The 115,343-nt window shown below is 36.3% G+C and carries 63 protein-coding genes, 1 tRNA gene and 3 pseudogenes (2 of these 67 only partly in view); 42 read left to right on the forward strand and 25 right to left on the reverse strand.

Annotated features, from left to right (window positions below):
- Positions 1 to 717: the 5' end (the start) of a DNA mismatch repair endonuclease MutL gene (gene mutL, locus TERY_RS02385; RefSeq protein ID WP_011610354.1), read on the reverse strand. Its footprint begins 1,047 nt before the window's first position; the window shows 717 of its 1,764 coding nt (coding positions 1–717); its start codon is at positions 715 to 717; its stop codon lies off the left edge, out of view.
- A 193-nt stretch (positions 718 to 910) separates the two neighbouring features.
- On the opposite strand from mutL, the gene TERY_RS02390 reads away from it, so the two are divergent.
- The 5 genes from TERY_RS02390 (at position 911) to TERY_RS02410 (ending at position 5,406) form a co-directional block, all read left to right on the forward strand.
- Positions 911 to 1,573 (forward strand): TIGR00266 family protein, encoded by a 663-nt coding sequence (locus TERY_RS02390; RefSeq protein ID WP_044137133.1) that lies wholly within the window; start codon positions 911 to 913, stop codon positions 1,571 to 1,573.
- A 15-nt stretch (positions 1,574 to 1,588) separates the two neighbouring features.
- A complete protein-coding gene (locus TERY_RS02395; RefSeq protein ID WP_011610356.1) occupies positions 1,589 to 2,269 on the forward strand; it encodes a TIGR00266 family protein in 681 nt (226 codons plus the stop codon).
- A gap of 362 nt (positions 2,270 to 2,631) precedes the next feature.
- Complete coding sequence (locus TERY_RS02400) at positions 2,632 to 3,330, forward strand: TIGR00266 family protein (RefSeq protein ID WP_011610357.1); 699 nt, start codon at positions 2,632 to 2,634, stop codon at positions 3,328 to 3,330.
- 30 nt (positions 3,331 to 3,360) lie between these two features.
- On the forward strand, positions 3,361 to 4,200 hold the full coding sequence (locus TERY_RS02405; RefSeq protein ID WP_011610358.1) for a M48 family metalloprotease: 840 nt from the start codon (positions 3,361 to 3,363) through the stop codon (positions 4,198 to 4,200).
- Between the two features lie 423 nt (positions 4,201 to 4,623).
- Positions 4,624 to 5,406, forward strand: coding sequence for a TSUP family transporter (locus TERY_RS02410; RefSeq protein ID WP_011610359.1), 783 nt, complete (start codon positions 4,624 to 4,626; stop codon positions 5,404 to 5,406).
- A gap of 126 nt (positions 5,407 to 5,532) precedes the next feature.
- On the opposite strand, the gene TERY_RS02415 is transcribed toward TERY_RS02410, so the two are convergent.
- The 3 genes from TERY_RS02415 to TERY_RS02425 all read right to left on the reverse strand — a co-directional run bounded on the left by TERY_RS02415 (position 5,533) and on the right by TERY_RS02425 (position 8,471).
- Positions 5,533 to 6,678, reverse strand: coding sequence for a beta-ketoacyl-ACP synthase (locus TERY_RS02415; protein ID WP_011610360.1), 1,146 nt, complete (start codon positions 6,676 to 6,678; stop codon positions 5,533 to 5,535).
- Positions 6,679 to 6,685: 7 nt separating this feature from the next.
- On the reverse strand, positions 6,686 to 7,447 hold the full coding sequence (locus tag TERY_RS02420; protein WP_011610361.1) for a peptidylprolyl isomerase: 762 nt from the start codon (positions 7,445 to 7,447) through the stop codon (positions 6,686 to 6,688).
- A gap of 460 nt (positions 7,448 to 7,907) precedes the next feature.
- Positions 7,908 to 8,471 carry a photosystem I assembly protein Ycf4 gene (locus tag TERY_RS02425; RefSeq protein ID WP_011610362.1) on the reverse strand — a complete coding sequence of 188 codons (564 nt, stop codon included), beginning with the start codon at positions 8,469 to 8,471 and terminating at the stop codon, positions 7,908 to 7,910.
- Between the two features lie 574 nt (positions 8,472 to 9,045).
- Between TERY_RS02425 and psbC the strand changes: the two genes are divergently transcribed.
- The 7 genes from psbC (at position 9,046) to TERY_RS29740 (ending at position 18,997) form a co-directional block, all read left to right on the forward strand.
- Positions 9,046 to 10,425 carry a photosystem II reaction center protein CP43 gene (gene psbC, locus TERY_RS02430; RefSeq protein WP_011610363.1) on the forward strand — a complete coding sequence of 460 codons (1,380 nt, stop codon included), beginning with the start codon at positions 9,046 to 9,048 and terminating at the stop codon, positions 10,423 to 10,425.
- Positions 10,426 to 11,520: 1,095 nt separating this feature from the next.
- On the forward strand, positions 11,521 to 12,864 hold the full coding sequence (locus TERY_RS02435) for an NAD(P)-binding domain-containing protein (RefSeq protein ID WP_196797204.1): 1,344 nt from the start codon (positions 11,521 to 11,523) through the stop codon (positions 12,862 to 12,864).
- Positions 12,865 to 13,256: 392 nt separating this feature from the next.
- Positions 13,257 to 14,720, forward strand: a complete 1,464-nt coding sequence (locus tag TERY_RS02440) for a cobyrinate a,c-diamide synthase (protein ID WP_044137134.1) — start codon at positions 13,257 to 13,259, stop codon at positions 14,718 to 14,720.
- 1,142 nt (positions 14,721 to 15,862) lie between these two features.
- Positions 15,863 to 16,354, forward strand: coding sequence for an ureidoglycolate lyase (locus TERY_RS02445; protein ID WP_011610366.1), 492 nt, complete (start codon positions 15,863 to 15,865; stop codon positions 16,352 to 16,354).
- A gap of 680 nt (positions 16,355 to 17,034) precedes the next feature.
- Positions 17,035 to 17,673, forward strand: coding sequence for a transaldolase family protein (locus TERY_RS02450; RefSeq protein WP_011610367.1), 639 nt, complete (start codon positions 17,035 to 17,037; stop codon positions 17,671 to 17,673).
- A 632-nt stretch (positions 17,674 to 18,305) separates the two neighbouring features.
- The gene (locus TERY_RS02455) at positions 18,306 to 18,488 is read left to right on the forward strand and encodes an AtzG-like protein (protein WP_011610368.1); all 183 of its coding nucleotides are present in this window, start codon (positions 18,306 to 18,308) and stop codon (positions 18,486 to 18,488) included.
- 272 nt (positions 18,489 to 18,760) lie between these two features.
- A complete protein-coding gene (locus TERY_RS29740) occupies positions 18,761 to 18,997 on the forward strand; it encodes a hypothetical protein (protein ID WP_081432387.1) in 237 nt (78 codons plus the stop codon).
- Between the two features lie 216 nt (positions 18,998 to 19,213).
- On the opposite strand, the gene TERY_RS02465 is transcribed toward TERY_RS29740, so the two are convergent.
- Together TERY_RS02465 and TERY_RS02470 are read right to left on the reverse strand one after the other, a co-directional pair.
- Entirely contained in the window at positions 19,214 to 19,807 is a 594-nt protein-coding gene (locus TERY_RS02465; RefSeq protein WP_052845741.1) for a pentapeptide repeat-containing protein, read from the reverse strand.
- The gene (locus tag TERY_RS02470) at positions 19,807 to 21,498 is read right to left on the reverse strand and encodes a hypothetical protein (RefSeq protein WP_011610370.1); all 1,692 of its coding nucleotides are present in this window, start codon (positions 21,496 to 21,498) and stop codon (positions 19,807 to 19,809) included. The genes TERY_RS02465 and TERY_RS02470 overlap by 1 nt, the downstream gene beginning before the upstream one ends.
- Before the next feature lie 793 nt (positions 21,499 to 22,291).
- Here TERY_RS02470 and TERY_RS02475 point away from each other — a divergent pair.
- The 8 genes from TERY_RS02475 to TERY_RS02510 all read left to right on the forward strand — a co-directional run bounded on the left by TERY_RS02475 (position 22,292) and on the right by TERY_RS02510 (position 34,465).
- The gene (locus TERY_RS02475) at positions 22,292 to 23,080 is read left to right on the forward strand and encodes a hypothetical protein (protein WP_155994265.1); all 789 of its coding nucleotides are present in this window, start codon (positions 22,292 to 22,294) and stop codon (positions 23,078 to 23,080) included.
- 35 nt (positions 23,081 to 23,115) lie between these two features.
- Positions 23,116 to 23,904: a DUF1822 family protein gene (locus TERY_RS02480; protein WP_011610372.1), complete on the forward strand. Its 789-nt coding sequence runs from the start codon at positions 23,116 to 23,118 to the stop codon at positions 23,902 to 23,904.
- 284 nt (positions 23,905 to 24,188) lie between these two features.
- Entirely contained in the window at positions 24,189 to 25,076 is an 888-nt protein-coding gene (locus tag TERY_RS02485) for an NYN domain-containing protein (protein WP_011610373.1), read from the forward strand.
- A gap of 209 nt (positions 25,077 to 25,285) precedes the next feature.
- Positions 25,286 to 25,621, forward strand: coding sequence for an element excision factor XisI family protein (locus tag TERY_RS02490; protein WP_011610374.1), 336 nt, complete (start codon positions 25,286 to 25,288; stop codon positions 25,619 to 25,621).
- 29 nt (positions 25,622 to 25,650) lie between these two features.
- Positions 25,651 to 26,586, forward strand: coding sequence for an Rpn family recombination-promoting nuclease/putative transposase (locus tag TERY_RS02495; protein WP_011610375.1), 936 nt, complete (start codon positions 25,651 to 25,653; stop codon positions 26,584 to 26,586).
- A 238-nt stretch (positions 26,587 to 26,824) separates the two neighbouring features.
- Positions 26,825 to 30,625, forward strand: a complete 3,801-nt coding sequence (locus TERY_RS24665) for a tetratricopeptide repeat protein (protein WP_011610376.1) — start codon at positions 26,825 to 26,827, stop codon at positions 30,623 to 30,625.
- Between the two features lie 307 nt (positions 30,626 to 30,932).
- On the forward strand, positions 30,933 to 32,018 hold the full coding sequence (locus TERY_RS02505; protein WP_011610377.1) for a DUF2817 domain-containing protein: 1,086 nt from the start codon (positions 30,933 to 30,935) through the stop codon (positions 32,016 to 32,018).
- A 1,181-nt stretch (positions 32,019 to 33,199) separates the two neighbouring features.
- Complete coding sequence (locus TERY_RS02510) at positions 33,200 to 34,465, forward strand: DNA cytosine methyltransferase (protein ID WP_011610378.1); 1,266 nt, start codon at positions 33,200 to 33,202, stop codon at positions 34,463 to 34,465.
- Positions 34,466 to 35,442: 977 nt separating this feature from the next.
- On the opposite strand, the gene TERY_RS02515 is transcribed toward TERY_RS02510, so the two are convergent.
- From TERY_RS02515 to pgl, 4 genes are all read right to left on the reverse strand, one after another.
- A complete protein-coding gene (locus tag TERY_RS02515) occupies positions 35,443 to 36,303 on the reverse strand; it encodes a hypothetical protein (RefSeq protein ID WP_011610379.1) in 861 nt (286 codons plus the stop codon).
- Positions 36,304 to 37,196: 893 nt separating this feature from the next.
- Entirely contained in the window at positions 37,197 to 37,667 is a 471-nt protein-coding gene (locus TERY_RS02520; RefSeq protein WP_011610380.1) for an FHA domain-containing protein, read from the reverse strand.
- Positions 37,668 to 38,469: 802 nt separating this feature from the next.
- A complete protein-coding gene (locus TERY_RS02525) occupies positions 38,470 to 39,288 on the reverse strand; it encodes an FHA domain-containing protein (RefSeq protein ID WP_011610381.1) in 819 nt (272 codons plus the stop codon).
- Positions 39,289 to 39,691: 403 nt separating this feature from the next.
- The gene (gene pgl, locus TERY_RS02530) at positions 39,692 to 40,399 is read right to left on the reverse strand and encodes a 6-phosphogluconolactonase (RefSeq protein ID WP_011610382.1); all 708 of its coding nucleotides are present in this window, start codon (positions 40,397 to 40,399) and stop codon (positions 39,692 to 39,694) included.
- 1,281 nt (positions 40,400 to 41,680) lie between these two features.
- On the opposite strand from pgl, the gene TERY_RS02535 reads away from it, so the two are divergent.
- Entirely contained in the window at positions 41,681 to 42,817 is a 1,137-nt protein-coding gene (locus TERY_RS02535; protein ID WP_011610383.1) for a hypothetical protein, read from the forward strand.
- Positions 42,818 to 42,899: 82 nt separating this feature from the next.
- On the opposite strand, the gene TERY_RS02540 is transcribed toward TERY_RS02535, so the two are convergent.
- The 3 genes and pseudogenes from TERY_RS02540 to TERY_RS26975 form a co-directional block, all read right to left on the reverse strand.
- Complete coding sequence (locus tag TERY_RS02540; RefSeq protein WP_011610384.1) at positions 42,900 to 44,705, reverse strand: hypothetical protein; 1,806 nt, start codon at positions 44,703 to 44,705, stop codon at positions 42,900 to 42,902.
- Between the two features lie 480 nt (positions 44,706 to 45,185).
- Complete coding sequence (locus TERY_RS02545; RefSeq protein ID WP_011610385.1) at positions 45,186 to 46,364, reverse strand: LptF/LptG family permease; 1,179 nt, start codon at positions 46,362 to 46,364, stop codon at positions 45,186 to 45,188.
- A gap of 182 nt (positions 46,365 to 46,546) precedes the next feature.
- Positions 46,547 to 46,975, reverse strand: a pseudogene (locus TERY_RS26975) (IS1 family transposase); the annotation flags it as partial.
- Between the two features lie 61 nt (positions 46,976 to 47,036).
- Between TERY_RS26975 and TERY_RS02550 the strand changes: the two are divergent.
- Both TERY_RS02550 and TERY_RS26980 read left to right on the forward strand, forming a co-directional pair.
- Positions 47,037 to 47,540 (forward strand): helix-turn-helix domain-containing protein, encoded by a 504-nt coding sequence (locus tag TERY_RS02550; protein ID WP_011609939.1) that lies wholly within the window; start codon positions 47,037 to 47,039, stop codon positions 47,538 to 47,540.
- Positions 47,541 to 47,548: 8 nt separating this feature from the next.
- Positions 47,549 to 48,004, forward strand: coding sequence for an IS630 family transposase (locus TERY_RS26980; protein ID WP_081432519.1), 456 nt, complete (start codon positions 47,549 to 47,551; stop codon positions 48,002 to 48,004).
- 134 nt (positions 48,005 to 48,138) lie between these two features.
- Here the strand turns inward: TERY_RS26980 and TERY_RS02555 are convergent.
- From TERY_RS02555 to TERY_RS36020, 5 genes and pseudogenes are all read right to left on the reverse strand, one after another.
- A pseudogene (locus tag TERY_RS02555) lies at positions 48,139 to 48,384 on the reverse strand (IS1 family transposase); the annotation flags it as partial.
- Positions 48,385 to 48,572: 188 nt separating this feature from the next.
- Complete coding sequence (clpB, locus tag TERY_RS02560; protein WP_011610387.1) at positions 48,573 to 51,185, reverse strand: ATP-dependent chaperone ClpB; 2,613 nt, start codon at positions 51,183 to 51,185, stop codon at positions 48,573 to 48,575.
- 266 nt (positions 51,186 to 51,451) lie between these two features.
- Positions 51,452 to 53,161, reverse strand: coding sequence for an ATP-binding protein (locus tag TERY_RS02565; protein ID WP_011610388.1), 1,710 nt, complete (start codon positions 53,159 to 53,161; stop codon positions 51,452 to 51,454).
- Positions 53,162 to 54,324: 1,163 nt separating this feature from the next.
- Positions 54,325 to 54,858 carry a hypothetical protein gene (locus TERY_RS02570; RefSeq protein WP_011610389.1) on the reverse strand — a complete coding sequence of 178 codons (534 nt, stop codon included), beginning with the start codon at positions 54,856 to 54,858 and terminating at the stop codon, positions 54,325 to 54,327.
- Positions 54,859 to 55,072: 214 nt separating this feature from the next.
- Positions 55,073 to 58,210 (reverse strand): DNA polymerase, encoded by a 3,138-nt coding sequence (locus TERY_RS36020; protein WP_011610390.1) that lies wholly within the window; start codon positions 58,208 to 58,210, stop codon positions 55,073 to 55,075.
- 813 nt (positions 58,211 to 59,023) lie between these two features.
- Between TERY_RS36020 and TERY_RS36025 the strand changes: the two genes are divergently transcribed.
- The 5 genes and pseudogenes from TERY_RS36025 to TERY_RS36040 all read left to right on the forward strand — a co-directional run bounded on the left by TERY_RS36025 (position 59,024) and on the right by TERY_RS36040 (position 60,571).
- Positions 59,024 to 59,233 (forward strand): PD-(D/E)XK nuclease family transposase, encoded by a 210-nt coding sequence (locus tag TERY_RS36025; RefSeq protein WP_011610391.1) that lies wholly within the window; start codon positions 59,024 to 59,026, stop codon positions 59,231 to 59,233.
- Positions 59,226 to 59,375 (forward strand): hypothetical protein, encoded by a 150-nt coding sequence (locus TERY_RS36030; RefSeq protein WP_011610392.1) that lies wholly within the window; start codon positions 59,226 to 59,228, stop codon positions 59,373 to 59,375. The genes TERY_RS36025 and TERY_RS36030 overlap by 8 nt, the downstream gene beginning before the upstream one ends.
- A gap of 111 nt (positions 59,376 to 59,486) precedes the next feature.
- Positions 59,487 to 59,621, forward strand: coding sequence for a DUF4351 domain-containing protein (locus tag TERY_RS36035; protein WP_370497373.1), 135 nt, complete (start codon positions 59,487 to 59,489; stop codon positions 59,619 to 59,621).
- A 26-nt stretch (positions 59,622 to 59,647) separates the two neighbouring features.
- A pseudogene (locus TERY_RS02585) lies at positions 59,648 to 60,358 on the forward strand (Rpn family recombination-promoting nuclease/putative transposase); the annotation flags it as partial.
- The gene (locus TERY_RS36040; RefSeq protein WP_370497375.1) at positions 60,338 to 60,571 is read left to right on the forward strand and encodes a DUF4351 domain-containing protein; all 234 of its coding nucleotides are present in this window, start codon (positions 60,338 to 60,340) and stop codon (positions 60,569 to 60,571) included. The pseudogene TERY_RS02585 and the gene TERY_RS36040, both read left to right, overlap by 21 nt.
- 792 nt (positions 60,572 to 61,363) lie before the next feature.
- Here TERY_RS36040 and TERY_RS02595 read toward each other — a convergent pair.
- Together TERY_RS02595 and TERY_RS02605 are read right to left on the reverse strand one after the other, a co-directional pair.
- Positions 61,364 to 61,555, reverse strand: coding sequence for a sigma factor (locus TERY_RS02595; protein WP_044136317.1), 192 nt, complete (start codon positions 61,553 to 61,555; stop codon positions 61,364 to 61,366).
- A gap of 716 nt (positions 61,556 to 62,271) precedes the next feature.
- Positions 62,272 to 62,344, reverse strand: a tRNA-Phe gene (locus tag TERY_RS02605).
- A 242-nt stretch (positions 62,345 to 62,586) separates the two neighbouring features.
- Between TERY_RS02605 and TERY_RS02610 the strand changes: the two genes are divergently transcribed.
- A complete protein-coding gene (locus tag TERY_RS02610; protein WP_044136320.1) occupies positions 62,587 to 64,098 on the forward strand; it encodes an MBOAT family O-acyltransferase in 1,512 nt (503 codons plus the stop codon).
- A gap of 454 nt (positions 64,099 to 64,552) precedes the next feature.
- On the opposite strand, the gene TERY_RS02615 is transcribed toward TERY_RS02610, so the two are convergent.
- The 4 genes from TERY_RS02615 to TERY_RS02630 form a co-directional block, all read right to left on the reverse strand.
- Positions 64,553 to 66,211, reverse strand: a complete 1,659-nt coding sequence (locus tag TERY_RS02615) for a tetratricopeptide repeat protein (protein WP_196797205.1) — start codon at positions 66,209 to 66,211, stop codon at positions 64,553 to 64,555.
- 628 nt (positions 66,212 to 66,839) lie between these two features.
- Positions 66,840 to 67,664, reverse strand: a complete 825-nt coding sequence (locus tag TERY_RS02620) for a sulfurtransferase (protein WP_155994637.1) — start codon at positions 67,662 to 67,664, stop codon at positions 66,840 to 66,842.
- Between the two features lie 19 nt (positions 67,665 to 67,683).
- On the reverse strand, positions 67,684 to 68,232 hold the full coding sequence (locus tag TERY_RS02625; protein ID WP_011610399.1) for a hypothetical protein: 549 nt from the start codon (positions 68,230 to 68,232) through the stop codon (positions 67,684 to 67,686).
- Positions 68,233 to 68,536: 304 nt separating this feature from the next.
- Entirely contained in the window at positions 68,537 to 69,796 is a 1,260-nt protein-coding gene (locus TERY_RS02630) for a hypothetical protein (protein WP_044136322.1), read from the reverse strand.
- Here TERY_RS02630 and TERY_RS02635 point away from each other — a divergent pair.
- The 5 genes from TERY_RS02635 (at position 69,795) to TERY_RS02655 (ending at position 75,264) form a co-directional block, all read left to right on the forward strand.
- Positions 69,795 to 70,697, forward strand: coding sequence for an MnmC family methyltransferase (locus tag TERY_RS02635; RefSeq protein WP_011610401.1), 903 nt, complete (start codon positions 69,795 to 69,797; stop codon positions 70,695 to 70,697). The genes TERY_RS02630 and TERY_RS02635 overlap by 2 nt on opposite strands.
- A 314-nt stretch (positions 70,698 to 71,011) precedes the next feature.
- The gene (glmU, locus tag TERY_RS02640) at positions 71,012 to 72,427 is read left to right on the forward strand and encodes a bifunctional UDP-N-acetylglucosamine diphosphorylase/glucosamine-1-phosphate N-acetyltransferase GlmU (protein ID WP_011610402.1); all 1,416 of its coding nucleotides are present in this window, start codon (positions 71,012 to 71,014) and stop codon (positions 72,425 to 72,427) included.
- A gap of 225 nt (positions 72,428 to 72,652) precedes the next feature.
- Positions 72,653 to 73,681: a zinc-dependent alcohol dehydrogenase family protein gene (locus TERY_RS02645; RefSeq protein ID WP_196797206.1), complete on the forward strand. Its 1,029-nt coding sequence runs from the start codon at positions 72,653 to 72,655 to the stop codon at positions 73,679 to 73,681.
- A gap of 20 nt (positions 73,682 to 73,701) precedes the next feature.
- The gene (locus TERY_RS02650) at positions 73,702 to 74,682 is read left to right on the forward strand and encodes a zinc-binding dehydrogenase (RefSeq protein WP_011610404.1); all 981 of its coding nucleotides are present in this window, start codon (positions 73,702 to 73,704) and stop codon (positions 74,680 to 74,682) included.
- Between the two features lie 252 nt (positions 74,683 to 74,934).
- Entirely contained in the window at positions 74,935 to 75,264 is a 330-nt protein-coding gene (locus TERY_RS02655; protein WP_011610405.1) for a Uma2 family endonuclease, read from the forward strand.
- Positions 75,265 to 75,452: 188 nt separating this feature from the next.
- Here TERY_RS02655 and TERY_RS02660 read toward each other — a convergent pair whose 3' ends face one another.
- Entirely contained in the window at positions 75,453 to 76,229 is a 777-nt protein-coding gene (locus TERY_RS02660) for a hypothetical protein (protein ID WP_011610406.1), read from the reverse strand.
- 1,292 nt (positions 76,230 to 77,521) lie between these two features.
- On the opposite strand from TERY_RS02660, the gene TERY_RS02665 reads away from it, so the two are divergent.
- From TERY_RS02665 to TERY_RS02695, 8 genes are all read left to right on the forward strand, one after another.
- Complete coding sequence (locus TERY_RS02665; RefSeq protein ID WP_011610407.1) at positions 77,522 to 79,306, forward strand: sodium:solute symporter family transporter; 1,785 nt, start codon at positions 77,522 to 77,524, stop codon at positions 79,304 to 79,306.
- A 441-nt stretch (positions 79,307 to 79,747) separates the two neighbouring features.
- Complete coding sequence (locus TERY_RS36045; protein ID WP_370496492.1) at positions 79,748 to 79,879, forward strand: hypothetical protein; 132 nt, start codon at positions 79,748 to 79,750, stop codon at positions 79,877 to 79,879.
- Positions 79,880 to 80,412: 533 nt separating this feature from the next.
- A complete protein-coding gene (locus TERY_RS02670) occupies positions 80,413 to 81,750 on the forward strand; it encodes a tetratricopeptide repeat protein (protein WP_044137141.1) in 1,338 nt (445 codons plus the stop codon).
- A gap of 406 nt (positions 81,751 to 82,156) precedes the next feature.
- Positions 82,157 to 83,188: a hypothetical protein gene (locus tag TERY_RS02675; RefSeq protein ID WP_011610409.1), complete on the forward strand. Its 1,032-nt coding sequence runs from the start codon at positions 82,157 to 82,159 to the stop codon at positions 83,186 to 83,188.
- A gap of 363 nt (positions 83,189 to 83,551) precedes the next feature.
- Positions 83,552 to 83,779, forward strand: coding sequence for a hypothetical protein (locus tag TERY_RS02680; RefSeq protein ID WP_044136323.1), 228 nt, complete (start codon positions 83,552 to 83,554; stop codon positions 83,777 to 83,779).
- Between the two features lie 164 nt (positions 83,780 to 83,943).
- The gene (locus TERY_RS02685; protein ID WP_011610410.1) at positions 83,944 to 94,551 is read left to right on the forward strand and encodes a CHAT domain-containing protein; all 10,608 of its coding nucleotides are present in this window, start codon (positions 83,944 to 83,946) and stop codon (positions 94,549 to 94,551) included.
- Positions 94,552 to 95,232: 681 nt separating this feature from the next.
- The gene (locus TERY_RS02690) at positions 95,233 to 105,492 is read left to right on the forward strand and encodes a CHAT domain-containing protein (protein WP_011610411.1); all 10,260 of its coding nucleotides are present in this window, start codon (positions 95,233 to 95,235) and stop codon (positions 105,490 to 105,492) included.
- Between the two features lie 681 nt (positions 105,493 to 106,173).
- Positions 106,174 to 115,343, forward strand: the 5' portion of a protein-coding gene (locus TERY_RS02695; RefSeq protein WP_044136324.1) for a CHAT domain-containing protein. The gene runs 934 nt beyond the window's last position; the window shows 9,170 of its 10,104 coding nt (coding positions 1–9,170); the start codon lies at positions 106,174 to 106,176; its stop codon lies beyond the right edge, outside the window.

The following is a 115,343-nucleotide window of genomic DNA, read 5'->3' on the forward strand; positions in this document are numbered from 1 at the left end:
TGCTTCTTGCTCATCAATTTCTTGTTGAATATACTGTAAATCATTCAATCTTACTGTAGATAAAATTTGAGGTAAAATTTGTTTTGCCGTAGCCCCAGGACTAATTTGTATCCATAATTTACTACCCTGCCAAATTTGCCAAGTAACATCAGGATAGCAAAGGGCTATTTGCTGAATAATTAATTGTATACCTCGCATTTGTTGTGGGGGAGAAGGCATTCCTTTTCGACGTACAGGCCATTTACCAAAAATATGAGAAACCTTAACAATAGTACCAGGAGCAATGGCAACTCTTTCAGCTTTAACAGATTTTCCTTGCTGATCATAAACAACTCGCCAACCTTCATTTTCATTTTCTGAAAGGGGTGACTTAGGACGACTTAATATTTCTAAATTTGAGAGATTAGCTAAACTATGAAGTGCTTCTCCACGAAATCCTAAACTACTAATTTTTGTGAGGTCTTGAAGATTAGTAATCTTACTGGTGCTATGAGGATTTGCTGCTCGTTTTAAATTGGCTAAATTCATACCCATTCCATTGTCAGAAATTTGTACTCGCCACTGTTCAGAAATGATAGAAACTATGATGCGAGTGGCTCCAGCATCAAGAGAGTTTTCTACTAATTCCCGCACAACTGCTGCTAAAGAATCAATAACTTCTCCAGCAGCAATTAAGCTGACAACTTCTTTAGGTAAGGTTTGAATTTGAGATTGCATTTATATAAAAGCAGTAACAAAAAGTTTCTAACTATAGTTAATAACAGGAGGTAATTTTGTTTTTTAACCTATGTATTTTCAGGATCTTAATTAGACTAATATTCTCAGAATTTTAAATCTTAAAATAATCGTAAATTAAGGTTAAAATTATATTTTGTGGTTATATATAAGAAACTATTACTGTGTGTTAACAGTGAAATATAAGATTAGATATAAACCAGCCTTTGCTGCTATTTTCGTCACCTTATATCCTGGTGATAGTATTATAGCCGAACCAGGAGCAATGACCAGTATGGATGGTCGTTTGTCCATGAAAACAAAATTGTCTGGAGGCTTTTTCTCGGCTTTATTAAGAAAATTTTTAGGGGGTGAATCCCTATTTGTTAATGTTTTTGAGAACAAAACCTCCCAACCTTTAAATGTTACGTTAACTCAATCCATTATTGGGGATATTGACTGTTTAGAATTAACGGGAAATGAGATATGTTTTCAACCAGGGGCTTACATTGCAAGTAGTCCTAAAATTAAGCTAGGAGTAAGGTGGGCAGGGTTTGCTAGTTGGTTTATGGGAGAAGGGTTATTTAAGTTAAAAGTAAGTGGCCAGGGACAAGTTTTTTTTGGGGCATATGGAGGATTGAGTAAGCAAGATATTGCTGGGGAATTTATTGTTGATAATAGCCATTTAGTAGCTTATAGTCCCAACATTAAAATGAGTATAGGGTTATCAGGTGGTTTAATTAGTTCCCTCACTTCTGGAGAAGGATTTGTTAATCGACTCAAAGGCAATGGTGTTATTTATTTGCAATCTCGTAGTATTGAGGGTTTAGTTCAATTCTTAAAACCCAAAGTCCGTTAAAAAGTTCAAAAAATTATGGATATTCAATTAATACATCAACCCGATAATACGATCGCTAAAGTTAGCTTAAATAGAGGAGAAGAAATCGTTGCCCAAGCAGGTTGTATGGTTGCTATGAGTGGGTTTATCAATACTAGTACTACCCTCAGACAAGGAAAAGGAGGGGGAATTATGGGGGGTATAAAACGAATGTTAGGGGGTGAATCTCTATTTTTAAGTGTTTTTCGTTCCCCTAGTCCCGACGGCCAAGTTTTTCTCGCCCCTAAATTAATGGGAGACATCCTAGTTTATGAAATGAAGGGTCAAGAATTAGTTGTCCAAGCATCCTCCTATCTTGCTTCTGATAACAATGTAGATCTTGATTTAGGGTTTCAAGGGATAAAATCTTTATTCTCAGGAGAATCTATTTTTTGGTTAAGTATTACCGGTTATGGCCCAGTAATTTTAACTTCTTTTGGAGGAATTTATGAAATAGATGTTAAGGGTGATTATATTGTGGATACTGGCCATATTGTCGCTTTTGAAAGCAGTTTAGATTTTCGTATTGATAAAGCTAATTCAAGTTGGTTGGGGGCATTTTTTGGCGGTGAAGGTTTTGTCTGTCGTTTCCAAGGCCGAGGCAAAGTTTATTGTCAAACCCATAATTCAGGGAGTTTTGGATCTCTCATCGGTTCTCAATTGCCTCCTAAAAAATAAATCATTTTTTGAAAATGACTAGGCTCAAAGGAAGGAGAGAGGGAGGTCGTTTCAGTTATAACCTAATCAGTTATCAGTACCTCAATAGAATATTTTGGCTTAAAACACTAAATTTTTTTTATTTTCTTTTTTACCTGTTTAAGGGGAGACTTTAACCCTGATCTTATAGTAGTTTTAATAGTTAAAAATCAATCAGGAATGAGAATTAAATAAAGCCCTGAAGGGGAAAGAACTCAGATAATATCAAGTTGAGACAATTTAATTTGTGTCAATCAGAAAATACTCATTCCTAAATATATTTCTCTCTTCTCTATTATCTGTTTTAAACTTTAGTATTTATCCATAAACTAGGATGAGTATATATGTCAAAAATTGCTTATAAAATTGAACATTCTCCAGCTTATGCTTCATTAATTATTGATTTGCACTCGCAGCAAAAAGTATTAGTAGAAGCCTCAGCTATGGCTGCCATGGATACCTCAATAAAAATGAAATCTAAAATCAAAGGTGGCTTAATGAAAGGAGTCGGTAGGATGTTGGGGGGTGAATCCTTATTTATTAATGAATTTAGCACTCAAAACCAGTCAGGAAGATTGTATATTTCCCCTGGTGTTCCTGGAGATATTCAACATTATTATATCGAGAATGGTTGTGGTTTATTCGTTCAATCATCAGGATTTGTTGCCTGTAGTGAGACCGTAGAAGTAGATACTCAATTTCAAGGATTTAAAGGCTTTTTTAGTGGAGAATCTTTGTTTTTATTAAGAGCTACTGGAAGGGGGGATTTTTGGTTTAGTTCCTATGGAGGTATTTTAGAAATTCCTGTGGAAGAAAGTTATGTGGTAGATACTGGTTATATTGTGGCTTTTGAAGATACCCTAAATTATAATGTTGAAATGATTGGAGGTTTATCATTTAAAGGTTTAAAAACAGGAATTTTAGGGGGTGAAGGATTAGTTTGTAGGTTTAGTGGCCAAGGCAGTTTATGGATTCAAAGCCGCGGGATTTATCCTCTATTAAATTTTTTAAATCCTTTCCGTCCTACCAAGGGTAGTGATTGAGGTTTTTCGGATTAATTATTAATTAAACTTATGAGCAATCGCAATCCTTCACCAACTAATCGTCAACTTTTAATTATATTAGGAATTTGGACGGGGATTATTGTCATAATGATTAGCTTAATGATTAGCTTTGTATCCCTGTTAGCTGATTGGGCAATTACTCATATTCCTATTAGTTGGGAACAAAAATTAGGAGAATTAATAGTCCCGGTTTATGAACAAAAAGCTAAAGATTCTCCTCAACAAGAAATCTTAAATAATCTCTTAGATCGTTTAGAGTCTCAACTCAATAATAAATTACTAAAAAATAGAGATTATCGAGTTATCTATATTCCCGAAAAAAATGTTAACGCTTTTGCTATTCCTGGGGATGTTATTGGTATTTTTGAAGGGCTAGTAAAAGAGGTTAAATCAGAAAATGAATTGATGATGATTTTAGGTCATGAATTAGGACATTTTGCTAATAGAGATCATCTTCGGAATTTAGGGAAAACTTTAGCTATTCGAGTTGCGATCGCTAGTCTTTTTGGAGATAATGCGACTTTAGCTAATAGTGTTGGAGTTGTTATTGAAACTATTAGTAATGCTCGCTATTCTCAGGAACAAGAATATCAAGCAGATGAATTCGGATTAATATTATTAAATAAAACCTATGGTCATGTAACAGGGGCAACGGATTTTTTTAAGAACTTTAAAGAGAAAGAAAACCTAGGCTGGGACTTTTTTTCTAGTCATCCTGCCGGAAACAAGCGTGTCAAAAGACTAGAAAAATTAATTAAACAAAAACAATATAAATTAGGTGAATATTCTGATTTAGAGTTAAATTTACAGTTTAGTGATCAGGAGTTTCGGAAATATAAGCAGAGATAATTTTTGATTTTTCGTGATTGTTGATTAATTTAGATGACAGTTTCTAAATATTTATGGCAAATGATTTACAGGGTAAATGGTAAAAATTATATATTCCAGGAATTTTACTCCCAACTTATTAATGTACCTCGCCAGTAACGGGAAATGCTGTATCTTTTTTTGTTAAAAAGAGGTATTTTTTCGAGTCTGTTTTATCGTTTTTATTAAAAGTACCGGGAGCAATAACAATTATTTGAGTTTCAGGGGAATTATCTCAAGACGATCAAAATCTCTAGAACTTTTGATTGTTAAGAATTTATGTTTTTTTGAGGTTAAAGTCTGTTTATGTGATCTCGAAAGTTTATTTTATACTTCTTTTTTGTATCAGTTTCAATCGAATTTAAATTTATTTTTATGACTTTAGTTAAAAAGCAATCTTAAATAATGACTCCAATAAATCTGTTGATTTTAAGTATAGGTGGTCTAGGTTCGGGTATTCTAGCTGGAATTTTAGGAATTGGCGGTGGTACAGTTATGGTACCCCTATTAGTAGCATTGGGATATCAACCTATACAAGCGGTTGCAACTAGCGTTTTAGCTATTACAGTTACAGCAACTTCTGGTACCCTACAAAATTGGCGTATGGGTTACATTAAGCCTCAAAGAGTTCTTTTGTTATCCTTACCAGCATTATTGGCTACTCAAGGTGGGGTTTATTTAGCGGAAAAATTTTCCCCCACTCTATTGTTGTTAGGTTTCAGTTTACTAATGTTGGTTAGTATTTATCTATTAGAGTTACGCAAACGTGTTATTGCTCAATACAAGAATGCTGGAAAAAACGGTGAAAAACAGCAATGGATAAATCCTGCTATTGCTAGAATTATTACAGGAGGAACAGTAGGGTTATTAGCTGGTTTGTTCGGCGTTGGTGGTGGGGTAATTATGGTACCTTTGCAAATTATTTTACTCGACGAACCTATTAAAGTTGCTGTTCAAACAAGTTTAGGTGTAATTGTTATTACTTCTATCTCTGCTTCTTTAGGTCATTACTTTAATGGTAATGTTGTTTTTATTGGAGGTCTGTTTTTGGGTTTTGGGGGTTTGATCGGTGCTCAAATTGGTACTCGTTTTCTACCAAAATTATCTGATTCAGTTGTGAGTTTTGCTTTTAAGAGTTTGTTGATAATTTTAGCTGTTTACACTTTTTGGAAAGCTTGGCAAATATAGGAACTGCTAAGGTGGGTACATTAATAACTTTCCATGCAACGTTTGTAAAAAATTTAGAAAAATTCACACGCTTCATGGTTAATAATTATCAAAAAGGTTATTACACCTGTGTTAGTTTAGCGATCGCTACACCTTACTTAAAACTAAAGCGGCATTTTGACCCCCAAACCCAAAACTCAAACATAAAACATTTTTCACCTGAGACTGACGAGCATACCTAACCAAGTCTAGGTCAAATTCTGGTGAATTCAAACCAACACAGGGAGGTAAAACCTGATGTTTGACCGCCATCAAACAAAATGCAGCACCTAATGCTCCAGATGCTCCCAAAGTATGACCAGTCGCCCCCTTTGTCGAACTAACTGCTACTTTGTGAGGAAAAATTTGCTGAATTAAATTAGCTTCATGGCGATCATTTAATTTAGTTGCCGTTCCATGAGCATGAACATAGTCAATTTCTTCAGGAGCTAAACCACTTCTTGCTAAAGATCGAGCGATCGCTAACATTGCACTTTTACCACTCAAATCAGGAATTACACTATGAATTCCATCATTTGTCAAGCCAAAACTGCGAATTTGACCATAAACTTTAGCACTTCTTTTCTTAGCAAAATTAGCAGACTCTAGTAGCAAAATAGCTGCTCCTTCCCCCAAAACAAATCCTTCTCGAGCTCGGTCAAAAGGATAGGCACCTATTTGAGCTAAGGCTCCCATTTTTCTAAATCCTGCTATAGTAAGAGGTGTAATAGGAGATTCAACAGCACCCGCTATAACCTGTTGACATTGGCCAGTCTGAATTAATTCAAAACCACGAGCGATCGCTAATATTCCTGTAGCACAGGCTGCCATTGGAGACAAAACAGTGCCCTTTGTACCTATCTGACTCGCAGTTAAAATAGCAGGCTGATGAGGCCAAAAATTAATAAATGATCCATAATCTTTTTGACTATGATCCTGACCATCATCAACAAACTGCTTTTTGGCTAAATTTTCTAGCATTCTTTGATAGGCACGGCTCGAACCAATAACGACACCACATTCAGGTAATGGAAGCTTCAGACCGGAAGACTTGACAGCAGTTTCCACAGTTTGCTTAATTAAGTTAGTTAAATCTACAGGCTGAGAATTAATTAAACCCAAAGGTAGGGGAGGTAATTCTGCAAAAGGTTTAACTAACCGAATAGCAGACTTACCATCAAGTAGTTTTTCCCAACTTTGAAAGAGGTTTCCCAAACTAGAAGTTAGCCCAATACCCGTAACTAAAACTTTCATAGTTAAGCTATGATTGGTTACGATTAGTTTTTATGGTTAAATTTTCAATACCCTCAACTACTTTTGCTGACTCAATACGATCACCAGCTTGAATTTGATCAACAACTTCTTTCATCCCTTGTGTCACATTACCAAATACTGCATAGCTACCATCAAGGAAAGGAAGGTCAGTTAAAGCAAAATAAAATTGGGAAGAAGCAGAGTCAGGAGGCTGAGAGCGAGCCATGGCCACAGCACCCCTTTTATGATATAAAATAGGCTGCTGTTGAATACCAGCTACTTCAAAGGTTTTGCTGTAAACTGGTTCTTTAGCTTCTGTGGGTTTAATTTCTAGAGGGATATAACGCTCCCTTGAAGTTTTTGGATCGATAAAACCTCCTGTACCTAAATTATTTAGGGGAACATTGAGGTCTTTACTTTGAGGATCCCCACCCTGAACCACAAAAGGTTGAGGTTCACGCACTACCCGATGAAATGCTAACCCATCATAAACCCCTTGTTGAACTAGGTCCACAAAATTACCTGCTGTAATAGGTGCGTTATCACCATCTACTTCTATTGTTATAACAGAGGAATTAACAATCATTTCCACTTTTGCCTTACCGTTGAGTTTAGGTAAATAATTATATTTAGTGGCGAGTTGTGTTTGACTTGATGAATTTGAGGTGGAAACTTCGGCATTAGAAACTGAAGTACCACTACATCCTGTTACTAATAAAGTTACAATTAGGAACAGTGGCAATAACCACTGACTAATTTTTCTTTGCATTTTCACTAAAAATTTAATCTTAATTGTTTTGAGACCTACCTACTAGCTGGTCGAATATTGTGAGTTAAAAACTATTACCGTTTTACTAAACTTAGGTTTGAGTTCAAGCCGGAAGCCGGAGAAATTAATTAAGGTTAAGATATTTCCCAGGCACAAACTACAAATTTCCGGTCTTATCTAATTTATGTTCCTTAGCTAAACTTGCATAAGTAGGAATTACATAAGCTTTGGAGCTAGTTTCGGTGTTTCACGCAGATACCACTGACTGCAGTCTGTAAGTTATCTTCGCTCTTGAGGCAACAAAATTGTAAGGAAGCTTAAGCTACTTATTCATATAGTTCTCTTTCATTACTCATACTTCTAGATTATCCATATATCTGTATAAGTTTAGGTAACTATAGTGAATTTTTATTGAACTGTCAAGTCCTCTCTCATAACATCTTTCTATCTCCCTATCTCCCTATAACCCCTCCAAAGGAACTTGCAGAAACTTTGCAAGTTGAGCAGCTTCATTCTCTAATTTTGATAAGGCCAATGGCTGACCTACACGGGTAAGGGGTATTTGCCGACGATCTTTGAGGCAGAGATATATAGCTCTACGAGGATTAAGGCCTTCCTTAATATCTACTTTAATAGATTGGACATTTTCAGTAGTACAATTAAATTCTACTTTACGGTTCTTACCAGGAAATCCCCGGCGAAAAATCATAATCTGGCCACTCTCTTGGTTAAAGTCATTGTAACCACCGCCAAGATCCCAAATCACTGTTAACCACAAAAATATTCCATATATAGTACCAAGCAGGCCATAAAAACTCATAGCTATTCCCTGGGGTAAGAAGTTGAGTTGGGTAGGGTCGGCAACAATTAATAAGTTAACTTTTAAATAGCTTGAGATTCCTGATAAAAGAAAGCCGATACCTCCCATGGTCACAATTATGGCCCATAAGTAATTGCTAAGACGACGAGAACCAATAATTTCTTGATGTACTAAGCGATCGCCAGTCGAAGTTTGAGTAGTCATAAACCTTCCATAATATTTTTCTCAAGTTTAATTTTTTTTAGCTAGAGTGTCGATTAATCTTATGCCATAATCACTCAGCAGTACTAGAGATGAATTAACACTTTAATAGTGTTTGATACCTTGGGTGAGAAGAATGTTAAAAATAATAAATTTGATTAAAAGACTTTACAGGAGATGTCCCTTTAATCAAAAAAATAATTTCCAACCGAAAAAATAGTAACGATTATTGCCAAATTTATTAAATATATATATACTTATGTTAAATTGCTTTACAAAGCAAACTATGGCCTCTGGTCATTCAAAGTTTAAAAAGTTGATTCACTTTGATTAGCTTCTGTCTAAGTTCAGATTGAAATTACCCATTTATTTAAAATAGGTATTTACAAAAAATTTGTAATTGATTCATTAAATCTCTGTGCTTTAAGGCCAGAGAGAACATCAAGGGCAGACAAAGCTCCAGAGTTAGAAACATTTTATACCAAAAATAATTTGCTGAGAGAGGACATCCAAACTGTGATAAATCCTTAACATCAGCTAGATAAAAATTTAGTATTCCTATGGGAGGTTATACTGCGTGGTAACGCTGTCTAATTCTATAATAGGGGGTCGTGACCAACAATCCACCGGTTTTGCTTGGTGGTCTGGAAACGCCCGTCTAATCAATCTATCTGGTAAACTGCTTGGTGCTCACGTAGCCCACGCAGGTTTAATTGTATTTTGGGCCGGAGCAATGACTTTGTTTGAAGTTGCTCACTTTGTCCCAGAAAAGCCAATGTATGAACAAGGCTTAATTCTAATGCCCCACGTTGCCACTATAGGCTGGGGTGTTGGTCCTGGTGGTGAAATAGTTGACATTTTTCCATTCTTTGTAGTAGGCGTTTTACACCTAATTTCATCTGCTGTTCTGGGTTTGGGCGGAATTTATCATGCCGTTCGTGGCCCAGAAACTTTGGAAGACTATTCTTCTTTCTTTGGATATGACTGGAAAGATAAGAACCAGATGACTAATATTATTGGCTACCACTTAATTATATTAGGTTTGGGCGCATTCTTATTAGTAATCAAAGCTGTGTTCTTGGGTGGTGTCTATGATACTTGGGCACCAGGTGGCGGTGATGTACGAGTAATTACTAACCCTACTTTGAATCCTGCTGTTATATTTGGTTATCTACTTAAAGCGCCTTTTGGTGGTGAAGGCTGGATCATTGGCGTTAATAACATGGAAGATATTATCGGTGGTCATATCTGGATTGGCCTAATTTGTATCTCCGGTGGTATTTGGCATATTCTAACTAAGCCTTTTGGTTGGGCACGTCGCGCTTTCATCTGGTCTGGAGAAGCTTATCTATCCTACAGTTTGGGCGCCCTGTCTTTGATGGGTTTAATTGCTGCCGCTTTCGTATGGTTTAACAACACTGCTTATCCTAGCGAATTCTATGGTCCTACTAATGCTGAAGCTTCTCAAGCTCAGTCTTTTGTGTTCTTAGTCCGTGACCAAAAATTAGGTGCTAATATTGGTTCTGCTCAAGGTCCTACTGGTCTTGGTAAGTACCTAATGCGCTCTCCCACTGGTGAGATCATATTCGGTGGTGAAACAATGCGTTTTTGGGACTTTCGTGGTCCTTGGTTAGAGCCTCTTCGTGGTCCTAACGGTTTAGACTTGAGTAAACTGAAGAACGATATTCAGCCTTGGCAAGTTCGTCGTGCTGCTGAGTACATGACTCATGCTCCTAATGGTTCTATCAACTCTGTAGGTGGTATTATTACAGATATTAACGGTTTCAATTATGTAAACCCTCGTGCTTGGTTAGCTGCCGCTCACTTTATTCTTGGTTTCTTCTTCTTAATTGGTCACTTGTGGCATGCTGGTCGCGCTCGTGCTGCTGAGGGTGGTTTTGAGAAGGGTCTGGACCGTCAAACTGAGCCAGTACTATCTATGCCTAACCTTGACTAATATCTAGTCATTGTATGTAGCTCGTTTATTGCTAGAATTCTTAAAAAGCCTCACCAAAATTTAGGAGAGGTTTTTATCTAAATGTTGGCAGGAGACCCGCGCTCTCTCGTAGGGGAGCGTCGGGATGAATGCCAATAATTTTATGGTTTTACAAATAATTTGTTGAGAATGTAAATGTCGAAAAGTAGGCAGTAGATGGTTGAAAAAGTGTACAAATTTAATTTTACCCAACTCCTCAGAACTGTTAGTATGCTGAGGATAATCTTGGGATGTGTACACGCAAGTCTACAATAAGGCCTTAGCTACCAGGACAGAACTTAAGCTTGGTATGAACACCAAAAACAAGTGAGCTACAAAAAAACCTCAGCTATGCTGAATAACTGAAAAAAACAGGAATATTTAGATTTTCAACAGTGAAGTAAGTAGTCTACCACTCCAGCAAGGCTTAAGAAACTTACAAGCTGCTTTCACAAACTTTTTTAGGGGACGGCTGAATATCCTAACTTCTGACTCTTAATGAGTAAAGTTAGCAACTCCTGTTTGTAATTATGCTACTCATATTGATGATGTGCCTAGTTTAAAATTAATGGTAGAAAAAATTCCTCACCGCCATGTACAAACTCATGTACAACCAGAATAATATCCGATGCTGTGAGAATTTATGCCGGAAGCTATGCAGGATGTTTGGGGAGAGCTTGCAGACTCAGAAGTTATAGCTGCTTGGGCTGCAAGCTGATCATATATTGGCGGAAATTTATTATTTATTGACCGGGAAAATCAAATATATGAGAAGGAAGGTGTCTTCTAACTTAATTTTTATGAGTCAAAAAAAAAGGCTATTAACTATTAGCTATAATTAAATAATAACCAACTTTTTGTTTTATGGAACTAAATATGAAAGTGCTATATAGTAATATCATAATAGTATGAGTAATGAGTGAAAACTATGTAATAGCTTCATCTTCTTGAGGGTAAAATGCCTGGGTTGCAGATCAGTTAGAGACTGCGGTCAGTGGTATAAGCTTCGAACACCGCAGCTAGCTCTAAGGTTATGAAATCATGCTTATGTAATTCTGAGTAAGTTTAGTAGGAAGGATGATGACAAAAGTAGCAATTATAGGTTCTGGACCTTGCGGTTTATCAATTTTACGATCTTTTCAGCAAGCTGAAGAAAAAGGACAAATAATCCCTGAATTAGTTTGTTTTGAAAAACAATCTAATTGGGGTGGTTTGTGGAATTATAGTTGGAGAACAGGATCTGACCAATATGGTGATCCAGTTCATAATAGTATGTATCGATATCTCTGGTCAAATGGACCAAAAGAATGTCTAGAATTTGCTGATTACTCTTTTGATGAACATTTTCAACAACCTATCCCTTCTTTCCCTCCTCGTGAAGTTTTGTATGACTATATTTTAGGTCGTGCAAAAAAAAGTAATCTTAAAAAATATATTAAATTTAATACAGTAGTAAATAATGTTGTTTTTAATGATGATCAATTTGTAATTACTTCTTTAAATAAAAAAGAAAATTCAATTTCTCAGGAAAATTTTGATTATTTAGTTGTTGCTACTGGACATTTTTCAGTTCCTTATGTTCCTGAATATGAAGGAATGAATTCTTTTCCAGGAAGAATTTTGCATAGCCATGATTTTAGAGATGCAGAAGAATTTAGAAATAAGGATGTAGTTGTTTTAGGCAGCAGTTATTCTGCAGAAGATATAGCTCTTCAATGCTATAAGTACGGCGCCAAATCAGTAACTATTGGCTATAGAAATAACCCCATAGGTTTTGAGTGGCCAGAAGGAATGAAAGAAGTTCACTATTTAGATAAACTTGAAGGCAATAAAGCAACTTTTAAGGATGGTCACACTCAAAATGTAGATGCTCTTATTTTATGTAGTGGTTATCTTCATCATTTTCCTTTTTTAGAAGAAAGTTTAAAATTAAAAACACATAATAGACTATATCCTCCTAAACTCTATAAAGGAGTTGTTTGGCAAGATAATCACAAACTATTTTATCTTGGTATGCAGGATCAATTTTATACTTTTAACATGTTTGATTGTCAAGCCTGGTATGCAAGAGATGTAATAATGGGAAAGACTCAAGTTCCAGATGATGCAGAAATTGAAAAAGATATCAATAATTGGGTAGTAAAAGAGGAAGCTTTAGAGGACTCCATTCAAATGATTGACTTTCAAACTGAGTATACAAAAGATCTTCAGGTTGCTTCTGATTATCCCAAAATAGATTTTGAATTAATTAGAACACATCTTAAGGAATGGAAACATCATAAGGAAGAAAATATTATGACTTATAGAGATAAATCATTTTCTTCTCCAGTAACAGGAACGGTTGCGCCACTTCATCATACACCTTGGGTTGAAGCGATGGATGATTCAATGACAACCTTTATGAAAGCTAAATCTTCTTAATTTTATACTATTAAAAGAAAAAAAGATGCAATAGAATATTGACTTAATTGATAATAAATATTTCAAATACTAATAATGGGGTACAACTAGACAAAAAAGCGCGAAACTATTGGCAAGAAGCTAAAGTTAAGGAAAAGAAGGACTTTGCCATTTTTTGGAGATGTCTAATGTTGAATGTAATTTGGTATTATTTATAATAATAACAAATTATCGATTTTATGCTGCTAGGGTTTAAAACAGAATTGCACTAAATAAGCAGGAAAAAAGTTTTAGGATGCCCTGCAGTCGACGGTTATGGTTAAAGCAAGAATAAAGAACAAAGAAGTGATCATTAATTTAGATAATCTTATGTTTTCTTGATTTTTTGTGATAGATTTTTGGGAACAGATATATTGAGTTTAATAATTGCGGGTGAGCGTAGTGGAGTTGGCAAAACAACTATTACCTTGGCGTTACTAGCTTATTTAAAACGGCAAAATCTTAAGGTGCAATCATTTAAGGTGGGACCTGATTACATTGACCCGATGTTTCATCAATATGTGACGGGTAAACCGTGTCGGAATTTAGACCCGGTGCTGACTTCTGAAGCTTATGTACAACAATGTTTTGAGCGTAATATTCAGGATGTTGATTATGCTTTGGTGGAGGGAGTGATGGGTTTGTTTGATGGGGTGAGATCTTTGGCTCCCCCTTTACTACCATTAGAAAGTGAAACGGAAGATGATAGTGATGGGTCTTTCCCTGATTTTGCTTCTACTGCTCATATTTCCCGGTTGCTGAATTTGCCTGTTTTGTTAGTGCTAGACTGCAGTCGGTTGTCTACTTCTGTGGCAGCGATCGCTCATGGTTTTGTTTCTTTTGATCCTACTATTAATTTTGCTGGTCTGATACTTAACCGGGTAGGAAGCGATCGCCACTTACAACTACTACAAAATTCTTTAAGGCATATAAGTTTACCTGTACTTGGGGTTTTTAGACGGCATCAAAATATTAGTATTCCTGAGAGACATTTAGGTTTAATTCCCACTGATGAAATGCCGGAGTTAGATATTTTAATTAATGGCTTGGCTAATTTGGCAAAAACTTGTTTTAATTGGCTAAAATTACTGGATTTTTTAAAGGTTAAAAATGAAATGTCTCAGCAGTTTTTATCTACTCAGGTTGGCTCTGAGCAGAAAATACATTTACCGAGGTTAGTTGTGAATAGTGCTGAGAAAAAAAAGTCAGAAATTTTAATAGGGGTAGCTCGTGATCAAGCATTTAATTTTTATTATCAAGACAACTTAGATATTTTAGAAGAGTTAGGAGCAAAAATAGTATTTTGGAGTCCTTTAAAAGATAACAATTTACCAGTAGGAATACAAGGTTTATATTTTGGTGGTGGGTTTCCAGAAGTTTTTGCTCAACAGTTAAGTGAAAATTTTCTGATGAGAAAAGCGGTTCAGGAAGCAATTATTTCCGGAATCCCTACTTATGCAGAATGTGGTGGGTTAATGTATTTATCTGAAGCAATTATTGATTTTAATAGTAACTCTTGGGAGATGGTAGGAATTTTGCCGACTAAGGCAGTAATGGGTAAAAGTTTAAAGTTAGGATATCGGCAAGCAATTACTAATATTGATACTCCTCTTTTAAAAGCAAATACACTAGTTTATGGTCATGAGTTTCATCGCTCAGAATTATATGAAGCACCCCTAATGCCACTATATAAAATGTGGCGAGTTTCTGAGAAAAAAAATCAGAGTCAAGCAACTTTTGAAGGCTGGAATTTTTATCAAGTTCATGCTTCTTATCTTCATCTTCATTGGGGAAATAAATTAGATATTCCGAGGCAGTTTCTCAGGCATTTTGAATAAGGCAGAAAAAAAGATTAAAGTATATTTTTCTGTAAATTAAGGGACAGTTTTCTATGGCTAATATCTGATATTTTATTCATGATCTAGCTATTAGCTATTTAGTCGTATTTTTTGATACTTGGTGTCATACAAATTTTAAGAGATAATGTATTTTACTAGGTACATCTAGATAAAAAAAGTATTAAATAATCTGCCCCAATTTATGTAATATGGCTATTTATATTATTTATTCTTTTTTTTTAATGTTTACTTTAATTTCGATGTTCCTTCTAGTCTAGAGAAATTGTATACAAAGTCCATAAAATTTTTAACAAACATTTATTAGTATTTTGACATTTTTTAAGGACGAAAATACTGATCATTGCTCTTTCAGGATAAGGCAAATATGAAGCTATTGCTAAAAATTTATCCAAACTAGATAGGTTATTTCAGTTATCAGTTGTCGGTTATCAGGAAATAGTGTTTTTAAATGTAAAATAATTATTATATAAAAGTTTAATATTATTTTAACATATTTTTTCTAAAGTACTGTTATTAAATTGGTTTAAGTAAAAAGAGACTAGAGGTAAAATATCAGATATATTTATATAAAAGTTCCTACACTGTTGAGGTACAAAATTTATTTGTTTTAGTAGGAAAGCTGTATGGAATGTCCTTTAAAGATTAGTAAGAAAGGAAAACAGGGTATAGAAAAGAATAAAAAAAACTGTTCCTCAGTAATTTGAGAAACACTATATTAATTTCTAAAAGTAATGTTAAGCAGACAAACAAAATAAATTACACATTCTTAGAAGCTGAACTTCCTATCTTGTGTAAACATCGCCTTTTGCAAATAATTTTGTGTAGGTACTTAGTATTAAAGGTATGAACAAGTATGCTTTTTTTATACAAATTTTTGGTAAAATAAAAGTAGTTCAGCGCTAAATTAAAAAATAAAATGATTATATTTGTAGAATTTATTGAAGAATTGAATGAGTAAACTACAGAAGCTAGTATTAAATTTTTCTTAATTTTTTTATTAATTAAAGTTTTCTACTTGCCTAAATGAATATATTATATTTTGCGGCTGTAGCGGCAATTTAATGTAAAAAAAAACTGTAGAGTAAATTAGATAAAAATTGAAACAATAAAAGGGATAAAAAATGAGTAAATTGATAGTAGTTAAACAACTGGTTGCCCAGAAAATTACATCACATAATTTTAAACCTTTTGGGCAAGTAATTTGGGCTTCAAAAGATGGTAAACAATATGACGAAGATGATGCTCAATTAAATTTAGAGAATGGTACTACACGATTCTATATTATGAGGTTGGAGAAAAAAGGTCGAAACTTTACGGAAATTACTCGTCATGTGAAATGTAGTCAATGTTTAGGTTCTTTAGAAGGAAAGGAATGGTTTATAGCAGTTTCTCCACCTTGTGCAGAGAAAGAACCATTATTAGAAAATATAGCTGCTTTTAAAATTCCAGGGAATTGTTTTATTAAATTAGAGGTAGGAACTTGGCATGCAGGACCTTATTTTGATCAAGATTTTGTGGATTTTTACAATCTGGAATTAAGTAATACAAATGTTGTGGATCATTTTACTCACGACTTTGCTAAAAGTCATAATTTAGAATTCAAAATTGTTTAATTTACTTGACTAAAAAAAAGATATAAATAATATTAGTTGTAGTAATTTGTTTCAGTTTTAGGAGGTTGATTAACAAAACTGCTTTTGGATAAAAAAGCACTATACAAGCTTTTCAATTAGTGTAATTATCAGATTTTTGCTCCTATGAGCTCAAATCTTTTTCTCAAATTATTCTATTGCTGTGATTGGTATAAAATATCTGATTTTTGTAACATTAGTATGGAGTTTTTAACTGTATCTTACTAGAATTAGATGCCTTACGTTTATGTCTACTATATTTGGCAAAGTGTATAAATTCTTCTATGAGACGTTATTTTCTATATGAATTTTTGGCATTCTTAAAAGTATTGTTGGAAGTTCTTATAGCTAATTCTAAGTTAACTTTTTTAGGACATTTTGAGGAAATTAGTTAATGAAACAGGAAATAAAAATAATTCAAATAAAATATATTTAGGTCTGGTTGTCTAAGGCTTTTTCAGGAATAGATGAGTAAGCCCCTAAACTTGACTGTAGATGGTTTGAAATGTTCTATGAAAGTCTATAGAGAGTATTTGGGAGGAACAGGGAATTTATAGAGAAAATAGTCGAATATATTTGTCTCTTACTGCCCTCTGTTATAGTCAGCCCAAAGCTATATTTAACTCAAGTTTTTTAGATTAATTTTGAATAGGAGAAAAAAAATGGTTCTTTATCTTGACTCAGCAATAGTAACAGAAGCAAGAGTGGCAAGTAAATTTGGTTGGATATCTGGGGTGACAACTAACCCGACTTTGCTGGCAAAAAGTGATTTGTCTCCAGAAGCAACTTTAAAGGAACTTTCAGAAATTATTTCTGGAGAATTATATTATCAACTTACTGCTACTAGCTTTGATGAGATGATAGCGGAAGGGAAGGCTGCATCAAAATTAATTGGCCATAAAATAGTTCTGAAAATTCCGGCAACTGCTACTGGTTTTCAAGCGACATCTCATTTGTCTAAAAATATTGACTGTTCGGTGACCGGAATATATCATCCTGCTCAAGCATTAGTGGCTGCTGAAACAGGCGCTAAATATGCGATCGCTTATGTTAACCGGGCAACTAGGCTTTTGGGAGATGGTTTAAAACTGGTGAGAGAGATGGCAAAAGTACTTGAAGGTAGCTCTACAGAAATTTTAGCAGCAAGTGTGAAGTCTCCTGATGAAGCTACTGAAACTTTATTGGCCGGTGCTCACCATCTAACGTTACCATTTTCTGTGTTGCAGACAATAACTACCCATGAGTTATCAGAGCAAACTTTTAAGGAGTTTAATGAAAAAGGAAGAGGAATTATGTATTAATTGAAAATGATAAAATATCTATAGGAGAAAGCTGATATTGAGGAGAAATATATTTTTTTTAAGTTCATAAAAGGCTTGCTCCTAGATTTAAAATTTATCATTCATACCTATAGTTTTTTTTAAAAGGTCATTTGAAAAATATTTAATATGAATATTAGCATTTATTTTATAATGATTTTCATTCTAAATTAAGAAAAATAAAATAATAGAAAACAGGTGATTATAGTTTCATAAATTAAAATATAAATGTTATAAATTATAGGTGCTTTTTATTGCTAAATATGGGCAAGTTACAAGGGGTGACTGTTAATTTAATAGCTATATAATTGTTAGTATTCAATGCTCCTCTTTTGTCAATTTTTCTGTTGCTTTACCTACTGCTCTATGAGACTAATTCCTAAGTTTTTTATTACTCATTCATTATCCAGAAATAATATTATTTTAAGAGCTGAAATAAGAATCCTGAATTTGGGTTAAACTTTAATTATAAACTATGTAATCAGGAAAATATTTATGGTTAAATATGTATTTGAAGCTAGGAGAAATTACTAGGATAAACTATCCTTACAAAAATTAAATTTCTCCCCTTAAGATAAAAAATGTTAGCTAAAAACTAAATGAGGAAAATTAATATGAAAAATGTTGAAAAATATGTAGAATTAACTGCGGAATTAATCAATTTACCATTACAGTCAGAACATTTTCCAGGGGTAGTAGCAAATATGGAAAGAATTGCAGCGATCGCTCAATTAGTAATAGACTTTCCCCTACCACCAGAAATAGAACCTGCACCCAAGTTTGACTTAGAAGAATAGGAAATAGGGGAAGGGATAATTTATTTTATTTCATAAAAATGAAGGAATAGGAAATATGGAGCAGGGAAAGAAATTATATACTTATGAGTTGTTTTTCACCATAACTATATTTGATGTCATACCAATTTCATAAAATATTGAGCGGTGCGTCAGCAAAATTTTGTAGTACATCAAGAAAGTGTGGGAATGGTGATATAATCGTTGTCTTTAAATACTTTCTATTATCATGGAATGTCCTCTATATCAGGAATTGACAGAAGGGGATTTTTGGGTTGGCAAGCCCCTACGCTTCATCCAGTAGATTAATTCTGAGTGCTAGAGTAACTAAACATACTGACCAGTTCATTGAGGAATTGCTCGTTAACACAGAAGGGAAAACTAGCTGTAAAAAATGGCTAACTGATTATTGGGGAGGGTCTGAACGAGTCTTGATCCCAGAAATAGAACACATTATTGGTAAAAAGTATACACAGCAATTGGAAGGCACAAATAGAATTATCAGACAGTAGCTCGGTCGATGGCATCGCCGATAGAATAAATTTGGCAAGCTCTGGCAACAAACTGAGGTAAAAGTAAGGTTGGCGAGGGCCTAATTTAATTGGATTTTGGTTCATAGTTGCAAAGAAAATACTGCTGCGTAAAGAGCTGAGGAACGCGATCGCTATTTGGAGTTAGAACGGCTTAATTACTTATCCCATACTTTACTGACGCACTACCAGATATTCTTAGGCGGATAATTTGATAAAGAACCAAAAATACCTTACTAAAGATACACCAGAAGGTAAGCGAGCATGGTCAAATTTGGTAAACAGCCTTTTAGCGGACATAATTGATGATCTATCCAGGTCTGCACCTGTTAAATTAGCGTTATAGAGTAAAGTATTACTTAGATTTGTATTTCTTAAATCTGCCCAGGATAGTTGGGCATCTTTTAAGTTGGCTCGGCTGAGGTTAGCCCCTTTCAGATTAGCTGAGTCCAAGTTAGCTCCTAACATTTTTGTTTTATGTAATTGTGTGTTCATTAATGAAGCTTCACTCAGATTCACTTTGTTGAGATTTACTCCGGTGAAGTTGATCCCATCTAATTTGGCTTTGAATAAATTGGGCTTAATTAATCGAGTTCTGCGAAAGTCTTTTCTGCCCTCTTCGAGAGCTAAGTGAAGCTGTTCATTGTTCAGGGTTTCTATGCCAAGTAGGTTATAGAAACCTGTGGCTAAATTCTCAATGAAATTTTGTTTTTCTTGCTTACTTGGAACCATTTTTGTGCTATCATGATCAAGTTTATATTTGAAATTTACTGGTAATTTTTGGGTAGACATTAGTGATTTCCTATGATGGTGTTATATTTTTTTTGAATAGCTTTCTTTAGGCGATCGCCTAAATTAATACTGGAAGTTAATAGCTCTTGCAGGTAGCCAATTTGGCGAGTTGCTAATGATTGATTTACATGGGAATGTTGTAGATATCCTTGTACATATTGTATTGTTTTAATTAATTCCTTAACCTGAGATTCCGTCTGGAAGTATTCTAAGGCTAAGAGTATGATAGAATCACATCCTTGATGAATAAGGTTTTTAGCATCGTTAGCGGCAGTATTTTCTGGGTCGTTGATACTATCTGTTAACTGCTGAAAACCATTTTTAATTTGTTCTACAGCAGTTTCAACTGTTTCTATATTGTCTCTTAAATGCTGGGATTTTTCGATATCTCTGGCAAATTTGACGTACTTAACAAAGGGTGGATAATTGCACTTTCCAGTGCGTCTTAGCTCGCTAAAAAATCCTCTTAACAGCTTCTTGTCCAGTTCTTGCATGTCTGCTTGGTTGTTGTCTAAGCTAGAAATAGTCTTATTAATGAACACATCTCTGGCGTTAATTACTGCTGTACTTTTAGAAAGTTGAACATCTTCTCGTTTTGAATAAGAAATGGTGATCCAGATAGCTACAGTTGAGGTGATCACGGATATGCTCATAACAAATAGACTCTGTCCGAGGTCTGCCCACTGAAGGCTAAATAATTTCTTGGTGAATAATACTATTGCTACTCTTGTTGCTTCTGTTCCAGATTTAATTTCTCCTTTTTCATTAAACCGTGAGTCATAAATTTTGGGTCTAACCGCTTTGAGGTAGACTAGATCACTACCATAGTTTTTGACTTCTTTTATTTTTTGCTGGTACTTTTCCTTGGGAACTTTGAGATCGTTATCCCTTATAGCTTCTAGCTCGTTAGCTTTAGGACATGCAGGCCATTGTTCTATGTCCTTGTTTTTATAGTAGCTATAACCGCCCAGGTTAAATCTATCTGCATATGGACCATGAGCAGCTAGGTAGAGTTCATCCCTTTTGGGGTCGTTGGGGGGCAGTTGTTCGAGCTTACGCTCTAAGGTATCACATCTGTTGCGAGTTTTCTCCAGAGTTTTATTATTTTGAATATCTGAAATTTCCTTTTCCAAAGGTTCAAAAATAGATTCTTGAACTAACTGTTCTCCCAATTTTCGACTCAAACCGGATTGATTTAATAGTAGTTCTGAACCGACTCCTGATGTGATGGTTAGGATGAGGTTGATGGCAATGAAACCGCTGCTACCAATTCGAGCAAAGCGTATGCTTATGGGTTGATTGGAGGCGGCACCGGTAGCGAGAGCGTTGCCTAGTTTAATTAGCCCTATGTTAGCCAATACAGCAATAGGCCAGGTGAGTATTCCCATGCTGTCGAACATAAAAATTAAGAATGGCAAGGTTGTGAATGCATTCCACCAATTGGCAAAGGTTGTAACGGAGGCTGTTACTAGAGAGGATTTTTCTAATTCTTTAGATACATAACCGGTGCCATGTAGTTCATTGGGATCGACGCAAACCAGATTTTTTAACCAATAACACCAGAAAAGAGGGTTCTTTTTAGAGGTTTTGTTCACAGACTCTAGGTTTTCAAGCTGTGAGGGGCTTTGGAATTTTAGCCAAGAGATAATATTTTGAGTATTCGGTATTGTCGGTTGTTGTGGTAGTTTCATGAGTTGTGTTTTTTTGGTTTTATGGGTTTGATCAATTGGGTTGAGTGAGGAATATTTTTCTATCGGTGAGAAAATTGATTTTGTTGCAAAAATAATTTCATGGTTTTGTTTGGTTCGATTTTATAGCACTACCTATTTAAGGCGGTGGGCGGTAAATGCTGTTTACGAAGCATTGCTGTAGAAAGAATTTGTCTCAGGGATTACTTTTGAATGCATTCTTGTGTTTAGCACTATATGGGTTTGATATAGTGAGTTGAGTTAGGGATATTTTTCTATCAACAGAAAATGAATTTTGTTGCAAAAATAATTTTCTGGTTTTATTTTGTTGGGTTTTATAGCACTACCCATTTAGGGCAAGGGTCTTGGTAAGTCATGCTTGCGGAGCGTTTGCTTGGAAATACCGAAATTTAATAAAGAATTATTTGCCTTAGAAACACTCAGCAATAAATGGATATATTTTTGAAGGGCTGAAAACCTGGTAGTTTTTTCGATAAAAAAAATGGTAATACCAATATGAATTCATGCTTTTATTCGGCAAGCCCTAGTGAGCACCAAAAAACTTTTTTATAACTTTTACTTATTAATCAAAAAAATTAGATGATTAAAAATAATCAAAATACTTGCAACAACAAGGAAAAAACTCTGAGAGAAGAATATGGGCTTTAGGTTTTCTCTGAAAACTAAACAAAGTAGGAAGGGGCGATAAGTAAATATGGTCAAAACCAAAAACACCCTTTTGTCTCATACTGATTTAGTAAAATCCTATTTGGACATTGAAGTACTAGGGCAAGTTATGACAAAAAATTCTGACTCACAAGATGAGTATCTAGCTAAAATTAGGAATGTTTGTAATGGGAGTGCTGAAGATTTAGAACTATATGAGGCGATCGCTAACTTTTGTCGGCAAACCAATGATAGAAAGCGCCGTCTAGCATTTGTTCCTTTATTTAAGAAAATTGAAAAATTAAGAGGACTAAAAAAAGTTAGCAATTCTAGCGAGTATTATCATGACTACCAAGATATATTGCAGGAGACTTGGGAAGAGTTTTACAAAAAGTTTCCCGCTGAGTTTGAACCTGCAGGCCAATCTTTAAAAGGAAGTTTGGTAACTTGGATTAACGAAAAACTGCGTTTGAGATACAAGGTAATAGACTTATATCCCAAGTCTAGAGATGACAATAAAGGAAATAAACCCTTAACCCCAAAACAGAGATTTAACCAAATAATCAGAAGTAAACCAAAATCTCTGGATGCTCCTAATAGTACCAATGATTTTGATAATGATTTGACCATTGGCGATTTCTTAGAGAGTGAGGACCCTGGACCTCTGGAGGAGGCTATTGGGGAAGAGCAAAAACAAAACATTAATATGTTCTTGGAAATAGTCAAGGATAGTAAATATCATATGCGCAGCTGTCCCGAATGTACTTTTCAGGCTGTTGCTCAACGTCTTTTTTTTGAGGAACCTTCGAAAAATTTGAAGCAAGTTGCATTGGAGTTCGGAGTTAATTATAGTAGTTTACGGACTTTTTGGCTACGGACTTGTAAGAAAATTTCTCAGGAACTATCCCCAGAACTATAACAAAATTTACAAGAATTAATTCAGGAGAAATAACTATGCAAACAGAAACTTTTGGGCTAAAAATACCTATTACTGAAGATGCTCGCCGATACGCTGAAAAATTTGCCGCTGAACAAAAAGGTAAAGCTAAAAGAACTAAGGTTTATTTAAACACTTTAGCTGTATGTGCGGTGCATAATTTCCTAAAAATTGTGCAGATAGAAACTGATCTAGAAAATAGTAGCGCCTGGAACCCCATAGAGCGTCTTTGTTATGATATAGCAGATTTATTTATTCCCCACATAGATATTTCTGTGGAATGTCGCCCTGTATTACCAGACCAAGAAGAAATAACTTTGCCACCGGAAGTTAGACGGGATCGGCTCGGTTATGTTTTTGTTAGGTTTGATAATGATTTACAGGAAGCAGAATTATTGGGATTTTTGTCTATTATGGATCCAGATGATGATTTTGAAGATTTAGAATTAGAGGAGTTGGAGCCTTTGGAGAATTTCTTGACTGTCTTGGAGCGAGTTGAGTATATGTCTCAGGTTTATGAGGACCCTGTGTTTGCAAAGGTTGAGGAGTGTTTAAATATAAAATCTCGACTGGAGTTGGTCCTTCAGTTGGAAAAAATACACCGCATGGAACCGCACTATTCCCACACGGCGAAGGCGACTGCGGTATTTTATAATTATCGCCCAGAGAGCAATTTGGCGACCGCGAGCAGAAGCAAGGAGAAAGTTAATGAGTTCACTGATGAGGAGTTAGAACAATTGCGAGAATTAGGAGATTTAGCGGAGGCATTAATGGAGAAATTGGCGCAGGTTTTGCCACAGAACTAATGGAGATTAGGCGATCGCTCACATCGCTATCATCACAACTTTGTAGGGATGTTCGGTGCAACGTCCCTACTGTGGTTTACGGATATGAAAACTGTTGTCAAAGAGATGTTATTTTAGAGTAAAGTGCTTAGTTTAATGCAACACTTCTGGGAGTTCTATTGATAGAGGTTGGATTACTTTTAAATCAGAACGGTTGTATAGCTTTTATATTTAGCAAGTGCAACATTTTTTTATTTCCACGGATAGTTTAATTATCATGTGAAGTTATTAATATTTTTAAAAGTATGAAAGTTAATTTTTCGGAAGTGAGCCAACGCCATATCTGCATTGCTCTATTTATATTTTGTTCTCTTTTACAACGTTCGATTTCTCCTTTATTTTTACTTCCTTTGTTGTTACAAGAAAAACGTAATTTATTGGGACAAATTGCTGAGGTTAAATTTAATAACGATAATAATAATTTACAATTTTTACAGCAACACAGTCAACAACTGAATAATTTAGAGCGTCAATTTCAAAAGGGACAAAAAACTGTTGATAAACTACAACATAAAGTTCAGACTCAGGACACTCGCCAGAATTTAATTTTATCTAAAAGTAGTAAGCAAAGTAATCAAATTTGTTTGTTGGAAGATCGGATTAATTCTATTCAGGAAAGGTTTAAGTCGGTGCCTTCAAAGGTTGTGCCGATTCAACGTCGTACCCTATTGGCAATTGATTCTGCAAATTTGGATGGTGCTGCTAAAAGTTTGAATATGAAGGTTGATTATGAAAGATTAAAACGCTATGTTAATGTTCATTTTGGTTCTCTGGAAGCTCGAATTTATGTGGGGAAGTATGATAATAGTTCTCGGCAGAAATTGTGGTTTAATTACTTAGAAAAAAATGGATATGTGGTGAAGACAAAGCCTGTTACGGTCTATGGAAATACAGTTAAGGCTAATGTTGATGTGGATTTGGCTTTGGATATTAGGGAGCATGGGGTGAATTTCAAAAATGTGGTTTTATGTAGTGGGGATGGTGATTATTTGCCACTTGTTGAACAATTACAAGGGTTGGGTATTAAGGTGATAGTTCTTGCTTCCCCAGGACATACTAACCACTTTTTGCAAAGGCAAGCGGATGAGTATATTAGTTTGATTGATATTATGGGGGAAATTAGCGATCGCTAATCAATTATAGGTATAAATAAGTTAGGAAAAAGTAGGGGCAAATCGCAGTTTTACTGGTGGATATTAAACGCCCCTAAATGAGTCAGAATAGAAGAGGGGTAAGTTTTTTTATTACTAATTATTTCCATATAATATTATATCCTAATAATCCTTTAAAATGGTAATCAAAATTTAGTGGTTTTCTAAAAATTAGAGGAGGTAATTATCGAATGGATATCATCAGTAAATATCAACAAATAATCGAGAAAATAATCGGCGACTATGCTAAGTTGCGCTATTCCTATAGCGAAGTAGAGAGAAGAACGGTTTTCGACCGAGAACAAAAGCATTATTTATTAATGATTTTGGGAGTGGAAGGTCATAAAATGGTTCATGGTTGCATACTTCATTTGGAAATTAGAGATGATAAAATTTGGATTCATCGCGACGGAACTGAAGATGGTATTGCAAGAGAATTGTTAGCAGAAGGAGTTCCCAAGGACAAAATTGTTTTGGGATTTTATACTCCTGAAAAACGCAAGATAACTGATTTTGCAGTTTGTTAATTTGATAAATATTTAAAGGAGAAAATTTTATGAGATTTATTAGTCCGAAAACTGACTTTGCTTTTAAAAGAATCTTCGGTTCTAACCGCAGTCAAAAAATCCTGATTAGTTTTCTCAATGCTATAGTTTATGACAATCAAAATATTATCCAATCTCTAGAAATTATTGACCCCTATAATGCTGGCTATACTAGCACTATTAAGGATACTTATCTGGATGTGAGAGCTTTATTAGATAATGGTTCAACAGTTATTATTGAGATGCAAGTCTTAAACGTAGAAGGTTTTGAAAAACGAGTAATTTATAATTTGGCAAAAACCTATGGAAGTCAATTAAGTCTAAGAACGGAACAACCAAGATTACAACCATTTATAACCTTGATAATTACGGATTTTTTGCTATTTCAAGAGAGTGGCAAAATGATTAATAAATTTAGATTTAAAGAAGACACAGAGTTCTTTAATTACCGAGATGAATTAACTTTAATATTTTTGGAACTACCGAAATTTAATAAAGAATTATCTGCTTTAGAAACACTCAGCGATAAATGGATATATTTTCTTAAATCTGCTCCTAGTTTGGAGATAATACCCTCTTCATTGGGAGAAGTATCAGAAATAGAAGCAGCATTAAATATCGCTAACCGAGCTGATTTAAATAATCAAGAACTAGAGGAGTTACATAAACAAGAAATATTTATTGGTGATAGACAAGGAGAGGTGATTTTAGCTAAACAAGAGGGCGTAAAAGAAGGAGAAGAACAAGGGAAAATTCAGCAAGCAATTAAACAAGTATTGCGTCTAGCTCGGCGAATATTGGGGGAAGTTTCACCGGAAATTCAGGCTCGAATACAACAGCTATCTTTAGAAAAATTAGATTTATTAGCAGAAGAGATATTTGAACTGACTACTATGGAAAATCTGGTGAATTGGTTAGAGACTGGAACAGAAAGTTTGGAGAAATAGCTCCAGAAGTTCGGACTCAAATAGAGGGGTTATTTCTAGAAAATTTTAGATTTTTTAGGTGATGATTTTTTTGATTTGATTTAGCAACTATGTTAGTTTGGAAGAACTACTTAAATCAATAAATCAAATCGCTGAATATAGGGAGGGATTTATGATTTTACCTGACCTATGCGGAGTTTACTATAAGTAATATTAATTTCGCAAAATATATTACAATTTTTTTATGTGAGTGAAGTTAATGAATAATAATCAACAAAGTTATCATCGTTTAATTGCACAGTTACGTCACTGCGCGGGTGAGGCAGAAGTTAAGCAGGTTTTAAATAGCTACCTTGAACTAAATACTTCGGAGTTATTAGAGGTAATGGCTCAGGAGGTTGAAGGTTTGAGAGATAATATGGACTGGGATGGGGCTAATTCTCTGTTAAGTCTGGCCCTAGAGGTGGGAGATGTGTTGGGAAGTTCTGAGAGGGAGGTTTCTCTAAGGAAGGAAATTGGGGATTTTTTGAGCAAAATGGGGCGGCGTGAATATGAAGTTAGTCAGTTTTCTTGGGCAGTGCAGTTTTATGAACTGACTTTAAGGATATATCGAGAGATTAAGGACCGTCCAGGGGAAGTTGATGCTATTAATGGTTTGGGTAATAGTTATAGGTTTTTGAGAGAAAGGGAAAGGGCAACTGCTCTTTTTCAAGAGTCTTTGGCTATTGCTAGGGAAATTGAATATGGCCAGGGGGAGGTTGATGGCCTCTATGGTTTAGGTGCCATGGAGCATTTTTTGGGAGAATATGAGTCGGCAAAAGCTTATGTTCAAGAGGCTTTAACTATTGCAGAGGCGATCGGGTATACAAAAGGGAAAGCTAATGCTTTTGATGGTTTGGGTCATGTTTGTGGAGGTTTGGGAGAATACGAAGAGGCGATTAATTTCTATCAACAGTCTTTACCTATCTTCCGAGAAATCAAAGATCGTAAAGAGGAAGCCAGTGTCCTGAATAATTTGGGTGCTGCTTACTATTCTTTGGGGAAATACGAAACGGCGATTAATTTCTATCAACAGTCTTTACGTATCTGCCAAGAACTCAAATATCGTAAAGGGGAAGCTTATGTTCTGAATAATTTGGGTCTTGATTACAATTCTTTGGGGCAATATGAAACGGCGATTAATTTCTTTCAACAGTCTTTACCTATCTACCGAGAAATCAAAGATCGTAAAGAGGAAGCCAATGTCCTGAAGAATTTGGATGATGCTTACTATTCTTTGGGGCAACACAAAAGGAGGATTGATGTCCTTAAACAGTCTTTACCTATCAAGCAAGAACTCAAAGATCGTAAAGGGGAAGCCAGTGTCCTGAATAATTTGGGTGTTGCTTACCATCATGTAGGGCAATACGAAAAGGCGATTAATTTCTATCAACAGTCTTTATCTATCAATCAAGAACTCAAAGATCGTGAAGGGGAAGCCAATGTCCTGAATAATTTGGGTTATGCTTACGATAATTGGGGGCAATACGAAACGGCGATTAATTTCTATCAACAGTCTTTACCTATCTCCCGGAAAATCAAAAATCGTGAATATGAAGTTTGTGTCCTGAATAATTTGGGTGTTGCTTACTATAAGTTGGCGCAATACGAAAGGGCGATTAATTCCTATCAACGGTCTTTACCTATCTCCCGGGAAATCAAAAATCGTGAATATGAAGTTTGTGTCCTGAATAATTTAGGGGATGCCAACTACTATCTAGGACAACACCAAGAAGCCATCGACCTTTACCACAAATCTCTCGCCATCTCCCAAAAATACCAATACCGTTGGGCAGAAGCAGACTCCCGCAACGGTCTAGGCCGCATCTACTACTCCCAGGAAAAATACCAACCTGCCCTAGAATTTTATCAAGAATGCTTTGCCATCAAAGCAGAAATAGGAGACATTCCCGGAGAAGCCAAAGGCCGAACCAACGTCGCCCTCGCCTACAAATCCCTCCAAGAACCCCAACGAGCCATCGAATTCCTCCAACAGTCCTTAGAAATTTTCCAACAAATCTCCGACCCAGAAGGACAAGCAGACTGCCAAAATCACTTAGGAGTAGCCTACCAAGACCTAAAACAACACCAACAAGCCAGAAATCACTACCAAGCATCCCTGGAAATAGCCACCCCCGAAGGAATGCCCACAATTTGCCTCAATGCCGGCCAAAACTATGGCCACCTAGAATTTCAAGAAAACAACTGGTCAGCAGCGATCGCTCCCTACCAAAAAGCCATCGAAGCAGCAGAAATACTGCGAGTCCGTTCCCTCACCGATAACCGCCGGCAAAAAGTAATGATTGATGCCATAGAAATATACGCCAACACCATCCAATGCCACATCAACCTCCAACAATACGACCTCGCCCTCGAATACACCGAACGTTACCGCTGTAAACAACTAGTAGACCTAATAGCCAGTAAAGACCTCTACCAAGACGAGAAAATGCCCGAAAAGGTGAGAAACCTAATGCAAGAATTCGAAAAACTCCAAGGGCAAATAGAAAACATTCGCGATCGCGACACCAGGGAAGACAGTAACAATAACCGCAGTAGCATCCTCCCCGCAACCAGATATTGGCGTGCCCAAAACGAAATTCGCAACAAAAGCATCATCGAAAAGGAAATCGCAAAAAGAAAAATCTTGGAACAAATCAGAAAACAAGACCCAGTCATCGCCCAAGGCATCCAAGTAGCCCACCTAAAATTTAGCCAACTGCAACAACTCATCAACAACGAACATAGTGCCATCCTCAGTTTTTACAGCACCAAAACCGACACCCACATATTCATCCTGCGGCAAAACAGCATCCAGCTCCACTCCTGTCCCCAGCAAGGCAGAGACAACCTGCAACAATGGCTCAAAGAAAACTGGTTCAACCTCTACGTACCCGACAAAAACAAAAACGACAACGAGAACAAAGAAAACTACCAAAAATGGCAGCAACAAATGCCCGACCTTCTCGCAGAACTAGCCAACCGCTTAAACATCCAAAAACTGATCCAGAATCACCTAGAAGATATCGAGGAACTGATCCTCATCCCCCACCAGCAACTACACCTAATCCCCCTAGGCGCCCTGCCCATCAGTGATAGCGAATATCTCCATGACAAATACCTCATTCGCACCTTAGCCAGTTGCCAGATCCTGAGTTTTTGCCAAGACCGCGTTCAACTCCAAACAGCTCCCACCTACGGCATCGTGGAAAACACACAACTCGACCTACCCTTCAGCCAATTAGAAGCCGAAACCGTCGCCCAACTATGTCAAGTCAGCCCCGACAAACATCTCCAAGGAGCAGAAGCCACAGTCCCCAAATACAGAGAACTCTTAAAACAAATCAACCGACTCCTATCGAGTCATCACGCCGTATCTCGAATAGACAACAACCTAGAGTCAGCCCTCATGCTAGCCGAAAACCAAAAAATAACCTTAGGAGAACTCCTCACCCCCGCCTATCGTTTCCCGGAATTAGAAGAAGTATTCCTCTCGTGCTGCGAAACCAACCTAGGCACCCCCCAACCCACCGACGACATGCTCACCCTGAATACAGGTTTCCTATCTGCAGGTGCCCGTGGAGTGATCAGCACCCTCTGGGAAGTAGATGACTTAGCATCCTGCATTTTTTCCATTATCTATCACCGACTGCGGGCAGAAGGTATAGACAGAGTCAGGGCAGTGCAAAAAACCCAACAAACCATGGTCAAGATGACAGAAAAGCAACTCCAACAAGAAATCAAAACATTCAAAAAGCAACAGAAAAAAAGATACAAAAGGGAATTAGAAGCACTCACCGAGGAACAAAGGGACCTCGAAACTCAAGAACCTCAAAGCAAAGATTCTCCAGAATACCAAGCCTGGAAGGAAAAGCTAAATAATGCCATCCAAAAATACGTTCGCAAAGACCAAGAACAACGGGAGTTTGAACTTCGCTTAAAAGAAGCCCGCAAAAGAGAATATCCATTTTCCCATCCAGTGTATTGGAGTAGTTTTATTTGTGCAGGTTTGAGAGATTAAAGACAGGGAGTGTTTAATTTCTTCAACCTAGGTCTGGCTGAGGGAGGAAAACCAATTACAATAAAATTTTTCAGGAGTATTGACTTAATCCTAGAATAAGGATATTATAAATTAATAAGCATACTATTACACTGCTAATACTTATAAATAAAATCCATAAGAACTAAGCTCAAACTTAATAATAAGCATAAAAGCCTGATGTCTCAACACGCAGGTGATAGCAGGTAGTGTTCAACTGGGGGTTAAGCTTGACCGAATGCACCTGACCGGAATGGTTGTAAACCTACTATTCTATTAAATTTATATTATGATGACTTCACAATTCTATAGTTCAAAATATTTCTCTGAAACTTATAACGAAGCCAGAAATAAATTTTGTGATGCCGCAAAAGCTGCAAATGCAAAACTTGAAACAATCGAATTATATTCTCAAAATTGCCCAAATAATTCTTTATATACTGATATAGCATGGTTAGGAAATTCCAAGCCTCATAATGTAATCTTGCATTCTTCAGGTTTACATGGAGTCGAGGGGTTTGCTGGTTCAGCAATACAAACCTGTCTCTTAAAAAATTTACCCGTTTTAAGGGATGAAGATGCATTAATTCTAGTACATTGTTTAAATCCTTATGGAATGATCAACTTGCGTCGTGTTAATGCTTCAAACGTTGATTTAAATCGAAACTTTTTATTTTCCAGTGACGAGTATACCGGTTCTCCAGATATCTATAGTAAGATTAACTCCTTAATTAACCCTGACTCTCCTCCAGCATTTGATTTATTTTTTCTCAGAGCATTAGCAATAATTCTAAAATATGGTTTTGTAGCTGTTAAGCAAGCAGTAGCAAATGGTCAATATGATTTTCCCAAAGGATTATTTTTTGGTGGAATAGAACTTCAGGAAGAATTAGTAAATTATAAGGAGTGGCTTCTCAAAAACTTACCTTTAGTCAAAAATATTTGTGCCATAGACGTTCATACAGGTTTAGGTCGTTTTGCCGATGATTTACTTCTTATAGAAGAAAATTGTTCTCATTCAGATTTGGAAAAACTGCAAAAACACTTTGGTAAAGAAAGAATAAAAACACTAAATCCCAATAAATCTGTAGCTTATAGCATAAAAGGTAGTATCTCTGAAGCTATTCCTCAACTTTTAAATCAAGCAAAAGTTAATTTATTAACACAAGAATTTGGCACTGTTTCACCTATTTCGGTTCTTTTTGCATTACGAGAGGAAAATAGAAATTATTATTATAGTAAAAATGATCAGTCCTATTCATCAGTTAAGACTAGACTTAAAGAGGCTTTTTACCCTTCTTCAAATATATGGAGAAAAAAAGTTTTGTTGAAAGGAGTTCAATTAGTACACCAATCAACTAAATTTATCTCTTAATACTTATTATTACCTTATTAATAAAGAACTTTAACTATAGCTATACAATAAACTATACACTATAAATTAAAACAAAACTCAAACATTTAAAGAGCTGTAAAACAAGCTTTGCAAATCTTAGAGTAAAATTAAAAAAACCAATTTTTTTATTTGTTTCATCAATAAAACTAGATGAAAGACAAACAAATTGTCCTGACTGTGGTTTATCAATCTTATTGAGACTTAAACGCCAGTATAAATTTAAGAAATGCGGTTAGCTGGACCGTGAATGCCTGTGGATGAGTCACTGCCGACGGCCTCAGTTGAAGCAGGAAGTAAACATCAATTTGTCCGTTATGTGAGGCTTTGTATCAGTTTTATAGAGCAGGCCTATTAATATTCTTAGACTATTCAATGACAGAGTTAACAAAAATGACTATGTACTCACTCCTTTAGCCTAAGTATTTGTACCAAAAATTGATATTTCTCGTGTTAAGACTTACGTATTAAGACTTACGCACGCAGATAAAACGATACATCGTTTGCAGGGAGTTCCTCACTATATATAGTGGTTATGCATCCTGTTATCATAACTGAGTATCCAAATTTGATCTGACTGAGTTTGAGAATTTATAAAAGTCCGCGCCCTGTTTGCATAGTACTATATTACTAGACCAACACAGCTAAAATATTGCCATAAGCGTAAGTAGAGTTTCAGAACTTAGCCAGATATCATGATATGAATTCCCATGCATGAATGCTATGCTTAGGCAAAAATTCAGAAATTTAAGTAATTAACACAAAAGGAATAACTTTTTTATACCATTAACGCTCTTGAATTTTGTTAATTATTATTATGTTATGTGAACATTGTATACAGCATCCTTATTGCCACTTTGTCACACCCCATAACCCCATACCCTCAAACCCTCACAGTTTTATACCCTCACACCCTCAAACCCTCAAACCCTCAAACCCTCACACCCTCAAACCCTCACAGTTTTATACCCTCACACCCCCCCACTAAAGAAAATGCAAAAAAATTTTTGAGAAATGGCATTAGAATAATTCACAACACCAAAAAAAATGAGGTAGGTATCTGGGTTTAACTTTTATCTTTAAGGGCCTATATTTGAAATGGAGTTGATATAATAACAAAAGTTAAATTTAATTAAGATTAATAGTAAATCTGAAGATTTTCTATGCAACGACCAATTGGTATTGATTTATTTGCAGGCGCAGGAGGTATGACTCTTGGATTTGAACAAGCAGGATTTGATATACCTATTTCCGTAGAATTAGACCCTATTCACTGTGCTATTCATAAGTTTAATTTTCCCTTTTGGTCCATATTATGTCGTAATGTTGTCGAACTCACAGGGAATGAAATTAGAGAGAAATTAAATATTCCAAATAGAGAAATTGATGTAATTTTTGGAGGTCCTCCATGTCAAGGATTTTCTCAGATTGGAAAACGTGCTTTAGACGATCCTCGAAATGCGCTTATATCTCATTTTTTACGAATAGTTTTGGAATTAAAACCCAAATATTTTGTCATAGAAAATGTTAAAGGTTTAACTGTAGGAAAACATCAAATTTTTCTTGAGGAAGTTATTAATAAATTATCTAAAAATAGTTATCAACTACAACTGCCTTACCAAGTTTTAAATGCTGCTAATTATGGTGTACCACAACACCGAGAAAGATTATTTATACTAGGATGTAAAAAAGGTTTAAAATTACCAAATTATCCACAAATTCAAATACATAAAAAATCAGAAGCCTATATAAATGTCTGGGATGCAATAGGAGATTTACCAGAAGTAGAAAATTATCCAGAATTATTAGAAATAGACTGGGTAAAAGCAGAAAATGACTATGATAAACCAAGTGAATATGCTAAAAAACTCCGTGGAATTGAATATTTTAACAATGATTATTCTTATGAACGTGAATACGACCAGACAATATTAACCTCTAGTTTACGCACAAAACATACACAACAATCAATAGCAAGATTTGATGCTACAGCACAAGGAAAAACTGAGCCAGTAAGTCGCTTTTATAAACTGAATCCTCACGGTATTTGTAACACACTCAGAGCAGGGACTCCAAGTAGTAGAGGTTCATATACTTCTCCTAGACCAATACATCCATTGACACCCAGATGTATCACAGTTAGAGAAGCAGCAAGACTACATTCATATCCTGATTGGTTTAGATTTCATGTGACAAAATGGCATGGTTTTAGACAAGTAGGTAATTCAGTTCCACCACTATTAGCAAAAGCAGTTGCTCAAGAAATTATTCATGCTTTAAATATTCAACCATTTAAACCTACAAAGACAGAATATGAGTTAGAAAATCTCAAAAATTTAGAGCTTAATATGTCTAGAGCCGCCGATTTATATGGTATTGATAGATATACTATTGCACCCAGACTAAGAAAGTTAAAATTAAATAATTAATTAATAATTAGTCAGTTAATTTAGGAGTATATTATATCACAATAAAAATTATAAAAAATGGAGATTATAACAAAATAAGATAATTTTTATTTATAGATAAATATGGATAAAAACCAGAAGTAAATCAAATAAGCTTTAGTGTGAAAGAAGTCAAAAATCAAGCTATCGAAGTATATAGGAATAAATAAATAAAAACATCTTTATAAAATTCACCTGACTTACTTTATACATATAAAATTAGATCGCCTTTACCAAGAATGATTCTAGATACAGGAAATTGGATTATAGAAGCAAGAGGAAAAGGGAAATTATGCTTTTGTGAAAATAAAATAACACCTTATTAACTGGCTTTTGTTTTCAATCTCATAAGCATCTACACAAAATTATTTACAAAGTATGATTTTTAAATAAGGATTAGATTTCAGCGTATTTCAATATATAATAATAAGCCTCAAAAATATTGCTATACTTGTATTTTATATTTTTAAATACTATTTATTGACGTAGTTTTATTATTAACTAACTTCTGTAATTTTTTCCAGTCCTAGTTTGCTAACTTCGGTGAGTAGCATCAAGGTTTGATAAATATATAATTGACTTTTTTCACCACCTATTAAGACTTTTATTAGTAATATAAAAAAAGTTTAAATAGATGACTTATATATTATAATTGATAGAAATAGAATTAAGTATATCACCCCTTTAGAAACTAAAGGCACTTACTTTTGAAAGATATAAATTAGACTTGGGTTCAAGTGTCAAACTTCGTAAGATTTGCTAGACAATTTTTCCCAAAACTAATTTGTCAAAATGTGGTAGCAAAATCTATAGATAGAGACAGAATTTATTTAACAAAATTCAGAGAAAAAATAAACTAGAAAGAAACAACGATTCAAAAAATAGAATAGAAATGTATAAACTAATTATAAAAAATACAGGTAGTTAATAAGTTTACCGATAATGAATTCTGCTTTTGCTCAATCATCTTTTGAGGAATTAAAGTTTTTTTCCCCTTGAGATTCTATGCCATCAATTTTTTCTTTAGCTTCTGTGATTACTTCCTGAATTCTGGTAGAAAACTTATCTATAATTAACTTATTTTTTAGAGTTTTTTTTTGTGTAGAGTAACTTGGAAAATATTCCTGTTTTTGTTCAGCTTTTTCGGTCACAACATCTTGTTTTTCTTGAGCTTTTTTTTGCATAACTTTAGCTCTTTCTTTAAATCTTAGAGCTAATTTATTTGCTTGATTCTGTGCGATATCAATATGTTCTCTAGTTCTAACTAAATCCGCTTGTAAAAAGTTCTGAATAAGACTTAATTTTTGAGCCACTCCTCTATCATAATACTGAGAATTATCTAGATAATTATTAACTACTATTACCCGTTTATTACCCACACTTGAAATTGCTTCTGGATTCAATAAATAAATACTATTTAAAGCACCTTGCAAACCATTATATTTAAACAAATAATTAACTATTTCACCTGTTTTAATATTGAGAAGATATTCTACAATAAAACCTACTTTTTCCCCTGTATCAGTCCAAACTTCATTTCCAATTATGTGAATAATATTATTATAATTTTCTAAATTATTTGGCTGTGATTTTCCATTAACTAGAGTAGCATCAACACCAATAGTCTCAACTTGTTTCCAAGTAAAATATTTTTTTTGTCTACCAAAAAAACCAGATTTACAGATAAAACCTATAACCTGATGAGATTGAATGTTGAGGCATAATTCTTCTATACAACCTTGATCTTCAACTGTTTCAATATCAAGCACTAACCTTTTTAATAATTGACTATGTTTGATTACCTCTGGTATTTTGTTCACAATTTTATTCCTCAAACAGAGCTTTGATAAATATATATATTTAATTTAGGAATAAGTAATACCATTTGGAAAAAATATTATTACAAATAGTATCAGCTCCAAAGAAGGAAGCTTTAATACCATATATCTTTGAAGACTAATTGTGGAAACATTTTAGGGAATTGGGAATTGGGAACTTGCAATTGAAGGCAATTGATGTCAGAAAAAAACTTTTATTATGGGTAATTAATGATACTTGATATCAGAGAAGGAAGAACCTTAAATTTAGGGTAGATGTTACTCCCACTTTTACACCGAACCATAGCAACGAACATGATGTACGAATACTCTTACCCGTTTGACCTGATAGAGTTGATAAAAATGAAGGTTTCAACTACCCCAAACCTTAAAAGTATCTGTCTTTCTCTATGAGTGAAAGTTAAATAGGATCTATATTCCTATAATTTCCATCCCCTAGTTTTGTAATATATTGAGTATTATACTTATTGTTCTTTTTGTTTGCGCAGCATTCTACAGAAAAGTTGGGATCACCTCTCATACTGCTTATTCCCTCGGGACTTTTGTCATTGGAGGGTCTAACCCCTTTTTTTCAGATTTCTTAGGTTTACAGCTTATCTATTCCTCTCTATGCCTAGGGTTTGGGTTTGCAAGCCTTTCTATAAAACATAAATCTGCCAGTACAAATAGTTAATCCAGTATGTTTTACTGAATCTGTATACCCTGCATTTTTATTTCATAGATGAGCATAGATTAAATTTATCCTAGCATTAAACGATAAAAATATAACGAATAAAACTTATATGTAATGCTACTTGTATTAAATAGCTATTCCAGAAGGACGAAGCTTTAGACTCTAATATAGGTAAAAATAAAAAAAATCAAAATTAATTCTATTAAAAAGATAAAACTATTTTTCTATCTGTCTTTTTAGATTTTGTATTTTTAAATAATTCTTGTTGCTGAGATTTGGGATCAAATGTTGTGCTTAATAGGGGAACTTCAAGTTTTTCTTTTTTTCTTTGTAAGTAATAATTTTTCCTTTGTTTCAAATTAACTTCTTTTGATTGCTCCTGGAGATATATAGCAACTTTAGGTCCACTCATAGCTAAATTAATTATCAACCCATTGACTAGCTTAACTTTCGTGATTGGTTTACCATCAATGTATGTACCATTGCGACCTAAATTAATAATTTCCCAGTGATCATGATCACTTTTTAATTCAACATGATAACGAGAAACCACGGAACTATAAAGAACTACGTCATTATTTGGAGAACGCCCAATCTTAATGATCGGTTGATGATCAAAAGTCCAGCTTCTAACTGGCATAGCCTGAAGTGGATGCACTAGTGTTATTCTCATCACATCTGTTATTTAAGGTTTTAGTAGAGCAGTCTAAGACAATTGTAGATGATTTAGTTCAGTAGTGCTAGAAAACTAATGACAGAAAGTGGGAAAAATTTTATCTTAGTTTTTGGGCAGTTAAAATGCCTTCAAAGTAGTGAGGGGTAAAAGACATAAATATTTCAGAATAAAAATAGCTCAAATCTAGATATATCAGGAAACAGGTTAATTAAATTTAAAAGTTTTGGATTATAAACCTTTGATGCTATTTTCAACTTATGCTTTTGGCTAAAGTACCGACATAAAATTACTTAATGACTAAAATCTGATAATTTATAGGATGACAAGGTCCAAAAATGCAAATCTCAAAAAGCTTGTTATGTGCTTAAGTGAATCTTAGGGAGTAGGGGAGTAGGAGAAGATGACAATCAAATACAGCATTATTATTCAAACATGGTATTTATAAGTAGAATTATTTTTCCTATATCATCTTAACTGAGAACAGTGAATAGAAAACACTGGGCTCATGAACGTCTCCTACTCCAATTGAAATCTTTGTATTCAGGTAATATAAAAATCATAAAATCCCCAAAAGTCCTTCTTTGTGGCACAGACTTGCCTAATACATCTGATACCAAAGTTATTTCGCTACACAACATATGAAGTATTTATCAACCATGACAAAGTTTTAGGTTAGTTAAATATTTTTAATGTCGCGCAGCGAAACCCTAACAAACCTGAGGTTCTTCTAAAAAAACCGAATTATATATAGAAAAACCATGAGCTAAGGATTTTAATCAAGCCATGGTCTAACACTTAACTAAGAAATTTGAAAAAGGAATGAAACTAAGTCTCCTTTCCCTAAAGATATCCGATCACCTGGTCTTAACTTATGTCTATTTCCTTTTGTCAAAGGAGTATTATTGATATAAGTACCATTGGAACTACCAGTATCTTCAATATAATAACTATCTCCTTCTACTCTAATATCAGCATGACTCCGAGAAACTACTTCAGAGTCAGGAAATCCTGAAACATCAATATCTGGAGGTACCTTGTCATTAGGTTTACCAACATGAATCACAGATAAATTAATTGGTAATTCAATATTTGTATCTGTTCTGACGTGGAGCAACTTAGCAGACATATTTTGCAACTGGGTCCTTACCGGAATTGCTTTTCCGCCATTGGGAGCAGGAGAACTTACTATTGGAGTAGCCACAGGCGTGCTAACAGTATTAGTTGTTGTTGGGGGCTCCTCTTTCTGAATAGGAATTGGAGTCTTAGGGTTGCTAGATTTTTCTAAGTTAACTGTTCCAGAAAGCAAAGGTTCTGGTGTCACTAATGGTTCTGGTAGGTCTAGCTGAGGTATGTTTATAGGTATATTTGTATCTGGTTCAGGCATGGCTGATACTGCAGTTGGCACCGGTATTGGATCTGTTTGGGATAAAATTTGACCTTCCTCTGTATTAGCACTACCTTTCAGGTCTACACCACATTGACCACAAAAGGCAGCATCAGCTTGAACTATTGCCCCACAATTATAACAATTTGTAGTCACTGGTAAGGGAGTGTAACAGCTTTCACATTGGTTTGCTCCATCAGGATTCTGATAGTTGCAATTAGGACAGACAATCATTTATCTTCTCCTTGCTATCGCTCAGATGATTAAAATACAAAATTGACATCCTGCCAAAAGTATAATTAGGGGTTAGGGGGCACTGCGGGATTCCTTGTGATTCGTTTAAGATTAATTACCGAAAAACTGGGTTTAAAGCCTCGCCTTTCCTGGGCAACTTTTTAGTAGTTGTTTTTTTTAATACATATTTTATCATATATCTTATAATAAATGTTAATTATTAGCCTGGGGAAAGTGCGAGGCAAAAAACAAATACACCAGGCAAAGAAAACACCCCACTCTTAAGAAGTGGGTGCAATAGCCTGAGTGAGCTAATGCTAAGTGCCAAATGTTAACTCACACAGCTAGGCCTCAGCTCAGTAGAACTCCCCCAGGCCTAACAGCTACTGGAGAATGTCAATTCTCAAATATTAACACCCGTTAATAACCATTGTAGCTCTCCTTTAGGTTGGATCAGGCGACTGGGATAATTCATATCATCACCTTTTTCTGCAAATACTTCGTCTAACGCGGCTTGTTTGTCTGCACCAGCAACTAGAAAGATTACGCAACGTGCTTGATTGATTAATGGAACCGTGAAAGTTAATCGCGGTTGGCCATCTTTATTTCCTACAGTAATTAGGCGATCGCTTACTTTCAAAGCGTTTGTATGGGGAAACAAGGAGGCTGTATGACCATCACCTCCCATTCCTAGTAAAATCAAATCAAAGCTCGGAAACTCCCCTGTAGAGACTTGAAAAAAATCTCGCAAATGAGCATCATGCTTTAAAGCATCAGCTTCCGGGTCTCCCGACCCTGTTTCCATAGGATGAACATTTGTTGCTGGTATGGTTACTTGATCTAGCCAAGCTTCTCTGGCCATTTTTTGATTACTATCCGGATGGTCAGGAGCTACATAACGTTCGTCGCCCCAAAATACATGAATTTTATCCCAATCTATATTTTGATTTTTTATGAACTCATAAAGTGGCCTTGGAGTATTTCCACCAGCTAAAGCTATTGTACATTGATTACGTTCTCTGATCGCCTCTTGAATTTTCGCCAAGCAAATGTCCAAAGCTTGTTTGATCAACTGTTCTTTATCTTCTAGTAACTTAACTTGTTTTTCCATTTGATTTGTGTTAAGATTAAAAGTTTACACCCCAAAAAATAGTATTTTTTCTAAATTTGGGTATCACGGCCATACGGTAGCGGTTTTGATTGAGATTCGACAGTTCTCTAGTTCTTCAGGCTCAAGAGAGTTAAAGCTCTATTCCTAAAGTGGTGTGCTGTGGCCTGGAACTTAAAAGCTATCATTAAGCATTAAGAAGTAAAAATAGATTTTTTTTTAAGTATTTGTAAGCTTTGAGGGATTTACCTGCAAACAATTTAGCACTCATAAGTTGATTAAGTTTAGGGTCATAATACAATTAAAGTTATAGTTATAGTAGATTTCCGACAAATGGGTTACAGGAGGAAATAGTAAGACTTTATTTATTATTGGCAGCCTAACCGGCCTTATGTACCTCACGATCAGTGGAAAGGGCGAGAAGTGCTGTAAACTTAAAGATTAGAGATTAAGTATCTGAAGCCAAAAGAACAATAGGGAAAATATTAAACATATTAATGTTTATTAAGACTAGCAACATTTAGAGGGCAATATGCAAAAAAAAAAGTTTTTGAGTAACAAATAACATTTCTCTACCAACGAATCCCAAGCAAGTATTTAGACATCTCTGAAAATGGTCAAATATTAACTCTAGCTATCTATATTTTGATTAGGGATATAGTTGTCGCATTTGTGAAGTATGCCCATATCCCGCAGCAAAATGGTATCTTCATAAGATAGTTAATTTTTATAATCAAATAAGTTTTGTAGATATTTACCTATTAAAATTATTAATATTAACTTAGCTAAAGATAGTCAAAAAGTCCTGTTTTTTATATTAATTATTATTATGTAAATGTTTCAGGTTTTAGGTTTTAGGTTTTAGGTTAAGGGTTGAAAAATCCACAAATTGCTCACAAGGGCAAGACTCACCGCTATTCGTGCTCTTAAACGCTATCTTTAGAGGCTTTCTGGCATTCGCCCTGAGGATCATGTAGTGATCTTTGTGTAAGTCCTTAATATGTTACTACCAAATCCATTAATTTAGGCCCTGGTTTTTCCATAGGAACTTTTTACTTCAATCATTTTCTATCTTTGCTCTCTACCACCAAACCTAAAACCACCAAATCTAATAACTATTTTTGTTGTTAACTATTAAATCACCAAGCTACTAAAACTACTAAAATTTAACATATGAATAAATGGAAATAATCAGTTACTAAGAAAAAAGTTATTCTAATTTGAAACAATAAAGCAGAGGTTTATGAGTAAATAAATCTTTAAATAAATAAAAAAGGAAAATTTATGCCTTATCCCAAAAAATTACCCAGTTCTATACGCTACTTCCGAGCCAGATTTAGTCATTTGACAAAGGTCTCAGTTTGGGGACCAATTGGTGTAGTTTCTCTAGTGCTCTTATTTGTTTGGGAATTATCAATGCATCCAGAATGGTTAACCCTTGAAAATGATGATAATTCAGTATCAAACGGCAATACAATCAGCGAAAATTTATCTGCTGAAGAAATTTCTATTATAAGTGATATTGACAATTCATCAGTTTTAATTGAAGAGTTAAAAAGTAATAAAAAACTGCTAATTAATCCTATATTAAGTAATCAGAAAAATTCATTATATCTACCCCAAAAATACAAGCAGAAAAATGTTATAAACCAAGAACGAGATTTAGTTGACTCTATGCCAGAAATTAATATTTACGAAGAAGGGAAAACTAAGAATTTTTATTCTATAAATCAACTACAAAATAGCAATTTATCTACTTCTCCTCTATTACGCAGTATGAATTTATTAGATCAAGCAAACCAGGAGGAAACTAGAGTTGAACCTGTCTATCCTCTAAAGAATGCTATGGATAATTATTTGAGTTCCAAAGGTAAATCTGAATCTCCCTCCAATTATAACTCTCAAAGCAGTAACTTTAACCTTTACCCAACTGAGATAAAGCCAAGAGATATTACATCTTCTCCTATCATTAATAGCTCAAAATCTAATCTTTCTAAATCTGAGGAAGGAAACAATTATAATCCGCCTTTACCTTCCATTAATGTGACTCCTCCAAAGCCTTACTATACTAACTTATCAGGAGTAAGGAACCAGACAAATAAGCCAACTAATTTACCAGGGTATAATTATTCTCTTGTAGGACCACCTACTGCTCCAAATCTGCCTCCATTAACTCCAGTAGTACCATTAGGATTAGCTAATAATAAAAATGGGGTAGATGTAGTTAAGAATTTGGAATTTCCTGACTCTTATAATAATCAAGGATATCGGCAAAATCAGCCACAATATTACTATCAAGTGAATCCTAATCAGAATCAAAATGTACTAGCAACTCCTTCAAGTAATCCTTTTTCTAGTAGAAATAATAGTTTTTATAATTCTGGGTATAATCAACGTTGGAATAATCCTTTTAGAGAATAGGGTGATGGAGGGTAGGATAGGGAACAAGTAAAAAATATTTAATTTACTAATTACACCACATAAATCTAGAATCTGATGTAATTCAAGTCTTATGTTTGTGATAATTTTTAGGATTATTAATACTCAATTTTATCAACTCATTTGTAATACATGATGTTGATAATAATGTTATTCGCTTACTGCTTAATACACTACAAATTTCCATGGTTGTTGATAATGCCGGGATCATATTTTGCTCCAGTTGATAAATAATTGAATCTGCTAAATTATACTGACGAATTAACTGTTTATCAGCTACATATCTAGGATTATAAGCAGTTAGATCGAGCAACCAAAAATCAACCCCATAATTTTGAATAAAATTATTAACTTGTTCTGGGTTAGGAGTATATTGAGCCTGAATTAAATCAATGGCTCTTTGACTAAATTGATTATAATATCCTACGTGATAGGGTAAGCTATATTCTTGGGCTACTAAGGTCGAACGTTGAGCAAAGGTAGGAATATTATTTGATTCCTTAGATATGGAAGCAATTAATGTATCTTTAGGTTGTACTAATAAGTATTCATATAATTCTTTTTCTTTGCCTTTAATGTAGGATTGATTATCTATTGTTAAGTCTGTGGAAAAAGGAATAATACTGAATAATACTAATAACAAAGTTGTACATCCGAGGTATATTCCCTGTAGACAAGTAAAACTATTTTTTATCTGATAAATAGTTGCCTTTAAATAACTATCTAACCAGATTATTAAGGCAATACCAGCAGTTATTGCCATCGTCACTCGTATACTATGGTAAATATATCTATTGGGAAAATGAAGCTGAAATAAAAAGATATGAGCTAGAAAAAATAATCCTACTGATGCTATGAAAATTTGAACTAATATTCCTACTTTTTCCGAAACTTGTTTTCCTAGAGGAAATTTTTCTTTTTTAAGTAAAAAAGGTAATAGTAATGAAGCTATAGCCAGTGGTGAGAATAATCCTACAAATAAGATACCACTCCTTGGTCCTGTGAGCCAAAAAACTAAGGGGTTATGATGAAAAAAGAATGCTCTGCCATATTTACTATCAGCATAATTGAAAATAGGTTGTATTTTGGCTGCGGTAGTAGTAATAATTGGTCCGAATTCAGTAGCAGTTAATTTGTATGGTAAAAGTATTATGGCAGCAGTTATTATTGCTCCTAACCAAAGTAAATAATTTAGTTTAATTGAGGTGAATTTTAACCGCTTTTGCTGATAGGAGAATAGTCTAATAGTTAGGATGCTTAGTGATAGTAAAACAGTCTGGGGATAAAAAATTGCTTGGAGAGCGATCGCTACTAAAACAGGAAATAAGGAACCTCGGAGTAAGTAATATAAAAATGCTAAAAAAAGTGGATAGAAAAATGCTCGGGGAGTAGCAGAAACTAAGTCATCTTCCATCCATAAACTTTGGTTTAAAATAAATGAGCTCAAAAATCCGACGGCGGGAATTGGCAGAATTTGTAAACTGATTCCAAAGCAGTAAATTGTAGAAATTAATCCCAGAAATATTGGTAATAATTTACCGAAAAAAATTGGGTCGATACCTAGAGATGTTATTAACCAATAAAAAGTTTGATAACCCCAAGGTGCTACTGACTGAAAATAGTTAGCTATTAAGTCTTCGGGAAATAATTCTGTATCGAAAAAACGACGCATCCAAAATATATGTTGTCGTGCATCATCTTGGATTATATATTTAGTTTCAAAAGCTGCTTTTAGATATTCAATACCATAAATTAATACAACTGCTATGGTTAAACTTAACCAAAATATCCTGCTTCTATTTATTAAGTTTTTATGTAAGAATAATAAAAATCTAGTTATTTTTGATTTGGATATTAAAGTATTTGACATCTTATAACAATTTGATAAATGTTTGTTATAAATAGTAGGGATATTGTATGCAACGTACCTAGGAATAAGGAAATAAAAAAGAAAGACTAATACCAGGAGGATAAGTTTTTGCTCAATTAAATTGAGGCTACCAATATGGAGTCAGAAGATAGTACTCAGGAGTGATAATTTTCAAATAGTTTAAAGATAATTATTAAGGTTTGAATAACCTTTTTTAATCAAAGGGAAATCTAATTAAATCTTTGTTGATTCCCCTGATTATTTATAACATTATTTTTTCATCCTTGGTGTAATTACTGAAAAACCAATACAAATAAAATGGCATGTTACGAGATATTCTTGAATACCTTTGACAGCTGAAATTTTGCTAATCAATACGCACCCTGAAATAATAAAACTCTTGAATTATCAAAATAATCAGGCTAATTTTTTTTAGATAATTGCTCAATATTACCATTATAAAAATAACTTCTCACTTGATTAACGTGAGACCCTTGCCAATAAGAATACTGCTACTCCAAGACCTAGAAAATTTGGTAACCATCCAGCCAAAAAAGGAGTTAAAATTTCTTTTTGCCCCATTGCTCCTGTAATAAATGAAAGTAAATAATAGGCAAAAATAATTATCACACTAATACCAAAGCTAGTACCTCGATTAGCCTTTCTTTGCGGTCTAATTCCTAAAGCTGCTCCTACTAAACCCATTACTAAACATACAAATGGTAAAGCCAATTTTTGTTGAATTCTGACTTGGGTTTTAACAACTTTCCTATAATTCCCACTTAGTCGCATTAATTCTAAATATTCATAAGATTGAGAAATATTCATTTGTTTGTAAGTACGTCTTTTACCGGCTAAATCTAAAGGGGCAGTAGAAAGCTTTAATTTTTTATGGTCAAATTTTACAATATTACGATATGAGCCATCTGGAGATACAAGATAAATTGTCCCATTAAATAAGTCCCAAATATTTTCTGCTGAATTCCAAGTTGCTGACTCAGAGGACACTATTTGATCAACTCCATATTGGGAACGGTCTAGGATAGTTACCCCTTGCATATATTTACCATCAAATTTTTCGGCATAGAATAAACGGGTCAGTGTATCGTCTTGACTACCGTCTGGTTGCTTGACTTTACCAAATTCTGGATAGAAAATATTTTCTTCTTTGAAAGGAGGATTTTCTTGCTCTAGGGTTTTTTCTAAAATGAGAGATGCTTGATAGTTGGCACTGGGTACAATTATTTCATTTAGGGCAAAGCTCAAAGTAGTTACTGTCAGACTTAATATGATTGTAGGTATAATCATTCGATAGATACTAATGCCACAGCTACGGAGGGCAACTATCTCGCTATGGCCGGACATCTGACTGTAAACCATGAGGGTAGTAAGTATCATTGCCATGGGGAATGCCAAACCAATAAATTCTGGCATTTTTAGGAGAAACACTTGAATGGCAATGGAAATAGGTAGTCCAGATTCTGTTACTTTTCGGACTAACTCAAACATGGCCCCAACTGTTATGCCAAGAGATGAAAATAATCCTACACCAAAGAGGAATGGCCCAATTAATTCTGCGATGATGTAGCGATCCATGACTGAAATTTTTGGTTCCAATCTTTGTAGGAAGAATAAAGACTTTGAGATGCTACGCTCCATATTATTTCAGGTTTAAGGTCAACTCTACAATAAAGAAATTAAAAGCAAATAAGGCTTTTAATTCTGTCCTGATGAAACAGATGTTTAGGATATTATTTCAGGTTAACTTAATTAGGACTTACCACGGAAAATCCGGTTTTGTGGAACCACAAAAAAAAATAGCGTTGCACAATGACGAATGATTAGGAGAATTGAGGAATTTGTTGATGTTTCAAATACAAATAATAGATCAACAAGTGAATTGATCTGTACAACATATTAATGGACTTGGAGTAGCACAAAGTTTTGTGATGTAACCTAGCTAGATAGTGTCTCAGACCGCAGTTTTCTCCAACTACAATGGTCATTACTGTTTTGCTTACTAGGTGCTCCCAATCATCAATTAAGCAAGGATACACTTTGTAACTATCTGTAACAACCGAGAAAACAAGCCCAACCGTGAATCATCTGCCATAATACTGTAAAGGTAGCGGCCCAGCGATCGCCTATCACAAACTTTAAAATTCCTGGCATTTTGCTTTTTAACACTGTCCAGACCCAAATTTGGTTCTTTTTGAGCCGATAAAAGTTTGCAGTTCATCAATTTGAGCCGTCTCAGGATTTTCTAAGTTATACTAATTTCATAAACTTAAGCTACACTTTTAGAAGTAACCTATTATAGAAAATGTCCCCATGTCAGGAGTAGTAAAAATTGAGATAAATGAATCGGTAGAAACTCTCAAAAAACTTTTAAAAAGTGCGAGTACAGCTCAAGAAAAGGAAAGACTTCAAACTATTTACTGGTTGAAAACTCAAACAGTAGAAACAGTAAAAGAAATTGCGATAATGTTAGGACGCAATCGAGTCACAGTACAAAAATGGTTAGGGAAATATCGTACAGGTGGACTGAATCTTTTACTAGAACCAAAGAAAAATCTAGGAGGGAGGCCAAGTTCAATTCCACCAAATGTAATCGAGAAATTAGAAGCAGAATTGCAAAACCCGGAAGGTTTCCAAAGCTATGGTGAAATTCAACAGTGGTTAACGACTTGTTTTGACATCGAGCTGTCTTATCGAACAGTTCATCAATTAGTCAGATATAAATTAAAAAGTAAATTAAAAGTTCCACGTCCAAATCACATAAAACAAAATAAAGAAGCTCAAGAAAACTTTAAAAAAAACTCTCATCTCAACTAGAAGAGAAAATTAAGTTAATTAATAAATATTCGGAAAATCAACTGCCAATTCGCTATTGGTGTCAAGACGAGACTAGAATTGGATTAAAAACTATAACAGGTAAAGTCATTACTGCTTGCGGTGTTAAGCCCATTGGTTTATATCAATGGCTATTTAAATATCTATGGCTTTATGGTTTAGTAGAACCAAAAACAGGAGATTCCTTTTTTTATGAATTTAGTCATCTAGATACTCCTTGCTTTGAAAGATTTTTAGAGCTTTTTTCTCAAACATATCCTGAAGAGATTCATATTATTCAACTAGATAACGGGCGAGGGCATCTAGGGAATGATTTATCTATCCCTGATCACATCATTTTATTATTTCAACCTCCTTATTGTCCCGAAGTTAATCCCATTGAAAGACTGTGGAAAGAGGTGAAAAAATTCTTGAAAAATCGAGTTTTCGATTCCTTAGATTTCTGACGCAGAATCCTGAGAAATATATTAACTGGATTTAGTCAAAAAGATATTGCTTCTTGTACAGGATATGATTTTATTCTTGAAGCATTATGTGTAGTCGGACTTTAGGAAATTGGTATTATGATCACTCTCTCTGTGCTGTGTGCAAGTCGTACCCAATTAAGGACCGTATTATGGGAAATACCAGTCACTCTCTCAATGGCTCGGAGTCCCTAGGCATTAAGGGACATTTTTACACAAAGCTCTTTAACATCAGAACTATAACCCGCAGGACAGGGGCCATCTCGAAATTGACGGCCACACTCACGGCAAAGATAACTCTGTTTTCCCTGACGATGACCATTTTTCACTACTTTATGGCTTTGACAATAAGTACAATCCATCTCTCAATAAAATTCTAGAATATCATTCTCTATTGTGCAATACCCTACTTTATGGTATAATCAAATGAAAAGAGCATAAGGTGTGAAATAATTTCCGGAAATCACTAGGCACCTCAAAGTTTTAAGGGTATAAAATCTTACTTTTAACTCGTTTAGAGGCGAATAGCCATTCGCCCCTCCTGTTGACTTCATTTAGCTGTCACCAACTCCATAGGCAACCGTTTCAACGAAAGTCGCTCATTTTCAATATCTACAAAAATAGTATCACCATCATTAAATTCACTACGCAAAATACTTTTAGCAATTTGCGTTTCCAACTCTCGCTGAATTGCCCGCTTTAAAGGTCGAGCCCCATACACCGGATCATACCCAACATCTGCCAAAAAATTAATAGCAGCATCAGTAAGCTTCAATGACATCTTACGTTCAGCCAACCTTTTCTCTAAACGCACAACCTGCAACTGCACAATTTCTCGTAACTGCTCTTTCTGCAACCCATGAAAAATAATCGTCTCATCAATACGGTTGAGAAATTCTGGGCGGAAAGCAGCACGCAACGCCTCCATTACCCGACCCTGCATTTGCTCATAATCATCAGTAACATCTAAAATATACTGAGAACCAATATTACTTGTCATAATAATCACACTATTCTTAAAATCAACCTTGTGACCTTGACTATCAGTAACCCGCCCATCATCCAAAATTTGCAGCATAATATTAAACACATCCGGATGTGCTTTTTCAATTTCATCAAACAAAATCACCGTATATGGGCGACGGCGAATAGCTTCAGTTAACTGACCACCTTCATCATAACCCACATATCCAGGAGGTGCCCCAATTAAACGAGACACAGAATGTTTCTCCATATACTCAGACATATCTATACGCACCATCGCATCTTCAGTGTCAAATAAATATGCTGCCAATGCCTTTCCTAACTCTGTTTTACCCACACCAGTCGGACCCAGGAAAATAAAACTAGCAACTGGACGGTTCGGGTCAGCCAAACCTGCACGCGATCGCTGAATAGCATCAGAAACAGCACTCACAGCTTCATTCTGCCCAATAACTCGCTTATGCAACTCCCCTTCAAGATGTAGCAGTTTTTCTTTTTCTGACTCTACTAATTTACTGATAGGAATACCAGTCCACTTAGAAATAATCTCAGCAATATCAGCTTCTGTCACCTCTTCTCGTAACAAAGTCTGACCACTAGTTTGAGTTGTTGCCAGTTTAGCCTCTGCTTCCTCCACCTGTTTCTGTAAATTAATCAGTCTACCATATTTCAACTCAGCAGCACGGTTAAGGTCATAATTTCGTTCTGCTTGCTGAATCTCAATATTAACTTTATCAATTTCTTCCTTGACAGTCTGAATTGTACTAATGATACCTTTTTCTGATTCCCACTGAGCATTAAGAGCCCGTTGCCCCTCTTTTAAATTTGCTAAATCTTTTTCTAGCCTTCCTAACCTTTCTTTAGAAGCAGTATCACTTTCCTTTTGCAAAGATAACTTCTCCATTTCTAGTTGGAGAATTTTGCGGTCAATTTCATCAAGTTCCTCAGGTTTAGAAGTGATTTCCATTTTAAGTTTAGCAGCAGCTTCATCCACCAAGTCGATGGCCTTATCTGGGAGGAAGCGATCGCTAATATATCTAGTAGATAAAGTAGCAGCAGCAACTAAAGAACTATCAGAAATTTTTACACCATGATGTACCTCATAGCGTTCTTTGAGACCCCGTAAAATTGATATTGCATCTTCCACACTAGGTTGATCGACATAAACTTGTTGGAAACGACGTTCTAAGGCAGCATCTTTTTCAATGTATTTACGATACTCATCAAGAGTCGTCGCCCCAATACACCTTAGTTCCCCCCTAGCTAACATAGGTTTCAGCAAGTTACCTGCATCCATTGCCCCTTGGGTTGCACCTGCTCCAACAACAGTATGAATTTCATCTATAAATAAGATAATTTTGCCCTCTGAGTCAGTAACTTCTTTGAGAACAGCTTTCAGACGTTCTTCAAATTCACCCCTAAATTTAGCACCCGCAATTAAGGCACCCATATCTAGAGCGATAAGTTTACGGTCTTTTAGAGACTGAGGAACATCAAGAGTGATGATCCTTTGTGCTAGACCTTCAGCTATCGCAGTTTTCCCGACTCCAGGTTCACCTATTAAAACTGGGTTATTTTTAGTACGACGACTGAGTATTTGAATAGTACGTCGAATTTCGTCGTCACGCCCAATAACTGGGTCAAGTTTACCTTCACGAGCAAATTCTGTCAGGTCGCGACCGTATTTTTCCAGAGCTTCATATTTGCCTTCAGGATTTTTGTCTGTTACTTTTTGCTTACCTCTAACTTGGGAAATTGTTTTTTTGAGCTTTACTTCATCCAATTTGAATTCTTTATAGAGATTTTTGCCAAAGTGATCGTCTTTCAGGTAAGCGAGTATCAGATGTTCAATAGATATATATTCATCTTTGTATTCCTGGCGATATTTTTCGGCATTATCTAATAAGGCATCTAGACTACGACCTAAGTAAATATTATTGGGTATATTTTTGACTTTGGGTTGACGCTTAATAAATGAATCTGTGTATTCTTGTATTTTGGTAGTTGAAACACCTACTTTGCTAAATAGACTAGCTACCAGTCCATTTTGTTCTAACAAAGCTTTCATTAGGTGTTCAGCTTCAATTTGTTGATTTTGAGAAGTTTTAGCAATGTCAGGGGTACGGGATATTGCCTCCCAAGCTTTTTCTGTAAATTGGTTAGGATTATTTGGCTGCATAATTTTTTTTATTTTTTGCCTATACGTTATATTTTTATTTGATTTTAACTTGTAGTTATGAATAAATTTTAGTAGAAAAAACCGTTTTTTCTTATTGGGTATTTACTATTGAGTATAACTTTCATAAAATTTAGTTAATTTTATTTTTATCTAATCAAGTACTGGTCATTTTAGTTAACTCTAAATGAAGCTTGAGGTTTTAAATATGTACGGATAATATTTTTTTATCCTCTTGAATAGAGTTGCTTTAAACCTGATTTTTTTAGTTATATTAATACCTTTTCAGGAAACCAAACAGTAAATGTAGACCCTTTTCCTAATTGACTTTTTACAGTAATTTCTGCTCCCATTCTCTCACATAAACGTTTACATATTGCTAATCCTAAACCAGTACCACCATACTTACGAGTAGTAGAAGTATCTGCTTGAGTAAAAGGTTGGAATATATGTTTTAACTGTTCTTCTGTTATACCAATACCAGTATCTATTACCCGAAAAACTATATGGTAGTTTTCATTACTTAATGACTTTGCATTGTGATTTTGATTATTTTTTTGTTGATTATTTTTAACTTTTTCTACACTGAGTGTAATTGTACCATCTTCTGTAAACTTAGCTGCATTACTTAGTAAATTTATCAGTACCTGTTTCACTTTTGGCATATCTGCATACATACTACCAAGATTTTCTCCTAAAACTAATTCAAATTTATTACGGTTTTTTTCAGTAATATTTTTAGCTGTACTGAACACATCTTTAACTAGCTTATTAACCTCAATACTCTCTAAATAAAGTGTAACTTGACCTGCTTCTATTTTTGAAATATCTAAGATATCACTAATCATTTCTAGGAGGTTTTTACCTGCTAGCTTAATTCTTTCTATATCGGGAATAAAATCTTTATATCCACCTTCTAGAACATCCTCATAAAGGATATCACTATAACCAATAATTGCATTTAAAGGTGTACGTAGTTCATGACTCATGGTAGCTAGAAAAGCACTTTTGGAACGGTTTGCTGCTTCTGCTTTGAGTTTAGCTTCCTGGAGTTGCTCTGTGTATTCTGCTACTTTACTAATTAACTCATTTAAAGATTCTGTTAATTCTCCTATTTCATCATTTGTAGTTACAGGAAGTTGGAGTTCAAAATTAGCTTGTTCTGTAACTTCTTCAGCCACTTTAGTTATTACTTTTAAGGGAGTTATGATCGAGTTTGTGGTATAAATTGCTATTATTACTGTAGTTATTGCCGACAGTAGTAGACTACATATTAATATATATATTCCTAATTTTTCTACTTTTTGATAATCCCTATTTTGTTTTTCTACTCTCTGATTAGCTAGTATTACTAATTGTTCTGAATCTTGCGATAAGTTTTGTAGTTGTATTGTAATTTGACTATTAAAAATTACATTCAGTGATTCCAATGAAGCAGTTTCTACTGTTTCTTTTGTTTGAGGCGGTATTTGTTTAATGTCTTGAACTAAGTTTTCTAATTGATTAATATAAATTTTTAGAGGATTAAAATAGGTTTGGATAAATTCTTCAAGCTGAACATCATCTGTATTTTTAGAGATGTTTTTATCTCCGGTTTCTAGTGTTAATTTAAGTTGTTTGAAAATTGTATTAACCTCATAAAAACTTGATAATTCTAGGGAGATTTTTTTTTCTAAAATTTTCCAGTTATTAACTTTTTGGGAAACATCTTTCTGAATTATAATTATTTTTAATACTTTTTTTGTAAGATTTGTTAATAAGTCTACCTCTTGTTGACCTTGCTTTATCTTCCCTCTAATTTGATATTTATAATTGAACTCCAATATCTGCCCTGTTAAAACTCCTAACATTACAATAATGATTCCCAGAGCATAACCGAATACTATTTTTTTTCTGATTCCTATAATACTCAACAAATGTTTGAATCCACTTTTTTGCTGGTGGATAGACTGTTTTTTTGATCTGGAAGTTAATGACATCTGTTCTAGTATTCCTTAGCCCTCATCGTATATAGCATCCGACATTGCTTGTAATAATATTGATAACAGTTAATAATAAGCTGAAAACCTTTTAAATTATGACTCCTGACTCTTAGCTTTAATTATTGTCTGACAACTGAAATAAGATTGTTATTGGTATATTTTATTATAATCTAAGATTTATAATGGCCTGATTATTGCGTAATTAATTTTAGGAGTTAATAATAATACAACATAATTTTTACCATTACCATGAAATTCACTTTTTTACAATACACTTACTACTTTACTTTCCCAGTATCAGTATATATAGCAATCATATTCTTTTGATGTCCAAAATGTTGTCGCTTTTTGGGAATTGGTTTGGGAGCAATGGGCAAGAGTTTTAGAGTTGATTATTTTTTAATCTTTACAACCTATAATCATATTTATTAATTCCTTAGCCTAGATAATGATCGAAAATAAAAATAACTTTCTAGTTAAACTTTCTAGTTAAGTTTTTTTGCTTAAGTAGATAGACATAAAATTTACCTTTTTACAAAAAAAATAAAACAGAACCCACATAATGAATTTCTCAAATGGTTTTCACTATTTATTATCTCTCGTACTATTTTACAGGTATGGATAATTATTTATGATAGTACTATATCAACATATTTTAATAACAAAAAAGTCTAGAAAACGAATCGTTGCTTTGAAGTCAAAATTTAAAAATAAAAAAACAAAATATAAAAATACAAAACTCATAGGGTACGACAGCTAAAATTTAGATAATGAAAAATACGTCTTTTTTAACAAGCTATTTTAGTTGTATCAGGAGTGGAATGAAACGGCTAATTTAGTGGGTTTTTTTTGGGCCTATTTTATTTCATCTGATAGCTAAACTCGTTATTTAAATTAGAATATAACCCTACCCAAAGTGATATTTTTAATGTATCGGTACTAGGTATAAATGAATAGATAGATAAATCAACATTATTTATAAAACAATCTGACAATAACCCAAATTTGCATCTGAACCTTCCAAATAGTTCTCACATTTGGCAAATTAAATTGCTATTTCAGGGATAATTAAATCTGCCTACTTATATACTTAATATAATAATGTGAATTTTATTAAATTTAATTAATGATTTGGATAAAAATAGTTTTTTTTTCCGGAATTAATTTTTATTTATTTGTTGGCAAAACTTAAATATATATAATTCCTCTGGTAGTTCAGATGCTATATCTATATTAACACTTTTAGGGGCAAATAAAACCATGCCAAAGTCACATTTTTCAGTTGTACATTTATCTGGTCGTGCAGTGATTTTATAATCACTATTTTCAGCAGGAGTAAAAGAAATTACCGAAATATCATCTTGTTTTTCATCATTAGCTATTTTGTCACCTTTTTGATTTTTTAGAGTTAAATTTAAGTCACTACAATTATTATCACATACCCCAAGTATAGTGTAAGATACATCAGAAGATAATCGTGTTGTAAATGGTACTTCTACTCTCTCTTTAATTTTTCCAATTAATGGCCAAAAAACTAGTTTTTTACCAGCTTTTTCTTGTGCTTCTACTGTCTCTTTCAATTTACATATTACTTGTTCTTGTTCGAGACTAAGTTCTACGCTGGCAGCATTAGCAACAATTGCACTACCTAATATGGAACCTATCATACCCAAAACTAATTTTTTAGTACCCATTAATTTACTGAAGGAAAATTTTACTTAACTATACTCAAGAGTTTAACATACTTTTGTACAATAATAGGGACTAGGAAATAGGGGAATAGGGGAATAGGGGAGTGGGAGAGTAGGGAAAGAAAATATAGAAAAGTTTTTGATAAATATTATAAGTCTTGTTTGTTACAAAGAGCAAGCTTAAACTTTGATCTTATAACTGATAATTGAACAGACTCTATTTAGTCTCCATCCAATTTTTACCTCCATGAATATCTACTATTAGAGGTACTTTTAAAGTAACAGCATTTTCCATTGTAGATTTAATAAGTTGTTGCATTTTTTCTAACTCTGATGGTGGAACTTCAAATACTAATTCATCATGCACTTGCAATAACAGTTTTGTCTGATAATTTGTCAATATTTTGTTCAGTCTAATCATAGCTATTTTAATAATATCTGCACTTGAACCTTGAATTGGTGAGTTAGCTGCTGATCTTAAAATTTGAGCATCATTTTGACTGAATTTTAATTCCTGTAAATTAATTTCCTCTGGTTCTTTGTCCTTTAAATCACGGATAGTTTTAGATTCTAATTCAAAATAACGTCGCCGACCCAATATTGTTTCTACATAACCTTTAGCGATCGCTTGTTTTTTCAACTTTTCTAAATATGCAAAAACTAGGGAATATTGTTGTTTATATTTTTCTAAAAATTGTTTGCTTTCTTTGACTGTTATTTTGACAGACCTTGCTAATTTTTGTGCTCCCATGCCGTAGATAACGCCAAAATTTATAGTCTTACCGACACGCCTTTCTTCTGATGAAATTTCCTCTTTTTCAAATAATAATTTAGCTGTAACTGTATGTACATCTTGATTATTTTTATAGGCTTCTATTAAGACTGGTTCTTGACTCAAATGTGCTAAAATTCTTAATTCTATTTGGGAATAATCTGCAGCTACTAATAACCAATCTTTTTTTGGTAGAAATGCCTGACGAATTTGCCGAGAAAATTTTGTGCCAATAGGAATATTTTGTAAGTTTGGTTCAGAAGAAGATAAACGCCCTGTATCTGTTTGAGTTTGATTAAAGTTTGTATGTACTCGCTGAGTATCGGAACGAACTAATCTTGGTATTGCTTCGACATAAGTAGAAAAAAGTTTATATAAAGTTCGATGATTTAATATTTCATCAATAATGGGATGATGTTCAGGTTCTGTTTGTAATTTTTCTAGGGCTACTACATCTGTAGAGTAACCAGTTTTTATTCGGCGAGATTTTTTATGATTTTGATTGAGTATTCTAAATAAGAGTTCACTTAATTGAGATGGGGAATTAAGGTTTAATAAATCCCTGGTTTCTACTTGATTGATTTGGCTTTCAATATTTTCTAGATTTTGTCTATGCTCTTTTAATAATTTTGTAATATATGCTTTAAGTATGGGGCTAGATATTGCTTTTTTTAATTCTTGTTGATTACTAAATGAATTAAAGTCTATCTCATGAATTTCTGTTTGTAGATATTTTTGTAAAACTTGACTATCTACAGTTTTAAAAGCTCTTTTTTCAATTTCTTCTAAATCTTCTTTTAGTTGGACTGAGAACTTTTTTAGATATTCAATATCAATCCTAATTCCCTGAAATTCCATTTCTGCTAAAACAGGTTCTAACGGCTGTTCTACATCCACTAATAATCGATATAAAGATTTCTCGGTAGATTTATTTTTATCGGCTTTTTCTAATTCTGTTCTTAATTTTTCTACTAACTGAAATGTCACCCAAACCTGAGTACCACAATAGTCAGCTACTTTGAGAATATCTAGGTCGGCAATAGTTTGATTTTTTGACACTACATCCTGATAACTCTGTAAATTTATTCCCACATTTCTAAGGTATCTAATATATATTTCTTCCAGACTATGTTTTGCTTCTGGATTTAATACATAACTAGCCAACATTGTGTCAAAAAAAACTCCAGTTAATTTAATTCCTTGACAGCGAAAAACTAATCTATCAAATTTTGAATTTTGAAATACTTTTGGATATTCGCTACTTTCTAAAACAGGTTTTAAACTCTCTAATACTGTCACCTTATCCAGATTTTTATCAGTTTTATGTCCGGTAGGAATATAGGCAACATCTTCCATATTTTTTCCCCAACAACAACCAATTCCAACTAACTCTGCATCTCGTGGTTCTAAAGATGTTGTTTCCGTATCCCAAGCGACGGGAATATGAGGATTTTTCTGTTCTTTTAAAATATTTACTAATTTGTTTAATTTTTCTATAGTATCAACAATTTGAGGTTTTATTTTTGATTTTGTTGAAGTTTGCTGTTTAGCTACTTTTGTATCTTCTGCACTAAAAAACCAATCATCACTCCCGATTTCAACCAAAGTATTTTGAGATATTTCTTGCTGCTGAATTCCTGACTCATCCAGCCCAGACTTAACTTCTACTAAACTATTAAATTGCTGTTCTAAATGGGGAATTTTATTTATAAAATGTTGTAATTCTAGCTTTTGCAAAATAGGTTCAATTTCTGAGGGATAAATCTTTTTAAATTTACAATCTTCTATGTCAATATTTAACGGCACATTTACTTCAATTTTTGCCATAAATTGAGAATGCTCTGCCTCAGTTTTTCCTAATACTAATTTTTTCTTATTTGCTCCTTTAATTTGTTCCAGAGAAGCATAAATTTCGGAAAGACAACCATATTCATTCAATAACTTAACAGCAGTTTTTTGTCCAATCCCTCTAACACCAGGAATATTGTCAGACTTATCTCCACAAAGAGCTTTATAATCAACAACTTGAGTAGGTAAAATACCCAATTTTTCCTTAACTTCTTCAGGAAAAAATTCTTGAGGAATACTACCTTTGCCCCCAGGTAAATGTAAAACACTAATACCTTTTTCTGCATCTATTAATTGAAATAAATCTTGGTCTCCCGAAAGAATTTTTACCTTAAAGCCAGTAGCACTAGCTTTTTTTGCTAAAGTTCCCAATATATCATCAGCTTCATAACCAGGAGCAGTAATAACTGTTAAATTAAAAGCTTTGAGAAGGTCTTGCAAATTTCCTAGGTCAATAATTAAATCTTCTGGTGGTTCTGGCCGATCTGCCTTATAGTTTTTATCAGCTTCGTGGCGAAATGTAGGTTTTCCTAAATCAAAGGCGATCGCTAAATATTCTGGTTTTTGGGTATTTATTACTTCTAATAAAGATTTGAGGAACCCAAAACAAATACTTGTAGGAATACCTGTAGAAGTTTTCAAGCCTCCATTACGACTTTTGGCAAAAGCGTAGTAGGAACGAAAGGCGAGAGAATGACCATCAACAAAAAGAGCTATAGGAGAGTGATTAACCATTTAAAATTTAGACTTTAGGACAATATTTTATTATAGCTTAATTAACCATTAATCTTTAGTTAGAACCACCAATAAAAATTATTCCAGGGGAAGGAGTATTTTTAAGCAGAGAATTTTTTTTAATGTACCAAAAATTAGAGATTTTAAAGCACATGGTGTGGCAGGTAAAAATCAGCCTCATATTTACGAAAATCAACATTGGTATAGTAAAGCCAATTATCTTAAATATAAACCTGATCACAAATTTATTTTAAAATTTAAAGTAAATAAATCTTTGTTCTTGACTGCTAAAGGTTATTATTGTAATAATAATTAAGTAATATATTGTATAGCTTAATAGTCTCTTCTATATGCTGATATTATTGATAGTTATTAAATACTAGAAACATATTTTCTCTGAGCCACAATATCTAAATTATGGCGGTTTTTTTTAGTATGTAAAAGTGGCATTAAGTAAATAGCATTTAAAGTGCCCTAAATAATAAAATTCTAATTTGCACTGTACCAAAAACCTCTAACTATCTATAAAGATGATAAAAGTATTTCTGAGTTTCGTCAATCTGTAGTTAAATATAAGTTTTGTCTTGAGAATATTTAGAATATTTAGTGAAGGTATTTTTAAGCTTTAATAGTTGGGTTGATTTAGAAAGTTGCTTAAAGGAACGTTTATAGGGAAAAATACTACTATGAAATTTATTAATCCCAAGTTTGATTATGCTTTAAAAAAAAAATGTTTGGTTCTCAGCAAAGCAAAGATGTTTTAATTAGTTTTCTGAATGCGATAATTTATGATGAAAAAAAACTATTAAGGGTTTGACAATTTTTAACCCTTTTTATCCTGGTAAAGTTATCAATTTAAAAGATACCTATTTAGATATAAAATCTGTTTCATTTAATGGTTTTGTTGTAGTCATTGAAATGCCAGTGGCACGGATGACTGCTTTTAGTAAACGGGTAATGTACAACTTAGTTAAAGGCTATGGCAACGAGTTAGAAACAGGAGATAATTACCCCTTTGGTTGAGTTAAAAACTTTGGCAGATAAGTGGATTTATTTTCTTAAAGAAGCTACAAAATTTGATGATATTCCAGATATTTTAGGGGAGGTTGCCGAAATTGAACAAGCTTTAAATATTGCTCAGAGAATTAACATGAGTCCAGAATAATTAGAGATAGTTGAGGGTCGGGCAATAGCATTGCAAGATGAAAGAGGAAGGATAGCTTATGCAGAATAAATTGCGCGGCTTAATCAAACTATTGCTCTTATCAAGCTTTTAATAACTCAACGTTTTGGAGAGGTTAATGATGAGATTAGTAGTCAGATAGAAGGTTTGCCTTTGGCAGATGTGGAGGATTTGGTGAAGGTATTTTTAAGTTTTAATAGTTTGGCAGATTTGGAAAGTTGGTTATAGGAACGTTTATAAGGAGCAATACTACTATGAAATTTATCAATCCTAAAGTTGATTATGCTTTTAAAAAAATCTTTGGTTCTGAGCAAAGCAAAGAGATTTTAATTAGTTTTCTAAATGCGATTATTTATAATGGAGAAAAAACTATTAAGGATTTAACAATTTTTAATCCTTTTAATCCTGGTGAAATTATTAGTTTAAAAGATACTTATTTGGATGTAAAAGCAGTTTTATTTGACTGCTCTATTGTAATTATTGAAATGCAAATGGCACGAATGACTGCTTTTAATAAGAGGGTGGCTTACAATTTGTCTAAAGCTTATGCTAATCAGTTGGATAAAGGGGAGAATTATCCTTGATTAAATCCGGCGATCGCTCTGACAATTACGGATTTTATTCTGTTTAAAAATACTGATAATAATATTAATAAAGATGATTATATTAATAAATTTGTGTTTCAGGAGGAAACTAAAAAGTATAAATGCTTGGAAAAAGAATTGCGGTTAATATTTGTGGAACTGCCGAAGTTTAAAAAAAGTTTGTCGGAGTTAAAAAATTTGACGGATAAGTGGATTTATTTTCTGCAAGAGGCAGCTAGCTTTGATGAAATACCAGAGAATTTGGGGGAAGTTGCGGAAATAGAACAGGCATTAAATATGGCTAATTTTATTAATATGACTCCAGAAGAGTTAGAGATAGTTGAAAACCGAGGGATAGCTATGCAAGATGAAAGAGGACGGATAGCTTATGCAGAAGAACAAGCACGGCTTAATCAAACGATCGCTCTTGTCAAGCTATTAATAACTCAACGTTTTGGAGAGGTTTCTGAAGGTATTAGTAGTCAGATAGAAGATTTGCCTTTGGCAGATGTGGAAGATTTGGTGAAGGTGTTTTTAAGTTTTAATAGTTTGGCAGATTTGGAAAGTTGGTTACAGGAACGTTTGAGGTCTTAATTCAGCGCTTTTCAAATTGATAAACTACATCGCTATAACCAAAACCTTGTAGGGACGTTGCAAACACAAAAATGCGTTTCATGTCGTATTCGCGTTACGTCCCGCTCTGTAGTCTACCGATATGAAAACTGCTGTTGAGTGATGCGATCGCTCATCATCTCATTCCGTCGCTCATCGTCTTATTCCGTTTCGAACTCGCCAACATTACTTTGTGAAATAAGGATTTTTTGGGATATTGGTAGCTGGTACTGATAACTGAAATACCACGGCGAGTCCCATTCTTCAATGGAACTCGCCGTTAGTTGATTCAGGTTAGAAGTGGAGTTCAGAGGTTAGAGTTGCTAGGTTGACATCCTCCCGAGGCTGCTCTGACGAGGCAGCGCGGGATTCCTTAGCATCCCTTATATTCTAGCTCTATTTATATTTTTTTTATTTCCCGTTCTAAGCCCTATACGATCCGCCCGCTAGTTCGCTGGCGCCTACGACTTGCTTTCATCCGTGCGGATCCATCATTGAGGTTTATTGTCAGCAGTCGCCATGTTATGTTGTAGGCGCTTACTTCGAAGCCGAACTGTTTTAATACTTCGAGAGGTAAACCATCTTTTAATTTGACAACAGAATATGGAGGTCTTGGGTCCCTCTGTTCTGTATCCCTTGCGATAATTATTCGATTGTTTCCTTCCTTCTCCATGATCGCGCTGACATAATACTGCCATACGCGTACTTCGGGACTTGACATAATAACATCAGGATCATCAAGACCCTCGGTCTCTTTAAGCGTACGTATCCCATCTACTCTATATCATCTACACCTATAGCACCCCGAGAACGTTTGCCCATGATATCCAGACATAAATTCCGAGTCAGGGTCGTCAACCAAGCTGACAAATTAGCGATTTTCCCAGCGAACTTCCGCACCTTATCCCATGCCTTCACCATGGCCTCACTTAGAGCATCCTCCGCATCTGCCTGGTTAAAGTTCATATACTTCAGACAGCAGCAATTTCATCGAAATCCTCATGCGCTATAGTATAGTGTCTTTGCCTAAGTCCTGTATATATTGCGGTGCTGCGTAAGTCCTAATATTTTTATTAATAGTTACTAAATCTATAGAAAAATATTCCTTGACCTAGTTTTAATTAAGGCTCACCATTACGGGGTGAACTACAACACCCATTATCCCATTGCTAAAAGCGTTTGGGATTGCTTTTCGTAATATGTTTAAACTTCCATTGACATCAGCATTGTATTTGAGACCATTTGAAGCTTTATAAAGTCTTCTTCTCACTCGTTTACCACTAAATCTATATTTGACACGTTTTTGATCAACTTGTAGATCGTCCAAGTCTAAAAAACTAGCAATTGAAGACCCACTAATTTGACTTGCCCTACTGGGGAGTAAGGGAGTAAGGGAGTAAGGGAGTAAGGGAGTAGGTTAGTAGGGGAGATGATATGAATGGATGTTGAAAAAGAACAGACATTAAAAAACGGGTTGACTATAAAAGTGGATTAGAACTCTTTTTTTGGCCACATATAGATGCCATATAGCCAATTATTCAGTAATTAGTGAGGTAAAAAGCTCGGCCAATAAATCAACAAGTTTATAAATGTCCTATTTCTTAATGAATTAAGACTCCTTCATCTTAGTAAAAAAATTTACTATAAACAAAGTAAGAAATGGAAAGAATTATATAGATGAATGCCAGGAGGCGGACTTGAACCGCCGACACGAGGATTTTCAGTCCTCTGCTCTACCAACTGAGCTATCCCGGCTTTTTTTCACTTTTATTATAGTAGCAGACTAGATATAATTTTGACAAGTATTTGAGATTTTTTTTTTATTATTAGCTGTAATACATACTATATAATAATCTTAGCTTAATTTGCATAATTGTTATAAGCCAAAAGTCAAAAATAAAAAGTTAAAAGTCAAAAGTAAGAATTAAAGTAATGAGATGACCAGAAGTACTGATAACTAATAATTAATCACTGATAACTGATAATTGATAACTGAAATGACTTTTATCTCCTTTAACTATGCTCTATTTTTATTAATAGTATTAGGAATCTACTGGTCAATGCCACGACAGTCTTGGCGAGTATTTATCCTCTTAATTGCCAGTTTAATTTTCTACGCTACAATTCAACCCCAATATATTCCGCTGCTATTCATAATTACCCTATTAAATTTTTACCTCGCTCAAGCTATTGGGGAACCCAAAGACTGGCGCATTGCCAATACAAAATGGAACCGAGGTCGCTTACTATTATTGTGGTTAGGTATAGTTTCTAATATCTTACTTTTATTAAGCTTTAAATATATACCTTTTATACTTAATAGCATTGGCATTTTTTACAATCAACCTTTGATGTTAGAAACTGCATTTTCCGTTAAAAATAATTTGATAGCTCCTTTAGGACTAAGTTTTTTTTGTTTTGAATGTCTAGCTTATTTAATTGATATTTATCGAGGTGCCCCTGCCGCTACTTCTTTACTAGAATTTACATCTTATAAATTATTTTTTCCCAAACTAATTTCTGGTCCAATTACTCGCTATCATTATCTACAAAATCAGCTAGGAATGACTAGCAAAAAAGATAGTCAAGTTTCAGTTAAAATACCAGCCTTAAAATTCCCAAGTTTAGAACAAATAACCGAAGGAATTTGGTTAATTGCAACTGGGGCAGTAAAAAAAGCTTTAATAGCTGATAATTTAGGAATTTTTGTAGAGCTCAGTTTTAGTAATTTGCAAAGAGCAGGAAGTGGTGATTTGTGGTTAGCAACTGTTGCCTATGGATTACAACTTTATCTAGACTTTACTGCTTATGTTGATATAGCTCGTGGCACTGCTTTCTTAATGGGTTTAAGTTTGCCACAAAATTTTGATTTTCCTTATTTTAGTACAAGTATTTCCGAATTTTGGCGCCGGTGGCATACGACTTTAGGAAATTGGTTGAGAAATTATTTGTATTTTCCCTTAGGAGGTTCCAGGGTAGGGTTATTTCGTACTTGTTTAAATTTGTTAATTTTGATGTTAATTGCTGGTATTTGGCATGGTGCTAGTTGGGGTTTTATTGTTTGGGGTATTTTACATGGTTTAGCATTAGTAATTCATCGTTTAGTAGAGGCAATTTCTAAAAAAATTAATGCCGAGAAAATCTGGGAAAGTTGGTTAGGAATTTTGGTGAGTTGGTTGTTAACTCAGAGTATGGTTTTTGGGGGTTGGATATTTTTTAGATTACCAAATCTGAGAGATTCTATGTGGGTAATTTATCATTGGTGGGGTTATGATGCAGATGTTCAATTTGTGGATAAAGTTTATCTGGAAGCAATGGGTTTAGAAAGGTTACAGTTGGTGTGGTTAATTGGTGGGGTTGTGATGGTTATGGCGATTAATTATTGGTTTCATTGGGGTTTAAAATTACAGTTAAATTGGCAGTTAAAAGTTTTATTAGTACCTGTATTTTTCTTTTTTGTTTGGTTATTGGCGCCAGAAGGTTTGCCTTATATTTATTTTGATTTTTGACTATTTTGATATGATTAATTTTGTGAAATAGCTAATCAAAATAAATCAAAAAAAAAGGGAAAAAGAACAACAAAGAAGAAAGGCAAATACTAATTTTTTCTTGTTGATTAAATATAAAAGTTATCACTCATATTGGTCTGAGGCTTTTTTTCATGACTTAAGTACTTAGTTTTCAGTCATTCAAGCTGAAAAAGTTAGTATTTTGGGAACTCCCATAAAGAAAAATAAAAGGAAAAAGACATCCGAGTTCTCCTCCTGGTAGGGCTTACCGGAGAGTATATTTCTTGTTCTTCTGTAGGGAGGTTATATGCAACGTTCCTAGCTATTCTATTCTTGGAATGAAGTAGGGAATGTGAGATGTAATATTAGATAGAAATTCCCACACTGGTGAAATAAAAATTTTTTTTTGTTTTAGTATACACTCTGGATGATAAATTACTTTAGATAACCAATTTTAAAGCTCAGAACTAGTTAATTTAATATCTGCTTCAGACCAAGCTTTTTCAAACTCTTGTTTAACTTCTGCAGCTTCTTTTTGTTTACCTTGTGCTGATAAACTTTCTACTAACCCATATAAAGACCAACCATTATTTGGATGCTGTTGTAAATCTTTACGATAAACTGCTTCTGCTTCTTGTTCCCTATTTAACTTTAACAAAGCTGCAGCTAAAGATTGACGCACAGGATAATACCAATAAGGAGGTTCCATATAAGGTAAATTATCTTGAAGTTTTACAGCAGTTTGGTATTCAGAAATCATCTCTTTATTTTTCTGTTTTAGTTCTGCCATTTTTCCTACTAATAAATGATTAGCAATTGAAATTATATTTGTAGCAGGAACATTTGCTGTTTCTAAACTACTAAATTCTGAATTTTGTAATAAGTCTTTAATTTTTTGATTCTCAAATTCAGCATTTTCTAAATTTCCCTTACCAACCCATGCCATACCTCTTGCATAATGCCACATTGCCATGGTAAAGGGAAACTCATTTGATGGTTGAGATTCAGTAAGAATTTCATCCCACTTACCAAATTGCACCAAGGAAAAATAGGGAGTAGGTAGAAAAATTTCAGAAAAAGGAATTTGCTTAACTTCCAGAAGAGAAACTTTATCTACTAATTTTCTAGCCGCTTTAATTGCATCTTCGCTACGTCCTTCCATACTAGCTGCTGACCAGAAAAAATGAATATTATGAGGATAATAAAGTGCTGAATATAATCCCTTTTGTTGAGAAGTTGCTAGAAATTTTTCATCTGCTTTAATTGCTTTTTGGTTCACTCTCGCTGCATCATGATAACGACCAATTCTGAGATAAAGATGAGACGGCATATGTACTAAATGACCAGAAGCCGGAACTAAATTACTGAGACGATCGGCTGCTTTTTCTGCCTTTTCTGGATATGGAGAAGCTTCGAGGGTATGAATATAATAATGTATTGCTCCGGGATGATTTGGATTTTTTTCTAATACAAATTCTAATGTTTTAACCAGTTCATTTGTTAAAGGTTGAGGTTCACCATTTTCTTGCCAGTAATTCCAGGGCATTAAGTCCATTAAAGATTCAGCAAATAGGGTTGCTGCATCTAAATCACTAGGATATTGTTGAGAAAGTTCTCTCATGGCATTAGCATAAGCCATATCTAAAGGTTGACGATTTTCTAAATTTTGATCAGAATATCTTTGAGATAAAGCTTTAATATAAACTTGTTCTATAGGAGTAGTTTTAGTAGAAAGTTTTTGAGCTTTTTGGATAGCTTTATAAGTAGTAGGAATAGATTCTTGATTCATTGGAGCATTAATATTAGGACCTTCTGATAAAGCCATGCCCCAATAACACATAGCACAATCAGAATCTATTTGAGTAGCTTGTTGAAAAGAACGTTTAGCTTCAGCATGGTTGAAGCCAAAAATAAAGGTTAAACCTTGATCGAAATAACGTTGAGCTTGAGGAGAAGTTGTTGTAATTTTATGGTGGATATTTCCTAAGTTGTTCCATAAAGGAACTACACTATTTAATTGATTTTGATTTTTCTCAGTAGCTGACCAAGAAGGATTGAAAGTTAGTGTAATATAAATGCAAGTAGTGACACACACAGAGAGAATAAAAATCAATTTTTTTTTGTTTTTTATATTCATAAGTATGGTTTTTAATGATTGAATAAATTGGTTTTGAATCTGAGATTATGCTTAACTTTATATTAGCATTTTCAAGATTTTTTTTTCCTTATTCCGATATTATGAGTAGACTTCAAATGTTTAACAATGTACAGTAATATTAACCTGAACAGTGGGTAGTTCCCAAGTAGAAAAAATTATAACACTATACATAATTAAAATTATAAGGGTTTCGTGTAAGTCCTGATCAAGGGGAAAATATTCATTACCAACTAACAACTTTCTAACAACTTTTTTACCGCCAACACTATTCAGGATTTATCCAATAAAACTTATATTTTCACAAGTTATCGCTTCTGAAATATCTAAAAAAAAACTTTGCTATATTCAGTAATTTTATGGCTCAATAAAAGTTCAAATATGTAATCTATAAAAATTAATATATAGAGACATAAAAGTTAACTATAAATTTATATAAAAGACTACATTTTAAACTATAAATATTTATTATATTAAGTCTTCACTACATAGTTAATTTCTAGATTTTTATATTTGATTTTCTAATAGTAAAATACTCAACCATAGATAATATTATTATTTTTTTAATTACTATTTATTACTTTACTTAATTATCTAGCAAATAAGAACACCAATCACTCCAACTACCTGCATAAAGTTTTCCTGTATTAATACCAGCTATTTTTAAGGACCATAAGTTTACACAGGCAGTCACACCAGAACCACAATAAACAACAATATCCTCAGCATTTTTTACCTCTTTCCAACGAGAAACTTGTTCCGAAACTTTAGCCTTGCTATTGTCACCAGTAACTTGTTTCCAAGGATAATTAATAGCCCCTGGAATATGACCAGCAATAGGGTCAATAGGTTCATGTTTTCCTAAGTAGCGATCGCTATCTCGCGAATCAACTAAAACAACTCCCGACAAATCTTTTTTGGCTTTAACTGTTTCTATATCTACCACCATTTTTTGTTGAATTTGAGGTTGAAAAAAACCATGATTTTGAGTAGGAATTTTATTTGTAACTGAATATTCTTTTTGCCACCCAGAAAAACCGCCATCCAAAAGACCTACTTTTTCGTGGCCCATATATGTTAATAACCACCATAAACGGGAAGCAAAGGCAAAGCGAGAATCATCATAAGCTACTATGAGAGTTTCTTGATATTTAACACCTATTGTTGCTAATTTTTGTGCCAGTTGATTAGGATCAGGTAGTGGGTGACGCCCACCATGTTTTTGTACAGGGCTGGAAAGGTCTTGGTTGAGGTCTAAATAGAATGCACCAGGGATATGACTTTCTTGATATTGTTTGTTGCCTAATTCTGGATCTGCTAAGGAAAAACGGCAGTCAATAATAATTAGATTTGGGTCACTCAGATGATTGGCCAGCCACTCAGGATCAATCAAGAGATTTGTACTAGTTATGTTCATGTTAAATTAGGTTTTATTCTGTTGGTAATACTTCTGGATAAGTTGTACCCCTGTTAGGAGTTTGTGATGATTGCTTTACTAAATTTTTCCCAATAAAAACAACTAAAGATATAAATAATATTATCATAACTATCCCTAAAGTTAGGATACTTATTCTGAGATTATTTAAACGTTGATTTTTGATGGGATTAATTTTATTTTTTTGAGAAAATACACTTTGTTTATTATCAGAAGAACTAGCTAATTTTAAACTAGATAAAGAGTTTAACTTTAAATCTAATGTTTGACCCCAGGTAGGATACTTATCAATGTATCTTTTGAACGATAATTTGACTATTTTAATTGCATCCAGTTTTACTTCTAGTAGTTGATTTCTGACTATATATATAATTATACTTCTCTCTGGCAGTTCATCAGATTCTAGGAGTATGTATAAGCAATTATTAACTACACTAACTTTTGCATTAATACCTTTAGAATGTAATTTATTATTTAATAGGGTAGCGATCGCTTTAGAATTTCCTTGTCTGGCAAGCTGAATAAATCTATACTGAACCATCATTAATTACCTTTGTTTTAGGGAATAGTGAGCAGGTCGGCACTTTGTGTGCAAAATTATTACAGAGAAAAAAAGGTAGTAGAAAATAAGAAAAATCATTGTAATTTAGTAACTGAATAAATGCTATATCGTAAGCATTCAGCTATGAGTTTCATTCCCAATAGTTAATAACTAAAGCTCATCGTTATTGTGACATAAGACTCTCTATCTTGATCAGATTCTATTTACGACTTTTCTGCATAAGCTGTAACTCTAGTAATATTTGATAAATTAGTATTATTTCTCTTTTTCTTCCTTTGTTTTACCTTTACCTATTAGTTTTCCCCACTCTAATAGCATAATTAGTGTAACTTTGATATTCGTTAATTTTTTTTCTAGCTTTCTTATATTTAGGATGAGATGGAGGGACAATTTTCATTAATTCTGTTGCGTCTTGCCACTGACTTGCTACTGCTTCCCATTCTATTTTAGATTGGGCAGACTGTGCCATTTCTGCTGCATTCATAGCTCGGTTAACTGCTAATATAAATGGGTCAGGTGGTGGTAAAACAATAGTTTTTGTCGTCACGGATGCAGATTGTTTTCCTGGAGAAGATAGAGATATAGATTTAGTTTTTACCTCTCTAACTTCTGGGTTTTCAGAATTAACTTTTTTTGGTATTGACGAAGGAATTTCATTTTCTACAACTACAGCAGTTTTAGAAACTAATTTCCATGTAGAAAACCAATATATACCTAATCCAAGTATGGGAAGAATTAGTAATATTAAAAAATTACGTTTAATAGTTTTCTGTATTTTTTTTATATAAGAATTTTGAGATTTATTTGGTTTTTTACTGTAGACAATATTACGGGGACGTTGTGATTTTTTGATTTTGTTTACTCCATAATAAGTGCTATATTTTGCTGGTTGATTATCTAGATTATTAACATTAATTTGGGGTTTATTTTTATTTTTGGGATAAACTTTGGAAGTTTTAGCTGGAGCATAATGATTTTTTTTACTTAACATATTTTTTTTGTTTGATATAAATTCAAATTGATATAATTTAGTAGCGACTATTAGCCAAACACTAACAAATACAAATAAAAGCAACTTATCAATAACTGAATTAGGATATAAAAAACGATTGTTTTCTAAGATAAAAACTGTGTAATTTAGGTTAAACCAAGGTAGGATCAATGTAGATACTAAAATAGCTGCTAAGGTACTAATAATAGTAACTAACCAGCTATATAAAGCTTTCCACCAACTTATAGTCACTGGAAAAAAAAATAAATTATAACGATATCTTTTAGAAAAAGTTTGCCGAATAGTATGAAAGAATAAAATAAAAAAATGATGTGCAAATGCAAAAACAGGAATCCAAAAAAATAAAATAATAATACTCAAACAAACCAATATTTCTAAACTGCCCCCGAGTTGTTCCTCAAAATATACTCCTAGTTCAAAATCTCTAATTATGGTGATAATAAAAGTCAAAAAATAAAGCATAATTAAAGCTTTTAAGCAAGAACTAGGATGACGAAAACATATTGGTAAGTAGTATTTTTTCGGTTTGTTCATGATAATTAATGTTCAGGAGGAAGAATTGAAAGATTACAGATTTATACCACAACTAACAGCAGATGGCTCATGGACCTTTTTTTCTCCCGAATTTGGTGAAACCTTTCACTCTTATTTTGGCGCTCAACAAGAAGCAGAATATAAATTTGTTGATCCAGTTCAACTATTATCTAGAGTAGATAGATCTGTAGTTTATTTACTTGACGTTTGTTATGGACTAGGATATAATACAGCTTCAGCTTTGGCAGCTATTTGGAGAATTAACCCTAGCTGCAAAATCATACAGGTAGGACTAGAGTTAGACCCAGAAGTACCAAAAGCAGCGATCGCCAAAGGTCTTTTAGATAATTGGCCTGATCCTGTGCCAGAATTATTATCTACATATGGCCAAACCCATGAATTACAAACAGAGAAAATAGAGGCCAAGCTCCTAATAGGAGATGCAAGGACAACTATTCAACAATTAAGTAATTTTAGCTTCCATACAGATGCTATATTTCTAGACCCCTTTTCACCACCCAGTTGTCCTCAACTCTGGACAGTAGAATTTTTATCTTTAGTGAGTAGTTGTCTAAAGCCTGATGGTATTCTGGCAACATATTCCTGTTCTGCAGCAGTCAGAACAGCATTACTTGAAGCTGGTTTAAAAATTGGTTCTACAATACCAGTAGGTAGGCGATCGCCAGGAACAGTGGCCAGTTTTGTGGCTCAAAATTTACCCCCACTTTCAGACAAGGAAAAAGAACACTTACTTACTCGGGCTAGTATTCCTTACCGTGACCCACAACTATCAGACTCTAGTGAAATTATTGCGCATCGCCGTGAGTTAGAACAACAAAAATCATCCTTAGAACCGACATCTCATTGGAAAAAACGCTGGTCTAGAAAAGTTAAAAGTTAAAAGTAATAATGCAGCCATAAAAATTTTTGAGTTACCACAAAAAGTTTCTCATAGAAAAGAGATAATAGGATAAACCAAAGACGACACTAGGGGAAAGTAGACAAGGCAGTAGAAACAAGGAAAACTGATACCTCATAAAAATTTAGGGATGTATCAAAAAGTCTTTAATGCTGCAAAGTAAAAAACCTACTCTGATAAGATGTTTCTTACTTTCTACTCCCATAGCTCTAATTGTCAGTCAAATATGAGAATATAAATACTGTAGATTCGTGATTAAACGTTTCTCAATTCAGAAAGCAAATAATTCAAAAATTATGGTAGCGGTAGCAATTTTAGCGGCTGGACGTGGCACTAGAATGAAGTCAGACTTACCTAAGGTATTACACCAATTAGGTTCTTGTACTTTAGTCAAACGAGTTATCAAAAGTTGTGTTTCTATTCAACCATCAAAAATAATGGTAATAGTTGGTTATCGTGGGGGCCTTGTACAAAAGTCTCTCCTAGATAATAACAATAATATTGATAATGATAATACTCCTACACTAGAATTTGTAGAACAGACGGAACAATTGGGAACTGGTCATGCTATTCAACAATTATTACCTTATCTGAAAGATTTTTCTGAGGAGCTGCTGGTCTTAAATGGAGATGTACCATTATTACGACCCGAAACTATTAAGCAGTTAATTGATACCCATCAGCAAAATAAAAATTCAGCGACTATCTTGACTGCTAATCTTCCTAATCCTAAAGGTTACGGTAGAATATTCTGTAATACAAATAATTTTGTGACTCAAATAGTAGAAGAGCGAGACTGTACTGCTGCCCAAACAAAAAACCATCGCGTTAATGCCGGAGTTTACTGTTTTAACTGGCCTGCTTTAGCAAATATATTGCCTAAACTAAAAGCAGACAATGACCAACAAGAGTATTATTTAACAGATGTGGTTCCTCTTCTTGACCCTGTCATGGCAGTTGATGTGAATGACTATCAAGAAATTTTTGGTATTAATAACCGTAAACATTTAGCTAAAGCTCATGAAATTTTGCAGGTGCGGGTCAAAGATGATTGGATGGAGGCCGGAGTCACGTTGATAGACCCTGATAGTATTACAATTGATGATACAGTTTTACTACAGCAGGATGTGATTGTTGAACCACAAACTCATATTCGGGGTTCGAGTATAATTGGTTCTGGTAGTCGCATTGGGCCGGGAAGTTTGATTGAAAATAGTCATATAGGTAAAAATACTTCGGTTTTGTACTCTGTGATTTCTGATAGTATGGTGGCCGACAATACTCGTATTGGTCCTTATGCACATTTACGGGGTGACTCTCAGGTGGGTTCTCACTGTCGAATTGGCAATTTTGTGGAATTGAAAAAAGCAACGGTTGGCGATCGCTCTAATGCAGCTCATTTGTCCTATTTGGGGGACGCGACTTTGGGAGAAAAAGTAAATATTGGCGCTGGCACTATTACAGCTAATTATGATGGGGTGAAAAAGCATAAGACTAAAATAGGCGATCGCTCGAAAACTGGGTCAAATAGTGTACTGGTTGCTCCTGTAACTTTAGGAGAAGATGTGACAGTAGCTGCAGGTTCGGTAGTGACAAAGAATGTGGAAGATGATAGTTTAGTTATTGGTCGCGCTCGACAAGCTGTAAAAAAAGGTTGGAGGTTGAAGCAGTCCGATGAAAGTAAGAAAGAAGAAAATAAGTCATCGCCCTGAATAATTTTCAAGTTTATGATCAACCGCGAAACTTCAATAACTTATGAGATCATACATAGCCATCAGTAACGCCTAATTTTTTTTTAGATGTTGGTAGAAAAAACAATAGGGTTTCCCCTGATCAAACCTGAAAGATATTAATTAATTTAATATCATATTCCCTTCTACCCTCTGCCTTCCTTCTATAAGTAAATAAATACTTAACCAGATTAATAATTAAGTATTTTGTCATACGCAAACTTTGGAGATAATTTTATGAAAGCTTTTGAAGTTAGAGAATTTGGCAACTTAGTTTGTACTGAAAGACCACAACCAGAACCAAAATTTGGAGAAGTTTTAGTGAAAGTTAAAGCTGTCTCCCTTAACTATCGAGATATTTTAATGGTTAAAGGTGCTTACAACCCCCATCTACCTCTACCTGTTATTCCATGCTCTGATGGAGTTGGAGAGGTTGTGTCAGTGGGGGAAGGTGTCACTAAAGTGAAACCTGGAGATAGAGTTGCTAGCATTTTTATGCAGAAATGGTTATCTGGTAACTTGACTAGAGAAGCAGCCAGGTCAGCTTTGGGTGGTGAAATTGACGGAATGTTAGCAGAATATGTAATTTTGTCGGAAGATGGAGTGGTAAATATTCCATCTTACTTATCTGATATAGAAGCAGCTACTTTACCTTGTGCGGCAGTAACAGCTTGGCACGCTTTAATAGAAGCTGGTTTAAAACCAGGGGAAACAGTATTAGTAATGGGAACAGGTGGAGTTTCCTTATTTGCCTTACAGTTTGCAGTGATGGCAGGAGCACGAGTCATCGCAACTTCCAGTAGTGATGAAAAATTAGCGCGGGTGAAACAGTTGGGTGCATCTGATATGATTAATTATAAATCTGTACCTAAATGGGAAAAACAAGTGTTAGCCTTGACTGAGGGCACTGGAGTTGACTATGTTGTGGAAGTTGGTGGAGCCAAGACTTTGAGTCAGTCTTTAAAAGCAGTAAAGATAGGAGGTCAAATAAGTTTAATAGGTATATTGGCAGGAGCGCAAGCAGAATTTAATATTTTACCTGCACTCATGAAAGAAGTTCGGATACATGGTATTTTTGTGGGTTCCCGTCAAATGTTTGAAGCGATGAATAGGGCGATAGATCTTTCTCAGTTGCATCCGGTCTGTGATCGCATTTTTCCATTTGAGTCAGCTCCAGAAGCACTAAGTTATATGGAAATAGGTTCCCATTTTGGTAAAATTACAATTCAATTTTAGTTTTTGATCAGGAGGTAAAGATGAAAGCATTAGTTTTAGAAAAACCGGGAATTCCTGATAGTTTATATATTACAGAAATACCTTTACCACAACCGGCAGCAGGGGAAATACGGGTACAAGTTCATGCTGTCGGACTAAACCCTGTTGACTACAAACTTGCTGCTGGGGGTTTTTCAACATGGAGTTATCCATTTATTTTGGGGTTAGATGTGGCAGGGGTTGTGGATGCTGTCGGTACTGATGTGACTGAATGGCAGGTTGGAGAGCAGGTTTATTATCATGGAAATTTATCTAAACCAGGAGCTTATGCAGAATATACTAATGCTAACGCTTTAGCAGTTGCTCCACTTCCAGAGGGTATTTCTTTTACAAAAGCTGCTGCTATTCCTTGTGCTGGTTTCACTGCTTACCATGCTTTGCATCACCGTTTGCATATTCAATCAAAACAAACTATTTTAATTCATGGTGGTGCTGGTGGAGTTGGTAGTTTTGCCCTCCAGTTAGCATCTTTGGCAGGTTTGGAGGTGATTACAACTTGTTCTCAGAGTAATTTTGATTATGTGCAAAAGTTGGGAGCAAAGCATTTAATTGATTATAAAAATCAGGATGTAGTTATAAGAGTCAAGGAAATTACTAACGACCGTGGTGTTGATGCTATTTTAGATACGGTTGGTTCGGAAACTGCAACAACAGGTTTGAAAATGTTGGCATTTAATGGTGGAATTGCTTGTATTGCTGCTTTGCCTGATTTTAGTAATTTCAAATCTTTTAGTCTTGCTGCTTCTATCCATCAAATTGCTTTAGGAGGTGCTTATTTATCTGGGGATAAAAAAGCGATTCAAGATTTAGGAAAAATGGGGAGAGAAATGGGAGAATTAGTAAGAGAAAAGAAAGTTAGTCCGATGTTAACTGAAGTAATTAGTTTGGAGGAAATACCGAAAGCATTAAATCGTTTGAAAGGTCGTCATGTAAGAGGAAAAATAGTTGCTGAAATTCGATAATGTCAGGTTTTATTAAGTGTTGATCAGAAAAAAATTGCACTTCTAGGCTTAGTTGTTCGCATTAGTATTGGGAAGTATCGAACGTTTGCCCAGCCTCTCTGTTTCCCTACCCGACATATTTGTGAAGTATTTCGTTAGAAAAAGACTAAGCCTAGCAGCAGCAAACAAGAGAAAGCCCGAATCTGCTAAAATTAAATCGAAACCTTAATTACCAGGACAAAAACAATAGTAACAGTTCCCAAACTAGATAAAATGATTCCCCAAGAATACCTTGACTGGGAGGAGAAACAACCGATTAAATATGGATATATGAACAGTCAGGTTTTGGCTATGACTGGGGGAACTATTCCTTATAATGAGATTAGTCTTAATTTGGCGACGGCCTTAAAAGCTCAGATGCGGGGTAAAGGGTGTAAAGTATTAATGGCGGATGCCAAACTGGGAGTATCAGGAAAAAGGCCTTTTTATTATCCTGATGTCATGGTAACTTGCGATCAAAGAGACCGACGTGCTACTAAAATTATTTATCATCCTTGCTTAGTAGTAGAGGATTTTGTCTTGGAGGAAGTAGGGGAATACTAGAGTATGGGAAATTTAGGGGTTTTCTATACAATGTCTGTACTGAGTTCATTAATCTGAAAACTGCTGCATAATAACTATAAAAATTGAGAAAATTTTGCCCTGGCTCCAATCTAAAACATTATGGAAAATTATAGTGACATATGTCTTCCAAACACCCAGTTTCTTAATAATGAGCCAAAGCAATTAGATTACTTGCGCTGCAGTCGGGAACCTACAAATAATGCGCCTACAGATAGTAACCCTAGAGTCATTCCTGGTTCTGGAACTGCTGTTCCATCTGCCTCAGAGGTAGCTCCCCAGATTTCTTGAGAATTCAAGCCAGGAATTTTCCTGACGAAAGTTCCAACACCAGTTCCTAGATCAAGTTCAAGTTGGTCTTGATTTGCAGTATAGCCAAATAGGGATCCATCATCACCAAAAGCAAGACCATAAACTCCTCCGTATCCAATATCACCAATTTTTGTGCCTACACCATCTCGTGTAATACTCCATAGTGAATCGCCAACAGAGGTTGCCCAAAAAATATCGCGAGCCGCATCAAAAACAATATCCCCACTACTGGAAAAACCTGAGTTGGAAGATATACGCGATGCTCTTCCCGAGCTAGTGTCAATAGAGTAGAAACTGGAACCCCCTGTGCCATAAAGCTTGCCATCATTGCTAAAACCTAGAGCATTAAGGCTTTTTCCTTTTCCTAAACGACCAACGTAGTTATTTGTTCCTGAATCTAAATCTACTGAATATAGTTTATTGAAAGTAATACCGAAGAGTTGCTCCGAAGGCGAGAGAGCAATATCAGTAAAAGTTGGAGTTGATGCTAGCTGAGTGTAAGATCCAGTTAAGTCATCGAATGCGCCAATCTGATTATCGTTAGTTGACACATAGAAAGTCCCAGCTTGAGCAGAGGTTGTCAGTGCAGATGTAGCTGCGACACTTAATAGTAGACAAGACAGTAGTTTTTTCATATCTTTATTAATTATGTTAATACTTCAAACGTTTGCATTTGAGTTATTGCTCCGCCACAGACCGATAGTTCAGCCCAACTTCAAAACATGAGTTCCTAAATTGGGTCTGTTGGACTCTGCTTGAGAATTATTCAAAATACCACTCAGGAAAATTGTTATATGTATGCAAGCATTGCACAAAGTTTTTGTAAATCCTTCTGTTTGACGTTTTTATTGTCTATCCAATAGCGCAAACAGCTATTTAACCATGAATTGACCTGTAAGAATCATTTCATCTAAAACTTTGTATTGATTTTGGGTGCCTTTTAATTTAGCCTCAATTACTAGCAAAGCTTTTCTTGATTTTTTTATTTTTATTATAACTAAATTTAACCAAAATGTCTACTGGATAAACTATTAAGATTTGTATATAATTATTGATGTGATAATTATATACTTACCATTCATCTCTGCACGCACATCACGCGCTAACCTTCTGGTGATTTCAAAGCAAAAAGTAAAAATTTACAAACCCTATTGAAATCGCAAATATCTTATGACATAAGCATTTCTGAGCAAAGCAGTTATAGTAGATCAACTTATAAATAACCAGGAATTTCAGGAATTACACGTAGCAGTGCCTAAAAAGTTGAACTTTTCAATTTAAGTTAAATTATTTACTTATAAACCATACCTTAACAGTTTGATTGAATGTAGACGTAATTAAAAGATTAAAAAAATCCACTTTCTCAGGTGTTTTGCTTGAGAGATAGAGAAAAACATTTTGTTCCACTAACTTTTGACCAAGTAACTGCTAAGAAATGTCTAATATTTATCAACTGTATTTTTCCTGAGAGTAAATGTAGTAAAGATTTTAGTTCTGGGATTTGTATTTAAAATAAAAACATTGGTGTTATCTTTACCTCTTGGTACAGGGTAAACTCATCTAATTGACTTATTCTTATATAATACAGCAATTAACATATTACATAAAGGATTAAAGGAGGTGGGCATTATCTTGTCTGCTTGTGGAGGCGTAAGACATTAGCCAGTCTATGAAAAAATAAACTTCAGCAAACGACGTAGAAATTGTCTCTGTTTTAGAAGCTCCCGTTATCATCTCTGATTTAACCGGAGAGAGCTTCACTAGTTCAAGATTTAAATCAAGTATTAATTTGATAAATGTGGTTGGGCAAGACCTATCAATACCTGTAGATGACTAGCCATAGACCGTATAAGGTTCAACAGGAAGTCAACATCAGATTGTCAAGAGCTATACGACCCTTTGTCTCAGTTTTAGAGAGCAGTAGTTTATGCATTTAATTGATTATATTATCGTCGGGTTATACCTGTTCGCAATTGTTCTGTTTGGCATATTTCTCCAGCGAAAAGCCTCCGCTGGTATAGACTCTTATTTTCTGGGTGATCGGAATATGCCTTGGTGGGTATTGGGAGCTTCCGGAATGGCTTCCAATACAGACATTGCCGGAACAATGTTGATAACGGCTTTAGTCTACGCCTTGGGAACAAAGGGATTTTTTTTGGAACTCCGGGGTGGCATTGCCTTAATTCTAGCAATGTTCATGATTTTTATGGGCAAATGGAATCGTCGAGCCCAAGTTATGACCTTAGCAGAGTGGATGCATTTACGTTTTGGAGTCGGACGAGAAGGAAATATCGCCCGCATAGTTAGTGCCATTGCTGCTATTATCTTGACCATTGGTAGAATTAGTTATTTTGCCATAGGTGGGGGCAAATTCTTAGGAGAATTTATCGCGGTCGATGCGCGCCTCGCCTCAATTATCATTATCTTCCTGGCATTGATCTACACTGTTATCAGTGGTTTTTATGGGGTAGTCTTAACAGACCTATTTCAGGGAGTATTGATTTTTTTTGCCATCATCTATATCTGCGCGATCGCCATCCAACTGCCCCCTCTCCCCGAAACATTTGCTATCTCTATTCCAGGCACTAATCAATTGCAGGAGTGGAATTTTAGGGAGTGGAGTAGTATATTCCCCTCCATGAAAGTAGACTTGCCAGGAGACTATGGCCGTTTCAACTTATTCGGCGCTATCCTTTGCTTCTATCTACTGAAGGTATTAATGGAAGGGTTTGGGGGTATCGGTGGTTATATGATGCAGCGATACTTTGCTGCCAAAAGCGATCGGGAAGTGGGGTTAATGTCCCTGTGGTGGATCTTTTTGCTTTCCTTTCGCTGGCCTTTAGTAACAGCTTTTGCAATCCTGGGCATTAATTACGGCATTACTAACCAAGTAATTTCTGACCCAGAACTGGTCTTACCAACAGTCATTGCTACTTACCTACCAGTAGGAATTAAAGGATTGATATTAGCTTGTTTTATTGCCGCCGGAATGTCTACTTTTGACTCCCTAATTAATGGTGGTGCTGCTTACTGGGTGAAAGATATTTATCAAGCTTACCTTGATCCCCTAGCTGATAACCGCAAACTGATGTTTCAAAGTCGTTGGGCATCGGTAATCATAGCTATGGTAGGATTACTATTTAGCTTCAGTATCTCCAATATCAATGAAATTTGGGGATGGTTGACTTTGGGACTGGGCACAGGTCTGGCGGTTCCTCTGCTGTTAAGATGGTATTGGTGGCGGTTTAATGGCTATGGATTCGCTACGGGTATTGCCGCTGGCATGATAGCCGCAATTATTACTAAGGCCATCGTCTTACCTTCTTTACTGGATCTGCAAATTGCCGAATTTATCCAATTTCTAATTCCTAGTAGTTGTTCTTTAGCAGGATGCATTGTTGGAACTCTGTTAACTCCAGCAACAGAAAGGTTAGTCCTGGAGAATTTCTATACTATCACTCGCCCCTTTGGTTTCTGGAAGCAGATCGCCACTAATGTGCCCCATTATCTCAGGGAAAAAATCACACTAGAGAACCAACAGGATTTGCTGGCAACTGCGATCGCAATTCCTTGGCAAATAGTTTTGTGCCTTACCGGAATTATGTTTGTGATGAAACGTTGGGATAATTTCAAAATTCTATGTTTTTTATTGATTATACTTTCTATCTGTTTATACTTTGCCTGGTACAGATATCTAAAAGTTAAAAATTGAGAATTGTCCCATTTTGAATTTGCCAGGCGATCGCTTTCACTAGATCAGGACTTACCTACACAGATCAAAATATACACTATCTATAGTGGGTTGACAGCGGCTACTAGATAATTGGTTCTGTGTAAGTCCTGTATGAATATTATTTAAATGCTTATGATCAAAAATTGGCACTTCCAAGTTGGGCTTCGTTTTCATGTACAACCTACAATATTATAATGTGGTTGTTCCTGGGAACTTTTCCCCCATGACTTCCCACAGGCCTTGACTGTGTATGGTGGTTTACCAAAAATGGCAGGAGTCTTTGACTCTAGCAAGGAATTTACCATAGCCGATGGGCTAATGTCTGCCAACAAGAGGGACGAAACCCAGAACCCACAGGGGGGATAGTTGATAGCCAATCAGTAAAAACAACGGAGAAAGGAGGGGCAGAGGGGAGCTTTCATGGAAGCCAAAGGTCAAAACGCGGAAATGCTACATCCTAGTGTAAACCTTGAGACTGGTATTAGTGGTGCTGGTTCATGTTGCCAATATATCAGATGTCACAGCTGGGAGGATATTGCTAGCAGAATTTAGTCTGTCAGTTCCAACTCTAAAAAAGGTTTGAGCTGAACGAGGTTATAGAGGCCAGGGGTTGTAGCAAGCCGCGGATGGATGGGAGCTTCATCAGGGGGTGGTTGAAGGTTATCAAAAAAGTTTTGGGTTTGAACTTTGAGGTTGGGTGGTGGAGAGAACTTTAGGTATGCTCGGACGCCAAAGACGACTTAGTAAAGATTAGGAGGGTTTAACGGAAGTAAGTGAATCTGTTGTTTATATAGCCATGATTTTACTGATGTTAAATTGTCTTGTCCCTTAAGGTTTTATTTACAGATATCCTCTTACAATAATTCTTTAACGAATGAATAAGTTGGTGTTGAAGCTAGGAAAAAAAAAGGAGATTTTGAAACCCAACCCTTAAAGTTTATTGAGGATATGTGCTATAAAACTAATTGAAGTTAATTTTATGGTTGACTTTAAAGGAGATCTATTAAATAGATGCTAAATTTGTCGTTTCAAGAATGGCAAGTGAGGCAGTTTTTTTTGATTACGGGATATCAAGACTTAGTGAAATGATAGAATTAGAAAAAAGAGAATTAGAAAAAAGAGAATTAGAAAAAATAGTTCTTGTTTATAAAGAATTATTAGAAAAATTAACAGCCCCCAATGCTTCCCTATCAGAGCAAGAAGCTTTGAAAATTTTATTGGCTAGAGATGCTATTAGTAATGCTTTATATAATAACCTTGAAAATTGTAATTTGGCAGTAATAGAAATTAAAAAATTAGACAAAAAACTCAAAGATAATTCTGATAAATTAATTGATTTTATTATATTAGATGAATATCGAAATAATTTCCCGAGTTTACCGAAAAATTGGTGGTGGTATTTGGATATTGATGTTGAGAAAAAAAGAATCGAATCTCACCCTTGGAATCGTTTTGATGGGTTGATTAGAATTATAAGAGTTATGGTTTGGACGGTAAATTTAACTCTTTTGGGAACTTTGGGTAGTCTTTTTTTAGTCAGTGGTTCTGGGTTACAGGGTGTGTTAGCTATTACTTTTCCTGGTATATTATCATTACTGCAAGCTCAAAGTGAGTTAACGGAAAACGGAAAAAAAGGGTTTGATAAGCTTTTAGAAAAAATTAAACTCCCTCAACATTATCAGGAGGAAGCAAAGCTTGGTTCTACTCTATTAATTACAGGATTATTGTTAACTATTTGGTTAAATTTACCATCTATTTCTAATAGCTACAAACTGAGGGGTAAAAAATCAGAAGAACAGGAAAATTTAGCGTTAGCAGAAGAGTCTTATCTACAAGCAATTAACTTATATCCTGATAATGTAGATGCTCGTTATAAGTTAGCCAAGATTTATGAACAATTACAAGATTTTGATAGTGCTAAGAAACAACATATACTTGCAGCTCAAGCTGGGTTTATAGATGCCTATAATGATCTTGCTTATTTGTATATTCAGGAAGGTAAGAATGGGGAAGCGATAGATTTGCTTCGAAAAGCTTTGGGGCTTTTAGAGAAAAAAGAAAATCAATTTGAGGAGTTAATGGATAGCGAAAAGCTGAATTTGAAGACTCAAACATATAATATTTATAAAAATTTAGGATGGGCAAGATTTGAACAAAATCAATATGATGATTCTGTTTCCTATCTTTTACCGGCAATGGCAATTGCTCAGAACACCAAATATAAGCAATATATTCGGAGCCCAGGAGCAGCTTTTTGTATATACGCTAAAATATTGTCATCAACAGATGAGAAATCCTCTGGGACTCAAAAAACTTGGCAACAATGCCGTGAATTGCTTGAATCTCGTTTAGCTGCCGGTGAAAGTATTAATCCTGAAGAGGATACATGGTTATATGAAGCTAAACAACAATTAAATAATTAAATAAATTAAGTAATGGAAATAAATAATGATAAATTATATGTTAAATTGAAAAGAAAAATATAGGCTGCATTGACTGTAATAATTGTGGGATAAGGAATGCTTCTTTTAAGTCATCCTTCCCATATTTACCCTTTATGTTGGGCGAAATCCTCAATTTATTAAAGGCGCAATGGAAGAACTTTCGCCCAGCTGGATCTGCTATCACTCTGAGTAGCGAGAACAACACTAAACTAAATAGTAATACTTAGGTAAGAGTTTTAGAGAGCGATTTTCCGATCAGGAAGGAAAAAGCCTTCTCTTCTTTATAAAAAAAAAACTTATGAGACTAACATTAATAAATATTAAATATACTATAATCTTATAAGATACAAGTAGTAAATAAAAATTACACAACAGAAAAGCAACAATGGTAAATTTTTCCCTGAGTTTGAAAAGAAAAATCCAAACTGCATTGACCTTAACAGTAATGGGATGGGCTATGCCTGCCTTCAGTGCTCCCACTCATATCTTAATTAATGTTGAGGGCAATGTCCAAGTCAAAAAGTCAAAATGGAAAGACTTTAATAAAATTGAGGCTGGTATCACTCTCAACAGTCAGGACAAAATTAAAGTAATAGATAATGCTTCGGCTACAATTTATTGTAGTGATAAAACTAAATGGATAATAGATAAACCAGGAATACATTCGATTTCTGACGGATGTTCAGAAGGAAGCAAAATTTCTTTATTAGATCAAGGTAATAATCATTCCACCCGCGGCCCTAAAGCTCCTGCATTTGAAGAAAGTCTAGAAAAACTGCCTTATTTGGTTAGTCCTCGTAAGACTTATGTTTTGAATGCTCCATTGACTATTCGTTGGAATGAAGTTCCCGGGGCTACTAACTATAAAGTTAAGGTGGAAGACTGGGAAAGAGAAACGAAGGAATGCCAAATTAGTTATGATGGGGAATTGGAGCCTGGTGGATATTATCGTATAACTATAGTAGCGAATAATGGGGCTACTTCTCAAGATGAATATGGCAGCGAGGAGAAAAATAATAATTGGTTTATGGTATTAGAGGATGAGGAAGCAGAGGCTTTACAGGAGGAATTACGGCAGAAGCTAGAGGCGCTCAAGGAGGCTGATAAAACTCAAGAGGAAAAAGATTGGAGTTTAGCCATGTTTTACCTAGACAAAGAATTAAATTTTGACGTTATTCAGATATTGGAAGGCTTAGTTAAATCTGGAAGTCAAAAATTAGAGGTTTATTATTTGTTGGGAGACATATACCAAAAGCTAGGGTTGAATTTAATGGCAAAAGACATTTTTCAGCAAGGGCTGGCTCTGAGTGTGCAGCAGGGGAATAGTGAATATAAGGGGAGCATCCAACAGAGATTAGAGTGGCTGGAACCTTCTTTGGGTATTATTAACAAAGCAGGAGAGTTATTGAGGAGGTAAATAGAAGTTATTTAGTCCCCCATAAACTGATTACTCAATTAATAGGAGGAAACTAAATGATAGTAGTTAATGAGCTAGCAGTCAAAAATATGGCCTGCAAATCAAGAAACACTTCTATTACTTCCCAAGAAATAATTCTCATGGATGGGTAGTGATGCTAACTGGAGAGGGTTAGTTAGACATTTCAACTATGGAGCAGAATAGTACGGACAGGAATTAATCAAAACTAATAGGTACTTTTCTATTTCTAAGGGTTGCTTTCAATACGTTTACGTAGCAAGAAAATGGTGTTTAACTGTAACAGAGTAGTTTTTAGAGTAGGGTAGTTAGTATGATCATGATATAAAAGTCGGTAGAAATATTTTGGTTGCTGGGTTAGCAAAGTCAGTTTATGGAGGGACTGTAAGACTACAAGGAAGTAAATATATGAAGGTGGAAGCATTGAAGGAGAAAGACTCTACAGCTCAATGTTACGGACTCTCGGCATACCTCATGAACCTACCTCGGGAGAATGTCAGGAAGCAACTTAATCAAATTGTCTATATCTTAATTTATTTGCTGTTGTTAGGGGCATCTAACTACCTTAAGTAGGCCAAGCTAATGTATACACTAATATAAGCGCTTATGATTAAAATGACAAATAAATTTTAAATAATTTCTTGATTTTTGTATGGTAAGGATTTATAATAATACCTATAAATTAAATAAAAAGTCAATATAATTTTCAACATCTACCACAATAACAAAAGCCTGTGATGAAACCTAATAGCTCAAAACTCTGCACCATAAAAGCTCTGAGTTTAATACTAGGCACATTAGCCACCACTCCCGCCAACTCCCAGCCCATAACCCCGGCTAAGGATGGCACCAATACTACTGTTACTCCACAGGGCCAACAATTTAATATTAAAGGTGGGACTCGCAGTGGTGCTAATGTATTTCACAGCTTTGATAAGTTTAATGTGCACTCTGGTCAAACTGCCAACTTTGTCACGACCCCGGATACTCGCAATGTTCTCGGACGAGTTAAGGGAGGCGCTTCTTATATTAATGGTCTTATTCAGGTTCTAGGTAGCAGCTCTAACCTCTTCTTAATGAACCCCGCAGGCATAATGTTTGGCCCAAACGCCAGCCTCAATGTACCTGCGTCATTCAGTGTTACTACTGCTACTGGTATTGGTTTTGACCAGAATAATTTCTGGTTCAAGGCTATGGGGACTAATGACTATTCAAATTTGCTCGGAAGCCCTAGTGGTTATAGGTTTGATGTTTCTAAACCTGGTTCTATTGTTAATGAAGGAAGTTTAACTTTAAATTCTGGAGAAAATTTAACTTTATTAGGGGGAACTGTTGTTAATACAGGGGAACTCTCTAGCCCTGGGGGTAATATTACTGTCACTGCTGTCGAAGGTGGTAGTACCCTGAAAATATCTCAACCAGGACATTTGTTAAGTTTAGAGGTACCCCTAGAGGATGGAGAAAATATTTCTAATATTGATCCTCTATCTTTACCAGAGTTATTAGCTGGTGGAGGAGATGTCGTTGAGGCTACATCTGTTATTGTTAAAGAGAATGGTGATGTGGTTTTGACCGGTTCAAATACTATGGTGGCTGAGACTCCGGGAACGGCAACTATTTCGGGAAAGATAGATGTATCAACTACTGCTAGTTCTCTCCAAAATGAGGGGGGTGCTAGTTTTGGAAGCCAAGTTAATGTGTGGGGCGATCGTGTGGCTCTTATAGATACAAATATCAAGGCTGATGGCAAAAATGGGGGTGGAACTGTATTAATAGGAGGAGATTTTCAAGGGTTGGGTATAGTTCCTAATTCTCAGCATACTTTTGTTAATAATAATTCATTTATTTCTGCGGATGCTATCACAAATGGTGATGGAGGTCAAGTTAGAATTTGGTCGGATGGTATTACTAATTTTGCGGGAAATATTAGTGCTAAAGGCGGCACATCTTCGGGAAATGGAGGGTTGGTTAAAATTGGGGGAAAAGAACAATTAATCTTTGATGGAAAGGTGGATGTTACTGCGGCTTTAGGGACTGAAGGTACGATTTTATTGGACCCAGAAAGTGTGACGGTGGGAGAGGATAATTCGGAAGGTGAAAAGGAAATTGTCGAGGATAATTCGGAGGTTTCTGAGACAGAAAATACTGATAATTATGATGGGGAAATTATTGAGGATAATTCCGAGGTTTCTGAGACAGAAAATACTGATAATTCCACAACAAAAAATACTGATAATTTAGAAGATAAAGAAACAGAAAATCCTCTTGATCCTTTTGCTGCTGATGAGAATTCTGATGTGACTATTTCGGCGGATAATTTAGGGGAATTATCGGGGAATGTGATTATTGATGCTGATAATGATATTACCATAAATGAAAGGATAGAAACTGATTCTTCTGTGGAGTTAAAGGCGGGTCGAAGTATTAATATAAATGCGGATATTGATACTAAGAGTGGAAATGGAAATATTGATTTATTGGGTAATAATGATGAGATGAATTTGGCTAACCGTTCTGATGGGAAAGCTTCGATAAATCAATTGGATGGAACAATTTTAAATGCTGGAAGTGGTGGAATTAATATTAAGTTGGGAAGTTTAGGAGAGGTAGGTGATATAAATCTGGGAAATTTAAGGACGACAGGGAAGGTTTTGGTTGATGCAAATGGGGGAAATATTGTTAGAGTTTCTGAGAATTCTTTGATAAATGCGGGGAGTGTTTTGTTTAGAACTTCTGGGAATGGAGGTATAGGTTTTGTTGGTGAACCTTTGCGGTTGGATGTGCAGAATTTGGAGGCGGTTTCTGGTAGTGGTGGGGTGTTTTTTGATGTGGGAAATGTGAATATTGGTGGTGTGAGTGAGGATGTAGATGGTATTGCTACTTTTGGAGGAGATGTTGATATTAAGAGCGCGGGAAATGTGACTTTAAATGAAACTATTTCTAGCAATGAGGTTGTAGAGAATAATTCTGAGGCGACATCTACAGAAAATACGGAGGTTGTTGATGGAGGTGGTGGGATAAATATTGAAGCGGCGGGAGATATTGTGGCTACGGGTAGTGGTATTAAAGGTGGTGGGGAAGCTGTTTCTTTGTCTGGGACTAATATTAGGATAAATGATGAATTTGATGAGACTTCTGGGGATGCGGATGTTAAGTTGTCGGCGACAAATGATATTGTTGTTGAGGATATAGAGGATGATGCATTGGAGTTTATGCCTGGGAGGGGGAAGATAGAATTTCGTGCGGATCTGGATGGGGATGGGTTTGGTCTTGTGGAGATGTTGGATAATAAGCCGGATGTTGGGAGTAACCCTGATGTTTTTGATAATGGGGCGGATACTATTAAGACTAATGGGCGAGGTTTGACTATTGCTGGTGCTGGTCTGGTTTTGGGGAATGTTGATACTTCTTGGTTGCCTGTTTATTCTGGTGGGGAGTTGTTGAAGGCGATCGATGTGGATGAGGGGGGGCCGATACCTCCGGGAGTGGAGGATAAAAGTGGATTAATTTCAGAGGAAGATTTTGATTGGTCTTCTTCGGGGGTAGATGATGAAGGTCGTTATTATGGTGGCAAGATAACCATTGACGGCCAATCTTATAATGTTTATTATGATGGTTATGATGATGAGAAGAAAGTATCGAAATATACTATTAACGGCCAATCTTATTATCAAGCTGGAGTTGAAGGTAAACTTTATTATGTGCCTGCTACGAAGACTTGGGAAGATACTGCAACATTTACTTTTACTGTAGATGGTGACTTGGGAACTGTAAAAAATATAGATGTTCGCTTTTCTGCGGCACATACTTACAATAAGCAGTTAGAGGTTAGTCTGGAATCACCCCAAAAAACGAAAGTACAATTGTTTACAGGTGTTGGTAGTTATGGAGGAGAGAACTTTCAGGATACTGTGTTGGATGATAATGCTTCTAGAAGTATTGATAATGGCCTTGCTCCGTTTGATGGTACATATCGTCCCCAAGGAAGTTTAGCAGATTTTAATGGAGAAAATCCTAATGGAACTTGGACTTTGACGGTAAAAGATACGAATATCGAATATGGTAACGGCACTTTATACAGAGCTGGTGAGACTGCTCACTGGGGAACTACTGCCATAGGTACACAACTGTTGCTGCGTAATCCTCTTGTTCAGATTGCTGCTGGAGGAAATGGTGGAGCGATCAACCTAGAAGCAACTCATGGTGATATTAGTGTGGGAAATATTCGTAGTTTGAGCGAAACTGCTAATGGGGGAAGAATTGACCTGAATGCTAATAAGGATATTATTTCTGGCCTGATTAATTCTAGTTCAGAGCGAGGCAATGGAGGTGATGTCAACCTTAATGCGATCTCTGGTGAGATTAGTACTTTTTCATTGGATACTTCATCATTTGATGGAGATGGAGGTAGTGTGGAGATGAAGGCGTTAGGGGATATTACTACTAAAGCAGAGATGATGACTGATTCTGGTGAGTTTTTTGTTGATGATTATGGATATGTAGAAAATACCAGCGGTGGTGGTGGCAATGCTGGTAATATCAAGATAGAAAGTACAGAAGGTTCAATTGATACTAAAGCAGGTTCAATTTCTGCTGGTTCAGTTTCAGGAAATGGAGGAGCCATTGATTTGGATGCTGGTGGCGATATCAAGACAGAAAACCTCTATCCCGGGTCCTATTCCAGGTCAGGCAACTCAGGAAATGGAGGAGCCATTGATTTGGATGCTGGTGGCGATATCAAGACAGAAAACCTCTATCCCGGGTCCTATTCCAGGTCAGGCAACTCAGGAAATGGAGGAGCCATTGATTTGGATGCTGGTGGCGATATCAAGACAGAAAACCTCTATCCCGGGTCCTATTCCAGGTCAGGCAACTCAGGAAATGGAGGAGCCATTGATTTGGATGCTGGTGGCGATATCACTACACAATACCTCTATTCCAGCTCCTATTCCGAATCAGGCAACTCAGGAAATGGAGGAGCCATTGATTTGGATGCTGGTGGCGATATCAAGACAGAAAACCTCTATCCCGGGTCCGATTCCAGCTCAGGCAACTCAGGAAATGGAGGAGCCATTGATTTGGATGCTGGTGGCGATATCACTACACAATACCTCTATTCCGGGTCCGATTCCTGGGAAGACAACTCATATTCCGGGTCCTATTCCGGGTCTGGCAAGTCAGGAAATGGAGGAGCCATTGATTTGGATGCTGGTGGCGATATCACTACACAAGACCTCGATTCCAGGTCCTTTTCCTATGGAGGCGACTCAGGAAATGGAGGAGACATAACACTGAATGCAAAACAAATTAACCCTCCAGAAGACGGAAATGCAGAAAAACTAACAATCTATACATTTTCTGTAGGTAGCACTGACTCTAAAAAAGCTGGAGACGTTAACATTACCACCAACAATCTCAGTAACACAGATATATTAACACTATCCTCCCACTCTGAATCAGGAAAAGTAACAATAAAAAGTAAGACACAAGAACCACTTCAAATCAAAGACTCATCCATTATCACTAGTGAACAAGTAACAGTAGAAATCTTCGGGGAACAAATACAAATAGAAACAGGAAATACCCAATCAGGCGACGTCTTCATCAACAGTGACGGCGACCTCAACCTAAACAACGTCACCATAGAAAGCGACACCAAAAGTAACCAAGCCGCCGGAGACGTCAACATCTACAGCCGCGGCAACATCACACTCGAAAACACCGACATCATCAGCACCACCAACTCCCAAGGCAACGCCGGCCAAATCACCTTAGAAACCAACGAAAACATAGAACTCACCAACAACAGCAAAATCCTAGCCAACACAGAAGGAACCGGAAACGCAGGTCAAATAAACATAGAAGCCAACAACCTCATCCTAGACCAAAACACCAAACTCATCACAGAAACCGCAAGGGCCGGCAACCCCGGAGACATAAAAATCCAAGCCAACACCATAGACATAGGAGAAGGCGCTAAAGCCAGCACCACAGTCTTAACAGGTTCAACCAGCACCGGAGAAGGAGGCAACATCACCATCAACACAAACAAACTCAACGTCACAGGAAAACTCGGAATATTTGCCGAAACCGAAGCCAGCAAAAACGCCGGTATCCTTCGCATCTCACCCTACAAAAACAACCCCGACCTAGACATCACCTTCAAAAACGACGGCTTCATCTCCGCCTCCACCTCATCCACAGGCAACGGAGGCAACATATTCATCAAAGCCCCAGAAAACATCAACATAACAGGCCAAGGGTTCATTGCCACCAAAACATCAGGCACAGGTAACGCCGGAATTATCGACATCAAAACCAACAACCTGAGAATATCCAATGGAGTCAAAATCAATGCTTCCACAGAAGACCAAGGCAACGCCGGCGCAATCAAAATCAACACCACAGACTTCACCCTAAAAAAAGGAACAAGTCTGACAACAGAAACCAACAGCGCCGGACTAGCCGGAAACATAGAAATAAACACCAAAAAACTCACAATAGGACAAAACGCCCAAATAAGTGCCACAGCACTAGAAGGAGCCAGCAACAAAGAAGCAGGCGGCAACATCACCATCAACGCCAATAACCTAGACATATCAGGAAAACTAGGAATATTCGCGGAAACCGCAGGAGAAAGCCCCGCAGGCACCCTCACCCTGAACCCATATAAAAACAACCCCAACCTAAATATAGAATTCAAACAACAAGGCTTCATTTCTGCTCGCACCACCTCCAGTGGCAACGGAGGCAACATAAATATTCAAGCACCAGAAAAAATCAACATTACAGGAGACGGAAAAATATCAGCGGAAACCACAGGGAGTGGAAATGCAGGCACCATCAATATCCAAACAGAAAACCTCAACCTATCAGAGCAAGTAGCCATAAGTGCCGAAACCAACAGTCAAGGTCAAGCCGGAAACATTGAAATTAACTCCCAAACAGTTACCATAGGAAAAGGCACAGAAATAAGTGCAACAGCCGGAAAAAAAGCAACAAGCACCGGAGATGGAGGCAACATCACCATCAACACCAACGACCTAGAAATCTCAGGAAAACTAGGAATATTCGCGGAAACCAAAGGAGCATCAAACGCCGGAACCTTAACCATCACCCCTTATAAAACCAACCCAGACCTCAATAGCAAAACCGACCCAAACATCAATATTACCTTCACCGACCAAGGCTTCATTTCTGCTAGCACCAAATCTCTAGGAAAGGGAGGCGACATCAATATATTAGCACCAGAAAACATAAATATTACAGGAGATGGTCGGATAACAGTTGAAGCCAAAGGTAGTGGAGACGCAGGCATTATTAACATTGAAACAAAAAACCTGACAATAGCCGAAAACACAAAAATATCAGCATCCACATCCGACAGCGGAAACGGAGGCGAAATCAAAATTAATTCTAGTGAAACATTCCAACAACAAGGCCGAATATTAACAGAAACCACAGGAACAGGAGATGGAGGCATTATCAACATTGAAGCAGGAGAAATAACTGCGCCTAACAGCAAGATATCAGCTAAAAGTACCGGGGCGGGCAACGCAGGTACAATAGATATTACTGCCCAAGGAGATATTACCACAGGAGTTGTTACCTCCGCCGCCAAAAATAAAAGAGAAACTGCTGACGGAGGTAGCATCAGTATTACCAGTCAACAAGGAAAAATTAACGCCACCCGAGCAATTCAATCATTTTCAGAAGGAGGCAACGCCGGAAATGTTACCCTCAAAGCCCAAACAGACATAACTGCCAATACCATAAGTTCTCACGGAAAGCAAGAGGGTGGTCAAATAACCATCAGATCAGAAACCGGAAATATTGACACCAGTAGTGGTAAATTCTTAGCCAACTATTCAGGAGGCGGTGACGCGGGAGACATTACAATGGAAGCACCCCAAGGAAATATTACCACAAATAATATCTATTCCTACGCCGACGGAGACGGAGGTCAAATAAACATTAAAGCCGGAAACAATATTAATATAGAAGCAAACAGTAATATTATTTCTGCATCAGAGCCACCAAGTGAGGGAAACAGTGACAAACAAGGAAAAGGAGGAGATATTACTCTAGAAGCAGGCAACAATATTAATACTACAGCAGCTAATATATATTCTGGTGCCAACGAGGGCGACACAGGACAAATTGATATTACTGCAGATAACGCAATAGAAACAGGTAAAATAGACTTAGCATCAGGTTTTGTCAGACAAGAAACAAAAGTAAACCAAAACCTGGTCCTCATCCCTAAACCAGGAGAACCAGCCACCAAAGGAAAAGCTGGAGACATCAGACTCCGCAGCAGAAACAGTACAATAGACACCACCGGTGGCACAATAAATTCTCGTTCCCCAGACGGCACCGGAGATATTATTATCAATGCCAAAGGAAATATTAGCACAGGGAAATTAGAAGCCAGCGCCCTTAACCCAGACAACCCTACCACAGGTGGAGACGTTAATATTACCAGCGAGCAAGGAGAAATTAATGCAACTCAAAACATAGAAACCTTCTCAGAAAAAGGTACAGCAGGAGATGTAAATATTACTGCAGCGGGTCATATCAATACAAACACCATTCGTTCAGATGGAATGGAACAGGGAGGAGATATTAATATTAGGAGCGATAGTGAAAGTAGCATAGATGCAGCAGGAGCATTACAAACATATTCAGATGCAGGAACAGCAGGAAACGTCAACCTCACATCCCCAGGGAATGTTAATATTAGCGGCATTCGTTCAGAAGGAATGGAGCAGGGAGGTGATATTACACTGAAGAGTCAAGGAGGAGAAATTAACTCTACAGGCGATATAGACTCCTATTCAAAACAAGGAAAAGGAGGATACGTCAAAGTAGATGCCCCAGAAAGAGTAAATTTAGCAAATGTATCATCCTACGGCATGACAGAAAGTGGTGACTTAATTACTCAGAGCCAACAAGCAGAAGTTAATACAGGAAATGTCACAACACAAGCTTCAGAGGGAAAGAGTGGACGTATAGTCATCAACGGAACAGAAGTAGGTACGGGAAATTTAAGTTCTATCGCAGGAACAAGCGCCGGGGAAATTAATGTAGAAGCAACAGATGGTTCTATTGCCACCTATGATATAGAAATGACATCAGGTGGTACACTAGGAGCTTTAACACTGAGAGCACCAGAAAATATTAACACAGGAGACATTCGTCAAAAAGCAGGAGAGGGAGATGCGAATGCAAATATATTTTCAGGAGGAAACCAAACCACAGGAAATATTAGTCAAGAAGCAGGCAATAATACTAACCTAAATCAAAATGCAGGAGAGAATATAAATGCAGGGAATATCGAACAAAATGCTGGTAATAATACTAACCTAAATCAAACTGCAGGAGAGAATATAAATGCAGGGAATATCGAACAAAATGCTGGTAATAATACTAACCTAAATCAAACTGCAGGAGAGAATATAAATGTAGGGAATATCGAACAAAATGCGGGTAATAATACTAACCTAAATCAAACTGCAGGAGAGAATATAAATACAGGGGATATCGAACAAAATGCGGGTAATAATACTAACCTAAATCAAACTGCAGGAGAGAATATAAATACAGGGGATATCGAACAAAATGCGGGTAATAATACTAACCTAAATCAAACTGCAGGAGAGAATATAAATACAGGGGATATCGAACAAAATGCTAGTAATAATACTAGTATTTATCAAATTGCAGAAGGAGAGATTAATACACCAGTCATTAATCAAACTTTCGGTAATGAGACTACGCTCAATCAAATATCAGTAAGAGATGTTAATACACCAGTAATTTCTAATAACAATATACCTAATAATCAAGGACTTAATCAAGAAAATTTCTCTAATAATAACAATAACAATATTGAGAATAATTCCACTACAAATTCCTCAAACAATAAAAACATTTCATCAACCCTTACCCAGTCTCAAAGGTCTGAATTAATTTCAACTTCTACCCCCAGCAACAATAACCAAACAACTAATACAAATACAGCCCAAGAACAAACAGAATCATCTATTAATAGTACAACGGATACCCAAAAAATCTTAAACATAATTGATACCGTCAATACCAATTCCTTGACAGTTGCGACTGGTTCAGACCAAGTAATAACAATGTTAGAACAAAACCTTACTAACGAATATTCTAATTACTTTGGAACAGATTTTAAGGAACAATTTATTAACCAAAAAACACCCCGAGAAATCTTAACCGATATGGCTGCTAAAACAGGAAAAGAATCTGCAGTTGTTTATATTAATGCTTATCCAGAGGAATTACAAATAATTTTATATACCAAAGATGGTCAACCTATTCTTAAAACTATCCCGGAAGCTAACCGTAAAAAATTAGAGAAAGTAGTTATAAATTTCCTCAAATTAACGACAAGTCCTGCCTATCGTGATTTTAATAGTTATCTATCACCAGCAAAACAATTATATGATTGGTTCATTGCACCTATATCAGCAGAATTAGAAGCAGCAAATATCGATACCTTATTGTTCAGTATGGGTGAAGGTTTACGTATTTTACCAGTGGCAGCATTACATGATGGAAAGCAATTTTTAATTGAGAAATATAGCCTAAGTTTAATTCCGAGTATCAGCTTAATGGATACAAATTATCGCCCACTTCAAGGTACTCAAGTATTAGCTATGGGAGCTAGTAAATTTATCAATGAAAAACCTTTACCAGCAGTACCTGTGGAGATAGAAACAATTTCTGAACAGTTATGGGAAGGTAGTAAATTTTTAAACGAAGAATTTACCAAGAATAATTTGTTAACTCAAAGAAAAAATTATCCCTATCCTATTATTCACTTAGCTACCCATGCAACATTTAATAGAGGAAAACCTAGTAATTCTTACATTCAGCTATGGGGTAATGAACAAATAAAGTTAGACCAAGTGCGGGAGTTGGGTTGGAGTACCCCATCGGTTGACTTGTTGGTATTGTCTGCTTGTCGCACTGCTGTAGGAAATAGAGAAGCGGAATTAGGGTTTGCAGGGTTAGCAGTAGCAGCGGGAGTGAAGTCAGCCTTAACGAGCCTTTGGACTGTAAGTGATGAAGGGACATTGGCATTAATGACAGAGTTTTATACTCATTTGAATGATGCTAAGATCAAGTCAGAGGCATTAAGACAGGCGCAGTTAGCAATGCTGCAAGGGCAGGTGCTTATTACAGGTGGGGAGTTGAGGGGAAGCAGCACTCGTGGTGGGGTGGAGCTACCTTCGGCGTTCGCAAATGTAAACAATCAAAATTTATCTCATCCTTATTACTGGGCAGGGTTTACTATAGTTGGTAGTCCTTGGTAATAAAAATGACCAACTAACATTCAACATCTTCAAATGTAGTCAACTTATTCGTAATTTTTGGGTTCAGATCATGTGGATGTGTAATTAATTTTGTACGACGGCTTCTTTAGCAAACCCTAAATATTAATTGATAGAGGGAGGGATTTTTTGATCACATTTGTTATGTGTTGTCAATTATCGACAAAATCTCAAAATATTTGTGTCAACGACAATATATCATTTAAACGTTGAAGCGTCAATAGTAGGAATAGCACTGATAATATTGACACTCTCAGTAGCGGTAGTAGTTTCACGGGTTTTGTTGAAATAACAGATACCAACAACTATTATCGCTTTTATCTAAGTGGGGAAAGGGAGTTTGAGCTTACTCTCAAGGACTTAAGCGGTTATGCATACGTATAATTACTCAGCAGCACTGGTGCTACTATCATTAGTTCTACCAAGACTGGTAGAAGTTCTGAGAGCATCAGTAAAACTTTTAATTCGGTTACATATCATAACCTTGGATGAAAAAGATACTAAATGGTTTCTATACAACAATTTCAAGACCCATAATTAAAATGACAAATAAATTTTAAATAATTTCTTGATTTTTGTATGGTAAGGATTTATAATAATACCTATAAATTAAATAAAAGTCAATATAATTTTCAACAAATACCATAATAACAAAAACCTTTGATGAAACCTAATAGCTCAAAACTCTGCACCATAACAGCTCTGAGTTTAATACTAGGCACATTAGCCACCACTCCCGCTAACTCCCAGCCCATAACCCCGGCTAAGGACGGTACCAATACTACTGTTACTCCACAGGGCCAACAATTTCATATTAAAGGTGGGACTCGCAGTGGTACTAATGTATTTCACAGCTTTGATAAGTTTAATGTGCACTCTGGTCAAACTGCCAACTTTGTCACGACCCCGGATACTCGCAACGTTCTCGGACGAGTTAAGGGAGGCGCTTCTTATATTAATGGTCTTATTCAGGTTCTAGGTAGCAGCTCTAACCTCTTCTTAATGAACCCCGCAGGCATAATGTTTGGCCCAAACGCCAGCCTCAATGTACCTGCGTCATTCAGTGTTACTACTGCTACTGGTATTGGTTTTGACCAGAATAATTTCTGGTTCAAGGCTATGGGCACTAATGACTATTCAAATTTGCTCGGAAGCCCTAGTGGTTATAGGTTTGATGTTTCTAAACCTGGTTCTATTGTTAATGAAGGAAGTTTAACTTTAAATTCTGGAGAAAATTTAACTTTATTAGGGGGAACTGTTGTTAATACAGGGGAACTCTCTAGCCCTGGGGGTAATATTACTGTCACTGCTGTCGAAGGTGGTAGTACCCTGAAAATATCTCAACCAGGACATTTGTTAAGTTTAGAGGTACCCCTAGAGGATGGAGAAAATATTTCTAATATTGATCCTCTATCTTTACCAGAGTTATTAGCTGGTGGAGGAGATATCGTTGAGGCTACATCTGTTATTGTTAAAGAGAATGGTGATGTGGTTTTGACCGGTTCAAATACTATGGTGGCTGAGACTCCGGGAACGGCAACTATTTCGGGAAAGATAGATGTATCAACTACTGCTAGTTCTCTCCAAAATGAGGGGGGTGCTAGTTTTGGAGGCCAAGTTAATGTGTGGGGCGATCGCGTGGCTCTTATAGATACAAATATCAAGGCTGATGGCAAAAATGGGGGTGGAACTGTATTAATAGGAGGAGATTTTCAAGGGTTGGGTATAGTTCCTAATTCTCAGCATACTTTTGTTAATAATAATTCATTTATTTCTGCGGATGCTATCACAAATGGTGATGGAGGTCAAGTTAGAATTTGGTCGGATGGTATTACTAATTTTGCGGGAAATATTAGTGCTAAAGGCGGCACATCTTCGGGAAATGGAGGGTTGGTTAAAATTGGGGGAAAAGAACAATTAATCTTTGATGGAAAGGTGGATGTTACTGCGGCTTTAGGGACTGAAGGTACGATTTTATTGGACCCAGAAAGTGTGACGGTGGGAGAGGATAATTCGGAAGGTGAAAAAGAAATTGTAGATGATAATTCCGAGGTTTCTGAGACAGAAAATACTGATAATTATAATGGGGAAATTGTAGATGATAATTCGGAGGTTTCTGAGACAGAAAATACTGATAATTTCAAAGACAAAAAACCAGACACTCCTAAAGACAAAAAACCAGACACTCCTCTTGATCCTTTTGCTGCTGATGAGAATTCTGATGTGACTATTTCGGCGGATAATTTAGGGGAATTATCGGGGAATGTGATTATTGATGCTGATAATGATATTACCATAAATGAAAGGATAGAAACTGATTCTTCTGTGGAGTTAAAGGCTGGTCGAAGTATTAATATAAATGCGGATATTGATACTAAGAGTGGAAATGGGAATATTGATTTATTGGGTAATAATGATGAGATGAATTTGGCGAACCGTTCTGATGGGAAAGGTTCAATAAATCAATTGGATGGAACAATTTTAAATGCTGGAAGTGGTGGAATTAATATTAAGTTGGGAAGTTTAGGGGAGGTAGGTGATATAAATCTGGGAAATTTAAGGACGACAGGGAAGGTTTTGGTTGATGCGAATGGGGGAAATATTGTTAGAGTTTCTGAGAATTCTTTGATAAATGCGGGGAGTGTTTTGTTTAGAACTTCTGGGAATGGAGGTATAGGTTTTCTTGGTCAACCTTTGCGGTTAGATGTGCAGAATTTGGAGGCGGTTTCTGGTAGTGGTGGGGTGTTTTTTGATGTGGGAAATGTGAATATTGGTGGTGTGAGTGAGGATGTGGTTGGTATTGCTACTTTTGGAGGAGATGTTGATATTAAGAGTGCGGGAAATGTGACTTTAAATGAAACTATTTCTAGTAATGAGGTTGTGGAGAATAATTCTGAGGGGGGAACTACGGAAAATACGGAGGTTGTTGATGGAGGTGGTGGGATAAACATTGAAGCGGCGGGAGATATTGTGGCTACGGGTAGTGGTATTAAAGGTGGTGGGGAAGCTGTTTCTTTGTCTGGGACTAATATTAGGATAAATGATGAATTTGATGAGACTTCTGGGGATGCGGATGTTAAGTTGTCGGCCACAAATGATATTGTTGTTGAGGATATAGAGGATGATGTGTTGGAGTTTATGCCTGGGAGTGGGGAGATAGAATTTCGTGCGGATAAAGATGGGGATGGGTTTGGTCTTGTGAAGATGTTGGATAATAAGCCGGATGTTGGGAGTAACCCTGATATTTTTGAGAATGGGGCGGATACTATTAAGACTAATGGGCGAGGTTTGACTATTGCTGGTGCTGGTCTGGTTTTGGGGAATGTTGATACTTCTTGGTTGCCTATTTATTCTGGTGGTGGGGAGTTGTTGAAGGCGATCGATGTGGATAAGGGGGGGGCGATACCTCCGGAAGGTACAGAAGGTACTGCAACATTTACTTTTACTGTAGATGGTGACTTGGGAACTGTAGAAAATATAGATGTTCGCTTTTCTGCGGCACATACTTGGGATGAGGACTTAGACGTTAGTCTGGAATCACCCCAAGGGAAGGTAGTACAATTGTTTTCACGCGTTGGTGGTAGTGGAGAGAACTTTCAGGATACTGTGTTGGATGATGATGCTTCTAGAAGAATTATCAGTGGCAATGCTCCGTTTGATGGTACATATCGTCCCCAAGGAAGTTTAGCAGATTTTAATGGAGAAAATCCTAATGGAGCTTGGACTTTGAAGGTGACTGATACCTATCCCTGGGCAGATGATGGCACTTTATACAGAGCTGGTGAGACTGCTCCCTGGGGAACTGCCATAGGTACACAACTGTTGCTACGTAATCCTCTTGTTAAGAGTGGTGGAGGAATAGGAAGTGGAAATGGTGGAGCGATCAACCTAGAAGCAACTCATGGTGATATTAGTGTAGGAAATATTCGTAGTTTGAGCGAAACTGCTAATGGGGGAAGAATTGACCTGAATGCTAATAAGGATATTATTTCTGGTCTGATTAATTCTAGTTCTGTGCAAGGAAATGGAGGAGCCATTGATTTGGATGCTGGTGGCGATATCACTACACAATACCTCAATTCCTGGTCCTCTTCCTGGGAAAAAGGCAACTCAGGAAATGGAGGAGCCATTGATTTGGATGCTGGTGGCGATATCACTACACCATACCTCAATTCCGGGTCCTCTTCCAGCTCAGGTAACTCAGGAAATGGAGGAGCCATTGATTTGGATGCTGGTGGCGATATCACTACACAATACCTCAATTCCTGGTCCTCTTCCAGCTCAGGCAACTCAGGAAATGGAGGAGCCATTGATTTGGATGCTGGTGGCGATATCACTACACAATACCTCAATTCCGGGTCCTATTCCGGCTCAGGCAACTCAGGAAATGGAGGAGCCATTGATTTGGATGCTGGTGGCGATATCACTACACAAGACCTCGATTCCGGGTCCGATTCCTGGGAAGGCAAGTCAGGAAATGGAGGAGCCATTGATTTGGTAGCTGGTGGCGATATCACTACACAAAACCTCGATTCCAGGTCCGATTCCAGCTCAGGCAACTCAGGAAATGGAGGAGCCATTGATTTGGATGCTGGTGGCGATATCACTACACAATACCTCTATTCCGGGTCCTCTTCCTGGGAAAAAGGCAACTCAGGAAATGGAGGAGCCATTGATTTGGATGCTGGTGGCGATATCACTACACAATACCTCTATTCCGGGTCCATTTCCTGGTCAGGCAACTCAGGAAATGGAGGAGCCATTGATTTGGTAGCTGGTGGCGATATCACTACACAATACCTCTATTCCGGGTCCTATTCCTGGTCAGGCAACTCAGGAAATGGAGGAGACATAACACTGAATGCAAAGACAATAAAATTCAACTCTCCACAACACGCAAATGGAGAAAAAATAAAAATCCATACATTTTCAGTAGGAAAAAAAGAATCTGAGGAAGGAAAAGGTGGAGACGTTAACATTACCACCAACAACCTCAGCAACACAGATATATTAACACTATCCTCCCACTCTGAATCAGGAAAAGTAACAATAGAAAGTAAGACACAAGAACCACTTCAAATCAAAGACTCATCCATTATCACTAGTGAACAAGTAACAGTAGAAATCTTCGAGGAACAAATACAAATAGAAACAGGAAATACCCAATCAGGCGACGTCTTCATCAACAGTGACGGCGACCTCAACCTAAACAACGTCACCATAGAAAGCGACACCAAAAGTAACCAAGCCGCCGGAGACGTCAACATCTACAGCCGCGGCAACATCACACTCGAAAACACCGACATCATCAGCACCACCAACTCCCAAGGCAACGCCGGCCAAATCACCTTAGAAACCAACGAAAACATAGAACTCACCAACAACAGCAAAATCCTAGCCAACACAGAAGGAACCGGAAACGCAGGTCAAATAAACATAGAAGCCAACAACCTCATCCTAGACCAAAACACCAAACTCATCACAGAAACCGCAAGAGCTGGAAACCCCGGAAACATAAAAATCCAAGCCAACACCATAGACATAGGAGAAGGCGCTAAAGCCAGCACCACAGTCTTAACAGGTTCAACCAGCACCGGAGAAGGAGGCAACATCACCATCAACACAAACAAACTCAACGTCACAGGAAAACTGGGAATATTTGCCGAAACCGAAGCCAGCAAAAACGCCGGTACCCTTCGCATCTCACCCTACAAAAACAACCCCAACCTAGACATAACCTTCAAAAACGACGGCTTCATCTCCGCCTCCACCTCATCCACAGGCAACGGAGGCAACATATTCATCAAAGCCCCAGAAAACATCAACATAACAGGCCAAGGGTTCATTGCCACCAAAACATCAGGCACAGGTAACGCCGGAATTATCGACATCAAAACCAACAACCTGAGAATATCCAATGGAGTCAAAATCAATGCTTCCACAGAAGACCAAGGCAACGCCGGCGAAATCAAAATCAACACCACAGACTTCACCCTAGAAAAAGGAACAAGTCTAACAACAGAAACCAGCAGCGCCGGACTAGCCGGAAACATAGAAATAAACACCAAAAACCTCACAATAGGACAAAACGCCCAAATAAGTGCCACAGCACTAGAAGGAGCCAGCAACAAAGAAGCAGGCGGCAACATCACCATCAACGCCAATAACCTAGACATATCAGGAAAACTAGGAATATTCGCGGAAACCGCAGGAGAAAGCCCCGCAGGCACCCTCACCCTGAACCCATATAAAAACAACCCCAACCTAAATATAGAATTCAAACAACAAGGCTTCATTTCTGCTCGCACCAGCTCCAGTGGCAACGGAGGCAACATAAATATTCAAGCACCAGAAAAAATCAACATTACAGGAGACGGAAAAATATCAGCCGAAACCACAGGGAGTGGAAATGCAGGCACCATCAATATCCAAACAGAAAACCTCAACCTATCAGAGCAAGTAGCCATAAGTGCCGAAACCAACAGTCAAGGTCAAGCCGGAAACATTGAAATTAACTCCCAAACAGTTACCATAGGAAAAGGCACAGAAATAAGTGCAACAGCCGGAAAAAAAGCAACAAGCACCGGAGATGGAGGCAACATCACCATCAACACCAACGACCTAGAAATCTCAGGAAAACTAGGAATATTCGCCGAAACCAAAGGAGCATCAAACGCCGGAACCTTAACCATCACCCCTTACCAAACCAACCCAGACCTCAATAGCAAAACCGACCCAAACATCAATATTACCTTCACCGACCAAGGCTTCATTTCTGCTAGCACCAAATCTCTGGGAAAGGGAGGCGACATCAATATATTGGCACCAGAAAACATAAATATTACAGGAGATGGTCGGATAACAGTTGAAAGCGAAGGTAGTGGAGATGCAGGCATTATTAACATTGAAACAGAAAACCTGACAATAGCCGAAAACACAAAAATATCAGCATCCACATCCGACAGCGGAAACGGAGGCGAAATCAAAATTAACTCTAGCGAAACATTCCAACTACAAGGCCGAATATTAACAGAAACCACAGGAACAGGAGATGGAGGCATTATCAATATTGAAGCAGGAGAAATAACTGCGCCTAACAGCAAGATATCAGCTAAAACTACCGACGCCGGCAACGCAGGTACAATAGATATTACTGCCCAAGGAGATATTACCACAGGAGTTGTTACCTCCGCCGCCAAAAATAAAAGAGAAACTGCTGACGGAGGTAGCATTAGTATTACCAGTGAACAAGGAAAAATTAACGCCACCCGAGCAATTCAATCATTTTCAGAAGGAGGCAACGCCGGAAATGTTACCCTCAAAGCCCAAACAGACATAACCGCCAATACCATAAGTTCTCACGGAAAGCAAGAGGGTGGTCAAATAACCATCAGATCAGAAACCGGAAATATTGACACCAGTAGTGGTAAATTCTTAGCCAACTATTCAGGAGGCGGTGACGCGGGAGACATTACAATGGAAGCACCCCAAGGAAATATTACCACAAATAATATCTATTCCTACGCCGACGGAGACGGAGGTCAAATAAACATTAAAGCCGGAAACAATATTAATATAGAAGCAAACAGTAATATTATTTCTGCATCAGAGCCACCAAGTGAGGGAAACAGTGACAAACAAGGAAAAGGAGGAGATATTACTCTAGAAGCAGGCAACAATATTAATACTACAGCAGCTAATATATATTCTGGTGCCAACGAGGGCGACACAGGACAAATTGATATTACTGCAGATAACGCAATAGAAACAGGTAAAATAGACTTAGCATCAGGTTTTGTCAGACAAGAAACAAAAGTAAACCAAAACCTGGTCCTCATCCCTAAACCAGGAGAACCAGCCACCAAAGGAAAAGCTGGAGACATCAGACTCCGCAGCAGAAACAGTACAATAGACACCACCGGTGGCACAATAAATTCTCGTTCCCCAGACGGCACCGGAGATATTATTATCAATGCCAAAGGAAATATTAGCACAGGGAAATTAGAAGCCAGCGCCCTTAACCCAGACAACCCTACCACAGGTGGAGACGTTAATATTACCAGCGAGCAAGGAGAAATTAATGCAACTCAAAACATAGAAACCTTCTCAGAAAAAGGTACAGCAGGAGATGTAAATATTACTGCAGCGGGTCATATCAATACAAACACCATTCGTTCAGATGGAATGGAACAGGGAGGAGATATTAATATTAGGAGCGATAGTGAAAGTAGCATAGATGCAGCAGGAGCATTACAAACATATTCAGATGCAGGAACAGCAGGAAACGTCAACCTCACATCCCCAGGGAATGTTAATATTAGCGGCATTCGTTCAGAAGGAATGGAGCAGGGAGGTGATATTACACTGAAGAGTCAAGGAGGAGAAATTAACTCTACAGGCGATATAGACTCCTATTCAAAACAAGGAAAAGGAGGATACGTCAAAGTAGATGCCCCAGAAAGAGTAAATTTAGCAAATGTATCATCCTACGGCATGACAGAAAGTGGTGACTTAATTACTCAGAGCCAACAAGCAGAAGTTAATACAGGAAATGTCACAACACAAGCTTCAGAGGGAAAGAGTGGACGTATAGTCATCAACGGAACAGAAGTAGGTACGGGAAATTTAAGTTCTATCGCAGGAACAAGCGCCGGGGAAATTAATGTAGAAGCAACAGATGGTTCTATTGCCACCTATGATATAGAAATGACATCAGGTGGTACACTAGGAGCTTTAACACTGAGAGCACCAGAAAATATTAACACAGGAGACATTCGTCAAAAAGCAGGAGAGGGAGATGCGAATGCAAATATATTTTCAGGAGGAAACCAAACCACAGGAAATATTAGTCAAGAAGCAGGCAATAATACTAACCTAAATCAAAATGCAGGAGAGAATATAAATGCAGGGAATATCGAACAAAATGCTGGTAATAATACTAACCTAAATCAAACTGCAGGAGAGAATATAAATGCAGGGAATATCGAACAAAATGCTGGTAATAATACTAACCTAAATCAAACTGCAGGAGAGAATATAAATGTAGGGAATATCGAACAAAATGCGGGTAATAATACTAACCTAAATCAAACTGCAGGAGAGAATATAAATACAGGGGATATCGAACAAAATGCGGGTAATAATACTAACCTAAATCAAACTGCAGGAGAGAATATAAATACAGGGGATATCGAACAAAATGCGGGTAATAATACTAACCTAAATCAAACTGCAGGAGAGAATATAAATACAGGGGATATCGAACAAAATGCTAGTAATAATACTAGTATTTATCAAATTGCAGAAGGAGAGATTAATACACCAGTCATTAATCAAACTTTCGGTAATGAGACTACGCTCAATCAAATATCAGTAAGAGATGTTAATACACCAGTAATTTCTAATAACAATATACCTAATAATCAAGGACTTAATCAAGAAAATTTCTCTAATAATAACAATAACAATATTGAGAATAATTCCACTACAAATTCCTCAAACAATAAAAACATTTCATCAACCCTTACCCAGTCTCAAAGGTCTGAATTAATTTCAACTTCTACCCCCAGCAACAATAACCAAACAACTAATACAAATACAGCCCAAGAACAAACAGAATCATCTATTAATAGTACAACGGATACCCAAAAAATCTTAAACATAATTGATACCGTCAATACCAATTCCTTGACAGTTGCGACTGGTTCAGACCAAGTAATAACAATGTTAGAACAAAACCTTACTAACGAATATTCTAATTACTTTGGAACAGATTTTAAGGAACAATTTATTAACCAAAAAACACCCCGAGAAATCTTAACCGATATGGCTGCTAAAACAGGAAAAGAATCTGCAGTTGTTTATATTAATGCTTATCCAGAGGAATTACAAATAATTTTATATACCAAAGATGGTCAACCTATTCTTAAAACTATCCCGGAAGCTAACCGTAAAAAATTAGAGAAAGTAGTTATAAATTTCCTCAAATTAACGACAAGTCCTGCCTATCGTGATTTTAATAGTTATCTATCACCAGCAAAACAATTATATGATTGGTTCATTGCACCTATATCAGCAGAATTAGAAGCAGCAAATATCGATACCTTATTGTTCAGTATGGGTGAAGGTTTACGTATTTTACCAGTGGCAGCATTACATGATGGAAAGCAATTTTTAATTGAGAAATATAGCCTAAGTTTAATTCCGAGTATCAGCTTAATGGATACAAATTATCGCCCACTTCAAGGTACTCAAGTATTAGCTATGGGAGCTAGTAAATTTATCAATGAAAAACCTTTACCAGCAGTACCTGTGGAGATAGAAACAATTTCTGAACAGTTATGGGAAGGTAGTAAATTTTTAAACGAAGAATTTACCAAGAATAATTTGTTAACTCAAAGAAAAAATTATCCCTATCCTATTATTCACTTAGCTACCCATGCAACATTTAATAGAGGAAAACCTAGTAATTCTTACATTCAGCTATGGGGTAATGAACAAATAAAGTTAGACCAAGTGCGGGAGTTGGGTTGGAGTACCCCATCGGTTGACTTGTTGGTATTGTCTGCTTGTCGCACTGCTGTAGGAAATAGAGAAGCGGAATTAGGGTTTGCAGGGTTAGCAGTAGCAGCGGGAGTGAAGTCAGCCTTAACGAGCCTTTGGACTGTAAGTGATGAAGGGACATTGGCATTAATGACAGAGTTTTATACTCATTTGAATGATGCTAAGATCAAGTCAGAGGCATTAAGACAGGCGCAGTTAGCAATGCTGCAAGGGCAGGTGCTTATTACAGGTGGGGAGTTGAGGGGAAGCAGCACTCGTGGTGGGGTGGAGCTACCTTCGGCGTTCGCAAATGTAAACAATCAAAATTTATCTCATCCTTATTACTGGGCAGGGTTTACTATAGTTGGTAGTCCTTGGTAATAAAAATGACCAACTAACATTCAACATCTTCAAATGTAGTCAACTTATTCGTAATTTTTGGGTTCAGATCATGTGGATGTGTAATTAATTTTGTACGACGGCTTCTTTAGCAAACCCTAAATATTAATTGATAGAGGGAGGGATTTTTTGATCACATTTGTTATGTGTTGTCAATTATCGACAAAATCTCAAAATATTTGTGTCAACGACAATATATCATTTAAACGTTGAAGCGTCAATAGTAGGAATAGCACTGATAATATTGACACTCTCAGTAGCGGTAGTAGTTTCACGGGTTTTGTTGAAATAACAGATACCAACAACTATTATCGCTTTTATCTAAGTGGGGAAAGGGAGTTTGAGCTTACTCTCAAGGACTTAAGCGGTTATGCATACGTATAATTACTCAGCAGCACTGGTGCTACTATCATTAGTTCTACCAAGACTGGTAGAAGTTCTGAGAGCATCAGTAAAACTTTTAATTCGGTTACATATCATAACCTTGGATGAAAAAGATACTAAATGGTTTCTATACAACAATTTCAAGACCCATAATTAAAATGACAAATAAATTTTAAATAATTTCTTGATTTTTGTATGGTAAGGATTTATAATAATACCTATAAATTAAATAAAAGTCAATATAATTTTCAACAAATACCATAATAACAAAAACCTTTGATGAAACCTAATAGCTCAAAACTCTGCACCATAACAGCTCTGAGTTTAATACTAGGCACATTAGCCACCACTCCCGCTAACTCCCAGCCCATAACCCCGGCTAAGGACGGTACCAATACTACTGTTACTCCACAGGGCCAACAATTTCATATTAAAGGTGGGACTCGCAGTGGTACTAATGTATTTCACAGCTTTGATAAGTTTAATGTGCACTCTGGTCAAACTGCCAACTTTGTCACGACCCCGGATACTCGCAACGTTCTCGGACGAGTTAAGGGAGGCGCTTCTTATATTAATGGTCTTATTCAGGTTCTAGGTAGCAGCTCTAACCTCTTCTTAATGAACCCCGCAGGCATAATGTTTGGCCCAAACGCCAGCCTCAATGTACCTGCGTCATTCAGTGTTACTACTGCTACTGGTATTGGTTTTGACCAGAATAATTTCTGGTTCAAGGCTATGGGCACTAATGACTATTCAAATTTGGTCGGAAACCCTAGTGGTTATAGGTTTGATGTTTCTAAGCCTGGTTCTATTGTTAATGAAGGGAATTTAACTTTAAAACCCCAAGGAAATTTAACTTTGTCGGGTGGAACTGTTGTTAATACAGGGGAACTCTCTAGCCCTGGGGGTAATATTACTGTCACTGCTGTCGAAGGTGGTAGTACCCTGAAAATATCTCAACCAGGACATTTGTTAAGTTTAGAAGTACCCCTAGAGGATGGAGAAAATATTTCTAATATTGATCCTCTATCTTTACCAGAGTTATTAGCTGGTGGAGGAGATATCGTTGAGGCTACATCTGTCGTTGTTAAAGAGAATGGTGATGTGGTTTTGAATGGTTCAAATACTATGGTGGCTGAGACTCCGGGAACGGCAACTATTTCGGGAAAGATAGATGTATCAACTACTGCTACTTCTCTTAAGGAGAAGGGGCGTGTTCCTAGTCAGAGAAAGAAGGAGGGTGCTGCTAGTCCAGGAAAGATAGATGTTCCTCCTTCCCTCAAGGAGAAGAGAGATGTTGCTAAGGCCGGTAAAGTTAATGTGTGGGGCGATCGCGTGGCTCTTATAGATACAAATATCAAGGCTGATGGCAAAAATGGGGGTGGAACTGTATTAATAGGAGGAGATTTTCAAGGGTTGGGTATAGTTCCTAATTCTCAGCATACTTTTGTTAATAATAATTCATTTATTTCTGCGGATGCTATCACAAATGGTGATGGAGGTCAAGTTAGAATTTGGTCGGATGGTATTACTAATTTTGCGGGAAATATTAGTGCTAAAGGCGGCACATCTTCGGGAAATGGAGGGTTGGTTAAAATTGGGGGAAAAGAACAATTAATCTTTGATGGAAAGGTGGATGTTACTGCGGCTTTAGGAACTAAAGGTAGGATTTTATTAGACCCAGAAAGTGTGACGGTGGGAGAGGATAATTCGGAAGGTGAAAAGGAAATTGTCGAGGATAATTCGGAGGTTTCTGAGACAGAAAATACTGATAATTATGATGGGGAAATTATTGAGGATAATTCCGAGGTTTCTGAGACAGAAAATACTGATAATTATAATGGGGAAATTGTCGAGGATAATTCCGAGGTTTCTGAGACCGAAAATACTGATAATTCCACAACAAAAAATACTGATAATTTAGAAGATAAAGAAACAGAAAATCCTCTTGATCCTTTTGCTGCTGATGAGAATTCTGATGTGACTATTTCGGCGGATAATTTAGGGGAATTATCGGGGAATGTGATTATTGATGCTGATAATGATATTACCATAAATGAAAGGATAGAAACTGATTCTTCTGTGGAGTTAAAGGCTGGTCGAAGTATTAATATAAATGCGGATATTGATACTAAGAGTGGAAATGGGAATATTGATTTATTGGGTAATAATGATGAGATGAATTTGGCGAACCGTTCTGATGGGAAAGGTTCAATAAATCAATTGGATGGAACAATTTTAAATGCTGGAAGTGGTGGAATTAATATTAAGTTGGGAAGTTTAGGGGAGGTAGGTGATATAAATCTGGGAAATTTAAGGACGACAGGGAAGGTTTTGGTTGATGCGAATGGGGGAAATATTGTTAGAGTTTCTGAGAATTCTTTGATAAATGCGGGGAGTGTTTTGTTTAGAACTTCTGGGAATGGAGGTATAGGTTTTCTTGGTCAACCTTTGCGGTTAGATGTGCAGAATTTGGAGGCGGTTTCTGGTAGTGGTGGGGTGTTTTTTGATGTGGGAAATGTGAATATTGGTGGTGTGAGTGAGGATGTGGTTGGTATTGCTACTTTTGGAGGAGATGTTGATATTAAGAGTGCGGGAAATGTGACTTTAAATGAAACTATTTCTAGTAATGAGGTTGTGGAGAATAATTCTGAGGGGGGAACTACGGAAAATACGGAGGTTGTTGATGGAGGTGGTGGGATAAACATTGAAGCGGCGGGAGATATTGTGGCTACGGGTAGTGGTATTAAAGGTGGTGGGGAAGCTGTTTCTTTGTCTGGGACTAATATTAGGATAAATGATGAATTTGATGAGACTTCTGGGGATGCGGATGTTAAGTTGTCGGCCACAAATGATATTGTTGTTGAGGATATAGAGGATGATGTGTTGGAGTTTATGCCTGGGAGTGGGGAGATAGAATTTCGTGCGGATAAAGATGGGGATGGGTTTGGTCTTGTGAAGATGTTGGATAATAAGCCGGATGTTGGGAGTAACCCTGATATTTTTGAGAATGGGGCGGATACTATTAAGACTAATGGGCGAGGTTTGACTATTGCTGGTGCTGGTCTGGTTTTGGGGAATGTTGATACTTCTTGGTTGCCTATTTATTCTGGTGGTGGGGAGTTGTTGAAGGCGATCGATGTGGATGAGGGGGGGCCAATACCTCCGGAAGGTACAGAAGGTACTACAACATTTACTTTTACTGTAGATGGTGACTTGGGAACTGTAGAAAATATAGACGTTCGCTTTTCTGCGGCATATACTCACACTGGGGACTTAGACGTTAGTCTGGAATCACCCCAAGGGAAGGTAGTACAATTGTTTGCAGGTGTTGGTCGTTGGGGAGATAACTTTCAGGATACTGTGTTAGATGATAATGCTTCTAGAAGTATTGGCATAAGCAATGCTCCGTTTGATGGTAGATATAGTCCCCAAGGAAGTTTAGTAGATTTTAATGGAGAAAATCCTAAGGGAATTTGGACTTTGAAGGTAAAGGATACCAATATATTTTCAAATTTGGCTGATGGTAATTTATACAGAGCTGGTGAGACTGCTCCCTGGGGAACTGCCATAGGTACACAACTGTTGCTGCATAACCCTCTTGTTAAGATTGCTGGAGGAATAGAAAGTGGAAAAGGTGGAGCGATCAACCTAGAAGCAACTCATGGTGATATTAGTGTGGGAAATATTCGTAGTTTGAGCGAAGCTGCTAATGGGGGAAGAATTGACCTGAATGCTAATAAGGATATTATTACTGGTCTGATTAATTCTAGTTCTGCTTCTGTGCAAGGAAATGGAGGAGCAATTGATTTGGATGCTGGTGGCAATATCACTACACAATCCCTCAATTCTAGGTCCTATTCCTGGGAAGGCAACTCAGGAAATGGAGGAACCATTGATTTGGATGCTGGAGGCAATATCACTACACAATCTCTCTATTCCAGCTCCTATTCCGGGTCTGGCAACTCAGGAGATGGAGGAGCAATTGATTTGGATGCTGGTGGTGATATCACTACTACACAAGACCTTGATTCCAGCTCCTATTCCTGGGAAAGCAACTTAGGAAATGGAGGAGCAATTGATTTGGATGCTGGTGGCAATATCACTACACAAGTCCTTGATTCCAGATCCTTTTCCTGGGAAGGCAACTCAGGAAATGGAGGAGCAATTGATTTGGATGCTGGTGGCAATATCACTACACAAATCCTTGATTCCTGTTCCTATTCCGGGTCTTACGACTCAGGAAATGGAGGAGCAATTGATTTGGTAGCTGGCGGCGATATCACTACACAAAACCTCTATTCCGATTCCTTTTCCAGGTCTGGCAACTCAGGAAATGGAGGAGCAATTGATTTAGTAGCTGGTGGCGATATCACTATACAAGACCTCTATTCCTTCTCCTATTCAGGATCTGGCAACTCAGGAAATGGAGGAGACATAACACTGAATGCAAAACAAATTAACCCTCCAGAAGACGGAAATGCAGAAAAACTAACAATCTATACATTTTCAGCAGGAAAAAAAGAATCTGAGGAAGGAAAAGGTGGAGACGTTAACATTACCACCAACAATCTCAGCAACACAGACATATTAACACTATCCTCCCACTCTGGATCAGGGAAAGTAACAATAGAAAGTCAGACACAAGAACCACTTCAAATAAAAGACTCATCCATTATTACTAGTGAAAAAATAACAATAACAATGCCTTGGGGTGAAGAAATACAAGTTGAAACAGGAGATACCCAATCAGGGGACGTCTCCATTAACAGTTCCGGCGACCTCAACCTCAGCAACGTCACCATAGAAAGCGACACCGAAAGTAACCAAGCCGCCGGAGACGTCAACATCTACAGCCGCGGCAACATCACACTCGAAAACACCGACATCATCAGCACCACCAACTCCCAAGGCAACGCCGGCCAAATCACCTTAGAAAGCAACCAAAACATAGAACTCACCAACAACAGCAAAATCCTAGCCAACACAGAAGGAACCGGAAACGCAGGTCAAATAAACATAGAAGCCAACAAACTCATCCTAGACCAAAACACCAAACTAATCACAGAAACCGCAAGAGCTGGAAACCCCGGAAACATAAACATCCAAGCCAACACCATAGACATAGGAGAAGGCGCTAAAGCCAGCACCACAGTCTTAACAGGTTCAACCAGCACCGGAGAAGGAGGCAACATCACCATCAACACAAACGAACTCAACGTCACAGGAAAACTCGGAATATTTGCCGAAACCGAAGCGAGCAAAAACGCCGGTATCCTTCGCATCTCACCCTACAAAAACAACCCCGACCTAGACATCACCTTCAAAAACGAGGGCTTCATCTCCGCCTCCACCTCATCCACAGGCAACGGAGGCAACATATTCATCAAAGCCCCAGAAAACATCAACATAACAGGCCAAGGGTTCATTGCCACCAAAACATCAGGCACAGGTAACGCCGGAATTATCGACATCAAAACCAACAACCTGAGAATATCCAATGGAGTCAAAATCAATGCTTCCACAGAAGACCAAGGCAACGCCGGCGAAATCAAAATCAACACCACAGACTTCACCCTAGAAAAAGGAACAAGTCTAACAACAGAAACCAGCAGCGCCGGACTAGCCGGAAACATAGAAATAAACACCAAAAACCTCACAATAGGACAAAACGCCCAAATAAGTGCCACAGCACTAGAAGGAGCCAGCAACAAAGAAGCAGGAGGCAACATCACCATCAACGCCAATAACCTAGACATATCAGGAAAACTAGGAATATTCGCGGAAACCGCAGGAGAAAGCCCTGCAGGCACCCTCACCCTGAACCCATATAAAAACAACCCCAACCTAAATATAGAATTCAAAGAAAAAGGCTTCATTTCTGCTCGCACCACCTCCAGTGGCAACGGAGGCAACATAAATATTCAAGCACCAGAAAAAATCAACATTACAGGAGACGGAAAAATATCAGCCGAAACCACAGGGAGTGGAAATGCAGGCACCATCAATATCCAAACAGAAAACCTCAACCTATCAGAGCAAGTAGCCATAAGTGCCGAAACCAACAGTCAAGGTCAAGCCGGAAACATTGAAATTAACTCCCAAACAGTTACCATAGGAAAAGGCACAGAAATAAGTGCAACAGCCGGAAAAAAAGCAACAAGCACCGGAGATGGAGGCAACATCACCATCAACACCAACGACCTAGAAATCTCAGGAAAACTAGGAATATTCGCCGAAACCAAAGGAGCATCAAACGCCGGAACCTTAACCATCACCCCTTACCAAACCAACCCAGACCTCAATAGCAAAACCGACCCAAACATCAATATTACCTTCACCGACCAAGGCTTCATTTCTGCTAGCACCAAATCTCTGGGAAAGGGAGGCGACATCAATATATTGGCACCAGAAAACATAAATATTACAGGAGATGGTCGGATAACAGTTGAAAGCGAAGGTAGTGGAGATGCAGGCATTATTAACATTGAAACAGAAAACCTGACAATAGCCGAAAACACAAAAATATCAGCATCCACATCCGACAGCGGAAACGGAGGCGAAATCAAAATTAACTCTAGCGAAACATTCCAACTACAAGGCCGAATATTAACAGAAACCACAGGAACAGGAGATGGAGGCATTATCAATATTGAAGCAGGAGAAATAACTGCGCCTAACAGCAAGATATCAGCTAAAACTACCGACGCCGGCAACGCAGGTACAATAGATATTACTGCCCAAGGAGATATTACCACAGGAGTTGTTACCTCCGCCGCCAAAAATGACATAGAAACCGCTGACGGAGGTAGCATTAGTATTACCAGTGAACAAGGAAAAATTAACGCCACCCGAGCAATTCAATCATTTTCAGAAGGAGGGAACGCCGGAAATGTTACCCTCAAAGCCCAAACAGACATAACCGCCAATACCATAAGTTCTCACGGAAAGCAAGAGGGTGGTCAAATAACCATCAGATCAGAAACCGGAAATATTGACACCAGTAGTGGTAAATTCTTAGCCAACTATTCAGGAGGCGGTGACGCGGGAGACATTACAATGGAAGCACCCCAAGGAAATATTACCACAAATAATATCTATTCCTACGCCGACGGAGACGGAGGTCAAATAAACATTAAAGCCGGAAACAATATTAATATAGAAGGAAAAAGTAATATTATTTCCGCATCCAAGTCACCAAGTGATGGTAGCAGTGATATGCCAGGAAAAGGAGGAGATATTACTCTAGAAGCAGGCAATAATATTAATACCAGAACAGCAAAAATATATTCCGGTGCGAACGAGGGCGATACAGGAAAAATTGATATTACTGCAGATAATGCAATAGAAACAGGTAAAATAGACTTAGTATCAGGTTTTGTCAAAGAAAAAGAAAAAGTCAACGAAAACTTTACTATTATTCCCAAAGGAGAAGGAGAAGCAACTCAAGGAAAAGCTGGAGACATCAGACTCCGCAGCAGAAACAGTACAATAGATACCACAGGCGGCACAATAAATTCTCGTTCCCCAGACGGCACCGGAAATATTATTATCAATGCCAAAGGAAATATTAGCACAGGGAAATTAGAAGCCAGCGCCCTTAACCCAGACAAGCCTACCACAGGTGGAGACGTTAATATTACCAGCGAGCAAGGAGAAATTAATGCAACTCAAAACATAGAAACCTTCTCAGAACAAGGTATAGCAGGAGATGTAAATATTACTGCCTTTGGTCAGATCCAGACAAATAACATTAGTTCCCAGGGAATGAAACGGGGAGGTGATATTAATATCAGGAGTGATAGTGAAAGTAGTATAGATGCAGCAGGAGTATTACAAACATATTCAGATGCAGGAACAGCAGGAAATGTCAACCTCACATCCCCAGGGGATGTTAATATTAGCGGCATTCGTTCAGAAGGAATGGAGCAGGGAGGTGATATTAATATTAGGAGTGAACGGGGAGAAATTAACTCCACAGGTGATATAGACTCCTATTCAAAACAAGGAAAAGGAGGATACGTCAAGGTAGATGCCCTAGAAAGAGTAAATTTAGCAAATGTATCATCCTACGGCATGACAGAAAGTGGTGACTTAATTATTCAGAGCCAACAAGCAAAAGTTAACACAGGCAATGTCACAACACAAGCTTTAGAGGGAAAGAGTGGACGTATAGTCATCAACGGAACAGAAGTAGGTACAGGAAACTTAAGTTCTATCGGCACAACAAGCGCCGGAGAAATTAAAGTCACAGCCACAGATGGTTCCATAAAAACCTATAATGTAGAAATAAGATCAGATGGCACAATAGGAGTTTTAAGCCTGAAAGCAACAGAAGATATTAACACAGGAGACCAAACAGCTATTGCTGGAGAGGGTGATGTTTTTATTGATAACGATGCTGGAGATGACCTGACCACAGGAGACCAAACGGCCATTACTGGAGAGGGTGATGCTTTTATTGATAACGATGCCGGAGATGACCTGACCACAGGAGACCAAACAGCTATTACTGGAGGGGGTGATGTTTTTATTGATAACGATGCCGGAGATGACCTGACCACAGGAGACCAAACAGCTATTACTGGAGGGGGTGATGCTTTTATTGATAACCATGCCGGAGATGAACTGACCACAGGAGACCAAACAGCTATTACTGGAGGGGGTGATGCTTTTATTGATAACGATGCCGGAGATGACCTAACCACAGGAGAGAAAACAGTTATTACTGGAAATGTTACTGCTACTGTAACTAATTTTATTCAAAATGATGGAGTGGATCAAAATCTAGATACTACTGTAACTAATTTTATTCAAAATGATGGAGTGAATCAAAATCTAGATACTACCTCAGTAATTTCTAATAACAATATACCTAATAATCAAGTACTTAATCAAGAAAATTTCTCTAATAATAACAATAACAATATTGAGAATAATTCCACTACAAATTCCTCAAACAATAAAAACATTTTATCAAATCTTACCCAGTCTCAAAGATCTGAATTAATTTCAAATTCTACCCTCAGCAACAATAACCAAACAACTAATACAAATACAGCCCAAGAACAAACAGAATCATCTATTAATAGTACAACGGATACCCAAAAAATCTTAAACATAATTGATACCGTCAATACCAATTCCTTGACAGTTGCGACTGGTTCAGACCAAGTAATAACAATGTTAGAACAAAACCTTACTAACGAATATTCTAATTACTTTGGAACAGATTTTAAGGAACAATTTATTAACCAAAAAACACCCCGAGAAATCTTAACCGATATGGCTGCTAAAACAGGAAAAGAATCTGCAGTTGTTTATATTAATGCTTATCCAGAGGAATTACAAATAATTTTATATACCAAAGATGGTCAACCTATTCTTAAAACTATCCCGGAAGCTAACCGTAAAAAATTAGAGAAAGTAGTTATAAATTTCCTCAAATT

This window comes from Trichodesmium erythraeum IMS101 (assembly GCF_000014265.1).
In the GTDB taxonomy this organism is placed as follows: domain Bacteria; phylum Cyanobacteriota; class Cyanobacteriia; order Cyanobacteriales; family Microcoleaceae; genus Trichodesmium; species Trichodesmium erythraeum.

Excerpts from the sequence above, each read along its gene's own strand:
- TERY_RS02395 (WP_011610356.1), top strand. The coding sequence starts at position 1,589 with ATGGATATTCAATTAATACATCAACCCGATAATACGATCGCTAAAGTT.
- TERY_RS02400 (WP_011610357.1), top strand. The coding sequence starts at position 2,632 with ATGTCAAAAATTGCTTATAAAATTGAACATTCTCCAGCTTATGCTTCA.
- TERY_RS02405 (WP_011610358.1), top strand. The coding sequence starts at position 3,361 with ATGAGCAATCGCAATCCTTCACCAACTAATCGTCAACTTTTAATTATA.
- TERY_RS02410 (WP_011610359.1), top strand. The coding sequence starts at position 4,624 with ATGACTCCAATAAATCTGTTGATTTTAAGTATAGGTGGTCTAGGTTCG.
- TERY_RS02415 (WP_011610360.1), bottom strand. The coding sequence starts at position 6,678 with ATGAAAGTTTTAGTTACGGGTATTGGGCTAACTTCTAGTTTGGGAAAC.
- TERY_RS02420 (WP_011610361.1), bottom strand. The coding sequence starts at position 7,447 with ATGCAAAGAAAAATTAGTCAGTGGTTATTGCCACTGTTCCTAATTGTA.
- TERY_RS02425 (WP_011610362.1), bottom strand. The coding sequence starts at position 8,471 with ATGACTACTCAAACTTCGACTGGCGATCGCTTAGTACATCAAGAAATT.
- TERY_RS02435 (WP_196797204.1), top strand. The coding sequence starts at position 11,521 with ATGATGACAAAAGTAGCAATTATAGGTTCTGGACCTTGCGGTTTATCA.
- TERY_RS02445 (WP_011610366.1), top strand. The coding sequence starts at position 15,863 with ATGAGTAAATTGATAGTAGTTAAACAACTGGTTGCCCAGAAAATTACA.
- TERY_RS02450 (WP_011610367.1), top strand. The coding sequence starts at position 17,035 with ATGGTTCTTTATCTTGACTCAGCAATAGTAACAGAAGCAAGAGTGGCA.
- TERY_RS02455 (WP_011610368.1), top strand. The coding sequence starts at position 18,306 with ATGAAAAATGTTGAAAAATATGTAGAATTAACTGCGGAATTAATCAAT.
- TERY_RS02465 (WP_052845741.1), bottom strand. The coding sequence starts at position 19,807 with ATGTCTACCCAAAAATTACCAGTAAATTTCAAATATAAACTTGATCAT.
- TERY_RS02470 (WP_011610370.1), bottom strand. The coding sequence starts at position 21,498 with ATGAAACTACCACAACAACCGACAATACCGAATACTCAAAATATTATC.
- TERY_RS02475 (WP_155994265.1), top strand. The coding sequence starts at position 22,292 with ATGACAAAAAATTCTGACTCACAAGATGAGTATCTAGCTAAAATTAGG.
- TERY_RS02480 (WP_011610372.1), top strand. The coding sequence starts at position 23,116 with ATGCAAACAGAAACTTTTGGGCTAAAAATACCTATTACTGAAGATGCT.
- TERY_RS02485 (WP_011610373.1), top strand. The coding sequence starts at position 24,189 with ATGAAAGTTAATTTTTCGGAAGTGAGCCAACGCCATATCTGCATTGCT.
- TERY_RS02490 (WP_011610374.1), top strand. The coding sequence starts at position 25,286 with ATGGATATCATCAGTAAATATCAACAAATAATCGAGAAAATAATCGGC.
- TERY_RS02495 (WP_011610375.1), top strand. The coding sequence starts at position 25,651 with ATGAGATTTATTAGTCCGAAAACTGACTTTGCTTTTAAAAGAATCTTC.
- TERY_RS24665 (WP_011610376.1), top strand. The coding sequence starts at position 26,825 with ATGAATAATAATCAACAAAGTTATCATCGTTTAATTGCACAGTTACGT.
- TERY_RS02505 (WP_011610377.1), top strand. The coding sequence starts at position 30,933 with ATGATGACTTCACAATTCTATAGTTCAAAATATTTCTCTGAAACTTAT.
- TERY_RS02510 (WP_011610378.1), top strand. The coding sequence starts at position 33,200 with ATGCAACGACCAATTGGTATTGATTTATTTGCAGGCGCAGGAGGTATG.
- TERY_RS02520 (WP_011610380.1), bottom strand. The coding sequence starts at position 37,667 with ATGAGAATAACACTAGTGCATCCACTTCAGGCTATGCCAGTTAGAAGC.
- TERY_RS02525 (WP_011610381.1), bottom strand. The coding sequence starts at position 39,288 with ATGATTGTCTGTCCTAATTGCAACTATCAGAATCCTGATGGAGCAAAC.
- pgl (WP_011610382.1), bottom strand. The coding sequence starts at position 40,399 with ATGGAAAAACAAGTTAAGTTACTAGAAGATAAAGAACAGTTGATCAAA.
- TERY_RS02535 (WP_011610383.1), top strand. The coding sequence starts at position 41,681 with ATGCCTTATCCCAAAAAATTACCCAGTTCTATACGCTACTTCCGAGCC.
- TERY_RS02540 (WP_011610384.1), bottom strand. The coding sequence starts at position 44,705 with ATGTCAAATACTTTAATATCCAAATCAAAAATAACTAGATTTTTATTA.
- TERY_RS02545 (WP_011610385.1), bottom strand. The coding sequence starts at position 46,364 with ATGGAGCGTAGCATCTCAAAGTCTTTATTCTTCCTACAAAGATTGGAA.
- TERY_RS02550 (WP_011609939.1), top strand. The coding sequence starts at position 47,037 with ATGTCAGGAGTAGTAAAAATTGAGATAAATGAATCGGTAGAAACTCTC.
- clpB (WP_011610387.1), bottom strand. The coding sequence starts at position 51,185 with ATGCAGCCAAATAATCCTAACCAATTTACAGAAAAAGCTTGGGAGGCA.
- TERY_RS02565 (WP_011610388.1), bottom strand. The coding sequence starts at position 53,161 with ATGTCATTAACTTCCAGATCAAAAAAACAGTCTATCCACCAGCAAAAA.
- TERY_RS02570 (WP_011610389.1), bottom strand. The coding sequence starts at position 54,858 with ATGGGTACTAAAAAATTAGTTTTGGGTATGATAGGTTCCATATTAGGT.
- TERY_RS36020 (WP_011610390.1), bottom strand. The coding sequence starts at position 58,210 with ATGGTTAATCACTCTCCTATAGCTCTTTTTGTTGATGGTCATTCTCTC.
- TERY_RS36040 (WP_370497375.1), top strand. The coding sequence starts at position 60,338 with ATGCAAGATGAAAGAGGACGGATAGCTTATGCAGAAGAACAAGCACGG.
- TERY_RS02595 (WP_044136317.1), bottom strand. The coding sequence starts at position 61,555 with ATGAACTTTAACCAGGCAGATGCGGAGGATGCTCTAAGTGAGGCCATG.
- TERY_RS02610 (WP_044136320.1), top strand. The coding sequence starts at position 62,587 with ATGACTTTTATCTCCTTTAACTATGCTCTATTTTTATTAATAGTATTA.
- TERY_RS02625 (WP_011610399.1), bottom strand. The coding sequence starts at position 68,232 with ATGATGGTTCAGTATAGATTTATTCAGCTTGCCAGACAAGGAAATTCT.
- TERY_RS02635 (WP_011610401.1), top strand. The coding sequence starts at position 69,795 with ATGATAATTAATGTTCAGGAGGAAGAATTGAAAGATTACAGATTTATA.
- TERY_RS02630 (WP_044136322.1), bottom strand. The coding sequence starts at position 69,796 with ATGAACAAACCGAAAAAATACTACTTACCAATATGTTTTCGTCATCCT.
- glmU (WP_011610402.1), top strand. The coding sequence starts at position 71,012 with ATGGTAGCGGTAGCAATTTTAGCGGCTGGACGTGGCACTAGAATGAAG.
- TERY_RS02650 (WP_011610404.1), top strand. The coding sequence starts at position 73,702 with ATGAAAGCATTAGTTTTAGAAAAACCGGGAATTCCTGATAGTTTATAT.
- TERY_RS02655 (WP_011610405.1), top strand. The coding sequence starts at position 74,935 with ATGATTCCCCAAGAATACCTTGACTGGGAGGAGAAACAACCGATTAAA.
- TERY_RS02660 (WP_011610406.1), bottom strand. The coding sequence starts at position 76,229 with ATGAAAAAACTACTGTCTTGTCTACTATTAAGTGTCGCAGCTACATCT.
- TERY_RS02665 (WP_011610407.1), top strand. The coding sequence starts at position 77,522 with ATGCATTTAATTGATTATATTATCGTCGGGTTATACCTGTTCGCAATT.
- TERY_RS36045 (WP_370496492.1), top strand. The coding sequence starts at position 79,748 with ATGGAAGCCAAAGGTCAAAACGCGGAAATGCTACATCCTAGTGTAAAC.
- TERY_RS02670 (WP_044137141.1), top strand. The coding sequence starts at position 80,413 with ATGATAGAATTAGAAAAAAGAGAATTAGAAAAAAGAGAATTAGAAAAA.
- TERY_RS02675 (WP_011610409.1), top strand. The coding sequence starts at position 82,157 with ATGGTAAATTTTTCCCTGAGTTTGAAAAGAAAAATCCAAACTGCATTG.
- TERY_RS02685 (WP_011610410.1), top strand. The coding sequence starts at position 83,944 with ATGAAACCTAATAGCTCAAAACTCTGCACCATAAAAGCTCTGAGTTTA.
- TERY_RS02690 (WP_011610411.1), top strand. The coding sequence starts at position 95,233 with ATGAAACCTAATAGCTCAAAACTCTGCACCATAACAGCTCTGAGTTTA.